This window comes from Acaryochloris sp. IP29b_bin.137 (assembly GCF_028285745.1).
Lineage (GTDB): Bacteria > Cyanobacteriota > Cyanobacteriia > Thermosynechococcales > Thermosynechococcaceae > Acaryochloris.
Window position 1 is genome coordinate 1 of the sequence record NZ_JANQOP010000103.1, and the last position, 90,863, is coordinate 90,863.

Sequence of the window (90,863 nt, forward strand, 5' to 3'; positions counted from 1 at the left end):
CGACTGCTATGGTCATGGAAATAAACCCTCTTGATCTAACTTAAAAATTGCAAGGCCGCAAAATTTTCTTTCGAACCTTGTGAGGTTTCTCAGAAACCGGACTAAGGAATCGAGAGTTTGGGTTCTGGGAATTAATAGTGTAAATCGCCCTAGAACCTCAACCTACACCTCTTCATAACCAAATGTTATAGAGATCATTCACTAAATGTAACAGAGTTTCGTCAGAAAATGTAGCGGCTACAAAGGCACATACACAGAGGTTTAGCCAACTTGCAGGGGGTATGCTGCACAAAACTTTATCTACCTCAACCATCGGTTTTTTGGGGCTTGGCTACCCAAATGGCTATTCTTTATCCTGGCTTTAAGAGAAGTAAAGTTATATAGGACTATCTAAATAAAACTTCACATATGAGTTGAGAACTATATTAATCCCATCAAATTTGTGTCTAGCGTTGGTTAGTATCTGAAATATGGCTGCTGATAGATTTGCATGCGGAGACGATAAGGAAGTACTGCTTGGCAGTCCATCGTAGACTCATCCATTGTTTAGCTGAGCAGCTTATACTCATATATCAGTGCTCATCATTAGCTAAGGAATCACAAGAGCTCACCTGACACCATGACCACACAGAAACTATTAGATAAGCAGACATTGCGTTACGAGGTTCTTGGGACTCGTCGATTAAGTAACTATATGATCGCGACGATGGTCTCCATCGGAGGGGTCGGTTTCTTCTTAGCTGGTCTTTCCAGTTATTTCAAAATCGATCTTCTGCCAACAGGTAATGCAGTCGATCTGATTTTCATCCCTCAGGGCATCGCACTCACATTCTATGGGACTTGTGGTTTACTTTTAGCAACTTATCTATGGTTAACCATAAGTTGGAATGTCGGTTCCGGATTTAATGAATTTAGCCAAGATTCTGGGAAATTTCGACTATTCCGTTGGGGACGCCCGGGCAAGAACCGCAAAATTGAACAAATGTATCCTTTGGAGAATATCCAGTCTGTTCAGGTCAAAATTCGTGAGGGACTCAATCCTCAACGGACCATATATCTGAGGATCAAGGGCCGCAACGATATCCCCTTAACCCGAGCAGGTCAGCCCATGGCGCTAGATAAGATCGAGAATCAAGCAGCTGAAATTGCTCGTTTCTTGGGCGTTCCCATGGAAGGGTTGTAAAACCATAACTCTAATTTATTGTCTCTATATGATCCATTCAACAAAATCCATCGGCTTATTCAGATCATTCTGGGTGATGGTACTCGTGTTTTTACTGGTGGCATGTAGTGCGCCTTCTAATTCTTCTGGTACATCAGATACTGGAGCATCACCCACTAGTTCTTCAGTGTCTAGTCCCAGTCAAGAGGGCAGCTCAGAACCTGATTCAGTGCCTGGTTCAGAGTCTACTTCCCCCTTTGCTCAACTTCCTCAGTTGCAGGGGAATGCCACTGTGGTGCTTAAAGTTAATGGAAAAACCATTACCTTGGCAATTGACGGTAATAATGCTCCTATCACAGCCGGTAACTTTATCGATTTAGTTGATAAAGAAGTGTATAACGGCACGGCTTTTCATCGGGTTGTGCGGTCACCCTCTCCCTTTGTTGTTCAAGGGGGAGACCCTCAAAGTAAGGATCCCAATTTCCCTGTTCAACGACTGGGGACAGGAAGCTACATTGATCCTGAAACGAAGGAACCCAGATATGTGCCGTTAGAGATTCTGCCGGAAGGGGCTGAGCAGGCGACATACAGCAAAACCCTTCAGTCTGCTGGTGTGAATCAACTACCGAAGTTAAAACACACAAAAGGGGCGGTGGCGATGGCCCGCTCTCAATTACCTGACTCTGCTTCTGCGCAGTTCTATTTCACCCTTGAGAATATTGATTTCCTAGATGGAAACTATGCTGTCTTTGGCTACGTGACTGAAGGGATGGATGTGGTTGATCAGATTCAACAAGGCGATCGCATTGAGTCGGCAAAAGTCACCGCAGGCATTGAGAATCTGAAGCGATAGTTGGATAGTGGCTGGTCACAAGGGATATCCATATTCGATGGGCAAACACTTGTGATATGCCCCTGTTGTTGAGTTTGCTGATGGGATTTCATAATCACTTGCTGATCTGTATATTTCAGAATGGATTTAGCTGCCAACCATCATGATGGCAAGGTGGACAGCAGCTTTGGTTTGAGAGGTCTTTATAATCTCGTATGGTGCCAAGGGTTGTTGTTACAGGAATAGGGGTAGTTTCAGCCCTAGCCCCTAGTCTGGACAAGACCTGGCATCGGCTTCTAAGGGGTGAATCGGGAATCAAGAAGTACCATCCTTTTCCAGAGATTCCTGCCCAACCTTTAGCATTAGTCGATTCTCGGCCTAGTCATCTTGAGGACTTATTAAAACCTGCTCTGACAGAGGCTTTATCCGATGCGGGTCTCTCGTCACCGCTTCCAGATTGCGGGATAGCCATTGGTTCTAGTCGTGGCTCTCAATTTCAATGGGAAGAAGGAGCATCTGTTTATCATGCTTCCGCCAATGTCGTGAGATCGCTACTATCGACGCCAGCGTATCTTGCCCAAATTTATAGCGTGTCTCCTGCCTCAATAGTGGCTCAATTCGTAGAAGCTCAAGGTCCTGTTTTGGCTCCTCGTGCTGCCTGTGCCACGGGAATTTGGGCCATTGCTCAGGGCGCAGACCTCATCCGAGCGGGATACTGTTCACGAGTCATCGTTGGTGCCGTTGAAGCCCCGATAACGCCATTGACCCTAGCAGGCTTCAATAAAATGGGTGCTATGGCCCATTCAGGAGCCTACCCCTTTGATCAGAACCGGGAAGGGTTTGTTTTAGGAGAAGGAGCCGCAATTTTAGTTTTAGAAGACGAGACTTTAGCGAAAAAAAGACATGCCAACGTATATGGTCAAATCTTAGGGACAGGGTTAACCGTCGATGCCTACCATATGACTGCCCCCGAGACTAGCAGAAAGGCGGCAATCACTGCGATTAGGAGCTGTCTTCAACGTAGCGATCTGGAGACATCTGATATTGGCTATATCCATGCCCATGGCACGGCCACTCAACTCAATGATCGAGCAGAGGCGTTCGTCATTAAAGAATTATTTCCATCTTCGGTGGCCGTTAGCTCTACCAAGGGAGCCACCGGACATACCCTCGGTGCATCGGCTGCATTGGGATGTGTATTTTGTTTGATGGCCCTTTCCCAGAGAGTGCTCCCTCCTTGTGTCGGACTGCAAGAGCCCGCATTCGATCTGAATTTTGTCCGCAAACCCCTTAGCCACAACCTGCAATCCGTTTTATGTTTAAGCTCTGGCTTTGGAGGACAAAACACCGTCTTAGCTTTATCTTCAAGTGCGTCAGTTTGAGAAACTAAGTTGAGTGAGCCATCGGCTGATTGACTTGCTCAACTTGATTTCTACCGATTGTTGGGAGGGATGGAAGACGATAGATCCCTTTGGCAAAGAATTGGGCACACTGGATGCAAGCTATCTTATGAAGCTGCAAGAAGTTTTTAGTTTCCAATTGCTTTCTACCCAAACTAAAACTTGCTAAGCTTCTTGTACTGAAACTGTAGTAAATATTGATTGTTTCTAAAAAGACATGGTTGAAGAAGTCAGTTCAAACCCTATTCTAAGTGTCGATGAACCCCAACAATCATCCACTTCGCCTGCGTCTCAAGCCAGTATGGGGGCTGACGAACTCATGGATGAGTTATTCCATGACTTTGAAGCTGATCTGGAGAGTTCAAGCTTGGCCTTGGCAACATCGAGAGATGGGGGTGTAGGACAGGCTTTGCTAGAAACCATCAAAGGACAAGGTTTATTTCGTCATTCGTCCACAGACCATCCTAGTGATGATTTATTGGTCCCCTACACACCGTTAGAGTCAACCTTGGCCCTTAGAGAGGATCTAGAGACTTCGCTCAGCCTCGATGTTGTCTCTTTACAAGAGCCTGCCAAAAAACCGCTAACTGGAAAACGTTTACTGATGACTTCGGCTTGTGTCTCCTTAGTCGGTATCAGTATGTTTTGGGTGGGACGGCAACTGCGACTCCAGCATGCGCCTGTAGCCGCTGCCCCTCAATCTGAGATCGCATCCCCTCAAGTGCCTGCCGAGACCGTGGCGTTTGCTGATTATGTCAGCCAATCCCTGGAACGAATTAATCAAGAAACTAAAGCGGCAAAACTGGCTGCTGCTCAGGCTAAAACACAGCCTAAGACAGCCACCATTTCTCCTGGTGCTGGGCTTCCCAGTTTACCCAATGTACCCAAGGTGAGTGTTGCAGGTCCAAACTCAGCTTCGGCTCCCCATAATAATGTTGAGCGAGTGTACGTTCCCGTAACCGAAGTTCCCACTCCACCAGCTCAACCGGAAGCCTTGCCTCAGCCTGCCAATACGCCAGTGATTGCTGCAGCTAAGGCCACTCCCCAAGCGGATGAGTTGCCCGTTGTTAAACCTTTGCCCTTAACCCCACCGAATGATGGCGAGCGCAAGTTCTTGGGGGGCACTAACTTGGGTGATCAGCCTGTGTTTATGGTCTCTATTAATGGCTCTACGCGCCACGTTAAGTTAGGAGAATCCATCGATGAGACCGGGGCCACCTTTGTAGAATTTGATGGGGAACAAAGTGTGCTGAAGCAGGGCAATCAATTGAGATCCGTCACGGCAGGGCAATCGTTCTAGCCCCCCATTTGGCTCAATTTATAGATTGGAAGCTGGGTTAGACTGGTGTGTGGCCCACTTGTAAGCGCTAGGATGCATGGGGATGTCCTAACATAGGAAACAGCTTAAAGCAGTCGCCTTTCATGGTAAAGGTTGTGCTTTATCTAATCCTCGATATTCTCAATCGACATTGATGGCTGAATTTTTAACGGTTGCCTTCTATAAATTTGTTGAACTGCAAGACTATAAGGAGTTAAAAGCTCCCCTCCTGTCTTGTTGCGAAGACAATAATGTTCAAGGCACTATTCTGTTGGCGACGGAAGGAATCAATGGTGCGATCGCAGGTCTACCCCACAATATCCAGGCAGTCTTAGATTTTCTGCGTAAGGATTCACGCTTCGCCGATTTAGCACCAAAAGAATCCTGGTCAGAGAAACGCCCCTTTTATCGGATGAAGGTCCGGCTGAAAAAAGAAATTATCAAAATGGGGGTTCCAGACATTGACCCCACTCAAACCGTTGGAGAATACGTAAAGCCGGAAGACTGGAACCAGTTACTCGCCGATCCAAACGTGGTAATCATTGATGTACGCAACGATTATGAGGTGGCTATAGGCACCTTCAAAGGTGCGGTTAATCCCAACACTCAAAGTTTTTCAGAGTTGCCCCAATGGCTTCAAGCACAAGCTGAATTGCAGAAAAAGCCCAAAGTGGCCATGTTTTGTACAGGCGGTATTCGCTGTGAAAAATCAACCGCCTTATTGCGACATCAAGGTTTTGAAGAGGTCTATCACCTGCAAGGAGGCATCCTCAGCTATTTAGAGAAAGTGCCAGAAAGCGAAAGTCTATGGCAGGGCGATTGTTTTGTCTTTGATGAGCGAGTGGCTGTCGGCCATGGCCTTAAACCGGGTCGATATCAGCTATGCCGAGCCTGTCGAACTCCCATTAGCCCTGAAGATATGGCCTCGGAGCACTACGTCCCGGGGCAAAGCTGTCCCCATTGCCATGGCACCCAAACGGAGACCCAAAAACAGCGATTTGCAGAGCGTCAGCGACAAATGGAACTCGCAAAGCAACGCAACCAAGTCCATATCGGGGCAAAATATGCTCGCCATCAACTCGATCCAAACCCCTAAATTGCATGGCAACCTATCCCATTTTGTATTCGTTTCGTCGTTGTCCTTATGCCATGCGAGCCCGGTTAGCTTTGACAGTTAGCCGACAGGTCTGTGAACTGCGAGAAGTGGTATTGCGAGACAAGCCCCAAGAGATGCTGAACGTTTCCCCAAAAGGAACGGTCCCAGTCCTGATTAAGGTTGACGGTTCCGTCTTGGCAGAAAGCCTAGACATCATGATGTGGGCTCTCAAACAGCAGGATCCTGAACGTTGGCTCCGTTTTGATCCCGATCAAATGATGAATCTGCAAGCCCTCGTTGCAGAATGTGATGGTCCCTTTAAGCACCATCTAGACCGTTACAAGTATGCACAGCGTTACGAAAATACCAATGCAGTAGAACATCGGACTGAAGGATCCCAATTCCTTGAAAAGCTCAATCATCAACTAGGAGAAACGGCTTATCTATCTGATCAGCATAGATCTTGGGCTGATATGGCTATTGCCCCCTTTGTTCGTCAATTTGCCAACACAGACCGACAATGGTTTGATGCTCAGCCTTGGTGCCATTTGCAGGCCTGGTTAGCTGAATTTCTAGCCTCTGATATATTTCAGCAGATTATGGAAAAGTACCCACAGTGGAAATCAGGGGAATTGGGTCCTTTGTTTCCGAGCCTATCCTCACCCCATCTAGAATGACTTTCTAGCCTAGACAAAGTGTCCAGCAAAGCCTAAACATCCCAAAACGACAACTTTTTGATGTCAAAATATAACTTGTCATAGCTCTATGCATTTGCTGATTGAGTCTATGGTCTGGGCCAATGCCATAGGGGGGGTTGATTAAGATAACTATCTGAAATCCAGTGATTCTAATTTAAGGGCAAGGTTTAGATATAGAATTCGATCAACTCAACAGGTATCGAAATTGACAAACTCACAAGTTACCTTCGCCAGGAACATCGGGTTTAGGAAAGAATTAAACCGACGGGTCAACGAATATTTCACCACAAACAATATCAGACCCCGAGATAATCTAGCGATGTATTTCAAGTCGCTAGTGATTGCCACTTGGACCTTGACTGCATGGGCCATCATTCTTTTTGGTCCACCCAACCTTGCCATCAAGATACTGGGTTGTGTTGCGCTAGGGATGGGGGTGGCTGGCTTCGGCATGAGCATTGGTCATGATGCTAATCATGGAGGTTACTCATCTAGTCCCCTTGTCAATCGGATTATTGGCAGCTGTTATGACGTGATTGGCGTCTCTAGTTTCCTATGGAAATTTCGCCACAATCAGCTCCATCATGTCTATACGAATATTGAAGGCTATGACAACGAGATTGAGGGAGACGGTGTGGTCCGCATGTCCCCACATACGGCCCATCAACCCCACCATCGATGGCAGCATTATTGGATTTGGTTCATCTATCCCTTTATTCCCATTTATTGGTATTTCAGGGATATTCAACGATTTATCCGCAACACCCCCTATCAAGACAATCCCCTTCCTCCCAAACAGCCCATCGATCATTTAACATTCTGGGTTGGCAGAGCCATTGGTATTTCGTTCTTTATTGGTATTCCATATTTTGTGGGCTACTCGCTATTCGAGATAGGGACTGGTTTTGTGATTGCCTATTTGACCTATGGAGCCATCGTTTGTGAGATTTTCATGTTGGCCCATGTTCTTGAGGATGTTGAATTTCCTCAGCCTGATCCAGAATCAAACCAAGTTGAGGATGAGTGGGCTATTTTTCAACTGAAAACCACTGCCGACTTTGCGCCCCAAAATCCTTTTTTGAATTGGTATGTCGGTGGACTAAACTACCAGGCGGTTCATCATCTGTTTCCCCAGATCTGTCATATTCACTATCCCCAAATTGCCCCTATTATGGCGGAGGTCTGTCAGGAATTTGGAGTCAAGTATGTGGTTTATCCCACTTTCAGAGAAGCTATAGCTTCCAATTACAGATGGCTCAGACTGATGGCTGTGGGAGGATAACCCCAAGGTTAGTTTAAGTTAGCAAGAAAATCACATTAATCCAGTTAGGAAACCCATTCATAGCGGGTTTGAGAAATTTGTAGTCGTTGAGCCTAGGGAAAAAACACTGGTGAGGTGTGAATATTCATGATTGTGATGGATCAATCCAGTTAGCCAGGGCTGCCATCGGTAGCATGGGCAACATCGGCAACAAGCAAATAAGCCACTGCATCCAGGTTAAGGGCGCGGTCTCAAAAAGCTGATTCATTACAGTCCACTGGCTGAAAAGGAGTTGGAGAGCAATCGCTCCAACTATTCCCATGACCAAGATGGGCGCATGGATAATCGACACGGTTCGATGGCGAAGAGAGTGGAACAGACTGAGCCCTAGCTGGCTAATACTCAGAAGATAGACAATGCGAGCGGCCACGAGCGCTTGGATCGCCATTGTTCGAGCTACTGTAATATCCCCCGTGGTGGATTTAGCCCACTCAAACAGACCGAAAATCAGAATCCAGTTAAAGAGGGAAACCACCAAAATTCGACGCAATAACTTCCCTGTAATTAAGGGTTCGTTGGGATTTCGAGGGGGATGTTGCATCAACCCATTGGCCTTCGGCTCAAAGGCTAAAGGTACTGTCATGGTCAGGGAGTTGATCAGGTTTAGCCATAGAATCTGGAGCGAGAGAATGGGCAAATCTCGGGCGAGCAGGGCACTAATCAAAATGGTCATCGATTCACCGCCATTGACGGGTAACAGAAATGCGATCGCTTTTCGCAAATTCTGATAGACGGTACGCCCCTCTTCTACCGCCGCCTCAACGGAGGCAAAATTATCGTCTGTCAGCAGCATATCTGCCGCTTCTCGCGCCACTTCTGTGCCCCCTTTACCCATCGCAGTTCCAATATCAGCTTGCTTAAGGGCTGGCGCATCATTGACGCCATCCCCGGTCATGGCGACGATTTCACCGTTTGCCTGAAGTGCTTCAACCAATCGCAGCTTTTGGGTCGGCGCAATTCTGGCAAACACGTCTCCCTCTTCAACCGCCTGAGCCAGTTGCTGATCATCCATGCTGGCTAATTGCCGCCCTTCAAAAGCCACCACTGGTCCGGCTTTCTGGATCCCCATCCGCTGGGCAATGGTCCGAGCCGTGGCAATATGGTCTCCAGTAATCATTTTCACTTGAATACCAGCAGCCTGGCAGGCATGAACTGCAGCAATCGCCTCTGGGCGAGGGGGGTCAATCATGCCCTGTAAGCCTAGAAAAATAAGGTCTGTTTCGATGTCTTCATGATCAATGGAATGTTGATGGGCACGGGCTTCCTTTTTAGCAAAGGCAAGAACCCGCAACCCTTTTTCTGTCATCTTTCTGACTGTTTTCTCAATTTCTGCGGAGTCGAGGGGGGGCTTTTGATTATCGCGTCCCATCATTTGGGAGCATCGACTCAAAAGCGCCTCGACCGATCCTTTGACATAAATGATGGGGGAAACTGGATCATGCAAAGTTGCCATATATTGATATTGCGATTCAAAGGGAATCGCATCCAACCGGGGGATTGAAGCCGTCAAACTAGACTGGCTGAGGCTAGCTTTGGCGGCTGCCGTGATCAATGCACCCTCCGTAGGGTCGCCAACAACGGACCAATCCTCTCCCGTTTGTTTGAGCTGGGAGTCATTGCAGAGCAATCCAGCGATCAGACACTCCTTCAAGGTCGGAGGTAGCTCATCTTCAAGTGGACTCACGGGATTACGGACTGTTAAGCAAATATCTCCTTTGGGACTATAGCCACTCCCACTCACCCGGTAGATTTCTCCGCCGGCATAAATCGCCTGGACCGTCATTTGATTTTCCGTGAGCGTTCCCGTTTTATCGGAGCAAATCACGGTTGCCCCCCCTAACGCCTCAACGGCTGGAAGTTTGCGAATAATAGCGTGACGGCGTGCCATCCGATTGACGCCAATGGCCAAGGTAATCGTGACGACCGCAGGTAACCCTTCTGGAATCGCACTGACTGCTAGAGCAACGGCAGCCTCAAACATATCAATCCAAGACTCCCCTTGCCCCAACCCAATGGCAAAGGTGAGGGTTGCCAGGGTCAAAATACCGTAGAGCAAAATGCGACTAAACTTGGCAAATTTGCGGGTTAGGGGCGTACTGAGGTTGACCCGCTGCACCATGGATTGAGAAATTTGCCCGACTTCTGTTGCAGCTCCTGTGGCGACCACCACTCCGGTTCCCTGCCCAAAGGTGACAAAGCTGCCCGCATAGGCCATATTGGTCCGTTCTGCCAGGGAAATATCTGCTGGTAGGGGTTGGATCGATTTGTCCACAGGGACAGATTCTCCCGTCAGGGCTGACTCATCGGCCTGTAAATTTTTGATGTTGATGAGTCGCATATCGGCTGGAACTTTATCACCGGATGCCAGCATCACAATATCTCCGGGGACTAACTCTCGTGAGGGAATGCGCAACGTTTGTCCATCGCGGAGAACAGTCGTTTCCGTGATGACGGCCTTGGCTAAGGAGGCGATTGCGCCCTCTGCCTTTGCTTCTTGCATATAGCCAATTCCGGCATTAATGACCGTCACGCTCCAAATCACGGCTGCGTTCGTCCATGATCCTAAAAATGCCTTAACGCCCCCTGCAATGAGCAGAATATAGAGAAGCGGCTGATGAAATTGCAGCAGAAATCTAAGCCAAGCCGGTTTCCCGGGCTTGGTGGGAAGCTGATTCCAGCCATAGATTTCATAGCGATGGGTCACTGCTTCTGCCGTTAACCCCCTTTTGGCATCGCTATCGAAGCAATCAATAGATTCCTGAGCCGAAAGCTCATGTTCAGAGCGAGATGACTCCTCAACTGGCTCCATAATGTTTAGCATCGTAGATGGTTCCCCGATGAAGGCACTGCTTCTAAGTGGCGTTGCCTTGAACGACTAGTACTGAGCAGGGGGCATGGTGCAACACATAATTGCTGACACTGCCCAGAAATAACTCTGCCAGGCCGGAGTGGCCTTGGCGTCCCATGGCAATGACATCAACTTGCCACTCATTCGCTAGGGCACAAATTTGATACCCTGGTTCTCCAAAAACAGCCTCACAGGTCACTGGTACGCCTTGTTGAGTAGCATGCTGGTAATACTCCAGTAGCCACTCATTCGCCTGTTCAATCTGAGCCTCCCATTTTTGCTGAGCAAATTGCAGATCAGCATCATCATAGGGAGTAAAATAACCGGCACTTTTTGATGTTCCCTTTGGAGAAGCCGTCAATAAACTCGAGCGCTTGATTGACGTTTCCACACAGTGAAGGAGATATAGTTTTGCTGTGTGAAGTTGAGCTATTTCTAAGGCCTGCTCAAAAACAATTCCCCCCAAGGAAGAGGTGTCAATGGCTACCAGAATGCGGTCATAACTCATAAAAACCCTCCAGCTTTTAATATAAAATGCTTGACGACTCCAGAATTATTAGTCCCAGAACGATAGGGGGCAGGGTTCTGTAGTAGAAGATATGGGTGATAAGAGAGCGATGATCTTCTGACTAAGCTCCATAAACAAGGCAATAGCGGTCACACACAAAATAAACGCCAACGTCAGCATTGCAATCTCCCAACTGGATATAAGGCCAGCTTGTAGACTATCAACAGGTTGTGGCGGGGGTGTGTCAGAACGACCGAACTATTGTGTCGTCGCAGATCCGGTAAAGAGAAGTGAAAACTGCCAGTGACGTTCGATGCCCAACTGACAATCGACTCTGATGGTTTCCCTTGGCGTTCTCCTTAGGGTTGGGCGATGGCGAACCCGTATCCCATTCCACCAGAATTGATGGGGGGCAAGGCGGTTGCGATCGCAACCATCGATCCAACCCTGAAGGAAAATCGCCACGGTTCAGATATCATGGAATGTCTTCAAAATAGAAGCATTCATCTTGTACGCCAGCCGTTTACCTCTCTCTAGTTCCAGAACTAAAGAACAACGCTCGTTAACGTCTCACTACCGCAAGCCGTAAAACATGCCATGTCCATTGACCATCCCCGAAACACCAATCCACCCGATCCACCCGTGTTCAGCCCACAAAATCCTTGGGTACAAGGTCGCTTGCTGGAATTAGACATTCTCGATCTCAGTCCCACCGGAGATGGAGTCGGGCGATGGGGGGCACAGAATCAGGTCGTTTTCGTCCCAAACACCGTTCCGGGTGATCGCATTCAGGCTCGACTGGTTCGTGTCAAACCCCGTTATGCCCATGGTCAACTCCACGCGATTATTCAGCCTTCGCCGCATCGAGTTAGACCCCACTGTATGGTTGCCGATAAATGTGGCGGGTGTCAGTGGCAACCGGTCGCTTATGCTTATCAACTCGTAGCCAAGCAAAATCAGGTCGTTCAGGCACTGGAAAGAATCGGACAGTTCCCCTCTCCCAACGTTGATGCCGTACTTGCAGCAGAGTCTCCCCTAGGCTATCGAAACAAAGTGACCTATCCTGTCATTTTTAGTCCCAATTCCCAACGGGTCCAGGCAGGCTACTACCGAAAAGGCAGCCACAAATTAATCAACCTTAACCAATGTCCCGTTCAAGATCCACAATTTGATCCGTTCTTGGCAGAAATCAAAACAGATGTTCAACAACAAGGTTGGTCCATTTATAACGAACAAAATCATCAGGGTTTAATTCGCCATCTTTCGCTGCGCATTGGTCGTCGAACCGGAGAAATTTTGATGACACTTATCATCAATGCCAAGCCCAGTCAGGCGTCTCAACTTTTAGCTAATTTTGAAGCGCAAGCCCAGAAATGGTTAGAGCATTATCCCCAGCTCGTGGGAGTTTGCCTCAATTTCAATTCGCACCGCACTAATCGCATCTTTGGCAAAGACACGGTTAACATTGTGGGTCGCAACTATTTATATGAGACCTTTGCCGGGCTGACGTTTCAACTGCGACCCGATACCTTCTTCCAGGTCCATACTGAGCAAGCGGAAGTCCTGCTCAAAACGCTCTGTGCCCACCTCCAACTCACAGGTACCGAACAGGTCGTAGATGTTTATTGCGGTATCGGCACCTTAACACTTCCTTTAGCCCGACAGGTTAAAGAGATTATTGGCATTGAAGCGCAAGCAGCAGCGATTGACCAAGCCGAAACTAATACGGCTCTTAATGACATTACGAATGCCACGTTTCGCGTTGGTGCTGCTAAAGATTGCCTAAAAGAGCTTCCTTTTACCCCCGACCTCGTCATCTTAGACCCGCCCCGCAAAGGCTGTCATCAGAGTGTCCTTGAGCAATTACTCGCCATTTCGCCTCAGCGCATTGTTTATGTTAGTTGCCACCCAGCAACCCTGGCTCGAGATTTGAACCGATTGTGTCAATCAGGACCGTATGACCTGAACCGGGTGCAACCCGTCGATTTTTTCCCCCAAACCTCTCATGTGGAATGTGTGGCGTTCCTCCATAGGTCCGCTTCATGATGGATTCTGTGATCAGCATCGATTGCTTGACCTTCCTGCTTATCAGTATCTTTGTCCTTGGATTTGGCATCCTCGTGACCCGGACGATCCCTTTACTCAAGGCGTTCAATATTCCCGCTGCAGTAACGGGGGGCCTGCTAGGGTGTGGTCTGGTGAGCTATATCAACCTCTGTACGTCCTGGCATCTGCGGTTTGATCTGAGTCTGCGCAACCAACTGCTGTTGATCTTCTTCAGCACCATTGGACTCGCGGCTCGATTTAAGCAACTCCAAGAAGGGGGTAAAACATTGATGGCGGTGATTGGGGCAGTCATCCTATTCTTATTTCTGCAAAATGCAGTCGGGATTTCAGTGGCCTGTCTTGTGGGTTGCCCCATCATCTATGGATTACTAGGAGGGACAATTGCCTTTGTCGGGGGGCATGGCACAGCCATTACCTGGGGAACGCTGATTGAGCAACAAGGGTGGACAGGAGCCTTGGAATTCAGCTTGGCTGCAGCCACCTTAGGACTGATCGTCGGCGGATTGTTAGCAGGTCCCATTAGTCAGCATTTAATTCACCGATATGAGCTGGAATCCATCGCTCCCTCAATTGACGCCACAACAGACACTCCGATAACCATACCTGCCAGTTTGGACGGCATGTTTGGGAGTGTTTTACTTATTGCAACCTCCCTTGCCCTCGGGTTGGGATTACACCTGCTCACCCTCCATTGGGGCATGGTCTTGCCTCAATTTCTGCCTGTGATGTTGGTGGGCATTCTCTTGATTAATCTACTGGACTGGGGAAAGATCAACTTCAACACGGCAGCCTTGTCATTCTGGAACGATGTCAGTCTGCAACTTTTTTTGGTGATGAGTCTGATGAACTTACAGATTCTGTCTTGGGCCCATACAGCTGGCCCCTTACTGATCTTGTTAGGTGCCCAAACCCTTTGTGCTGGATTATTTGCTTACTTTGTTGTGTTTTGGGCAGCGGGTCGTGATTACGACGCTAGCGTGATTTGTGCAGGATTCACGGGGATGGTCTTAGGCGCGATGCCCGTGGGAATGGCCAATATGACCACCTTGACCCATCGCTACGGCCCTTCACCTAAAGCATTATTGGTTATCCCCATACTGGGAGCCTGTTGTATGGACATCGCTAATGCGGTCGTGATTCAACTATTTTTACTGCTTTCACCATAAAATCCGACCAAAGTCAGCGGAATGTATCAAAAAATTACACAATATATATTTTGCCCAGGGGTCTCGTAACATTACATAATATTGGGGGATCATCCACCCACGGTAGCTCACTCCTCAAATTCAATTGACAATGCTTACCAAAGACCTAGAGCAGCAGCAGACTCTTGAGCCCCTGCAGCGTCCTGCTGACCCTCAAGTCCTAGAGTATCTTTACCAAAAATCTACATCACCCGCTTCCACGGTTGTTCCCTTTGCTGCACTGCTAGCCGCTGTTTGTATTTTGTCGTTTTCGGCAATTTTCACACGGTTGAGTGAAGTAGAACTGACAGCCAGCGCCACCATCTTCAATCGATTCTGGATTGCTTCCTTAGCCTTAGGAGGTTGGAGTGGTTTTCAACAATTTCGGCAACCTCGCACCGTAACTGTACCTTCCTCTAAATCACTACAAATGCGTGATTTGGCGTGGTTTCTATGTCTGGGGATTCTAATCTACGGTCGAGCCGGATCTTGGGCCTGGTCACTCACACAAACGAGTGTGGCAAATTCAAATTTGCTCCATAATATGACGCCTTTGTTTGCGACCCTGGGTGGATGGTTATTCTTAGGTCATCGCTTCAATCGTCAATTTCTATTGGGGATGGGATTGGCCATCACTGGCGTGTTGATCATCGGTATTGGCGATTGTCAGGTGGGCTCCAGTGGGCTGATCGGCGACGGTGCCGCATTACTATCAGCTGTTTTCTATGCTGCCAACTTCCTGGTAATTGAGAAATTGCGGGTCAAGTTTTCCACCCAAACCATTATGTTGTCGTCTTGTGTGGTCACTGGGCTATTGACGGTTCCCATTGTCTTACTGGGAGGAAATCAGCTGTTTCCGACGTCAATCACAGTTTGGCTAGCCGTTATTGCCTTGGGTGTGATTAGCCAAGGCGTGGGGCAAAGTCTATTAGCTTACTGTTTGAAGCAATTTACCTCAGGGTTTGTTTCCGTCTTTATGCTGATGGAACCCCTAATTACCGCTATCCTGGCTTGGCGAATCTTTGCTGAACAGCTCAATTGGCTGAACTGGATTGCCTTTTTTATCGTTTTAAGTGGGTTATATCTAGCAACAATCAGCAAAGGATCTACAAAATCCAGCTCTATGCATTAATTTCCTCCATGAACCGATCATATTCAGGTTATGCTTCGGTTAAAGACCCTTCAGGCCAATGGTTCCCAAGAGATTCAATGTTAGAATCGGCCTGTCGCCATTCCAGCACTCTGTATGCTATCTACTGACCCTAGTGCTCGCCCTTTTGAGCAGCTTCCCACCACAATGGGGCAGATTCTGTTAGTAGAAGATGAGGAAAATATTCGCGAGACCATCGCCCCTGCTCTACAAAATGAAGGCTATCGGGTCATCACTGCCGCTGATGGTCAAACGGCTCTGGATGTGATTCAACTCTTTAAGTCGCGATCGCAACAGGCATCCTCCCTCGATCTGATTATTTTGGATATCATGCTTCCCGGCATCAATGGCATTGATCTATGCCGGTTTATCCGCCGTGAGGGTTCGACTGTCCCCGTCCTGATGTTGAGCGCCAAAGATACGGAAGCTGATCGGGTGGTTGGCCTCGAAGTCGGTGCAGACGATTACCTCACCAAACCCTTTGGCATGCGAGAGTTAGTGGCTCGCTGTCGGGCATTGCTGCGCCGCCAGCGATTAAATAATACGGATTCCCAAGGGACCATTCTCACCTGCCGAGAAATTAGTTTGCACCCTGAAGAATGTCGGGTCACGGTTCGAGGGGAAGAGGTGAGCTTATCACCCAAGGAATTTAGGATTCTAGAATTGTTTATGAGCTACCCCCGTCGAGTGTGGCCCAGAGAGCAAATCCTGGAAAAAATTTGGGGTCCTGACTATATTGGCGATAGTAAAACGGTAGATGTGCATATCCGCTGGCTACGAGAAAAGATAGAACTTGATCCCAGTAATCCAGATTATTTAGTAACCATTAGAGGATTTGGTTATCGGTTCGGTTAAATCCATCCATTGGGGGTAGACTCAGGCTGACACACCGGAGAGATTTGTGGAATTGGTATGGTTTCTAGTAGGGTTAGGCTGCGGTCTCGGACTACTGGCAATATTTGCCCACCGCTATAATGACCGTCTAGAACAAATCATTCATGCTTTACCGAGTGAACACTATCAGTCGGCGCTTTCCCCACTAAGCCGACTGTCTCGGGTCACTCATGCCTTGCAAGATGAACTCCAACGCAACGAGCAGGAGATCCTGGGCTGGCAAGATGTCCTCTATCGGTCGCCGATTGGCTATTTACAAGTGAACGGGGTGGATAACCTGTATTGGATCAATGAACGGGCATGTGATCTCCTCTCCATCCACCATCGCTCATGGGAAACTCTACCGAATTGTCTACTCTTGGAAGTCGTGAGATCCCTGGAACTCGATCAGCTAATTCGTCAGGTGCGGACCCATCAGCAGGAACATCAGATCGATTGGAACCTGCATCACTCAGAGCGTTCCCAGGAAAAACCGCTGCGCGCTGTTGGCATTCCCTTACCGAAAGGACATGTGGGGGTCTTTATCGAAGATCGAACAGAAGCGAAAAACCTAGCAGATGATCGCGATCGCTGGACGTCAGATGTTGCCCATGAACTCAAAACCCCCTTAACGTCGATCCGACTGATGGTCGAAACCCTAGAGCAGCAGGTGAGCTGGCAACATCGAACTCATATTGATCGACTGCTGCAGGAAGTCATTCGCTTAAGCGATCTGGTCAAGGACTTATTAGAACTGAGTCGAATCACCTTTAATCAGGCCCAAACACTACAACGCCAATCCATCAACGTTCCCAGCTTGATTCACAAAGCTTGGCTGAATCTAGAACCCCTGGCCCAACAACGTAATTTATCGCTGTTTTACCAAGGCTTAGAGGATTTCATCTTGGAAGTTGACAAGAATCGGTTGTATCGCGTGTTTCTGAATCTTTTAGATAATGCCATCAAACATAGTCCCATCGATCAACCGATTCTTGTTCAGGTGGAGACGGAAACTGCTTCTCCCCAACCTGGAGAACCGAATCAATGGCTATGTATTGACATTATTGACACCGGCTCAGGCTTCTCGGCAGAAGTGCTTCCCCATGTTTTTAAGCGGTTCTATCGTTCTGATCCCTCTCGAGTACGGAGCACCTTTTCCCTTAACCAGTCTGAGCTCCTTGAACGTCAATCCAGCTCTAGCTTGGAACCTACTGCCACCTCTATCCTCGTCTCTGGTTCTGAGCCTGAACTACCGGCGACTGCCACATCCCAAGGGGGAAGTGGATTGGGACTTGCGATCGCACAGCAAATCATTCTTGCTCACGGCGGCACCATTCGAGCCCGCAATCATCCCCAAACGGGCGGTGCTTGGCTACAAATCCTCCTGCCTTGCAATACCTAAAGCCTGCAACCTCTTAGTTAAGGTGGGTTGTATCAATCTCAACGACGACTGGGGCATGGTCACTCGGTTTTGGCAATCTCCGGGGGGCAACATCGATCGTGCAGGCTTGAGCGCTTTTATAGAGCGCTGGAGTCAGATAGTGATGATCAATACGCCACCCTAAGTTTTTTGGGAAAGCTCCTGCTCGATAATTCCACCAGCTAAATTGACCAGACTCAGCATTGAACTTGCGAAAAGCATCCTGCAATCCGAGGTCCAAGATCGTTTGTAAAGCCTGCCGTTCTGCATCAGTTGCCATGATATGGTTTGCCCGATTAGAGGAATCATGGATATCCCGGTCCTCCAAAGCAATATTAAAATCACCACACACCAGCAAATGAGTTGGCCCTTGAGAACGTAATTGCTCAATATAGTCATGCAGTAATGCCAGCCATTCCAGCTTATAGATATATTTATCACTCCCCACTTCAGAACCATTGGGGACGTAGAGATTCAAAATTCTTACCCCCGGAGCAATGATCCCCGTAATGAGGCGCTTCTGCTGATCGAACTTTTGAGCCTGATCATTCTCTAATAGAGGCGAAAAACCGCTACTTACCTCAGATAGTGCTGAGCGACTCACCAGAGCTACGCCGTTATAGGCTTTTTGGCCTGAAACGTAAACCTGATATCCCTCGTCCAAGAACGGAACGCGGGGAAAGTCCTCATCCACGACCTTGGTTTCCTGCAAACACAAGACATCAACTGATTGGGGATACAGCCAGTCCAAGACCTGGTCCAAGCGTGTTCGAATCGAATTGACATTCCAACTGACAATTTTCATTTGGGGTTCCTGCTAATCCGTACTCTAAGGCATTAAATATTTATTTACATTGTTCTGCCCTCGAACTTGACTTAATTAGTATCCAAATTGACCATAAGTTTTGCGAATTTATACAAAGATAGAGTTAAAGCAATTATCTTTGTTTTGCATTAGCCTTTATCCCATATTTAGGTTTAGCGATTTTTTGCCGATAAGTCCTTTTTCTAAATTATTTTTCTCAGCGAAAGCTAAGCCCCGCCGTTCATTTACATCCTTCATGGTTTAGTATTGACGTTTTTTTTCGGTCTCCCCTTGGAAAACATAAAGAAAATGTAAATGCAGTCTTTAGGGATGGGGATCAGTTAACAGCTTGCCCTTAAAGGTTTTTTAGGCCCTTCAGAGCATCTATTCCACAAATTGGGAAACATAATATAAAAAGGGAAATAACCTAGGCAGAAATTCTTTCTTAGCTGAAGGAGCAGGCTTCTAAATTTATTAAAAAAAATTACGAAGCTTTTCTGTTTGTTAAATTACTAATTTTCAACACACTCTATGAATACTTTGAGTTCTCCCTCCTTTGCTTGCCGCTATTGTCAACATTATTCCCCTGAAGGAAGACGAGGTGGCCATTGCCAGAGGCTCGGGGCTCCAGTTCGTGGAGAGTGGAAAGCTTGTTCTCTGATGATCCCGAGTTTTTCCTCTGCTATGGAAGTCATATCCATGAGTCATCACCCCGAATCTATAGCAACTTACGGTCTTGAGGCCACATCCACTCCCCGAGTTTTAGCCCCAACTGCTTAAATCCCTGTCTTAGTTCTTATCACTCTATAAATTGCTCATTTAATCTAGTGTTGATCTCTCGATCAACTTAAATAACATCAACCCTACACTAGGCAACCGGGAGAAGATATTTCTCCCGGTTGTTGTTTTTATCCGTTTCCGAGGGAAGAGCCTGATAACGGCAGAATGGCGAAAATCCCTTTTGAGGGAACTAGGGACGCCAAGGAAACTGGCGAAAATCGGGATCACGCTTTTCTAAAAAGGCATTCTTCCCTTCAGCACTTTCTTCGTTCATATAGAACAACAACGTGGCATTCCCCGCAAGCTCTTGCAAGCCGGCCTGACCATCGCAGTCTGCATTGAAGGCAGCTTTAAGGCATCTAATGGCCAGCGGGCTTTTCTGCAGAATTTCTTGTGCCCATCGCACGCCCTCAGCTTCCAACTCACTCACGGGCACCACGGTGTTCACTAACCCCATATCTAGAGCAGCCTGAGCATCATATTGCCGACATAAAAACCAAATTTCTCGGGCTCTCTTTTGTCCAACCACCCTAGCCAGATAGCTGGCGCCAAAGCCTGCATCAAAACTGCCGACCTTCGGTCCAGTCTGTCCAAACACAGCGTTCTCAGCGGCAATAGACAAATCACAGATCAAATGGAGCACATGGCCGCCGCCAATGGCATAGCCCGCCACCAGAGCAATCACAACTTTGGGAATCGAGCGGATCAAGCGCTGTAGATCAAGGACGTTCAGGCGAGGTACACCATCTTCGCCCACATATCCTGCAGATTGTCTAACGCTTTGATCCCCACCCGAACAAAAGGCATATTTACCATCCGTATGGGGGCCTGCTCCTGTTAATAGAATGACGCCAAGGGAAGGATCTTCACGAGCATCAATAAACGCATCGTAAAGTTCAAAAACGGTTTGGGGCCGGAACGCATTGCGCTTATGGGGCCTATTGATAGTGATTTTGGCAATACCGTCAGCTTTGTGATAGAGGATATCCTGATACGATTTGACGGATTGCCAGGGTAGGGTCATTACTTACGCCTAATTTGAAACTTCAGCAAATTCGATGACAGAACCTTCATAGGTCTTCACTAAAAAGTTTAGAGGTTTTTCCCGTCGAATCTTATATTTCACATAGCGAGTTTGAACCTTGATCAAAATTTGCTCTAGGCAATCATGATCAAAGCAAACATGGCGCTGGCGATTTTTGTCACCAATGCTCGCCCCTCCGATCACGTGAAGCTGCACATTTTTTTTGAGTTGATACCAAAATCCATCTGTTCCACCAAACTGCTGCATCGCTGGCCTTCCTAATTCAGTGGACATATACATCGGGTCAATACCCGATAATCCTAAGGTTTGTTCATAGTTGTAATAGTAGTGCAGCGGCACCTCAGCGGTTCGAAGTTGCAGCTCTCCCTCAAAGAATTGTCGAGCTACCTCCAAGTCCGACACCATTAGCGTGTGAACCTTGGGTGCACTGGATAGAAACATCCACATGGCGCCCGCGTAAGCAACCAAAAGCATCACCATGACCCCTTGGGTTGAGAACAAACCGTCAATGGGTAAAAAGAAACCAGCAACCAGAGGATTCTGCACAGAAACAAGGTTTGAAAAAAGAAGAAGAGTCATTCTGGTTTCTAACGATTGGATAAAAGATCAATAGAACATAAAGGGGTAAACCGACAAACAGGCCAATCAACGCTGAACCCACCCATAGCGTCCTACTATTATAAAGATCCTAGCCAATTTCTTGATGTCTCCCATGAGAGAATTCTCTTCTAGGCCCGTTTTAATCGCGTGCCTTCGACCGGATGATTACTGAGGAAATGCCCCACAAACTGTGACGAAGCGTATATTGGGGATCGATCCAGGATTAGCATCTCTTGGATTTGGCTCCATCAGAGCGGATCACAACACCCTTGAACTGCTGGATTATGGCATCATCCAAACTCCGGCTAAAACCGATGTTGGGAAACGCTTGCAGACCATTTATGAAGACTTGCACCAAGTCCTCACGGATCAAAAGCCAGATTTGGTTGCCTTAGAAAAGCTCTTTTTCTATCGGATGGGAAATACCATCCTGGTCGCCCAGGCCCGTGGGGTAGTTATGCTGGTTTTAGCCCAGCATCAGTTGCCAGTGATCGAATATACGCCTGCCCAAATTAAACTGGCCTTGACCGGATACGGTGCCGCCAATAAGGAGGATGTACAGGTGGCTGTTGCCCGGGAACTCAAACTCAGTACTTTGCCTCGACCAGACGATGCATCGGATGCATTAGCAGTTGCGCTGACTGCATGGTTCCAACGTTAGACGTAAACGACCAATTGAGGTCGCTATAGTTACACGCATCGCTCCCCGACCACGGATATTCAATGCATGTCAGGCAAAGATATCAAAAAAAGTTGATATGCTGATTTGTTTTTTTCTGCTCCAACGCTCCGCAAGCATCTGAAAATGGGCATCCTGAGTAAGTTGATAAGCCATAGCTGCCCCTAGGAATTTTTTGCTAGGGGCTTTCCTCAATTGTAAGGAGATTTTAAACGGACTGACCGCTCACCCCGTTCATTGAACATTCCTGGGCGGATGAGGAGAGTCGTTGCTTAACGACTGCAAAAAAAGGATCGCCTCCCCCCAGCCCCATCCATGACAATAGCGAAGATTGAGGAGGATCGTTGGCAATGAGCTGAGGAGGACCCATGCCTTTCACAGCGCTAAAATAAGACTGCACAAGCTGAAGACGTTGGTGGTCCGTTCGCTCTCGCCAAGCCTGAATGGCTTTTTGATAGAACATTCGGTTGGAGAAGCTAACAATGACGACGCCGTTAGGTTTAAGAACCCGATGAATTTCACTGAAAATAGCTTCCGGGTACTGCAGGTACTGCACGGACACGGCGATCACGACGGCATCAAAAGTGCGATCGTCATGGGGGAGCTGGAGGTTTTGATTAAGATTCTGGACATAGAAGTCATCTAATCGAGGGTTTTTAGCCAGTTCTTCAGCATTCAAACCGTGGCCCACCACCTTGGCAAACTCAATCTCTTCCGGTAAGTGAGAGACCCAACTACTCATTAAATCGAGGATCGTAAAACCGGGCTGAAGATGCTGCCGATAGAGATCGGTCAACTGTCGGATAAAACCTGCATCAACATGAGTGACAAACCGAGGATAACCATAAAACTGAATATCGTCAGTATCGTCTAACTTGGTTCTTTGATCGGGTTGCAACAGCATAGATGATCACACTTTTTTCTGGATAAAACTGGCCCAAACGAATGACGGCCCAAAGATCATTAAGATTTCTCTGGCTCCACAAGCTTTTCAGCCCATTTCAAAGTGTAAAAGAAACCGACTGTGAGGTGTGGCCATAGCATAGTTAGGCAAACCCAGACCCACAGCGTAGAAACCGCATCGGGGGGACAGCACACCTATAACCTATTGACTCTGATGTCACGAAGCCTTAAAGGCTCTTGCATAGGAGTAAGCGGTTCGATTGTCCAAACAGGAGGCCAGACCAGTGGACAGGACTGTCTACTCGGTAGTATCCAGCTTTGGCATAGAGGCGGCGAGCAGGGGTATTGTCATCCAGAACATGAAGGTAGATGCGATTGTACTCCCACTGGCGCACCAACTCTTCGCAGGCGAACAAGAGTTGTTTCCCCACACCTTGGCGGCGGCTCTGAGGCAAGACCGCCAAATTTGAAATATAGGGAACCCCTGGGGAAAAGGGCATCCACGGCGACAGCGACTTTAAGGCTACCTCAACCGTACCGATTAATTTTGGGGTGGAGCGATGGACAATTTGAGCCCCGATTAGACTGGTATAGGGCATCGTTCGCACACTATAGCGGGACTGGAGATCGTGGGAGATGCCCATTTGCATCAGCGGGTTAAACCAGGACTTCCAGCCTTCCTGGGGATAGAAGCAATAACTCAATAGGGCTGCGACGTCAGTCAAATCCTTTTGTTTCAGGGTTCGCAGGCGGAAAGGCGTATTCAATCGACTGACGTACTGAGCGTCTTCGACGGTGAGATCGGTTGGATGGAAAATACCTAAATCTGCCACAACGCTACGTTTAAAAAGGTGCAAGAAATCATGTTAAACAGCCGAAAGAAATTAAGGGTTGGTCGGCTCCTCGGTAGAGGAACTAGCTGAAGAACCGTCATCCGATTCAACATCCAACTCACTTAATGTGGCCTGCATTTCTGGCGTTGCAAATACGACTTTGGTATCGGCAATGAGCTTTTCTCCCCATAGATTCTCTTCTAAGAACGAGACCTTGCCATAGCGGCCATCTAGCTGCAGGGCTGACTTCGCGAGGGATAAGCCTTCTTCTTTCTTGCCCTCAACATAGGTAGCCACAGCAAGGGCAAGCTTCGGTTCTCCTGACTTTGCATCAATGGCTATCGCAGCTTCCCACTGCTTGATGGCACGGCCAATATTCCCATTTTCATAGTGCACTAAGCCAATGTTATTGATGGCAGGCCAAAACTTTTGGTTCTGATCCAGGGACTTCTCGTACTGTTTAATGGCCTCTTTCAATTTACCCATTTTGTAATAGGTATTTCCTAGATCAAACAGTGCCTCGGGCACATCGGGCTTAATCTTCAGCCCCATCGTTAACAGTTGGGCAGCCTGTTCATATTTTTCCTCACCAAAGTAGGCTGCGCCTAAGCTGAAGTGAACGCCAGCATTTTTAGCATTAAGGGTTCGGGATTTTTCTAAGGCTGAAATGCCTTTATCAACTTGCTTTTGATTGAGATATAGCCCCCCCAGTAATGCCCATGCATCTGCAGACTTGGGTGCTAACTGAGTGGCTAACTTTACCCGGGCAAGGGCAGGTTCAACTTGCTGAAATTGACTGAGATAGACAGCCTCTTTGAACAGAACTAAACCCGTTTTTTCGAGCTGTTTAGAATCCAATTTGAGGATGCGAGGTGCTACTGCTTGTCCCAGAGCGGGCGGTGAAATTGCACCTAGACTAGCCGCCAGGCATAGAGAGAACAGAGTTGAACGTCGAAGCACAGCGAATGCCCAAAGATAACGTATTCATAAGTAAGCTTAGCTTAGATTCTCTGCAGTTGCCTGAAACGATGACAGTCCAACGATCTAGAGCATTAAACAATTTGAATCGGTATGACTGAGAAGAGCGGTTTTTGGACCTAGGGGGTGAACGGGGTAATCCGATTGTTAGAATTATTAAGTCTTGTGTATGCTTGCTGTGAGGATAACGTGGTGGATAGTCAAACGATGCGCGATCGCATTGCCCTTTTAGAAACCAAGCGGGGCTTGTTGGTACAATTGCTCGATCAACCCGACCTGGGCACCTTGAGAATCGATGTCAACCAAGCGTTAGAAGAAATGGATGACTTGATTGATGAATTCAAAAAAACGTTTCCTGCTGATGCCTAGCTTTCTCTAACTCTGAATGCCTCTGACCCCAAACATTACAACGGATCTATGTTCACAGGCCTATAGCGAAATTATCGATGTGCGATCGCCCGCTGAATTCGCGGAGGATCATCTACCGGGTGCCGTCAATCTTCCTGTCCTCGATAATCAGGAACGGGCTCACGTTGGCACGTTGTATAAGCAGGTCTCTGCATTTGCGGCTCGGAAACAGGGGGCTGCTTTGGTTGCCCACAATTTATCCCGCCATTTAAGCCACCATTTTGCTGATAAACCCAAAGCGTATCATCCTCTCATCTATTGCTGGCGGGGCGGGCAGCGATCGCAGAGTATGGCCTTGGTTTTAACCCAGGTCGGCTGGCAAACGACTTTACTGGATGGTGGGTATAAAACCTATCGAGCTTATGTGCGGGAACAGTTAAATCAACTGCCGTATCGTTTTTCGTATCGCATGGTGTGCGGACTGACGGGAACGGCCAAAACAGAGATTTTGGAGCGATTGTCGCGCCAAGATGCCCAGATCTTACAGTTGGAGGCGTTGGCTAATCATCGGGGGTCGTTGCTTGGAGCTGAACGAAACCGTCAACCGTCTCAGAAACAGTTTGAGTCTGACGTATTGTCGGTGTTGCAAACCTTTGATCCTTATCGACCGGTTTGGGTTGAAGCGGAAAGCAGCAAAATTGGAGAGCGGTTTGTGCCTCAAGCCTTGTGGCTCCAGATGAAGCAGGCACCCTGTATTGAGATCCAAGTCCCTATGGCGGCCCGTGTCAAATGGCTGCTGACTCACTATGCCCACTTCACCCTAAAGCCAGACCTATTAAAAGAGAAGCTCCATCTCCTGAGGCGCAGTTATAGTAAGGCTCAATTTCAAGCGTGGCATCAGCTGATTGATGAGGGCGCTTGGTCTGAATTAGTGCGATCGCTGCTAGAGAAACACTACGATCCAGCGTATCGCCGTTCGATGAATCGCCAATATTCCAATATTCAGCAGACGATTCAACTGCAAGATCTCTCTTCAACTAGCTTGGAAACAGTCGTTCAATCCTTGGCCACCACCAGGGATGTTGCGATAACAGGGAAATAGGCATCGGCTTAATTGAGTAAGATCAAACTCAACCGAACGGCAACTGTTTTCGGGCTAGGGGGATCCGAAATGGCAGCAAAACCTGGATTTGATCCAAACAGAGATATGGAAAAGATTAAGTAACCCGGGCAACTCGGCAGTCTTTATCCCGGATAATAACCGCAATGTCTAGTTGAGGGACACAATACAATGACGGCGACTCAAACAGCTGCAGAAAAGACTAGTCAACCTCCCATCTCCCATCAAATCGTTATCGTTGGCGGGGGGGCTGCAGGGATTACGGTTGCCGCTCAGTTGCTGAAGCAAATGCGGTCCCTCGATATCCTCATTATTGAACCCTCTGATCAGCACTATTACCAACCGGGTTGGACCCTCGTCGGCGGTGGCTGCATCCCTTTTGAGGCTACCGTCCAGCCTCAGCAAACCCTCATTCCGCCGGAAGTAACCTGGCTTCAGGATACCGTCGTCCAATTTGAGCCCGATCAGAATCGGCTCCACACTCAACATGGCACTCCGGTTATCTATGACTATCTGGTGATTTGCCCTGGGATTCAGATCAACTGGGATCAGATCAAAGGGCTCCCAGAAGCGCTTGGCAATGGAGGCGTCTGTAGCAACTATGCCGTTGGGGGTGCAGCCTATACCTGGGAAACCATCCAAAAATTCCCAGGGGGCAATGCCATTTTTACCTATCCCGCCACCCCCATTAAGTGTGCAGGAGCGCCCCAAAAAATCATGTATCTAGCGGAAGAAGCCTTTAGTCGTAGGGGCATCCGACAGAACAGCCAGATCAGCTATTGCACTGCAACCGGAAAAATTTTTGGGGTCGATGTCTATGTCCCAGCGCTGATGGACGTTGTCAAACGGAAAGGCATTAATCTGAAAACCCAGCACAATTTGACCGAAATTCATCCCGATGAAAAAGTTGCCATCTTTGCCGTGAGTAATGGGACTGAGACAGAAACGATCTCTTTGCCCTATGACATGATCCATGTGGCACCGCCCATGAGTGCTCCAGATGTGATCAGACACAGCCCTCTGGCGGTGGAGGGGCCAGGCGGTTGGGTTGATGTGGATCAGTACACCACTCAACATCATCGATATCCCAATATTTTTAGCTTAGGAGATGCATCTTCGCTGCCCACATCTAAAACCGCAGCCGCCATTCGCCGGGAAGCCCCGGTACTGGTGCAGAATTTGCTGTCCCACATGAACCAAGCTCCACTGACAGGTCAATACAATGGCTATAGCTGCTGTCCGTTAATCACTGGGTATGACAAAACAATCCTGGCTGAGTTCGATTACGAGGCTCAACCTTATCCCAGCTTCCCTCTGGACTCCACCCAAGAACGGTCGAGCATGTGGTTTTTAAAACGACATGTTTTGCCCTGGGTCTACTGGAATCGGATGCTCAAGGGAGAAGAACATGAAGGCGATATCATCCGCCGCGTCCTCCCCGACCGGATGTTTGATCGCAGCTAGAACTGGAACATGTCAACCGCTCTTTAGGAGCCACCCCTGCCCCCATGCTCAGTTGATTGCTTGGTCCACTTGAACATATAGATAAGGACAATCAGCGTCGTTGTAGAGGACAACCGTCCCTCGGCTTGCCTTCTCCATCATCGGCATTTGGCTGGCAACCCTAGCCTCCGCCTGAGACTGGGAAATAGAATCCCGCTGCATCAGTCGCTGACATTGCTGCTCTTCTGAACAGACGACCACCCAAATTTCTGTGACCAAATCCGTTAGCTTCGCTTCAAACAGCAATGGCACCACGGTCACAATAACCGGATTAGCCAGTTGTCGCTGGGTGGATAGGATTCGCTCCCGCACATAGGGATGAATTTGCCCTTCTAACCAAGCACGTTCCGATTTATCGTTGAAGACAATATTGCCCAACTGCTTCCGATCCAAATGTCCATTGGCAAGCAAAATCTCCGCGCCATATCGATGCACAATATTAGTCAAAGCGACTGACCCCGGTTTCACCGCGTCCCGGGCATAGAGATCTGCATCTAAAATAGGAAGCTCATATCGAGATTCTAAATAAGCCGCAACGCTGGACTTCCCCGTCGCAATCCCCCCTGTCAACCCAATAATTCGCTGAGCCATTTTCTTTGCTAATCGACCGCTTGCTAGATCTTAGACTCTATATTTCAGGCGTTCCTCTGGTTCTTGTCATGGGACTAGCACCGATTCCCTAATGACGCCCCTGCGATCGCACGCGCCAATGTGGGTATTGCCATGGAGGGAATCGGCTCAGATACAGCCATTGAAACTGCAGATGCGGAGATATATGGCCCATACACCAACTTAAGCGGTAGAAACGATCCAAATGACTTACACAACCCGCCGCATTGTCTGGCAAAACATTGGGGTTGTATTGGGAGTCAAAAGTCTATTTCTACTCCTGGGGACAATTAAGTATCGTGACTCCATAGGAAGCTGTGTTTGCTGATGTCGGTGTTTCTCTATTAGCTATTCTCAATGCGGGGAGAGTATTGAAATAGCAATTGATGTGCTTAGAGGCTTCATTTACTTTAATCTTACAGGTCTTGGAAACTTAGAGGGGAAAACCCCATTAAAAGTCAGATTTTTTTGCCTTTCACCCAAGCAATAGATTAGCATTCTGAGCAAGTTTCAGATCTGCATATATGTAAGCCCAGTCAGCTTTTTGGGAAAACTATTTAAGAAGCTCTGAATATAAATTCTTGTTGTCCAGAGCAGTCGATATCATCCATTGATTGGAATATTTTCGCTCTCAGTATGACAAAACGAACATGGAAGTTTGAATTGGAAGATAGGGGCCATATTGTAGAACTCGATCATCCATTTCTGAGAAAGCCCAAAATTACTGTCGATGGACAATCACTTGATTTATCATCTAGCTCATGGAAAGAGGACTTTGATGGGGACTATTCTTTCCAGATTGGTAAACATAAGGGTGTTGTTCACATTTACTCAAATTGTTTAAGCTGTCTGTACTATCTCACGATTGATGGACGTTCACCCACGACTGGTCGTCCACCCGATATAGCCACAATATCCAAACACTATAAAAAAGGGCATGTCTTTATGGATTTCTGGTGCATCGGTAGTGGTTTGGTTTGCCTCATTTTTGGTGAGAACTGGTTATTGAATGGAATTCCCTTGCAGTATGTCGGTATACTTTTGATTATTTTTGGAATCTTTCAACTCTTGATGGTCAGTTTAGGTGGTAAAGAGTTTACTAGGGGGCCATTCGACCACCGACCGAATAGATCATAATTATGTGGTTCGCCACATACTTTTCTCTGCTTACTTACTCATTTCGCCGCGTTGCTGGAAATAAACAACTACCAACCAGATAATGCCAACGAGGCTCTGTAAATACTGCTCAACCCTTCAACATGGCAGCGTGTTCGCAGACTTCGATCTCGCTTCACTGCTGATTATGACGGGCCTTCTCTTTCGATGTTGCAAAAGATTGCTCAAGCCCTGAACCAACGAGTGGAAATTGATCTGGTTCCCCTTGATAGTGAGTTGGCTCCCTTGGCACAGCCTTAGTCTTGTGAACTTGAAAAATATGACCACTTTGACGCCTAAAACCCACCTAGCCTTGCTTCTTATGAGCTTTGTTACATGGGGATTTTTCGTTCTATTAGGTTTACCTGACTACTACCAAAGCTGGCCCTTCACGGCGAAGGTTGCCATCTGTATTGCAGTCACCATTCTCTATATTCCATTGGCCCCTATCATCTTGGAGCGAATGGGCAACAAGGATTACGTCAAGAACGCCTTCTGGCTAGCGCTCTACTTAACCTTACCCCTGTTTATCTATGACTATGTATTTATTGTCTTGATTGGGGGCGATAATCTGTCCTTTGTCTTTCGATATTGGTATCTTTCGTTCTTTTACTTTTCCTTCTGGGTTCAGTTTCCATTGACGGCTCGGTTTATCATGAGCGAGCCAACAGACAGCCCTTGAAGGAAATGGGGAAATATCAGATTAGCCTTCTCCAGAAATGGTACAAGTCTGTCCTGCTTCTGCCATGGAACAAGGCTAATCCACCCCAAATGTTCCTAACATCTCAATGAAGCGTCTACTCGTCTCCTTGCTTAGTGCCGTATCGTTATCGGTATTGTCCGTATCACCCCTGCTGGCCCAGGACCCAAACGTTTTACGAGACTATTACCAACAGCGATTGCAAACCTATGAAGCTGAACTGATCGAAGCCCAGAAAGCAGGTCCTGAAAACCGCTGGCAGCAGGTTGATATTCTAAATGGAGCCGGGATTGCCCATCGCTACGTAGGTCAGTATCAGCAAGCGGTTCAGCTTCATCAACAGGCATTAGATTTAGCACGAGATATTCGCGATCGCGGCAGGGAACGCAACGCCCTCAAAGAACTCGCCAGCAGCCACAGCAAACTCGGGGATTTAGAAGGAATTCAGTTTCTTGAGAATCAACTTCAGACATTTCCCACAGCTCCCAAAGCCCGCTCACTGATTTTGTTTCAGCTGGGTATTGCTCAGATGTCAACGGGCAACCAGCAGCGAGGGCTTGAAATCTTTGAAGAATATCTCCCCCTCGCTCAATCTTTGCATGAGCCCCAACAGGCCGGAATTGCTCGCACCTTTTTGGCAGGGATTTATTTGTCTCAGAAAAAGTATGAGGTCGCCATCAAGCTCTTTCAGGAGAACCTAAACGACGCCCGCCGGCAAAAAGACACGACGGCCATCCATAACGCTCTCCTTGCCCTCGCGAGTGCCTATCAGGCTCAAGGGAATTTCTCCACTGCTGCCAAAACCTATGAGGAATTGACCCGTCTGGTCCGTCAGCAGTCCCAGCCTCGGATGCAGATGGTGGCCCAAAAACAATGGGGTGCCCTTTTGCAAAAAACGGGGGACACAGCAGCGGCCATTAAGCTTTTCCGCAACAATATTGACCTGGCTAAACAGGCTAACGATCCGTTCTGGCAAGCTTGGTCCCTGGAAGATTTAAGTCTGGCCTACACCCAGCGCCAAGACTACAAACAGGCCATTCAAGCCCAAAAACAGGGCCTTGCTCTTCTGAAGCAAGTGAATGCTTCCACACCCAAGAATGGAGATATTTCAGAAGCCCGTGCCCTGGAAAACTTAGGGTATATCTATTGGCAAGCCGGCCAGCTCCAGCCCGCAGAGCAGGCGCTTAAGCAAGCCATCCAGTCCTACACTGCTCTTCGCCAGCAGACGTTGGAAAATGCCAATCTTTTTTCCATGAGTCGAGACAGTCTCAACTTAAATCTGCGGGAAGGATTGAAAGATGCGTACCAGCTACTGCAGCAGATTTTGATTGATCAGGGCCGAACCGATGAAGGATTGCTAATCGCCGAACAGAGTCGCGCCCAAGCCACAGCGGATCTGATCCAGCAAAGTCAACCCCCCATCACCCTAGAGCAGATGCGCCAGGTTGCCCGCCAACAGCAGACCACCATTGTCCAATATTCCTACCTATTAAAGGAGACGCGGACCCTAGCAGCCCGAACGGTCAATGGTCCTCAGGAATCGCGACTGTTTATCTGGGTGATTCAGCCTACGGGTATTATTCATTTTCGCCAAGTCAGGTTAGGAGAAGCAATTTCTTCCCCGCAGTCCCTGCAACGGCTGGTCGAAAAGAGTCGCCAGTCCATTGGTGTGGTCAGTCGCGGCGTTGATTGGGCTACTCAAATTGCCTTTCGACCTACTCAAACGGCTCAGAATCAACCTTTAGAAACCCTGTATCAACGCTTAATCGACCCGATTGTGGATTTATTACCCTCAGAACCGACTGCGCCAGTCACCTTCGTCCCAGATGGCAGTCTCTATCTCGCTCCCTTTGCAGCGTTGAAAGATACCGCTGGTCGATATCTGCTAGAACAACATACCTTACTGTCAGCCCCCTCTATTCAGGTGCTCAGTCTGTTAGATAAAACCGATGCTACCCTCGACTTACAGCAAAGCCAAGCACTGATTGTCGGCAATCCCACTATGCCCACCGTGCGATTGGGGGTCGGTGAACCCCTCGAAAAACTGATTCCTCTCCCCGGGGCAGAACAAGAAGCCAAAGCCGTGGCGAAACTCCTCAACACGCAGCCACTCATTGGTTCTACGGCCACCGAGACGGCGATTACGGATCAAATTCGTCAAGCAGATTTGATTCATCTTGCGACTCATGGCTTACTCGACAGCACTTTGGGCCTCCGCAGTGCTGTCGCTCTCACCCCTACTACAACTGCCGATGGCCTGCTGCATTCTTTTGAGATTCTCAATCTACCCCTTCAAGCCAAGCTTGTCGTTCTCAGTGCTTGCAACACTGGGCGGGGCCGCATTAGTGGGGATGGTGTGGTGGGATTATCACGGGCCTTTCTAGGAGCAGGCGTCCCCAGCTTAGTTGTCTCTCTCTGGGCGATTCCCGATGACGCCACGGCAGAACTGATGACAGCGTTTTATCAAAATCTCCAGCGGAATCCTGATAAGGCGCAAGCCCTGAGACAGGCGATGCTAACGGTCAAGCAAACGCAGCCTCATCCGAGAGACTGGGCTGCGTTCACCTTTATTGGTACGCCTCAGTAAGAGGGTTCCGTTTGGTGTAAGTGGGTTGCAATCGCATTCTCCACCACGAATGATCTTACCCTTACCCATTCCCCTCTCTAGGATTGGATAGAGAGTGCAGAAACTCGATCACGGCTAAGTTAAAGTGCGCCGCTTCCACTAAAAACGGCCAATGGTTGCCCGGCAGACGTTTGATTTGAAGCTGCTTTAGATAGGTCTGGTAGGTTTTTAAGTTGCTGGCGCGGCGATTAATTCCCTGTTCTGGCTGTACCAAGAGGGTTGGAATATCGATGGGGGCCGTTAAGCCAGACACCGCCACAGATTCCTGAAAGATTTCATTGCGGGCAGGTACCGTAAACTTACTGCCCCAGCTACCATCCGCTTTTTGTTCAATCCCTTCTGCAAAGACCCGCTGCTGCAGAGAACTCCAACCTTGAAACTGATTGAGTTTTTGAGCCTGCTCTGCTGCCGCTTCGTAGCTGGGGAACGGTCCCATCCCTTGCAAAAAGGGCAACACCTTGTAGAGCAATGGAAAGGTAAAGTTGACAAAGCCAGGCATTCTGTTGATATAGAAGGGGTCCACCAGAACCATGCTGTGTAAACGTTGGGGGGCAGTGGTGGCCCAAATCGGCAGCAGCTTGGCCGTCCAAGAATGGGCAATCCCATGAACCTGAGACCAGCCCAAATGATCTAGCAGGGCTTCCAAGTCTCCCATTAACTCGGTAAAGGTATATCCCTGATTGGGTTTGTCACTCTCCCCATGTCCTCGCATATCTAGGGCCACCAGATGATAGCGATTGCCTAATGCGATCGCAAGATCAGACCAGACCCGGGCATGATCCCCTAAACCATGCAGAAGCAGCACAGGCTCAGGGCCTGTAAACCATTCCAAGTAGGAGAGTTGAATATGGGGGAGGGTTAGGGTCTTCCGCATCGGTTCCATAGGCTCAATCATCCCTAAGGTTGGGGGTCTTTGTCTACGGGGCCAGGACAGCGAACCCCCTACGCTACACTAAAAAGCGTAAGCGGAATATTGAGGAGCCAATGGCTGACGCTGCCAAGATCATGCGCCATAGCCAATTGTTAAATCGATTGGTGATTGACCGTGATACGACAGAAGAATTAGGTCGGATCGATGTGGTCTGGATGCATCCCCCTGCCCACCGGGTCATGGGGTTTGTCTGCAAACCTGGCTTGATGACCAAGCAGCGCTATGCCTTTAATCTGAAACAGCTCTATCGGATTGGCCCGGAAAGTATTTTGGTCTCTTCTGGGGCTGCTGAAACCAACGTCAAAGAAGTGGCCCTACTAGAAACCCTGATTGGTCTGGAGTTATGGACCGATGCAGGGGAACGGCTAGGCCGGATTATCGATTGCCTCTTTGATCGGCAAACGGGCAATATTTCTCATTATTTGTTTAAGTCGGGAGGCTGGCGAGGCTTTACCAGTGGAATTTATCAACTCCCCCCCCGAGCCGTCATCAGCTTTGGCCGCAGAAAAGTTCTGGTTACGGCCAAGGTGAGTCAAAACCTGAGAGTCTTCCAAGAGGGACTGGAAGATCGGCTCGTACAGGTGAGCGATCGCATCAAGTCTGGCTATACCCAAGAACTGGATTCCCTTTCGTCTCGTGCCCAAAAGTTAACCCAACAAGCCGAAGAACGCCTGCAAAAACTGGCGCAACAGGCCAATGAACAGGTGGAATCCTTTGGCCAAGAAGCGGAGGAGGAAGAGGACTTTGGCCAACAGCTACAAGAAAAATCCCAGAAGCTGATGCAGCAGGCTAAGCAAAAAGGCCGAGCCCTTTGGGAGCGAGTCGAAGATAGTGCCTTTAACCTGACTGAGGAACTGGCTCACCCGGCTGAATCTCGACCTACATCTCACCCAAATGTCGAAGCGGTTACCCCAGAAGACGTGATTAAAAATATTCCGATCGAGGACTTAGAGGATGACGAACCCTGGATCTGAAGCCAGTGTCTTGCTAACGCGGGTCCCCGAACCGGAGTTAATGGATGATGATGGACAGGCGCAGGCCTATGCAGAGGCCAACTTTGAAGAGCCTCACAATCATTTTGTGCAGCTCCTGCAAGAGACGTTTCCCGAGTTACCCAAGACAGGAAAAGCCTTAGATTTAGGCTGTGGTCCTGGGGATATTACCCTGCGCTTTGCCCGCGCATTCCCAGCCTGGTCAGTGGAAGGATGGGATGCGTCGGAGGCGATGCTGAACTATGGCTATCAGGCCGTAGCCGCAGCAGAACTCCAAGACCGCATTACCCTCAAAAAAATATATGTACCTCAAAGGGATACGGCTAGTGATACCAAACGCGATACGGTATCGTTCCCCCTAATTTTTTCGAATAGTTTGCTCCACCATTTGGCTGATCCGATGGCCCTGTGGACAGAGGTTAAACAACAATCTGGGCCGGGAACTTGGGTCTTTATTATGGATTTAATGCGACCCGCAACGCGAGAGACCGCAAGGGATTTCGTCGATCTCTATGCCCAAGGGGAACCGGAGGTGCTGCGACGTGATTTCTTTAATTCGCTCTTGGCCGCTTATCGAGTGAATGAAGTGGAAGATCAACTGGTGAAAGCTGGATTAGCAGAATTACAGGTGCGAGCAGTGAGCGATCGCCACCTCATTATCTGGGGCCACATATGACTGTTCCGAGGATCACATCCCAGACCTTACCCCATTAGGTAAAATCTTCTATTGGGTGTTCAAGCAGGGGGGAGCGCCATAGGATTTCAACCTCTTTTGGACTCCCCAAGCATCTAAGGCGGTGCGATCTCACCCTGAATCCCAGATTGTCCCCCTCCAAAGAAAAACGAGAGATGGCTTCTTTGCAGAAGCACCTCTCGTCGCTGATTCAGTCGTTTATCTAAAGACAGACCTGAGAATTCGGCTTAGATAACAAAAGCCTCAAAGCTCGAGCTAATGATGGTGTCGGCCTGTACCCCACTCAAAATAGCCAAGAGTTCATCGGTTGCTGCCACAGAAATCAACGTATCTGCTGCTTCAGTTCCCACCCCTTGCTCAATTGCTAATTGAGCAAAAGAGAGGTCACCCACCAGTCCAATCACGTCATCAAGGGTAAAATCTGTGATGGTATCGATTCCTTCACCCACAGCAAGAGCAAACAGGTCTTCACCCGTACCCCCTGTCAGTAAGTCATTTCCCATACCACCAATCAGATTATCGTCACCCTCATTACCATTCAGAGTATCTTGATCGCGATCTCCATACAGATCATCATCGCCTTGGCCACCTTCTAGCAGATCATTGCCACGTCCACCAAGGATGTTGTCGTCGCCTTCTCCACCAACAATAGTGTCGTCACCTCGTCCCCCGCTGAGGTCATCATCAGTTGTCCCCCCTGCAAGGGAATCGTCTCCACGACTCCCTTGGTGATCGGTGGGCGAATCACCGTTGTCGTCACCACCTGAGGAGCCCCCATCATTCTCAAGACCCGCTAGGCCCACTCGGGGATCAAGGTCAAGTGGTTCACTCAGCTTGATTTGAATGATTTCGTTGTTGTCGATGTCAGGTCCGCGACCAACGGAGAAAGGATAGTTATTGTCATTGGCGACCAATAGCGTGTCTTCGTCAATGACCAGGACATCTTCGATGGTGACGAAGGGAAAGTTGAAAGTTGTCTCTCCATCCCCATTCAAATCATTCGGATCATTGATGCTCAGAAGATCAACCAGTTCTTCCTTCATCACAAACCCTTCGTCATCCAATTGAGACAAATCCACCTTGAAGATTTTCTTGAAGGCAGCTTCATCTCCTTGATTGCCATCCCGCTCAATCACAAGATATTCGTTCTCATTAATGACTGTGAAATCACCAATGGCATGGCTGGGGTCATCTAGCTGATAGCGACCGACCAGACCTTGATATTTGCTGGATTCTACGTCGAATTCATAAATTCTGAGGGAACCTTCTGGATCGCCTTCGACGGTGCCCTCCAACATGGGATAGAGGGTCATCCGATCGGGGCTGATGGCCATTCCTTCGAATCCGCGTGAGCGAGGTAGGTTAGAGACCTCATCCCCTGCCAACACATCAGGATTATCGGGTGAGCGTACCACGTCGGCCACGATTTGATCTCGAACTGCGTCTCCGGTCCCTGGAAAATCGGTGAAGAACCCATCTACCCCAATGTCAATCAGCTGCTTAATTTCCTCCTCAGGGGTTTGTGGAGTGCCATCGGCATTGAGGGTTAGAAACCGCTCTTCATTCCGCAGGGTATAGGGATGAACCTGTAATCCAGCGGCGTGGGCATCATCCACAAAAGAGGTCACTTCCCCGGTCAGTTGGGTGGTGATTTCAGCATTGCCGTCGCCATCCCCATCGACAGGAGTATCAAGGGCTTCTCGCAGTAAGAAATTATTTTTCCAAGGGCCAGCACCTTCGGCATATTTCTCGCTAATAATTTGGAGAATTTCAGGATTGTCTAAATCACTGTAGATGGTGTTTTCTGACAGCGCATTTTCTGCGGCATCTAAGAAGTCTTGCCCATAAATGGCCGCTAAGTCGTTGTCTTGTTCAACGTTGTAGCGAATATCGTAGGGCACAGAAAATCCAGAATCAGGATTGGCACTCGCAGTGGTATTGCCATAGAGCTGGACTAGGGGAATATTGCCTAACCCTTCTGCATCTAACATGCCTTGGAGTTCAATTAAGTTCTGAAACTCGAAGGACTGGATAAATAGACGGCTGGGATCCGTAAAGCCCGTTTCTTGGAGGGTCGCAATGAGTGGCTCTTCCAGGGATAGATCCTGTAAATCAAAGAAGGTGGGATGCTTAGTTTCGGGATAAATACCAACTACTTGTCCAGTTTGGGCTTCGACGTCCTGGACCAGCTCAATCACTTCTTTGAGGGTGGGAATCTCGAAAGCGCCGTTGAAATTCTGCGATCTAAAATCACGAGACTGCACGGCTCGCAGCATTTTGATTTCTTCTAAGGTGAAGTCTTCGGCGAAGTAGCCAGTGGTTTCCACCCCATCCAGCATTTTGGTCGACATCCGCTCAGGACCGAAGACATCGGCGACGTTGGTGGTGTCATCCAGCAATGGCTCATGGCGAGCAATCAGAACACCATCTTTGGTAATCACCAAGTCAGGCTCAATAAAGTCAGCTCCTTGGGCGATGGCTGTGGCATAGGCCTCTAAGGTGTGCTCGGGCAAAATACCGCTGGCCCCCCGGTGTCCAATGACGATGGGATCTTGGCCGTTGAGGGTATTCAGTTCTACCGGGTTGGGTGTAGCAGTGGGGGCTTCGATTAACTCACCATCGCTATTGAAGTGCAGGAGGTAAGGGCCAAATTCTTCACCCACCCAAATGTCGCCATTGCCATCAATGACAAAAGACTCAACATCGAAATCAGACCCGGTGAGCTGACGCTCAGTCGTACCTTCATTCTGAATCTCAAAAGGAATGAGGTTATTGGGATCAGAGAGTTGAATAAAGTCTTCGACCTCAACCGATCCATCGCCACCTTCTGAACCTGCAAAGCTGGGGTCAACTTTGTAGAGTCGCAGTAAATAATCAGAGCTATTGGTTTTCGCCCCAAAGCCATTGTCAGACAAGAACCAGAAACTACCATCGCTGTCTGCAAACTGTACACCACTAAAACCTTGGACGGGTTGACCCTCAAAAGGACCCGTGCGACCGTTGGCATCGATGGGGCCGCCATTACCATTGTCGCCACCTGCAGGAGGTCCCTCAGCAAAGGTGTCGGCGGGGAGAGACGCAAATCCTTCTAACTCGCTGTTACCTGCTGCTTCAGGAGCAACACCAAACAGGGTCTGATACATGACGCGATAGATATCAGTATTGTCTGTTGTGGCAGGTAATAGGTCAGCATTTAGACCATAGGTTTTGGAGACGATGCCACCATTGACATCAGAGCGAGTGGCCCAAGCAACACCGAAGTCAAACACGTCACCGTCGGCATCGGGAGCGCCTGTGGTGAAAGCTTCGAAAATATCGGTACTGAAGCCAGGTACGTCATTGCTGCCGTCAATATCATCAACCTGAACAAGCGTTCCGTCAGCGTCATCGCCAAAAGCGGCCAATTCAGCTTGAGTTCGAAGGGTAAACCCTGCGGCTGGATCGGCTGGATCTAAGCCAAAGCCACTAATCGGGACATCGTCGACTTCTAAGCCACCTGCATCAGAATCTGCAGCTGTGATGACTAATGTGTTGGGATCAACATTGTCGACAAAATCAAGGGCAACACCGATAGCTTCATCTGCACGGAGAGCGGCTTCGATAGTGCCAGCAGCATTGTTATCATTACCGAAATTGTCTGTTCCTTCCTCTTCCAAGGCCAAGAAGAAACCATCTGGGTCACGGTTGAGAATCGGCAGTGCCACCTCCAGCATCTCAGCCACAGTCGGTGGATTGGGGTTGAGGGGGGGCTGACCATACAAAATCAGATCACCATTTTCGTCGACAAAACCATCTCGACGCAGCTCATCTTCGAAAAAGTCGTTATAGGTGTCTTCTGCTGCAAAAATACCCAGCAAGCGATCCGTATTGGCGGTGTCGACCGCTAACAGTTCGTCGCGGGTGAAAACAACCTCATACCCTGCTGATTCGGCTTCCTCAATCAGGTTGCGGCCATCAGTTCGGGTTCCTTCTTCCCCGAAAAAGCCCACTGTACCAACGGGTAAATAATCTGTTTCACCCGCCCCAAGCATCACATCTGGACGCTGATCCAGAATTTCAGCAGTGATGGCCTCCGTCTCACCTCGATTGTCTACATCAGCCAGAAAAACGCCTGTGCCGGGCTCGGCAATAAATCCAGAGTTAATGATGCCGACGGCTTTACCAGCAGCCTGGGCCTCTTGGGCAATGGTGGCATTCTGACCGGAAAGGGCAACGATTTCTTGGCCCCCTTCGTCAACAGGCGCATCAAACCCATAGCTACCTGCAAAGGGTTTTACACCGTACGCATGAACAACCGCTCCTGCATTAGAAGTGGAAACGAGACGATCATCAATATGGCCTAAATAGACCCCTGCATTGCTCATCTGGTCCCAATTCAGACGGCCATCGGTCCCCAAGGATGAGAACCGTGCTGCTGCATAGTGCGAGGGGCTGGTCCCGTCCGGGTGAATAAAAATGACGTTGCCAGTATCGGCAGTGGGTTCTGGAGCTTCACGAGGATCCAGATCATCGGGCACACCCTCTGGTGCATCTAGGCGAACATCAAAGAGACTTTCGTAGATCAGTCGATAAATCGTTGTGTTATCGAGGGTTGCAGGTAAACGGTCTGCCCCTTCGCCGTAGGCTTTTGAAACAATGCTCCCCGCAAAGTCCGGTAGACCCGCCCATGCAACGCCGAATTCGTAGCTGTTGCCGTTTCTATCCGGTGCGCTCACAAATGGCGCGGTGTCGCTGCCCGTTGTGCCATCTAAAGGTACGGTAATGCCGCTGTCTTCCCCAGCTTCGTCCAACTGCCGTTGGGTCGTGGTGGTTCCTACTGTGGGGCCGGAAACATCGTCAATCTCTAAAGCTCCGCCTGCACTGTCTGCAGCGGTGACGACAAAGGTATTGGCGTTGACGTTATCAATAAAATCGCGTGCTACCCCAATGGCGGCATCGGCTCTGAGAGTAGCATCAATCGTCCCCCGAGCATTGTTGTTATTGCCAAAGTTATCGGTTCCTTCTTCTTCCAGAACGATAAAGAATCCGTCTTCTTCTTGGCTAAATAAATCGAGCTTGAGCGTTGCTTCCAGCATCTCAGCCACAGTAGGCGGATTTGGATTGAGAGGTGGCTGACCATAGGTAATCAGTTCACCGTTATCATCCACAAAACCGTCTTGAATGAGTTGCCCTTCAGGAACGTCGTTATAGGTATCATCGGCAGCGAAAACACCCAGCACGCGTTCGGTGTCTGCTGGCAAACTTTCCAATTGCTCACGGGTATACACAACGGTATAGCCCATGACTTCGGCTTCCTCGATGAGGTTACGGCCATCTGTTCGGGTTCCTTCTTCACCGAAGAATCCAACAGTGCCAACAGGAAGATAATCAATTTCACCCGCAGCCATGATCACGTTGACACCAGACTCTACTATCTGAGCGGTAATGCCTTCGCGATCGCGCCGACTTTCCGCATCGGCTAGAAATACGCCTGTACCAGGTTCAGCAATAAAGCCTGAGTTAATCACAGCCGTTGGGCGGCCTGCAGCAATCGCTTCTTGTAGAACCGTTGCGTCTGGAGCTGAACCCGCAACATTCTGGCCTTGAAGGGCAGCAAGGGATTGATATGCAACCCCGTTTTCATCAAAGCCATAGCTGGGCGCAACGGACTTGATGCCATAAGCGTGGACGACCGCACCCCCATTGGATGTTGCGACTACGCTATCGTCTAGGTGTCCCAGATAGACACCCGCTGCAGGTGCTTCATCCCAATTCAAGCGACCATCAGGGCCAACGGATTCGAACCGGGCAGCAGCAAAATGTGATGGGTCCGCTCCATCTGGATGAATAAAAATAACGTTACTTGTCATGAAATAGACCTCAGTAATAAATTCATTCGCTGCTGTATCAGCTCTGGACATGAAACTCGTGGCCCAGAAGAGAATGTCAACAGCGGACAACTAAATGGGATTTTTCCTTATTGAGGTTAAGTAACAGACATCAGGAAGTTAATAAGCGGATAAGTTTAAATGAACAACAGTGCTTGTTAATAAATACCTGAAATATCCACATCAAAAACTGCCAAATGATTAAGTTCTAAAGATCCATCACTTGACTAATATAAAAATCTTAAAAACCTGAGGAAGTTTAAGTGTATCTGCCGTTCTATTCAGATTTTGTTAGGTTTTTTGTTGGAGTTATTAACTCAAGCTTGTGATATATGTACTGTTAGATGATCCACCCAAGAGTACTAATACTATGGTGAAAGTTTTTGAGCTGCCGAAGTGACAACTAATCGTCATAAAAGAGAATAGCTTTGCCGATAATGGCTCTAGAGTCCCCGCAATAATTCCCCTTTGGGAATTTCAAAAGATATTCAACTTGAAATCTATCTCCAGTCTTAGAGTTTCATTCCAACTTTAAGAGTAGAGAAACTGAAGTTTAAGAATAAAATAATTCTTGATTAATGAAGAGAGATTTTGCTGTTTGAACAACAAGAAGCTACATCATGAATCGATCACAGAGAGGCATGGTTTCTTGAAAGCCTTAAAAACAGAGAAAATGTGCTCCTTTTTTATCAAAGCAATTGTTGTTGGCGTTAGATCATGGTGATGACGTAAACTAATGCGATCGTTTACGTAGATTTTAAAATTCAATACGTTATTGAGACTAGGTGATTTATAACCTAAAGCCTGAGATGATATGAGTGCGGTACTCAATATTTTCGTTCCTGAGGCTCAAATCGATTGAGATTAACGGGCATATATTGCAGTTCTATCCCGGCTGAAGAGAAATAGGCCAGGGTGTGTTTGAGAAATTGCTGATCATTTCGAGTGGGAAAGTCTTCTCGGGAATGGGCCCCTCGGCTCTCTTGGCGGTGGAGGGCACCCGTCATAATCACTTCACCGACGACCAGTAGATTTCGTAATTCCAGGGCCTCGATAATTTCGGTATTCCAAAGCAGCGCTTTGTCATCCAGGTGAATTTGTTGATACTGCTGCTTCAAGGTTTGGAGTTGCGCTAGGCCCGCTTTAATAATGTCTTCGGTGCGAAACACGCCACAATGCTGGCTAAGACAGTCTTGGACTTGTTGTCGAACATCATAAATGCGTAAGTCACCTGACTGAGCCAGTAGTTCTTTGATCTGCTGTTGGGCCTGCTGGAGATAATGCTGTTCATTCACCCTAGGTAGGAATTGGTTTTGAACATAGGTTGCGATCGCACGCCCCGTCCGCCGACCATACACGACACATTCCAGCAACGAATTGCTGCCTAAACGATTGGCTCCATGGACAGACACGCAGGCACATTCCCCAGCGGCAAAAAAGTTATCCACCAAACCATCCGCACTATTACGAACTTGTCCATCGGTATTAACCGGAATACCGCCCATGGAGTAGTGAGCGGTGGGGCGAACTGGAATCGGTTCGCTGACCGCATCAACCCCTGCCAACCGATGGGCTTCTTCCCAGCAAAAGGGGACGCGACTCATGATTTTGTCTCGTCCCATATGGCGTAAATCCAGGTAAACAAAGGGTCCACCGGCACTGCCATCGGGATGAATACCATGGCCCTGGCGAATTTCCGTGGTGATTGCTCTGGAGGTAATATCCCGCGGGGCCAACTCCATTTTGTTGGGCGCATAGGTCGCCATAAAGCGATCGCCTTCACTATTGATTAGATAAGCGCCTTCGCCGCGAACCGCTTCAGAAATCAAAACCCCTGCCGGGTATAAGCCCGTGGGATGGAACTGGACAAACTCCATATCCTCTAGGGGCAAACCCGCCAGTGCCGTCATCGATAATCCATCGCCCGTGGAGGCAAAGTCATTAGAGGTGGTGTTAAAGACCCGACCATAGCCGCCCGTGGCAAACATCACGGCTTTCGCCCTTAACACCTGCAGCTTACCATCGAGGAGATGGTACATTACCACGCCTTTCGCCCGGTTCTCTTCCAGGATCAGTCGCATCACATACCATTCGTCGTAGATGGTGATGCCGTAGCGGCGGATATTGTTATATAGCTCGTGGAGAATGGCATGGCCGGTTTTATCGGCGGCGTAACAGGTGCGGTTATGGCTATGACCGCCAAAGGCCCGTTGAGCAATCCGACCGTCCTCCAGTCGAGAGAACAAAACGCCTAGATGCTCGAGATCAATCACGACTTCAGGGGCTTCTTGGGTCAACAGGGCCACGGCATCTTGATCGGCGAGGTAATCGGAGCCTTTAACGGTATCGAAGGCATGGGCCTCCCAACTGTCCTGGTCATCCACATTCTTAAGAGTGGCGGCAATCCCACCCTGGGCAGCAACGGAGTGGGACCGAATGGGATGGGTTTTGGCAATCATTGCCATATTCAGCTCAGGTGCCTGGCGAGCAATTTCTAGTGCAGCTCGACACCCGGCCAAACCACCCCCAACGATTACAACATCATGCTCTAACATGGCCGTTTCTTTACCGCTTTGAATACGTTCCAAATCTATCGCACATATTCTTTATGAATCCTTAGCTACAGGGTTTTGTAATAGTGCTATACTCTGCTCACAATCAATGATTTGGAGCGCTATTTGCTGCCAATCAAGTTGCTTTTGGGGCTTGTCAATACAGATTTGCATCTCAGCAACTGGGGAAAGTTCGGTGAAATGCCGTCGCTGTCCCGCAACTGTAAGTTGTTTATGCATCCTAGCGACCCGATGTCGCTTAACAGGCGAGCTATCACCTGCACAAAGGTTGCTAAACAGTAAGCCAGAATACCCTTGATTGCATTCTTTTCGCCAATATATCTGCGAGGTACAGATTGTGAATAAGATATTGCGCTCGTTGCGATCGCTCGATAGAAGCACTCGATTATCGCAGCGTCTACTGCCCTTGTTGTTGCTAGGAATTGTGCTGGTTCCGGTGAGTGCTCAGGCCCATTTTGAGGGCAGTCACTCTTTGGGGTTCTTTCATGGATTGGCCCATCCGATCAGTGGAGTAGATCACCTGGCTGCCATGGTGGCGGTGGGATTATGGGCAACTCAACTCGGTCGTCGGGCATTCTGGGCTGTCCCCCTGACCTTTGTCGCGGTCATGATTCTAGGTGGCTTGATGGGCACCACGGGGTTCACCATTCCGTTTATTGAGCAAGGCATTGCCTATTCGGTCCTCATGCTAGGAGCCTTGATTACAGCAGCAATTTGCCTGCCTCTGAGTCAGAGTGCTGGAATTGTGGCTTTATTTGCTCTGTACCATGGTTATGCCCACGGTGCAGAAATGCCAGCCTCGGCCTCTGGTCTATCCTATGGATTGGGATTTGTGGTGACGACTGCACTACTCCATTTAAGTGGCATTGGGCTGGGCCTTGTTTGCCAGCAGGTGTTTCAACGCCATGCTCGTCTCGCTCAACTATTTATGGGTGGGCTTGTGACTAGCGTGGGTGTTTATCTTTGTGTGGCCTAGGGCTACGGCATTAGCAGGGACTGGCCGCTTACTCCACTGGACCCACAGACACAATCACAACGCGCTCAGGGTGAATAAACGCCTGAATCGCTTGATCGACCTCGGCCATGTTTACTGCCGCAATATGGTGAGGAAGTTGTTGAATGTCTTCGAGGGGTAAACCGAGAACTTCATTCATCAGTAATCGTTGAGCCAAATGATCGGGATCCGCCAGGTCTACTGGGTAGCTGTTGAGGATGGATCGCTGAGCGGTTTCTAGCTCGAATGGAGTAATCCCCTCAGCCTTCACTTGTTTAAGTAGGGCAAGGGTACTGGAAATGGCGGTCTGGGTATCTTCGGGTGCGGTCTGCATTTGCACTGCAAAGGGACCCGCATGAATGCCGGCAGCGAAATAGCTATAGATTCCGTAGGTGAGTCCTTTGCGATCGCGAATTTCAGTTCCTAATCGACTGGATAGCGTATCGCCCCCAATAATCTGGTTAAGCAGCATGGCTGCGTAGTATAGGGGATGGTGGCGCTCAATCCCGGGATAGCCCATATAAGTCACTACTTGTGTCTTACCCGGCAGAGCTTGGTTAACCCGTTGAATCGTCGGGGGAAGCTGAGGTTCAGAAAAATCTAATGGAAGGGCAGATCGGGGATTTTGCCATTGTCCGAGGGTGCGGGAGAGGTGCGATCTCACCTCCGCTACCTTAAAATCCCCCACCAAAGTCAGAATCATATTGTCAGGACGATAGTGCTGCTCATAGAATCGCAGAATCCCTTCTTGACTGATGTTTTTCAGGCTGTTTGCAGTCGGAAAGCCATGAAAGGGATGGTCTTGAGCATAAATTTTTTGCTGAAAGGTTCGTCGGGCCAAGGCACCGGGATCATCTAGCTCGAGCTGCAAATGGGTAAGCATACGCTGGCGAGATAAGTCCAACTGCTGTTGGGGAAAGGTCGCGTTCTGCAAGACATCGGCCAAGGTCTCCAACACAATCGGTAAGTCAGGAGACAAGGCATATCCAGACACATCAACCCCTTCTCGCAGTGATAGAAAATCTAAACTGGCCCCGCGATCTTCTAGGGTTTTGGCAATCGCTAGATCATCTTTGTCAGTGGTACCACTCATCAGGTTATCTGCTGTCAGGCTGGCAACCCCACCCAAGGTCAGGTAATCCCATTCATTGCCCGCGCCAATATAACCACTCAGAGTCACGGTAGGCGTACTGTGATCAGCCAGCAACAGCACCGTTAATCCGTTCTCTAGGACCCACCGCTCTGGCAAAGACTGCATATCAGAGGGGGCTGAAGCGGCTAAGTTCGGCAGATAGTTAGCTACCTCAACCGGATCGACGGGTTCACTCGGGGTGAAATTCTCTGCGGTTTGGGTTGCAGGTAGACCAGCAGCCATGGGTGGTCCCTCGAGTTGAGTCGGCTCAAAAAAACCAACCGTTTTTTGCGTAGGGGTGAGATAGGTCTGAGCCACTCGCTGTACATCGGCAGGGGTTACCGCTTCAATGCCCCTGAGGTAGCGATCGCTAAAGCAGTAATCGTTCGTGACAATTTGGTTATAGGCCAACTGACTGGCCTGATTCTCAATTTCCCGATTACTCAGAATAAAGCCAGCTTTGACTTGCGTTTTGGCCCGTTCCAGCTCTTCAAGGGTAATCGTCTGACGGCGAAGCTGCTCCAGGGTTGACTCCACTACCTGATCTATCTCAGTAAGTTGGCCCGTTGCTGCCGTCACCGAAATGTTATACCATCCCCCATCCATCAGCGAGGCCACATAGGCATGGGCATGGGTGGCTAAACCGGACTCAATTAAGGCTGGATAAAACCGTGAGTTCCGCCCAGCAGACAGAATTGAATCCAAAATTTCTAAGGCAGGAATATCAGGATGTTGGGCATCGGGGATCGGATATACCGCATCCAGCAAGGGGGCACTGCCAGGCTCTTTCAGCACAATTGGCGGGGCCGGGCGGGCTTTAGGATCCATCGGCAACGGTGTAGGGGCCGTATTAACAGGACTACTCGGAATCTGACCAAAGTGGGTCTGAATTTGCTCTAAAACGATGCGATGGTCAAAATCTCCCGTAATGACTAACGTGACATTGCTGGGCTGATAATACGTCTGGTAGTACTCCTGCACTTGATCTAGGGTCAATTGTTCTACATCCGCCTTATTCCCTCCGACAGGTACCCCATAGTGAGAATTCGGAAACGCCTGTTGCATCACGGCCTTGCTGAGGCGATAGTCAGGGCTATTTTCATAGCCCTGCAGCTCCGACACCACAACTCGTTTTTCGCTGTCCAGATTCTGCGGCGTCAGAGCCATATTCTGCATGCGATCGGCTTCTAGAATCAGTAAGGCTTCTAATTTGTCACTGCCAACGGTCCCGTAATAGGCCGTCATATCGTAGCTGGTAAATGCATTAGAGGCACTGCCTAAAGCACTAAAGAGCTTGCCAAATTGAATGGGGCGGGATTGCGTGCCCTTAAACATCAAATGTTCTAGCTGGTGAGTAATGCCGTTCAGTCCGGAGGTTTCGTTGCGGGAACCGACCCGGTACCACACTTGCACACTGACAACGGGGGCGGTATGGACTTCCTTCAGCAAGAGCGTTAAGCCATTATTGAGGGTTGTTTTGCTGACACCTTTGGTCAACACATTTTGTAAATCAGAAGTACTGGAGGTCGTCACGTTGTTCGTCATCAAATGGGCCAACAGAGGATAAACCAGGAAAAACAATAATCTACATTCTTCAGATCTTAAGTATCGCTCACTTCCAGCGCAGTTGTTCGCAGGATGCGATAGCCTCCGACCGAGCTATGTCTGACAGACAGTAAGCAATAGTCATTCCCTTTCCGTGGCCTTTCTTTGGCAGCCTTCCCCCAAAGGGAATTATCATGGCTAGAGCATTAAACCGTTGAACTGAGAGGCATCCATGACCATCAAGTCTGGATCTAAGGATCGGTGATGAACTTAAATCAACTGCTGATGTGGATGGTCTATGTATCCAGCATTAGCCTTCTGATCATCGGCTTTAAACGAGGGAAGACTGCCAGAGGTTGGCGCTTTGTAGCGGTATTTCTCATCGGATTAACCTTCTTACTCCAGCGGGTCTTGCCGAATCATGGGGGGGTAATCAGTGGGGCAATTTGGTTTCTAATCGTGTTAATCCCTCAGCGGGGTGCGGTTCGCATCAATCAACTCACCTGGCAACAGCATTTTCGAGCGGCTCGACGATGGGCTCAAGTCCTGCGGCTGCTGCATCCGATGGATAGTTTTTGGCAATGGCCGCGCTATCTTCAAGCCATGGAGTTGGCCCAGATGGGTCAACTCGCTGAAGCTGAGGCACACCTGATCCCTGTCAACTCATCCGCCTCCCTTATGGGGGTGGTCGCGCGCTGCCAACTCTTTCGTTTTCGGGGAGACTGGCAGGCCATGTTGGACTGGATGACCCAAGAGATTCCCAAGGAAACAGTCATGAGTAGTGGCTCACTCATGACCACCTACCTGATGGCCTTGGGAGAAACCCATCGCCTCAATGAAATGATTGCGGAATTAGAGCGGTTCCAGCCCCAAGTGGCCAATGCGACTATCAAACATTATTGGGATTTCAGCCGTCTCATTGTGTTTGCATTCTGTGGTCAGCCAGAGCTGGTTGCGCGGCTACTCCAAGGTCCCCTGGCTAAAATCGCGGACTCAGCTCAACTGTTTTGGGGATCGACCGCTGTGATGGCCGCGGGAGAACCAGAGGTCGCTCAAAAAGAGTTCGATCAGCTGATTGCGAGTGGCAATGGTTTATACGCTAATACCTTGCGACAGCGTACCCCCCAAGCCGACATTAACGATCCGTTAAACGATGATTCACGCCACCAGCTAAAAATGTGGGGAGATGCCTTATTCTCCGAATTACAGGATCGTGAACGGCAGCAAGGTAAGATAGGGCGCTCACCGATCACTTTGGGCTTAATTGCGATTAATCTTGCCTTTTTTATTGCCGAAATTATTCTCGGAAGTAGTGCCAATGAGCTTAATTTTGGGACTGATACTGTGGCCTTATATACCCTGGGAGCTCTCATTCCTGCAGAAGTCGTTGCAGGAGAGTGGTGGCGACTTTTAGCAGCCGCTTTTCTTCACTTTGGCCCTTTGCATCTGAGCCTTAATATGTTTGGGTTAGCCCTGCTCGGTCCATTTGTGGAAAAAATGCTGGGAACCTGGCGGTTTTTGGTCTCTTATTTGACCACTGCGATGGGGTCCATGCTGGCATTAACGCTATTGACCATCACCCATATTTTTGTCACTCCTGCGGCCGTAGGGGCCTCTGGCGCAATTATGGGGGTGATCGGAACTGAAGCTGCGATCCAAATCCGCATCTTGCGCCAGCATTCATCAAAAATGGCAGCGACCCGATTACGATTGATTGGTCTATTTGTCGTGCTTCAGACGATCTTCGACGTGATGACGCCCCAAGTTAGCTTTATGGGCCATGTATCGGGTTTAGTCATTGGGTTTGGGATGGGATGTCTATTGAAGTTGCAAAATCAGGCATCTATGTCCCGGCCAATTGCGCTACATGCTCCAAAATCTTAGTTGTTTCTCAATGACAGTACCCGCAGTGAAAGAGTGATTTCTATCCATTTCTGGCTGATTATCATGTTTTGCTGCATCGGCTTGCCGAGATTCACTATCAATGTCTAGATTCAAAAGACTAGGGTATGACGAGGTGATTTATGCGGAAGCTGAAATACTACATTGCATCGACAGTGGATGGTTTTATTGCCCATCAAGATGGTTCCTTGGATGGTTTTTTGATGACAGGGGACCATGTCTCTGATTATTTAGCTGCTTTAAAACAATTTGATGCGGTGTTGATGGGGCGAAAGACTTATGAAGTGGGTGTCAAAGAGGGCGTAACCAATCCATACCCCCATATGCAGCAATTTGTGATTTCTCGAACATTGCAAACTAGCCCAGATGAATCAATCACCGTCGTTTCAGATGGACTGGAGACCCTAGTCCGAGATCTGAAAGCCAGAACGGGTCAAGATATCTACCTCTGTGGAGGTGGACAATTGGCAACAACACTTCTGGCTGCCCAACTCATTGATGACATTATTCTCAAAGTCAATCCGGTTCTGTTTGGTACGGGTATTCCTTTGTTTGCAGGGTCTCAGCTGTCCATCCCCACCACTCGTTTGCAGCTATCGGACCACACTATCTATAGCAATGGTTTAGTGTTGTTGCTCTATACAGTCCTCTACGACTAATAGAGATAAAAGGTCCCTCCTTAATGGAGTTCAGCATGAATGCTGCTGCCTGGACTTCTTAGTCTCAGGCTTTTATGTTCTTTGTAAGGTTGGCGCTAAGACCGAAATTTATTTGTGAGGATGTGCCAAAGGGGCCAATTTGTATTAAGTTTTGTCAAAGGGGTCTTATGACTCTCGCTTTGCTTTAGAAATCGTATTTAGACATTTAGAGAAGATATGTTCCGGATTCGCACCGTTATTTTATGTACGTTGTTAGTTTTATTCTTATTACTGCCTTTACCCGTACATGCAGCAAGTTCTGCTGCGACCCGTGCCATTGATGATGCCGATATCGCCACCCAAGATTTTTCCGGCCAAAATTTACGAGAAGCCGAGTTTAGTAGTAATCAATTAGCAGGGGCTAATTTTCGTGAGGCGGATTTGACGGCTGTTGTATTCAATGGGGTCGACCTTACGGGGGCCAATTTCCAAAATGTCGATATGACGGGCGGCATGGCCTATCTCAGCAGCTTTGCGGAAGCCGATCTCAGCGGGGCCATTTTGACGGAGGCGATGCTGTTACAGTCCAGCCTTCGCGATGCCAAGGTAACAGATGCCGACTTTAGTTTTGCGGTCATTGATAAGGATCAAGTCAAAATCTTGTGTGAAACGGCCAGTGGTGTTAATCCAGTCACAGGGGTGGATACGCGCGATTCTTTGGGCTGTCCTTAACTGAGAAAATTTGCGTTCCTTGCTGTCTGGTCTCTCTCGACACAGGCAGTAAGGACTAGAACTACCCGTGAGAAGAACTGTATTTCTGTTAGAACCTTTGATGCAATAGTGCTTGCGGATATTGCTCGAACCTTAAGACGTAGACATGCAGCTTTCAGCCCCGTCGGCCATCTCGTTCGTTTCCATCGGGCGCGAAGACTGCCGATTAAAGCTCGTCACGCAAATCCCAGCCATAATCACCAGAAACGCCAAGAACTGAGCCATGGAAGGCCGTTCACCATTGAGCAAAAAGGCATAGGTCACCCCAAATACGGGGGATAAAGCCGTCCATTTACCCACCGTTTGCGAACTCAACTGTTCCAGGGCGGCGTACCACAGAAACTGCGCCAAGACGATAATAATCAACGCATAGATGACCATCACCATCCAGAGCTGCCCTGCCAGTACATCTGTAAAATGCTCCGGGCCAAACACCAGATTGGCAATGATAAAAAAGATAATGGACGAGATGAAATTACGGCTAAATACAACCATGCGTAAATTCGTCTGTTTAGAGAGCATCAGCTTCCCTAAGGTAGAGCTGGCCGCATACACAACCGCCGATAGCAAAATCAATAGATCTCCCTGATTGATCTGAAAGTTGCTGGTCTTGAGGACAATCCCCAATACCCCGGCAATGATCAGGGAAAACCCAAGCCATTCAAATCGCTGGATTTTACGGCCTAGAATCAGCGTGCCAATCAAGGCATAAATTACTGGGCCTAAACGGCTTAAAAGCACAGCATTGGTGACCGATGTATAGGCTAGACCCACAAAGATTAAAGAAGACAGGAGCGCCGCCAAGCAGCCATTGAGAAACAGTCCGACCTTAATCCGTCGATCCAAACGCTGCCAATCTTGCCAAATTGCTCGCCAGCCAAACCAGGTACCCACTGCGATCGCAGCACATAAATTCCCCACAAATAGAACATTACAGAAGGAGATAGGCGTCTGGGTTCCCCCACTCAGAAGCATGGCATTGGTGACTAGAAACGCAATCAGCGAAGGCCGCAAAGCCGCTAATGCTCTGGAAATAACCAAGGCCAGCTTGGGATTAATCGCGGAGAAGGACAGTTGGGGCATTTACAGCAGCTGATAGGTGGCTGGATCCGCTTTGAGGACAAAGGTATCCGCATATTGAATCACTTCTCCGGTAATTTGAACCGGATCCGCGACCAAGTCCAGAACCTTTGCATTCACCGCTGTCCCGTCTAGATCTGACAGCAAGAAATAGAGCTTGTCCCCCGCCTGATTATGAACCACAAACACAGGCGGTACGCCACCGGCGATGCAGCGAATCGCACAGGAACGATGGGTTTTAGTCCGTCCTGGCTTCATCACGCCGGGATAGCATTTGCCATCTACGATTTCTCCTTTGAGGGAAAACTCGCCTAATGAGCTGCTGGCCGGTTGGGTCGGTCCCGCCGTCGGCGCTGCCATCGGTTCCGCAGATTTGGTGGCAATCACCGTTAAGTGGTTGCGGTGGAAGGGTGTGCCTTTAAGTTTGACCCATTTATCCACATGCTCCAGCACCTTGGGTTTAGGGGAGGTTTTGCCCGGTCCTGATAAAAGGTAGAGGGAAAAGTCGCTGCCAGTGCCCACGTCTCCCGTTCTGGGCACGAGGAGATGGGGGGAGGGTTGGCCCACCAGCAGTCCTTCAAACTCTGGGACTTTCGTCCGTTTGCCTAAATTAGACTGATCAAAATGTAGGGGCGGCAGAATAGAGGCAAAGGCTAGAGCAGCCAGCACGAGGACAGGAATAAACCCCAACAAAAACCGTTTTAAGTGGGGGGGCACTCCTAGATAGCCAATAAAAAATTCATCCTGGGAATCGAGGCGACTCATGATCGTTACACTTGACCGATAACAGCAGGGACAACAGGCGTGCCAGGGAGATTGGGGGTTGCACTGACCAGAATCTGATCACCCTGGAGCTTGACATTAAAGGTGGGAATTTTTTCCGTAAACGGTGGTGGAGAGATGCCGCTGTCGGGCAGATACTGATAACCATGCCAGGGACAGGTAATACAACCATCCACGATTTTGCCTTCTCCCAAGGGACCATTTTGATGTTGACAAACATTAGAAATGGCCGAGATCTGACCGTCATACTTGAAGATGGCCACCCGTTCCCCAGCGATGACTGCGATTTTGGCCCTGTTCTCAGGAATGTCATGGACACTGCCCACATTGACATAGCCATCGGCATCCACTTGGGGCTGCGCAGGCGTTCCAAACAGGGGCGCACCGTCTTTTTTCGCTTCTCGAAGCGCAGTGATCAGGTGCAGCCCCACAATCCACACAAATCCCACGCCAACAGCCAGGGTCAGGAACGGATGGGTGTTGGTTTCCAACGCCCCTAGGACCACATGACCGACCAATAAGCCGTAAGCCAAATAGACGCCCATATGCAGGGCTTTCCAAACCGGAGCCGTTAGATTAGTGAGCCAAAAGTCATGGCTGGTCGCCGCCATCAAGAATAAGATAACGAGGGCCACCCCTCCCAGGGCTTCAAAGGGAAAACGGATAAAGTCTGCATAGTGGGTGTTGCTAACAAACAGACTCACAATGGGTTCGAGGTTGCCAAAGTCGTGATACCAGGCCAAGGCATCCCGGGCATGGAGCAGGGCCAGAATAAACATAGTGACGCCCATATGTCGCCGATTGTAGAGCAGCGGCAAGAACTTTGGGCTCAGACGACTAAGGGGACCAATGGAAAGAATCACGTGCAGCAGGATAAAGGCGGCAGAGCCAAAGGCCCGAATCCAAATCCCTTTAATATCTAAATCACTACTCAATTGGAGGCTCATGCCTTCAAAGAAAAAGAGATAGAAAACGACAGTGGTCAGCAAAATAAGGTCGTAAACGAACTTTTGCCGATTCCACTGCACTGCTTTATATGCAACGCCCACAGATGAATTCCTCTCAGAATGGATTAGGGTTTGGGTTGGGTTAAATCAGGATCTAGGGGAAAGGCAGAGATGATTTCTTGGGTTGCTTGGCTAAACAGCAGCAGGTGTCCCGTTTGTCCCTGCATGGCAGTGGGGATGGCAAATTGACGATTCGACGCCCCCGACAATGCCCCCAATAAGATCGACGTCTCGCTGAGGGCTTCGGGGGGCGTGTCTCCCTGCTGCCAGTAGACGAGCAAATCGGGTTGCTGTAAATCCGTCTGGGGCTGAAGATTGAGAAAGGGATCGCCGCCCGCTTTGGCAAATACCTTTTCTGCCCGGAGCTGAATTTGATCCTGTTTGATCAGGTTGGGTTTACGCCATACCTCCTGGTTCTCCCAAGTGAAGGAGGGGGCAAATCCCGCTCGTTGAAATAAGGCGTCCGCTGAAGCATCCACTGGCGCGAAGGTTGGTCGCCAGACTAATCCGGCGATGAAGCAAAGGGGCAGCACAATCGCCAGAACCACAAACGAGTAGAGGTGAACCTGACGGCGAGAAATGACCATTATTGGGCTCCTGTGCTTTGCTTGGCGGCGATTCGATGGGCATTTTTTTCGGTGGGATGGCCTTTGCCCCGCAATAGCCGAATTGCAAACATCGGCCAAAACGCAACTACCCCCGGAATAATCAGAACTCGAAAGCCAATGGCCCAGCCCTGGGCACCCGAATCCACGCGTTTGACTAAGAAGGTGACGAACAGAAGGGCGAAAATCAAACCTGCGATCGCATAGGCTCGTACCAGATTAATCACCCACTCAACCACGGAAATAGGGATGCTATCCATAGACTGTCAACCTTCTTGAAGTTACAGAGGCCAGTGTTGATAGGTATGAGAATACCAGTCCAGTCGTCCTCTGGTAAATATTCCAGTGCACCCCATTCCAATCCCCTAAAACTTGAGTGATCTTAAGGGTGTTGCTAGAGATAGATGGGGGCAGCCTTACAAATCCCAAGAAGGCACAATGTTCACTGAACTGGCTCGCCTGCAGGCTTTAACAGAGCGATCTCATATCGGTTGCTTCACCCATTGGATACTGGAATATGCCCGGACACCCCATCTATTCAGAACTGGAAAGCGGCTCCAGGAAGGTAACGATACTTGATGCCCAGTAGAGTGTGTCGGCAGATGTGGGTCAATCTAAATAGCAGTGTCAACTCTCAGCGACACAACACTCTACAAAGCAGATCAAAGAATTTATAAGACAAGTTAAAGAATGTCGCCCAAATTTGGGGATCAAGATTAGGATGCGATTAACCTGTCCATTTTGTAGGTGAGCAAATCTAAATCAATTCGCATTCAGTTGAGTGGTGCCCGCCCATTCCTTAGCGAACCGTTTATTGTTAACGTCTTACATCCGTTTCACCTTCCGATCCGTCTCCTGTCGCCGTCTATTGCTGTAGTGATTGTCCTGTCTCCGTGCTCAGCAATTTGAGGACCTTGATCATTGTCGTGAGCCGTTAAACATCAACCATTTTTGAAAATTTTATATTCTACGCCTCTCAGTCCTTAAGGAGGTTAGACGCACCTTAGTTTTTTGTTTCTGTTGAAGACTTACCACCGCAAGGAGCATTCATGACAGTTGCCGATAAGACATTAGCGAACGCTGATAGCCCCAAATCCCAAACAGGTCTCAAGATCGGTATCCCCAAAGAAGTTTTTCCAGGAGAACGCCGGGTTGCTGCTACTCCTGATACCGCCAAAACCCTCCAAAAAATGGGATTTGAGGTACTGGTTGAATCTAAAGCAGGCGCTGAAGCCACCTTTTCTGATCAAGTGTATGAGCAGGCTGGATGCCAAGTGGTATCCGATGCTGCTCAACTCTGGGAGGCTGCCGATATTATTCTTAAGGTGCGGGCACCCCAGATGCACCCCACCCTCAACTGTCATGAGTCTGAACTGCTACACGAAGCCAAAACCCTAATCAGCTTTATCTGGCCTGCCCAAAACGAAGACTTACTCAAGCAGTTGGCTGAGCGAAAGGCCAATGTCCTGGCGATGGATGCGATCCCTCGAATTAGCCGCGCCCAGAAAATGGATGCCCTTAGCTCCATGGCTAATATTGCGGGTTATCGAGCAGTAGTGGAATCGGCCAATAACTTTGGTCGCTTTTTTACCGGACAAATCACTGCTGCGGGTAAAGTACCGCCTGCAAAGGTATTGGTGATTGGGGCTGGCGTTGCGGGTCTTGCCGCCATTGGTGCCGCTCGAGGCTTGGGTGCCGTAGTTCGCGCTTTCGACACTCGCCCTGTTGTCAAAGAACAGGTGCAAAGTATGGGGGCTGAATTCCTAGAATTGGAATTTGAAGAAGATGGCACCGGAGCGGGGGGCTATGCCAAAACCATGAGCCCTGAATTTATTGCTGCTGAAATGGCGCTGTTCGCTGAGCAAGCCCAAGAAGTCGATATCATCATCACCACTGCTTTGATCCCAGGTAAAAAAGCGCCGTTGCTGATTACCAAGGATATGGTAGAGAGCATGAAGGAAGGCTCTGTGGTGGTGGATATGGCTGCGGAGCAGGGGGGTAACTGTGAAGTAACCCGACCGAACGAAGTCTATCAACACCATGGCGTCACGATTGTCGGGTTGACGGACTTACCTAGCCGGATGGCGAACCAATCCAGCCAGCTTTATGGCAATAACCTCTGCCATTTGCTCAAGGATATGGGCGGAGCGGAAGACTACAAAATTGACTTTGAAGATGAAGTGGTGCGCGGCGCTACGGTTCTGCAAGAGGGCAAAATTACCTGGCCTCCCCCCCAAGTTAGCCAACCTTCTCCTCCTAAGCCTACTGCTGAGGCTAAGAAGCCGGTCATGCCGGCTGAGCCAGAGGTGAAAGAGAAATCAGTCATTGGTCAGTGGCTTCCGCTCATTGCAGTGGGCGCAGCCTTGTTTGGGATTGGCTTAACCGCGCCTCCTTCATTTTTGACCCACTTCACCGTGTTTGTGTTGGCTTGTTTCGTGGGTTGGCAGGTGATTTGGAATGTCGCCCCCGCCTTGCATACACCTCTGATGAGTGTCACTAATGCGATTAGCGGCATCATCATTCTGGGTGGCATGCTGCAAATCTCCGGTCCATTGGGTTCGCCGACGACCATACTGGGTGCGATCGCAATTCTGGTTGGCACGATCAATATTGCTGGTGGATTTCTCGTCACCCAACGGATGCTGCAAATGTTCCGTAAATAATGTCTCAGCTCATGCCGTCCTCAACTGGATAGGACGGCTCACTCTTTTCCCGCTTTCTTAGGAGTCGACTATGACCAATAGCCTTGTCACCGTGGCTTACATCGCAGCAAGTGCCTTATTTATCCTCAGTTTGGCCGGTTTATCGAATCAGGAAACCGCTCGTAAGGGCAACATCTATGGCATTCTCGGCATGGTGATTGCGTTGGGGGCTACCGCTCTTAGTGCCGAAGTGACCAGCTACAGCACCCTAGCTGCTGTTGTTATTCCCGGCGGCATTATTGGCGCGATTGTGGCGTCCCGCGTTGCGATGACCTCTATGCCTGAACTGGTTGCTATCTTGCATAGTTTTGTTGGTTTAGCGGCAGTGCTGGTTGGCATTGCCAACTATCTCCAACCGGAATCAGGTTTATCCGGGGGGGAAGAAGTCATTCACCATATCGAAATTTACCTCGGGGTCTTTATTGGCGCGGTCACCTTTACCGGATCGATTATTGCCTTTGCCAAGTTACGAGCCATTATGGGTAGCAAGCCCTTGATGCTGCCTGCGCGTCATTTCCTCAATATTGGCATGCTGGTGGGCTCGGTGATTCTAGGGGCTCAGTTTATGGGCGCTGAAGGCACTACTGGCTTGCAGCCGCTGCTGATCATGACTGCGATCGCAAGTCTGCTGGGCATCCATTTGGTTGCCGCCATTGGCGGGGCCGATATGCCAGTGGTGATTTCCATGCTCAACAGCTATTCTGGCTGGGCAGCGGCCGCTGCGGGCTTTATGCTTGGGAATGACCTGTTGATTATTACAGGTGCTTTAGTGGGCAGTAGCGGTGCCATCCTCAGCTACATCATGTGTAAAGCCATGAACCGGGGATTCTTCAGCGTGATTCTCGGTGGTTTTGGCGCCGCCCCTAAAGGTGGCTCCAAGTCAGCAGATGGCCCCGTGGGCGAAGCCACCTCAACTACCGTTGAAAACACGGTGGAAATGCTCAAAAATGCCAAGAATGTCATTATTGCCCCAGGCTATGGCATGGCTGTGGCCCAGGCCCAACATCCTGTGGCTCAAATTACCAAAATCTTGCGGGAGCGGGGTACCAATGTCCGGTTTGGTATTCATCCGGTCGCAGGGCGATTACCCGGACATATGAATGTTCTACTGGCAGAAGCGAACGTTCCCTACGATATCGTGTTGGAAATGGACGAGATTAATGATGACTTTGGTGAAACTGATTTGGTCCTTGTTATTGGCGCGAATGATACGGTTAATCCTAGTGCCCTGAGCGATCCAGAGAGCCCCATTGCGGGGATGCCAGTGTTAGAAGTCTGGAACGCAGAAAACGTCGTTGTAATGAAGCGTGGCATGTCGAGTGGCTATGCCGGTGTTGATAACCCCTTGTTCTACAACGACAACACCGAAATGTTGTTTGGCGATGCCCGCCAAAATGTCGATGCCATCTTAGGGCAACTGGCAGCTGAGAAGTCCAAAACGGCTGTTGCGGCCTAATTGCTCTAACTCATTATTCTTCGTAAAGTAGAGAATTCCTGTTTTTATTTGGGGTTCTCTACTTTTTTTATGGATAAATTCCTTGTTTTGAACCAAAATCTCAAACCAAAGGCGTTGAACTTTTCGCCTAAAAATACCGTCTACACTGTTAATTAATATCCTCTGAATCTCTCGCCAGTTCTATGCCTCCCAGCCTCTCCAAGGATCATTGGTTTTTAGCGCAACGTGGATCTGCCTCAACACTTCTTCTCTCTGTCGGTTTAGCAACGAGTCTATGGCTAACTGCCTCTGGGCCAGCCACTAGCCAAACCCTGCGTCAGAAAGTCAATTTTGCCAATTCCGATATCAATGCGTTTTGGGATAAAACCTTTAAGCAGATGGGGCGTAAATGGTATCGCCCCAAATCCTACACCTACTACCGTGCCGTTCGAACGGCCTGTGGAGTCTCTGGTCCGTTTAATGCCCTCTACTGTCCTCGCGATCATGGCATTTATCTCAATATTCCGTTTCTAGTCCGCGCCGATCGACGTTGGGGGGATTTTGCCGCGATCACGATCATGGCTCATGAATATGGTCATGCTGTTCAACGCCAACTGGGGCTCAGTCGATTAAACCGCTATCTCTATCAAGAAGAGCTACAGGCTGATTGCTTCGCAGGGGTTTATGCTCAGTATGCGAGCCGTAAGGGCCTACTGGATCCCAATGATGCCAGGGAAGGATACTACCAGTCCTACTCTAGTGGTCACGCCCGATTTAATCCCAACACCCACGGCACTCGGACTCAGCGAGCTCAAGCCTTTCGCACTGGCTATAGAAACGGGTTCAGAAGTTGCTTAAAATATACCGTATTAAGATTTAGACGGTAGTTTCTTCTCCCTCTTTCACTGCAACCCTCACGGTCTGCTCTCGTGACCCAACCCGATACTCTTGCTCAGTTGCTAACGGACGTTTCAACAGGTAAGGTCAGTCCAGAACTGGCCTTGCAAAAATTGAAATATCTGACCTACGAACCCGTCGGTGATTTTGCCAAAATCGATCACCATCGCACCCTACGAACTGGTTTCCCAGAGGTGATTTGGGGGCCAGGCAAAACCCCTGAGCAAATTATCGAAATTTTCAAAACCATGCAGGCTCAGTCGGATTGTGTGATCGCCACGCGGATAGACCCCGAGGTCTTTGCCCAATTGCAGCCAACATTGCCCCATCTGCAGTATTTTGACAAAGCTAGAATTTGTTCCACTACTCCATTACCAACCACCTCTAAACATCCAGGACAGATTGGGATTCTGTCAGCAGGGACAGCGGATCAAGCTGTTGCTGAAGAAGCCGCTGTAGTTTCGTCTCTCTGGGGATTTTCGATTACCCGATTTTGGGATGTGGGGGTGGCTGGAATTCATCGACTCCTGAGTTGCCGAGATGCGATCGCATCTACAGATGTCTTGATCGTAGTGGCAGGCATGGAGGGCGCTTTAGCCAGTGTTGTGGCGGGCTTAGTCGATTGTCCCGTGATTGCCGTCCCCACTAGCATTGGCTATGGCGCCAGCTTTAATGGCCTTGCGCCTTTGCTCACGATGCTCAACTCCTGTGCCCCCGGCATTGGAGTGGTCAATATTGATAACGGCTTTGGCGCAGCAATGTTAGCGGGCCAGATCTTGAGAACAGCAGTTAAACTGCAGGCTTCACATTCTGAGTAGATAGATGCCTATTATCGATCTACCCCCAGATAATCCTCAGATCCATACTGACGTCGCGACTTTGCTAGTCGATAGCTTTCGCGAAAACTGGCCCGATGCGTGGCCTGATCTAGCCGCTGGTATGCAGGAAGTCCAAGAATCATTACAGCCAAATCGGATCAGTCGGATTGCGATCAATACTGACGGTGAGGTTTTGGGTTGGATTGGCGGGTTGCCTTATCCAGGCTATTCAGGCAATGTTTGGGAACTGCATCCGCTCGTGGTTAAGGCTTCCGAGCGGGGACAAGGTTGGGGGAGCCGCTTAGTCGCCGATTTAGAAACTTGCGTGTGGCAACGTGGTGGATTGACTCTTTGGGTTGGGACCGATGATGAGAGCGGCCAAACGAGTTTGAGTGATACCCACCTCTATCCCAATGTGCTGGAGCATCTTGCTCAGCTCCAAAACCTACACCAGCATCCTTATGAGTTCTACCAAAAGTGTGGGTTTTCTGTCGTCGGCGTGATGCCGGATGCCAATGGGCTGGGTAAGCCTGATATTTACATGGCTAAATCTATTACGCCCAGACGCTAATTCCTATTTTCGATGCTGCACTTCAATGACGGTGTGGACGTTCCCTCTAGGCAAGAAGTCACCCTTCACTTTGATTTCTAAGGGATCACAAGCAGCAACCAGATCATCTAAAATTTGGTTTACCGATTCCTCATGGGAAATATAGCGATCGCGGTAGCTATTGATATAGAGCTTTAACGCTTTTAGCTCCACCACTCGCTGATCGGGAACGTAGGTCAGGTAAATAGTCGCGAAATCAGGATATCCAGAAAAAGGGCATTTACAGGTAAATTCTGGCAAAGTGATGTGAATGTCATAGCGGCGACCGACACGAGGATTCGGAAAAGTAATCAACTCCCCAGCTTCAATTTGGCGTTCACCATATTTGGGTTTTGGCTTCTCTGGGTGGGGGGATTGAGTAGATTCAGACGTTGGAGATTGGCTCATAAGGTTCGGTCACAAGTGGGGGTCACCCCACCGCCATTACAGAAGGTTGGAGTAAGAAACGACTAAACTTGTTATAGCGTAGACGGTGGCAGCAAAGCAGAAAGAAACCTATGAATATGCTTTTCTCAAAGTTCATTCAAGCATTATTCTCCCTCGCTCGGCCAACACAGTGGCCTGCCTGGCTGCAACGAGGGTTAGCATCCATTTTGGTGATGGGTTTTACCTTAGGGGCTATCCTGCCCGTACAGGCAGAAGTTGCTCCGGCTAGTCCTGCTGCCAAAATTCTCACCAGTGCAGCGACCGGAGCCCCCCATAACTTTATCTCCGACGTGGTCCAAAAGGTGGGAGATACAGTGGTCCGAATCGATACAGAACGGACTGTTGTTCGCCCTGCTGCAGATCCCTTTTTTGATGATCCCTTCCTACGAGACTTCTTTGGCCCGGAAGGGTTCTCCCGAGGCCCCCGAGAAGATCGGCTCCGGGGACAAGGCTCTGGATTTATTATTGAGAGTTCGGGCATTATCCTGACCAATGCCCATGTGGTTAGCAAAGCCGATACTGTTTCTGTCACCCTCAAAGATGGCCGAATGTTTGAAGGTGATGTCCGCGGTGTCGATGAAGTCTCTGATTTAGCGGTGGTCAAACTCAAGGGGGTCGAAGCACCACTGCCGGTTGCGCCATTGGGCAATTCGGATCAAGCCCAAGTCGGGGATTGGGCGATTGCGGTTGGGAATCCCGTTGGCCTAGATAACACCGTCACCCTGGGCATTATCAGTACCCTGCATCGCACCAGTGCGGAGGTCGGCATCCCCGGTAAGCGATTAGATTTTATTCAAACCGATGCGGCGATTAATCCTGGTAATTCTGGGGGGCCTTTACTGAGTGATGCTGGGGAAGTGATTGGCATTAATACCGCGATTCGTGCCGATGCCATGGGCATTGGATTTGCGATTCCGATTAATAAAGCCAAAAGTCTGAAAGATCAACTGGTTCGGGGTGAAAAAATTGCCTATCCCTATGTGGGGGTGCAAATGACCACCCTGACTCCCCAACAGGCCCAGGAGAACAATAAAGATCCCAACTCTCCCTTTATCCTGCCTGAAATTGATGGTGCGCTTGTGATGAAGGTGTTCCCCAATACGCCTGCTGCCAAGGCAGGTATTCGCTGGGGGGATGTGATTGTGTCGGTGGATGGTCAGCCCATTAAGAGTGCCAACGAGATGCAGTCTTTTGTTGAGAAGACGAAGGTGGGACAAAATCTGCAGCTTACCCTCAAGCGCGGCGAACGAACCCAGCAGATTGCAGTACGGACGGCAGCTTTGGAAAACGCGGCTTAGATGAGCGCTTCACCCTCTCGTCCTCCGCTGTGGTTTTGGATCGGCATAGGCTGCGTTTGGGTCTTTGCCCTTGCCTTCAGATTCTGGGGATTAGAACGGTTTAATACCCTCGTTTTTGATGAGGTCTATTTTGCCAAGTTCGGCCATCATTATCTGACCCAAACGGAGTTCTTCGATGCCCATCCGCCCTTGGGGAAATATTTAATTGCTCTGGGAATTGCCCTCAAGGGGTTTAATCCTTGGGGGTTTCGATGGATCAATGCCCTGGTTGGGGCCACGATTCCTTTGATACTGGCGGGAATGGCCTACCAGCTCAGTAAGCGACCTAGCTACGCTCTAATCGCGGCAGTACTCACTAGTCTGGATGGTCTGCTGTTGGTGGAATCCCGATATGCGCTCCTCAATGTTCATATTCTGTTCTTTGGCTTGTTGGCCCACTGGTTGGTACTTATCGCTTTGAATCACAAAGGCCATCAGCGCAATGGCTGGTTGGCGGCTGCAGGGGCGAGTTTTGGGGCAACCATAGCTGTCAAATGGAATGGATTAGGGTTTCTACTCGGTCTCTACTTACTGTGGGGAGGTGCCAAATTCTGTCGCTCTAGGTTTGACGATTTGAAGCGCCAAACGCGACTTTTGCCGATTCAGAGGCTGTCGGAATTAACCTGGCTACAACTGTTTGGGTATCTCCCTGCGATCGCACTCTTTACCTACAGCCTCTTGTGGATTCCTCATCTGGCCCAAAACCCTGACTTTAACTTTTGGCAGGTTCACAAAGAGATCTTTAGCTATCATCGCTATCGGGTAGGCGGGGCCGACGTTCATCCCTATTGCTCGGCTTGGTATACTTGGCCGCTGTTGCTTAAACCCATTAGTTACTTTTATCAGCTGACCCGGAGTCCAGTTGAACCGTTACCTGTCACTGGCCCACCCCTCCCGCAGGCTGCTGCTAACTGGATTTACAGCGTTTATGCCACGGGCAATCCTATTCTCTGGTGGGCTTGCACCATTGCCATTCTCTTCCTATTGGCCCAGGGGGGGCAGCAAATTTGGCACCGTCTTGCCCCCCCGATCAAAGACCATCAGGCTCTTTCCAGTCTTTCTGAAGAACAGGTCTGGATTTCTTGCTATGTAGGGGTGAACTATTTGGCCAACTATCTACCCTGGATAGGGGTCAGTCGCTGCACTTTTTTGTATCACTATATGCCTGCCTCCATGTTTAGCAGTTTAGCTTTAGCATGGTTGATGAACGATTGGCTTTACAGCCCAGATAGGCGGTTGCGGGCCTTCACAATCATCCTGCTTTTGGCTAGCGTTTTCAGCTTTATCATTTGCTTACCCCTCTATTTAGGGCTCCCTCTTTCACCTTGGCAGTGGCAGTTATTAAGGGGACAATGGTTAGGCTAATCGAGATCCTAGGTAGACTGGCTTGCCAGCGTCTCAGGCTTTAGCTTCAATTCTTTAATAGCACCCGGTTCTCCCATTAACTGCGCGGGTTGTTTATTGACGGCTAACATCACACCTCCCGCATTGCCTGCCGTAATCACAAGCTGTTCTTTCGCTACAACGGTTTTATTGGTTCCGGGAGACAGAATGCCTTCGTAGCTGACTTCGCCATCAACAATAATTTCCATCCATGAGGCTTCTTTAATGCTGAGATCCACTCGCACCAGATCGGGCTTTGTGGCTGTGGGCGCGGCAACGGGCTTCGAAGAAGTGCCCTGTTGAGCATTCGCTTTGTTCTCAGGGGCGGTTGGTTCAGATGGTGCATCAATTGCGCCAGAACTGGCGGGGGGATCGCCGGTAGAGGTGATTGCTGAAGGATTTGTCAGATAGGATAGGCCTACACCCGCAGACATGATTAGAGCAATGTAAAGCACATACAAATGAACCGGTCGTAAGCCGCCCCTTAGCCCCCTCAATCGCTTCTTTCGTTGCTTGGTTTTGGTCTCAGTTTCGAGGTGATCTTGACTCAAATTACCTGAATAGACATCGGCCAGATTGGGCCCATTTAAACCCACACTATCGCCAAACCGTCGAATAAACCCGCGAGTATAAATGGCTTCTGGTAAACTATCCACTCGCCCCTCTTCAATGGCGGATAGCAATCGCGTTGGGATCATGGTTTTCCCAGAAATCTCTTCTAGAGACGTGTCTTGGGCTTGGCGAGCTTCCCGGAGGCGAGCCCCAATTTCGGTTAGCTTTTGCGTCAAATCTGGCTCAATTTCGAGCGGATTCATAAGGGAAACTCCTTCTTGGGCTTAGACTGCTCCTAACTGTGATCATATGCCGCAAACTCTCAATTTCAGAGGATGTGAGCGACCGATAGCGTCCCTGAGGTAATAGTTTACCTGATGGAGAACGCAAGGATATTGAACCGATCTGGGTCCGATGCAGACTGCGAACGGGATAGCCCAGTTGTTTGGCAATACGACGAATTTGGCGGTTTCTCCCTTCCAGTAGAATAACCTCTAGACAAATAGAATTGGTGTTATTTTGGTAAGGCTTTAGGATTCGGACTTCCGCAGGCAAGGTTTTTTTCCCTTCCAGCCACACCCCTTGACGCCATTGCGACAAAGTCGCAGGGGGAGGACATCCTTCCAGCCAAACATGATAGGTCTTAGCAACATGATGACGAGGATGGGTCAGGGAAAAGGTGAGCTGCCCATCATTGGTGATCAGCAGTGCGCCCGTAGAAGCGGCATCTAAGCGACCAACGGGATGCAGGCCCTGTCCTTGCCGATACTCAGAAGGGAGGAGATCTAAGACGGTTGGTCGCTGCTGGGGATCCTTACAGGTGGAGACTATTCCCTTGGGTTTATTTACCAGTAGATATAGGGGCTGAGGGCGATTAGTCGGTCTCAGAATTTGTCCTTTTAGGGTAATTTGATCATGAATGGGATCGGCTTTTTGACCCAATTCTGCAATTTGCCCATTGAGCTTAACTTGCCCCGCTAAAATAAGCTGCTCTGCCTGACGACGAGACGCAATCCCCCACTGAGATAATAATTTTTGCAGCCTAACTTCCATACAAGCGCAGGACAGATGCACTGTCCAATTCTAGCGATTGAATAGGGAGGTAGCCATTTTCAGAAAGAAAAAGTAAATCGAGAGCCATGCGCTGTCCCGTCGGAGAACATTGTCGAATGGCAGAACAGGTGGATCGATACCGCTATCCTAGGGCGTTATGCTGGCGATCAGACGTCTGTTTGGCTTGAGCCAGTTGAGCAATGGTCTGCACAATGATCTGATGCTCTTGCGTTTGAATTCGTTGGTGCAAGAGGGAGGGCGTGTCATTGGAAAAAACGGGCACTGCGGCCTGCATCAGGATCGGTCCACTATCGACTTCAAGACGCACAATATGAACGGTACAGCCCGAAATTTTAACCTGATGTGCCAAAGCTTGTTCGACAGCTCGAATGCCTGGGAAACTGGGTAATAAACTGGGATGAATATTGATGATGTGATCAGGAAATGCCTCAATTAACACTGAGGTCACTCGTCGCATCCACCCCACCATGACCACCCATTCAACGTCGGCTGCCCGCAATCGATCAGCAATTTGTTGGTCAAAGGTTTCACGCGCTGCAAAGTCGCGATGATTGATTAAATACGCTGGAATATGTCGTTCTTGGGCTCGTTGGGCAACGGGGGCCTCAGGATTGTTATAGATTAATAGCTGGATTTGCGCTGCTAAGCGATGTTGGGCAATGGCATCTGCGATCGCAACAAAGTTACTCCCGGTCCCCGATGCCATTAATCCCAGTTTTAAGGGCTGACCCAAAGGATCGATCTCTTCTAAACAACCCGCATCTGGAGAAACCAGCGCAGGAGATAAGTCCGGAGTGGAGCAGCTGATACGGTATTCCATCTATCCTGGCAGACCTCTATCGTTTTCCATACGCCGCATCCCCCATCAACCCGTCTTAAGTCTTTGTTCCTAAGTCTTGGTATTGCGCCAGCGGTGCAGTAGAGCAGGTAAATCGAGTTTAATATTTTTGCGAGCGGTCGTTGTCGGGTCTCCATCTTCAGATGAATACGCTTGAGACAGCGCAGTAATTGCATCATCTAATTTCTCGGACAACGGCAACTCAGGGCCTTTGCGATCGGCCAGCAAATGCTCCAGGACTTGCTTCATCTGGGCCACCGTTTGCTCTGCCGAGAAAGAGCGATCTTTCCAATGCTGTACAGCCGTCTCGTACTCACTGGCCTGTTGGGCTTGATGCAGGATTTGTTCTTGCATCTCCGCCACTTGCTGCTCTAACTCTTCAGAACGGTCTTGAAACAACTGAGCTTGTTCCGCAAATTCTTGGGTTGAATGTTGAAATTGAGCTTGCACAATCGATTGGTTTGATAACTGAGTTTCCAGCTCAGCAATTTTGTTTTGTGCCTTTAAGAGACTGGCACTGAGGCTTTGGATGGCTTGGTTTTTATGAGAATCTGACTTACCAGAGCTTTGCAGAGACTCAATAATGTCCTGCTGATTGGTATGGCTTTCCCTCGCCTGCTGCAACTGCACTTCTAAGGCCTGAATATCAGCTTCACATTCTCGCAATTGTGTTCGCAGCCGTTCCGCCGTCGTTTGGGCAATAATGCGCTGTTGAGTCTCATGAACAGCCGTTTTTTGGGAGGACTGTATTTGGAGAGAGAGGCGTTCGGCTTGATCTTGGAGGCGTTCCAAGGCAGTCCGTTCTTCCACCACTTGGTCTCGGAGCTTGAGGATTTCTGACTCTTGAAAGCGCAGGGTTGACGCCTGATCCTCGACCTGTTGAGTGAGATTCGACTTTGATTTGCGAAGGTTTTCTAATTCTCCCTGCAACTGCTCGCGGTTGGCGAGCTGGTTCTGGAGCGTCAAAACCGCTTGCTTTTGAATATGCGAAAACTCTTCTGTGGTCGCCAGCTGCTCTTCCAAAAAGGCTTGATTGACCAACTGAGATTTAAGTTCATCGATATAGCGTTGACATTGCTCAAGGGCTTGCTCTAACAGCTTGATCCGCTGCTGAGGCGTATTTCCCTCCGGCTCAGGCAGGGAATCGTCATCCCCTGGCAGGGCAGCAATGGCTTCAGATGCATCGTCAGGCTCAAGCCAATCAGTTGAGGGGAAGGGCGTATCGCCTGCCAGATTTTGAGCGATCGAGTCTGCCTCCGCTTCCAAGGGCGATTGGGATGGTGTGGTTGGCTCTGCCAAACCCTGATTAACCCAATTAATCTCCAGTTGCTCTGCCAAAGTAAGGCTCCCACGCGATCACCATTGCCTGGTGCAATCCAATGTGATTCAGTTTATCAGGCGACTTGTAAAGCTCTCGATAAGCATAGCCTTTTTTAAAAACCTGGACCGATTCAGATCATCGAACATCGACTTTTGGGATGGGTTGGTCATTTAATGACCAACGATGTTCCACCTGACGATCGGAACAACGACAGTGAGCTTCTAACGCTTTTTGGTGGGATAGCGCTTTCCGCAGCGAGACCACAACTTGCTGAGCCTGGCTATATTCGCTAGACGTGGGATTCAGAGATGGCAAGGTTTGTCGCTCCAAAATTTGGAGCAGAAGTTCGTAATGGATATGTGATGGAAGCGGAAGTGTCCCCATAATCGACCTATAGACTCTTTAGGGTATAACGGTTAGCTATCACCAAGCGGTTGGGCAGCAACCGCTGATAGCAGCATTAGCATTCAATCAATAGTCTAGCCTCAAGCAAAAAGAGCAGATATTTTAGTTTGCATCCGTTCTGTTTCGCTGGAGGCAGCAGCAGTATCCTTAACTAGAGATTCTCCAATTAAGACCGCTCCTGCACCGGCTTGCTTGACGGTGGTTAAATCGGCTGATGTTTGTAATCCAGACTCACTCACAACCAAGATATTGTTCTGCTGAAAAAAGTCTCTATACTGAGTCAGTAGGTGACAGGTCACCTGTAGATCCACTGTGAAGGTCTCTAGATCTCGATTATTAATGCCAATCAGCTCAATGTCGGGGAGATGCATCACCCGCTCTAACTCTTCAAGGGTATGAACTTCGACTAAAGCAACCATCCCCAGGGATTTAATGATTTTGAGAAAATACGTCAGATCCTGATCACTCAAAATTGCCGCAATCAGTAACACGGCATCAGCGCCGCGAGAGCGGGCCAAATAAATTTGGTAGGGATAGATCACAAACTCCTTGCAGAGTAAGGGAATATCAACCGCAGCGCGAATTTGCTGCAAATAGTCAAAGCTACCTTGGAAAAATTCAGCATCGGTGAGGACGGAGAGGCAGGAGGCCCCTGCTGCTTCGTAAGCCTGGGCAATGGCCACCGGATCGAAATCTTCCCGTAAGACCCCTTTACTAGGTGATGCCTTTTTGACTTCAGCAATCAAGGCGGGTTGGGTCTTGCCGTTTCTTAAGGCGTCAATAAAAGAGAGGGGTGGCTTGCAATTCTCAACCTGCTTACGCAAATCTAGAAGAGAGACAGAGTCTCGCATCTGCGCTACCTCCGTTTCTTTGAACCAAACAATCTTTTCTAAAATATTGCGCGGTTCATTTTCAGGGGTTTTAACCTGGTATTGCAGCTCTTGAACATTGACGGCCACACTGGGGGGGCGACGGCGAATTTGCATGGAGACCAAAAACAGCTAGGGTCCAACAATTATAACGATTTAAGCGCCCCCCTTACGGTTTCAACTGTTCAATCGGAACAGATGGCTATCAATGGGCAAAGCCGACAGCCGCCCGCTTAAACGCTTCGTCCAGAACTTCGGAAATAGTGGGATGGGTGTGGACCAGATGGGTGAGGCTTTGGACTGGTTGTCCTTGGGCGACGGCATTCGAAACTTCATGGATGAGATCAGCGGCATGGAGGCCGATGATATGTCCGCCCAAAATCTCGCCCGTATCTTCGCGGTAGATGAGTTTCGCTAAGCCATCGGCTTCGCTTTCTGCCAGGGCTTTGGAATTGGCCTTGAAATAAGAGCGCACCGTTTTAATTTTGAACCCTTCAGCCTTTGCCAACTCTTTAGCTTGGGGTTCCGTTAAACCAACAAAGCTAATTTCAGGGTGGGTGAATGCCGCTGCGGGAATGCTGCGGTAATTGACATCCCGAGGGCGATCGCAAATGTTCTCCACGACCACAATCCCTTGAGCAGAGGCGGCATGGGCCAACATCATTTTGCCCGTTGCATCGCCAATCGCATAAACATGAGGCACCACTTCCCCTTGACTCAATACCTGCATGCGATCGTTGACGGGGATAAAGCCACGTCGATCCGTTTCGACACTAATGGCTTCTAAGCCCAGATTATCGGTGGCGGGAATCCGCCCAGTAGCGACGAGACATGCATCTACCTCCAAGACCTCCAAGACTTCTTTGGTCTTCACATCTGCTAGCTCAATCACCACCGGGGAACCAGGGGTAACTTTCTTGGCTAAGCGGCCGGCATGGGTTTCAATATCCCGGGGATCAATGAGAACGCGCTTGGCAATTTTGGCGATATCCGGGTCAAAGGTGGGCATTAAAGTGTCGAGAGCTTCGATAATCGTTACTTCGCTGCCCAAGGCTGTGTAAACGTCAGAGAACTCTAGGCCAATATAGCCACTGCCTATAATCGCCACCCAATCGGGCAACCAGGATAAGCGAATGGCATCATCGCTGGTAAACACGGTTCGACCATCAATTTCAATGCCTGGGGGCACCCAAGGCACAGAGCCACTGGCAATGATAATGTCGCGAGCAGTAACGGTCTGTTCGCCTGCATCGGATTTGACCACCACTTTTTGGTTGCCCACCACTTTGCCCCAACCTTGGATAATTTCTACCTTGAGGCGCGTCAGACTATTGGTGAGGTTGCCCCGAATGGTATCCACGAGGTTATCGGCATGGGCGGCAATTTGGCCGCGGTCGAAGTTGACCTGACCCAGCTGAATACCCAAAGACTGCAAATGATGCTGGTCGCGTAGCTCCCGTACCCGCCCCGAAGCAGCTAACAAGGCTTTGGAGGGAATGCAGCCCCGATTAACGCAGGTCCCTCCCATATCAGCGGCTTCGATAATGGCTGTTTTTAGACCACAGTCCACTGCATGTAAAGCCGCTCCATGACCGCCAACACCAGCGCCAATAATTACCAGGTCATAGTCAAATTGTTGGGTCACGTTGCTCTCCAGATCAGGATTCAAGTCGATGGGCTAGACGCAGGGTCATCGAACAGCCCTATCCTATTGTTCACTGGAGCCGAGGCTTAAGCAAGCGGGTGAGTCAGCAATTAAGGGGTCAAAATTTTCAGACGTCGGTCAATTTTACAGGTGTGAGTTTGATCGGCACGGGCGGCAAACAGGGGATGCGCTTTGCGATAATCTGCGATCGCAGCCGGACGATTCCCATTTAAGACCTGAGCGCTGGCCCGATTAAAATAGGCCCGAGCATGCTCAGGATCGCGCTTGAGGATTTCGGAGTACTCCATAATCGCGCCCGGAAAATCGCCCAGGGCAAAGTAAGCATTCCCTTTGCCTAAATAAATCTCTGGGACATCGGTTTCCAGACGGAGGGCAGCTTGGAAATCGCTGAGGGCGGCTTGCTTCTTCCCCAACTGTAGATACGCATTGCCTCGATTATGGAGGGCAGCGGCATTCTGGGGGTCCTCCTCCAAGAGGGTATTGAAGGACGCGATCGCTGCTTGCAATCGCATCTCTACCGTGGCATCCAACCCTTCTTGGAATTGATGATTGGAGGGAGTGGCCAATAAAAATTCTGCGTCCAGATAACTAAAATCAATTGGGCGAATCGTGGGTTTTGGGGCAGTGGAGCGAACCGAACCCTTAGGAGAACGGTCAGTAGAAACCTGAACATTGACCGTTGCAGTTGCTAAATTTCTGGGGGAGTGTCGCTCTGTCGCCAGGGGCAGCAATGCCCCATCAAAGAGCAGATGTCTGAGGCAGGTCATTAACCCTAAGTACAGCATCCACACCCCTAAAAACGGTTGTTTCCCATACCAGATTACCCCTAAAGCAATCGCGCTACCCCCTGCAATGTAGGCACCATAAATATCATGGTCTGCAAGCGGATGTTGCTTCCGCGTCCACTCCCACTGGAGCCCCCTAAAGATATAGCCCCCATTCAGCGGAACGAGGGGAACAAGGGAAAAAATTGCCAGGACGAAGTTAAATTCCTTAATGTGATGGAGGGAAATAATTGCTATGCCCCCCCAATTGAGGGATAACGTGCTCAGCAAATTCAGCGAGGCGTACAAGATGAAGCTCACCAGTGATCCAGCAAAGTAAACCTCCAACATTTGGAGGGGATGGGCAAAGGTTTGATCAGTTTTCGCCACTGAACCCAATCCCCGAAGATAAACCCCCTGTATGGGTATTTGATAATGCTTGGCGGTCAAGGCTCGACTCATCTCATGAATGAAGATGCAGAAGGGGAGCGCTAAGCCGTCGATGAGACCGATGAGTAGCCCCATAGTGGGGTGAAACGTTTGACTCATCCAGGCCAAACAGAATGACCCCAGTGCAGTCGAAACCAAGCAGGTGAAATCAGCATAGAGGGGAATGCCTGCAACGGCTCCAATTCGCCAGGGGTGAATGAAAATTTGCAGGACTTTTGGGATGTTCACGCTGAGATAGGCTAGTAACTAAAGCAGCGATGCGCTGTATGCGATCGCTGGCGGGCAGGCATCAAAGACTTTAGGCCAACGGACGAGATTGTCTGGCTGATGCTGGATAGACTTAATTGGCAGTCACAGCAAACTTTTGCTCAAATTCATGGCGATCGGCACAAATTTTAAAAATTTGGTCCATTTTGGTTAATTCGAAAATGATACGCACCTGATCGTTCAGGGAGCATAGGAACATCTCGCCACCGCCAGCACGGACAGCTTTGAGCGTCGCCACTAATGCGCCAATGGCTGAACTGTTCATAAATGTCACGTCTTGTAAGTCTACAAGGATCGTTTTGACGCCTTCAGCCATCACATCAGTGATTTCACGGCGTAGTTGATTTGCACTGATCCCATCTAGTAGTTCGGTCGGTTGGACAACTTTATGGCTCATCGGTTGAACTCCTCGTTCAGTTCGGTATGGGTTTGGTTAGAACATGGGCAAGGCAATCTATTCGCCCATAACCCGCAAGCAGGCGTAGTATACTCAGAATTCCCTATTCTGAGGGTGAGGGAACATTTAGACCCAAATTTCAGACATAGCGGTAACCTACCCCCCCAAGAAAGCCCCCAGCACAAAGACTTAGGGGAAACTGAAGCTGTTTGAATCTCCAAAAATGGAGCACCCAATATCCCTCGCTAGATTCTGAACAGTTGCTGACTAAATGACTTGTAAACTAGGCTTGAAGAGGCAGGATCAATTTACCTCAACTTAGGGTAAATATCGTCTCCCCAGAAATGTCAAAAGTTACACGAGTATGAACCACAATTTTGGTCACCGTCGATGGGTTGGGAAACTCTCTGCTCTGGCAGTTGGGCTTTTACTGTCCCAGTCTTTACCGGTTTTGGCCCAGTCCGATGAGGAGAAAGTCCCCTACAGCAAGTTTATTGAGTATGTAGAAACAGGCCAGCTTAAGACTGTAAAAATCTATGAAAAGCAAAAAATTGCTGAATTTAAGCTTAAGAAGCAACCAGATGAAGAGGCGTTTTCCAAAGTGGTTCTGTTCGACAAGAACCCAGAACTGTATGGACTTTTAAGAGATAAAAAGGTTGATTTTGAGCAGGTCCCAGATCCTGGAGAGAACCCCTTGCTGGGGATTTTGACTCAGTTTTTCTTTATTATCGTTATCATCTTCCTGTTCCTTGTCTTTTTACGGCGCACCGCTGGCTCCAACAGTGGGCCTGGCCAAATCCTAAACTTTGGTAAATCGAAGGCCCGGTTCCAGATGGAGTCAGAGACGGGGGTGACCTTTGTGGATGTGGCTGGCATCGAAGAAGCCAAAGAAGAGCTGCAAGAAGTGGTCACTTTTCTAAAACAACCGGAGCGTTTCACTGCCGTTGGGGCCAGAATTCCCAGGGGGGTGTTACTGATTGGTCCGCCCGGAACGGGGAAAACCTTACTTGCGAAAGCGATTTCAGGCGAGGCAGGGGTTCCCTTCTTCAGTATTTCAGGTTCAGAATTTGTCGAGATGTTTGTCGGCGTCGGTGCGTCCCGCGTTCGCGATCTGTTCAAGAAGGCTAAAGAAAATGCCCCTTGTCTGGTTTTTATTGATGAGATCGACGCTGTCGGACGTCAGCGGGGCGCTGGTATTGGTGGTGGCAACGACGAGCGGGAACAGACCCTCAATCAACTGCTGACTGAAATGGATGGGTTTGAAGGGAATACTGGCATTATTATCATTGCCGCCACAAACCGCCCGGATATCCTGGATTCTGCCTTACTGCGGCCCGGACGGTTTGATCGCCAAGTCACGGTTGATTTGCCTGCCTTCGAAGGTCGCCTGGGCATTCTTGAAGTCCATAGCCGAGAGAAGAAGATCGCCTCTCAAGTCTCCTTGGAAGCGATTGCTCGCCGTACACCTGGTTTCTCGGGTGCAGCATTGGCGAATCTCCTCAATGAAGCCGCTATCCTAACGGCTCGACGCCGCAAAGATGCCATTACAGATTTAGAAGTAGATGATGCCATCGATCGCATCACCATCGGTTTAGCCATGGCCCCCCATGTAGACAGCAAGAAGAAATGGTTGATTGCTTATCATGAGGTCGGTCATGCGTTACTAGCAACGCTATTAAAAGACGCTGACCCGCTCAATAAAGTGACTATCTTGCCTCGGTCTGGGGGGGTAGGTGGTTTTTCGCAACCTACCTACAATGAAGAACGTGTGGATAGTGGTCTTTATACCCGGGCGTGGCTCCTGGATCAAATCACCATCTTTCTGGGGGGTCGTGCAGCCGAAGTAGAAGTCTTTGGCGATGCTGAAGTTACCGCTGGTGCCAGTGGTGACATCGAGCAAGTGGCCAATCTGACCCGGCAAATGGTCACTCAGCTAGGGATGTCTGATCTGGGGTATGTAGCCCTTGAAAAAGGCAATGGTGGAGATGTCTTTTTAGGAGGAGAATGGGGCAATCGGGCTGAGTACTCTCAAGAGATGGCTGTCCAAATTGACCGACAGGTTCGGGAAATTGTGATGTATTGCTATGAGACAGCTCGGCGAATGCTACGCGAAAATCGCAGTTTAGTCGACAGGCTAGTGGAGGTCCTTCTTGAACGTGAAACCATTGATGGAGAAGAATTCCGGCAAATTGTCATAGAGTATGGTCAGACGGTCGATAAGAAACCTGTTTTGCCTGAACCACTGCCGTCCTTGCCTTTACTGTCCTAAGGCCTCAAACCAGTTGTTGCGTTGGTCCTTTAAGGGGTGAGTTCTTCCACTGCTTACGTGTTGGTGGCCCATGGGAGTCGTGATCCGCGATCGCAATCGTCGTTGCATCAGTTAGGCCAATGGGTTCAAGCGGCCTTAGAGTCTCAGAGCGGGGATTCACAGTGGGTGAAAACCGCAACCCTGGAGTTTGGGTCGGTTCCCCTCACCCAGCGAATTTGTGGCTGGGGCCAAGCTTTGCACCAACAGCAAATTCACCAATTGGTCATTGTGCCGTTATTTTTGCTGCCTGGAACTCATGTCAGCGTGGATATCCCCAAGGTCGTGGCTACGGCACAACCCTTTTTACCAAAGTCGATGACGATTGAGGTGAGATCGCATCTCGGTCACCATCCTGAAATGGCTCAAATCTTACGGACCTCCATGTCCACAGAAGATCTGGATCGTTGGATTCTCCTTTCCCATGGCAGTCGCTACCCGGGGGGGAACCAACCGATTGAAGCCCTGGCTAAACAGCTAAACGCTACGCCAGCCTTTTGGTCAGTCCACCCGAGTTTGCGGCAAACCCTGGCCCGGGTAGCCAATCAACCGGGGTTAAAAGTAGGTATCAAACCCTATTTTCTGTTTACAGGCAGTATCATAGACACCATTTCCCAGGAAGTGGATCAGCTAAAATGTGATTTTAAGCACATAAATTTAACTTTTTCTTCACCTTTAGAACCAAGTGCGCAACTCGTTCGTTTAATTTTTGATTTAATAACTGCCTGATAGTGTTTCCTTGTGATTCAGGTTATCTATGACCGTTGATTCTGCCCCAGCGTCAGCCGACTGCCTCGGAAAAGTTTACCTTGTGGGCGCGGGTCCGGGCGATCCGGGTTTGCTAACCCTCAAAGGGAAGACCCTCTTAGAATGTGCGGATGTGGTGGTTTACGATGCCCTCGTAAGTTCCGAGATCCTAGCCATGATTGGTGAACAAGCCGAGCAAATCCATGCGGGTAAACGTCGAGGTCATCATTCTTTACTGCAAGCAGAAACGACTCAATTACTGATTGATAAAGCCCAAACCCAAGCCGTTGTGGTTCGACTCAAGGGGGGGGATCCTTTCGTGTTTGGCCGGGGTGGAGAAGAGATGGAAGATCTCATCCGAGCTGGGGTTTCCGTTGAGATTATTCCTGGGATTACGGCGGGAATTGCCGCACCTGCCTATGCCGGAATTCCAGTCACCCATCGCCACTACAGTTCTTCCGTAACCTTTGTGACCGGGCATGAGCCGGTCGATAAATATCGGCCTCGGGTCAATTGGCGGGCTATGGCGGAGGCGTCAGAAACGCTGGTGATTTATATGGGGGTGTACAATTTGCCTCATATTTTGTCTGAACTCCAAGCAGCGGGGAAAGATCCTGAGACCCCCATTGCCTTAGTCCGCTGGGGCACACGGCCTGATCAAGCAGAACTGGTGGGTACGCTAGCCGACATTTTGGCCCAAATGGAAGCCACCCAATTTGAGGCGCCAGCCGTGGCAGTGATTGGCAATGTCGTTAATCTACACCATTTGCTAGCCGAGAGTCGCCCAAAACTAATGCCTAGGCAGTAGAGTATTAAACGACCGCTATTGCAGGCTGCTGTCGTGACTTTTGCTCAACGGATTATTGTGCCTCTGGATGTATCGTCAGAGGTAGATGCGATCGCACTGATCGATCAAATTCCTCAGGTTCAGTTTTGGAAAGTGGGCTTAGAACTATTTGTAAGCTGTGGTCCCAGCATTCTAGAACAGCTTAAGCGACGGCAAAAGCGCATTTTTTTAGACCTAAAGTTTCACGATATTCCCAATACCGTAGCGGGCGCTTGTCGGGCCGCTGCCGCCTATGGGGTCGATTTGGTAACGATTCATGCCACAGCAGGCCGCCCTGCCCTCACTGCTGCGCATCAGGCGTTGCAAGAGGGAGCTCAGACCACTCAAACCCTGCCCCCGAAGCTGATCGCGATTACGGTGCTCACCAGCCTCTCCCTGCGAGAACTGGCTTTAGATCTAAAGATCCCTTTAGAGCTGCCTGAATATGCCTTGCAAATGGGATTGCTAGCCCAGGCAGTGGGGCTAGAAGGCGTTGTCTGTTCTCCCCAGGAAGCAGCTCAAGTGCGTCAAGTCTGTGGAGATGACTTCTTGATTGTCTGTCCAGGGGTCCGACCTCAAGGGACTCAAATGGGGGATCAAAAGCGGGCAATGACCCCGGCTGCGGCCCTCCAAGCAGGCGCAAATTATCTGGTTATTGGTCGTCCGATTACGGCTGCAGCGGATCCTCAACAAGCCTTTGGCAATATCTGTGCTGAGCTGGAGCAAGGCTGAGTTGGGGCCAGAAGAGCAGGACACAATGAATTAAACAGGCTGACTTTGGGGAAGCTGACAGCCCTTCTTGGCAGCATTGCGAGAGGGTGTAGCCCTTATCTCTTGGAGGCGTGGTAGGCCGTTTGGGGCAACATCACAGTTAATCGACGGGGGCACATTCAACCCTTGCAACTTGTTTTCAAAAAAATAACTGGATAAGTACAGCAGTACAATCGATCCATTCACAGACGGTTAGACGATTGGACGGAAAGTAACCTTATGAAACCCTATCGACCTAGCAACACAGTGCCTGGAACAGGATGGGTATGGCTACTGGCGCTCTCAACTCTGGGAGGGGTAGTCGTAGGGGGTGCGATCGCATTTATCGCCCGTTGGCTTTATTTGTTGCTGATCTTTCCAGCCCTGATGGGGTTTACAAGTGGCGGAAGCACTGCCATTGCCATTAAGAGAGGCAAAGTTCGAAATCCATGGGTCGGTTTACTATTTGGGTTGCTGACAGGCTTGATCACCTATGGGTCCTATCAGGGGGGGGAATACTTCTTCACCCAGCAGTCCTTTGCCAAACAGATTGAGGCAGAGTTTGGGCAAGACATAGATCCAGCGGAGGCAAACGCTCTGATAGATGCTTTTTGGCAGGAACAAACCGGATCATCCGGCTTTTTGGGATATCTCAAATATGCTGCCAAACAGGGAATTAGCATCGGTCGCGTCGGTAGCAGTGGTGATGGTCTCCCCCTAAATGAAACGTTTACCTGGCTATATTGGCTGATTGAGTTAGCCATTATCGAAGCCATCAGTTTAGCCATAGCGAAGCCTGCAGCTGAGGAACCGTTTTGCGAGACCTGCGAACAGTGGTACGCCCAGGGCCAAAGGATAGGTACGGTCGCAGACGATCGATCTGAGATTTTCCTCAATACGGTACAGGCCGATCAGATGGTCCAAGCCGCAACCTATATACAGGCGAAGACGGTCGCGCACCCCCGTTTAGAAGTTGACCTCCGTCAGTGTTCAGGATGCGACCGGGGAGAAGTTGCCCTTGAGGTTCAACGCTATTCTGAGAATAAAGAAGGGGAAGGTAAACGCTCTCAAGTCTTAATGGGAATGTTATCCCATCGCCAATCTTTACAGTTGTCTGAGGCCGTTTCCGCTTCATCAGAGTCTGACCATAAACCTGAATCAGATGCGAATGAATCAGATGCCAGTCAGGAAGGCTAGATGTCACGCGATGCGAAGCGGGACCTATGAATTATTCCTTAGGGATTGATTTTGGCACATCGGGTGCCCGAGCGATTGTCATTGATCAGCATGACAGCGTCTTAGCAGAAGAGAGTTGTGCGCTTTCTGAAATGTCTCCAGCAGAGCGCACGGGCCATTGGCAAAATACCCTATGGGAATTAATCGGTGGGATATCTGCAGATGTGCGATCGCACCTAAAAGCCATTGCCATTAACGGTACCTCCTCCACCATTTTGCTCTGTAGCGCTGACGGCACGCCCCTTTATCCACCGCAGATGTATAACGATACCTGTGATCCAGCCAGTTTAGAGTTGCTGGCCACTTTGGCTCCTGCGGGTCATCCCGTACTCAGTGCTAGCTCTAGTTTGGCGAAATTGCTGGGGATGAGTCGATCGGTAGATATGGCCCCTGTACGCTATCTAATGCATCAGGCTGATTGGCTGGCCGGGTTACTTCATGGTCGCTGGGGTCTGAGTGATGAACACAACAGTTTGAAATTGGGATATGATCCGGCGATGACCGTTGCTTGCTGTCCGAAGGATATAGGCCGCTCTTCGAGCATCGCAGCCTATCCCGATTGGTTTCAACAACCACCCCTCAATCAGCTTCTCCCCCTGCTCCCCCAAGTCCTCAAACCGGGTTCAAGAATTGCTACCATTCAAGCGCATCTCGTCGATCGCTTTGGCATCCCTTCAGAGTGCCAAATTTGTGCTGGCACCACGGATAGCATTGCTGCTTTTATCGCCAGTGGTGCCGACCAACCGGGTATGGCTGTCACATCCTTAGGCTCTACCCTTGTCCTCAAACTGTTAAGTCCGACTCGTATCGATCAGGCAGACTACGGCATCTATAGCCATCGCTTTGGAAATTACTGGTTGGTCGGTGGCGCATCCAATACGGGTGGAGCGGTGCTTCAGTCTTTTTTTTCCACAGCAGAACTCGTGGAACTCAGCCAACAGATAGACCCTAGCCAGCCGAGTCCCTTGAATTACTACCCGCTTTTAAAACCCGGAGAACGATTTCCCCTTAACGATCCCCATATGCAGCCGCGACTCACTCCTCGCCCAGAAGATCCAGCGGAATTTTTACAGGGTCTACTCGAAAGCTTGGCCCGGATCGAAGCCCAGGGCTATCATCTATTGCAAGCGCATGGCGCTCCTTCGCTGCAGACCGTGTATACGGCGGGTGGGGGTGCTCAAAATTCTGTCTGGCAAACGATTCGTCAACGCCATCTTCAGGTTCCTGTCTATGCCGCCCAACATCAACAAGCCGCCTACGGTTCTGCCCGACTTGCAGCCCAAGGATCACCGCTATGATTAACGCTTTACCCACCCTGGACTATCGTTCTGTCGATGCTTCCCAAGCGGTTGCTCAGTCACTACAGCAGTCCGGGTTTGCTGTTCTTCGTCATAGTCCGATTGATCCGGCATTAGTGGCACAGACGTATCAAGACTGGCAAGCCTTTTTTGAGGGCGATGATAAAGTTCAATATACCTTTGACCCCAAAATCCAAGCAGGTTATTTCCCATTTCAAACGGAGCAGGCCAAAGGGCATTCCACCCCTGACCTCAAAGAGTTTTTTCATATCTATGAAGGACATCCGCTCCCCAAAGGGATAGGGAATGCCACTTGGGAGTTATTTAACCAACTACAGCACTTGGCAATAGAGTTGCTGGAGTGGGTCGAAGTTCAAGCACCGCCCAGCATTCGCTTACGCTTTACAGAGCCCTTAGGGGCCATGATTGCCAATAGCAAAGAAACGCTGTTTCGATTGCTTCACTATCCGCCATTATCTGATGAGATTCCGCCAGGTTCAGTTCGCGCAGCCGCCCATGAAGATATCAACTTGATTACGCTGCTGCCTGCAGCGACAAGCATGGGTCTAGAGTTGTTAGATGCTGAGGGGCAGTGGCAGTCCGTGAATTGCGATCGCGGCGATATTGTGGTCAACGTTGGGGATATGCTGCAGCTCGCCAGCCAAGGCTTTTACCGCTCCACCACCCATCGCGTGGTTAATCCTGATGGTCCGGCTCGGTATCAATCTCGCTTATCCATGCCCCTGTTTTTGCATCCTCGGCCTGAAGTCATACTCGCAGAGGGTAAAACAGCCCGACAATACCTGCAAGAACGGTTACGGGAAATTGGCTTAGTCTGAGGACTTTATACCTACTCAATGGGGGAGGACTAATTCGGTGGGGCGATACGGGTGGCAAAATTTTGCGATCGCGTCGGTGAAAGCTGGCGGGCTTTGAGAATCGCAGCCGTTAAAAAGACATAGGCCAAGACACCAACAATCATCAGGGCTAGAACAACAGCCAAGTCTCCGAAATTTTGAGCTAGACCACCGGAAGCATTCCAAAAGGCATGAATGCCAGAAGAGGTTAGATAGCCAATCCCTAAAATTTTCCATCTTTGAGCTGGCTTGAGAATGCTCAGACCAATAAAATAGCCAAAAATACCGCTATAGGCCATATGTCCCGCGACAGAACCTAGAATCCTGGGAATCAAGAGCTGAACCGCGGCTAAGGCTCCAGCAAACTCATTTGCAGACGATCTTGCAACGTCTGCCGCAATGCCAGGAACATATTGACCTAAGGTTTCCAGTAAGGTAAATCCCAGCGCCGAAGCCGCCCCAATTAAAATGCCATCTAAGGGCTCCCAAACGCCAACTTTTTGACGACTGGGGGGACGTAACTGTGATCCCAAAAAAAAGAACCCAAAGATAGGAAGCGCTTTCAATAGCTCTTCCATTAAACCCGCCCCAAAGAAGTGGCTAATTAGTTGAGAAATAAAATCTGGAGAGGCATCTTGAACATTCCCTGGCAAAATTCCTCGAAAAATCAGAATAAACAAACTCAAGACGGGCGTTACCAGAATCACCATCGTAAATAAGGTGCTAAGGAATAACACCCACCAGGGCTTCTTTTTACCGCATAATCGGTAAATGAAATAGAACCCGCCACCCCCTAAATACAACGCCAAGAGCAAATTAAAGATCGGTGGGTTGGTCGCAAAGATAAACAGCAATACCACCATCATCACCGTCAGAATTCCGGGTATTAGATATCCTTTGCCCAAGAGATCTTTGCGAGCTGAAACGATGGGAAACAATTGGCTAGCAGTGACCTGATTAGACACAGCGCCTGGCTGAGGTGGGTAAACCGGTGGTTGAGGTGGGTAAACCGGTTGTGCAGGTTGAGGCGGGGGATATGAGGGCTGTGTTGGAATGGGGGCAGAAGAGCCCGTTGCCGCAGCCTGGTCCACGAGCTGGGTTGCTCGATGCTCAAACAGGAACTCAGGGCCATTGTGGCTCAGCATAATCCGATCCCCCACATTCAAGGTTTGACACCCTTGAATTCGCTGACCGTTCACATAGGTGCCGTTGGCACTATTGAGATCACAAATCTGCCAGATGGGGGCACCTTGGGGAGTTCGAGACCCCGTTGGTCTGACCACCGCATGGCGGCGCGAGACCCCGCCATAGAGCGTTGAATCGATAATGACTTGGCAATCTGCTGTCCGACCTATCGCTGTTTCATCCGTTTCAGATAGGGAATAACAAGACTGTGATGCATCAGCACTAGACTGCGCTGAAATGAGTCGGAGTAAACCACTCTGCTGATCGTTCACCATAGGTTGCCCCGCTGCTGATTACTTCTGAATGGTGGCGCTAAAGATAGCTGCCAAGAAATAGGAGTCTGTTTTATTTCTTAGCAGGATTGGGATATTGCTGCAATCTTAAGAATGCCCCTTATTCAGCCATCTATAGCTTGTAGCAGACTGAGATCGCGGTGATGATTGTCACGGCAGCGCGGGTATGCTGAGGGGAAGGTAAGGCTCAAAAGAGTCCTTAAAACATTTGGTACCTTATCCTGCTGTGGGCAAGATCCTGCCTATTAATAGGGAATACTGCTTCTGCACTTGACTCAGACCTTAACGAGCTGGCGGCATCCATGAGTGAATTAACACTCCAATGGTCAGAATTCGGCCAAACTAAAACCCAAGTTTTACGCAATCAACAACCTAGCAAGCAGCCGGGGAAAATTCGTTTAGGTCGCGACCCAGCCCTATGTGACATTGTGTTTCAAGAGCGCTCTGTCTCAGGATTGCACGTCGAAATTTTCTTTCAACCCCAAGCGCAGCAGTTTTTTATTCGGAGCTTGCGCCTGCAAAACCCCCCCCTAGTAGACGGCATTTTGCTTAAACAGGGAGATTTACCGATACGGGCGGGCAGCCGGATCAAGTTAGGGCGCGTGGAGCTGCAAATTACGGCCATGACCATTACGCCCCCAGCCATTCCCCCCACCTTTCCCAAAAGTGGCCCCTCCTCCACGGCTGCCTATGGACTGCAATGCCCCCAATGCCACCATGTTTCTGCCTATAGTAACGATGCGATTAAGCAAGACTGTCCCATGTGTGGTCATTCAATGGCCACCTCCAACACGGTCTTTATTGGCAAGCCTTAGGGACTGTAAAGTATGAGCACCATTCCTGGGCAAGTACGGCTGAGCTGGCAAGATCCAGTCACCGGAGAACAACGAACCCCACTTTTAACTTGTCCGATTGCCTTTGGTCGCGAATTTGCCCGCATGCCTGCTGAACTAAACAACCAGCGCGTGGCCCGGATCGTCCTGAATAGTAGCCAAGTCTCCCGTTATCACACCCTGATTGAGTGGGTGCAAGGCCATATTCGCATCACCGACCAAAACAGCAGTAACGGCACCTGGGTGAATGGGGTCCTGCAATCGAGCTGTAACGTCAGCAATGGCGATCTGCTCAAGATTGGTCCCTACGAAATCACCTTGATGTTTACCCTGGACGGGACGGGGCTACCCACAGCCGAGGCCAGTGAGCAATCGATTATTCAAGTTCCTGAACCAGACTCTCCCGTTCCGGCTGAGCCTGTCGCAGCCCCTGCTAACGTGTTACCCCCAGCCTTTCAAGCGCATCAGGTTGTGGTCCAAGATTTGTATGCCACTCGACTCTCAGTGGAGGAGATCGATTATTTAGCTGTGGGGGCGGGGTTAGGGAGCTTTATTTGGGTCGATTTTCTCCGCATCTTTGGGGCTGCGCCCCAGCAAATTCGCGCATTGGGCATCGAAGATCGCCCCTATGCTCGTTACCAAAGGCTCTGCCTCAATTCCCAGATTCCCCCACACGAGCGTTTACGGTCTAATTCCGACTCCTGCCCTGACAACATCTGGGGTTGGCCGGGCTATGCCCTACGAGAAGCTTGGCAAGAATTTAATAAAGGCAAACTCAATCCTGCCCTGCAGTATCTATGGCAGGTTTTTGCAGAGCCCACCTTTGCCCAAACCTACACCCCTAGAGCAGGCAATGTGTTTGCCTCGATTGATCGAGAGGCCATTCGGATTGGCTGGCCCCAAATCTATCGGTTCGGTCGAGTCCGAGCGATTCGGCAAACGAATGATGGCCGCTATGCGATCGCGTATTCTCCAGGTCGCAAACAAACAGCCTTTGTCATCGCCCGTCATGTCCATCTAGCCACTGGCTATCCGGTCTTACAATTTCTACCTGACCTCAAAGCCTATCGAGAGCAAACCCGAGACTTTAAATCCGTTGTCAATGCCTACGAAGATCATAACCACGTTTATGAAACCCTAGAACGCCAGGGAGGAACAGTTGTGCTTCGGGGGCGGGGAATCGTAGCCTCAAGGATTATTCAGCGGATCCATGAGGCTCGCCATCGCAATCCCAATATTTCGATTTTGCACTTAATGCGGTCGCCTAAGCCTAAAGGGAATCGATTTCGCAAAGCCCAGAGGCCGGTCGATAATCATTTTGAATTCCAACCCTTTAATTGGCCCAAAGCCTGTTGGGGGGGGACCTTACGGGAAGAACTGGAGCAGGCCACACCCGATCAGCGCACGAACTTACTGGCCGATTGGGGTGGGACCACCACAGCCGATCGTCAGGATTGGAAAGTCATTGTTCAACAAGGACTGGATCAAGGCTGGTATCAAATTACCTTTGGTGAGGTCACTCGCGTGGTCCCTAATACCCAATCTCGTCCCACGACCTATATCCAAGAGAAAGGTCCACGGGGTGAAATTAAGTTGGAAGCTGACTTTATCATTGATGCCACCGGTCTGGATAGCAAGGTAAAAGCGAGTCCTTTACTGAACGACCTGGTCACCCACTATAATTTGCCCCTTAACCCAGCTGGTCGATTGGCTGTCGCCAACGATTTTGAACTCCTGGAAATGCGGAACCAAAATGGTCGTATGTATGGGGCTGGAGCGATCACCTTTGGCGGTCCCTACGCTGCTGTAGACAGCTTTTTGGGCCTTCAATACACTGCCTTACGAGCTGTCGATGGATTAGTCACAGCGCGTGCCCCCAATTTACGCCGCCTCAACGGCATTGGCTCATTCTGGCAATGGCTGAGATGGGCGCAAAACCAAACTCCCTAACACGATTCAATTATGACACCCACTCTTCTTGGTCGCTGGCAAACTCGTATTCTCCTCATGGAAACCGTGGGCCTTGTGATTACACTCTTATTCGGGGGTGGTTTCCTTGGCAATCCCGAAGGTTCTGTTTATTTCTGGTTGCTACAATACATTATTGTCTTTGGCTTGGGTTGGGACTACCTTTACATCCAGATCCAAAATTTCCGTTGGGACCAAGATTGGCCTGCAGCGCTGCAATGGCTTGCGGCTATTTGGGAAGCAATATTTATTGTGTTATTGGTGGAGGTTTTGGGTATCGAGCTGCCTCTCATACCTGCGTCTGACTGGCAGTTAGGGTGGTTTATTGTTCACTACGGCTTTGTTTGGGTTGGAGTATTTATCGCATCCCAAAGCTTGATGCGGCTGATGTTTCCCCGTTGGCGCTTCCGGGGCGGTCAGTGGCTGTAAGCCATTGTGGTTGCTTGATCAAGCAGACTACTTACCCCACACTCCAATGATTTAACAAGTGGCGTGGAAATAGCTGCCCCCTTCGCTTTTACTAGGAGAGATATCGATACAGCCTTTTTTATGCCGGGAATATTTTTACTGTACGCTAGACCGTTATCTCCCCAATTGATGACTTCTTTACTACCACAACTCAATTCAGAGATCTTCGACTCAGGCTATGGTTGTAGCCTTCCTAAGTCCTCTACCTTTATCACATAAGTAAGGGGTTATTTAGTGGACGGTTCCAGTCGGCAACTGCCAGGATTAATAGAATATCCGGCACCCTCTAGATGAATATATTCATGGCGGTACAGGCAAAATGAATAAAATACCTAGATGCCTGCTCCGATCGCCCAATCTTGAGACACACTTATATCTGAATTAGGATTGATATACGTAAAAAACTATGGCATTTACTAGTTATTTCTTAATATAGAATCATGTGGTTTCTCCAACCAACGACAGCATCTCAATTCATTGGAGAAGTGGATTTACAGAGCCAGTGTAACGGAAAATGGCAAGAGACTACCAGAAAACAGTTTTTGCTGTTCTAATTAAGGGATACATTTGATTCCCTCTACAGATCTAGTCCTAATAGCTACTATCTCCTTCTCTCGATAAAGTCGATATTTTTTGCCATTTACGCTCAGTCATTGCAGCGCAGGAGGAGCATGTGTTTGATCTAGAAATAATCCCACGCTAGGCTTTGTCTTTATTGATGACTAGAAGTAGCATATATTATGCTTATCTCAATAGGTGATATTGCAGGATAGGATTTAGAAATCATGGCTAAAAAGCAAAAACAAGGCAAGGCTCCTTTAAGTGGACAAGCCTTGGTTGAGAAAGTCAAACAGCTTGAAGACCTAAGTCGTGAAGAGAAAGCGAAAGAATGTGGTTACTACACCCTGAATGAAGATGGGTCAGAACGCATTAGTATGATGAAATTTCTGAATGCTCTCATTGATGCAGAGGGTGTAGAGCTAGATGGAAAAAGTGCAAATGGTAACGGTCGAGGGGGGCGAAATGCCAGCTACCGAATTAGCGTTCAGTCCAACGGAAACTTGTTGATTGGTTCTACTTACACCAAGCAAATGGAGCTGAATCCTGGTGATGAATTTGAAATTTCCCTGGGACGAAAGCATATCCATCTGAAGCAAATCACGGATGAAGAGTAGATTTTTATCTGCGCCATCTGTGTTATCAAATTTTTTCAATCTATGTCCATGAAAACTGTGATGGATCTGCGCGTAAGTTGATAATCCGAGCACCATTGCTTCGTTTATCGTTATTGAATGTGCGATTAAACTCAGCTTTAAGATCAATTGCCTTGATAGGATACAAAGGTCATAAACGCTGATACGCCAATGGTGCTTAAGCAAGTTCGATACCGGAATTGGTTATCTAAAGGCATCACGTACCTAGTCCTTAGCGTGATCGCCTTAGTAATGCTGCTGCCCCTGCTGTGGTTGGTGAGTACAGCCTTTAAAGGCCAGGAAAATCTTTTTCCAAGCACAGCTTCTCAAGGCTCAGCCTTAGAAAATATCGTCTTTTTCTTCAAGCAATTTTTCCCTTCTGATCCAACTTGGCGCAATTTTCCCAGTGTTTGGCAACAGGAGCCTCTCTTCGGTCAGTATTTTCTCAACAGCCTTCTAGTTTCATCCCTTACGGTTACTCTTAACGTTTTATTCAGTTCTCTGGCTGCTTACCCACTGGCTAGACTCGATTTTAAGGGCAAAGATTTGATTTTTGCAGTGGTTGTTTCCACTATTATGATTCCTTTTCAGATTGTGATGATCCCGCTCTACGTGTTAGCAGTCGAGTTGGGACTCAAAAATACCTATCTGGGCGTAATCTTCCCCTCAATCGCATCTGCATTTGGAATCTTCCTTTTGCGTCAAGCTTTCCAAGGGGTTCCCAAAGAACTTGAAGAAGCAGCCAGAATTGATGGTTGTAATGATCTTGGGATTTGGTGGCATGTTATGCTTCCATCTGTTCGCCCTGCCCTAATAACCCTCGCTATTTTTGTCTTCATTGGTTCTTGGGGAGAGTTTCTATGGCCTCTCATCATTCTTGATCAACCAGAGTACTACACATTGCCATTAGGAGTATCTAAATTATCCAGTGCTTTTTCTAACAATTTCCGCCTTGTCGCAGCAGGGTCTCTAATTTCAATTGCGCCAATTCTATTATTCTTCCTGATTATGCAGCGGTACATTGTTCCTTCGGAAGCTGGGAGTGGTGTCAAAGGCTAAGGAAAATTGACAGTGCTAAAACACAGCGCAGCTTGCAAAAATCTTCACAACATCTAAAGTTCTTGTTCGCCTTGGGCATGCTTTTATAACAAGTGAAGATGTTCCAAGAGGGACCTACGCCAATGAACCTAGCACTCGTTCAGTCCACCCTAGATCTGGTGAGTCAAAGTCATATTGCTCAAAAGATCATCTTCCAGACCCATCAACACAGCATATGGATCGCTCAATTTGAAGATAACTTGGGTTCTTCTTTTCAGTCCGCTTGGGATAACTTTATCCAATCGGGTCAGGTTTGGGCCCTTATTATCGGCTTTATTGTTGGCTATGTCTTTCGTAGCATTACCTCTTACTAAAAAACTCAATAGACGTTATCTTTGCTGTTTTTTTCGACTCAGTACCTTGACTTTCTCTTCATCGTCTCCCCCTCCCCAAAAAGCGGATTCGACTGATTCACCACTCTGGAGCCAGCGGTTTGAATCGGCCTTAAACCCTGTTATAGCGGCTTTCAACGCCAGTATCCAGTTTGATATTGCCCTTATTGAATATGATCTCACGGGGTCTCAAGCCCATGTCCAAATGCTGGCCCAGACCGGGATTATTCCTCAAGCTGACGCTGACGCCATTTATCAAGGTTTAGAGCAAATTCGCCAAGAATATCGTCAAGGCTTATTTCGACCTGGTATCGAGGCAGAAGATGTTCACTTCGCGGTCGAGCATCGATTAATAGAGCTGATTGGAGAGGTGGGCAAAAAGCTCCATACAGGCCGCTCTCGCAATGATCAGGTGGGTACAGACATTCGTCTCTATCTCCATGATCATATTCAACATATTCGAGCACTGCTTCAAGATTGGCAACAGGCATTAGTTGACATCGCCCAGGATCATGTCCAAACACTGATTCCGGGGTATACCCATCTCCAGCGAGCCCAGCCCGTCAGCTTAGCTCATCACTTATTGGCGTATTTCGAAATGGCTGAGCGGGATTGGCAGCGGCTGGGAGAAATTGATCAACGAGTTAATGTCTCGCCGTTGGGTTTAGGGGCCCTAGCAGGAACGCCTTTTCCCATCGATCGACAAGCTACGACTGACCAATTGGGGTTTGTGGATCTCTACCGAAACAGTTTGGATGGCGTTAGCGATCGCGACTTTGCCATCGAGTTTCTATGTGCTGCCAGCTTAATCATGGTGCATCTCAGTCGTTTTTCAGAGGAGGTGATTTTGTGGGCCTCAGAAGAGTTTGGCTTCGTCAAGCTCAGAGACAGTTGTGCAACGGGGTCAAGCATTATGCCTCAGAAAAAAAACCCTGACGTCCCTGAATTGGTCCGGGGCAAATCTGGGCGAGTATTTGGGCATCTCCAAAGCCTACTAGTCGTGATGAAAGGCTTGCCTCTAGCTTATAACAAGGATTTACAAGAAGATAAAGAAGCCCTTTTTGATGGCGTTATCACCGTCAAAGGCTGCCTAGAAGCCATGAAAATTTTAGTTAAGGAAGGGCTTGAGTTCGTAACAGAGCGCCTAGAAACTGCTGTGGGTGAAGATTTCTCCAATGCAACCGACGTGGCAGATTATTTAGCCGCGAAAGGCGTTCCGTTTCGAGAAGCCTACAATATTGTGGGTGCAGTCGTGAAGACATGTCTCTCCCAAGGGAAATTGCTAAAAGATTTAACCCTCAGTGAGTGGCAGCAACTGCATCCTCAGTTTGCAGCAGACATCTATGAAGCGATCACCCCTCGCCAGGTGGTTGCGGCCCGTAATAGCTATGGGGGAACTGGATTTGAGCAAGTTCAAGCTGCCTTAACACAAGCCCAAGAGCGTCTAAATTCTAAGACAGCGCCTTCGGCGTAATCGCCGACGATGACCTCTCTCATTGGAGAGGCCGTATTAGCGAATATCAAAGGGAGTCGATCCTTTCCAAGGAAGTTGTTTTACTGCTTCTAGCGCCTCACTCACAGCTGCCGTAATTTCCTGGCGATGATCTTGCTGAGCGCGCTCATATTGAAGGGTTACACCTTCTTGACTAGAGGCATATAGAGGCGGCAATTGATTTAAGGCACGAGCTGCCACCTCGATTCTATTGACTCGCTGGGCCTCTTCTGAAGACCAAGTACAAGTTTGCTGATCGATTTCTTCATCAACCAGAAGTTCCATGATGTTTTTATAGCTGTTGGCTATGTCATAAGTGGGTACCATGGCAAGTCAAGAAGTAAAGGGCAACTCAATCAATTCACTAGATCTAGAAATATCAATTTTGTGGACGATTCGCTTCCGCAATAATGCGTAAAATCAACGGAGTATAATCTATTTTCCATCACAATGAGGTTCCTAACGCAATGAAACTAGGAAGTTATCCCATCCATGTCTTCTGATATTGTCGAAATATTGTCGGCTCAAGCCTTACGGCGTACCATCACCCGCCTAGCATCCGAAGTGATTGAACGCATCGGAACGCTAGACAATCTCGTGCTGTTGGGTATTCCTACACGGGGCGTTCCCTTAGCAGCCGCCTTAGCCCAACAAATTGAGTCACTAGAACATATCCACGTGCCGGTCGGTAGTCTAGACATTACATTTTATCGAGATGATTTAGATCAAATCACGGTTAGGACTCCAGGTAGAACTGACTTGCCAACGGATCTTTCCCAAAAAAATATTCTTCTAGTTGATGATGTCATCTATAGTGGGCGGACGATTCGTGCAGCCCTAAATGCAGTCCACGATTATGGGCGTCCGACGCTGATTCAGTTACTGGTATTGATTGATCGCGGCCATCGAGAGTTACCGATTCATCCTGACTTTACCGGTAAAGCCTTACCCACTGCTCGAGAAGAACAGGTTAATGTTTACTTTGAGCAAACCGATCAACGGGATGGGGTCGAACTAGTCACTCGAGAACGCTAGCCTTAATCGGTTTGCGAATATCGGCAAATGCCCTGTTTATGGCTGTTCGCCAGACTTCGACCCTTAAGTTCGGGAACCCGTACAGCTAGAAGATTGAATTTGGTGGATCACCTCAGATAGATTAGCACTCGGGAGTTGAGAGTGCTAAATCCCAATCATTACCCTTTAGTTTGGAGGAGCCGGTATGGCAGCTATTTCCTTAAGCGTCTCTACAGTTAAGCCCCTGGGCGATCGCGTATTTGTTAAAGTCAGTGAGGCAGAAGAGCAAACTGCCGGTGGCATTATCCTACCCGATGCGGCGAAAGAGAAGCCTCAGGTGGGAGAAATCACTGCTGTTGGTCCTGGCAAACGAAGTGACGATGGTTCTCGCCAAGCTTTGGATGTGAAAGAAGGTGACAAAGTTTTGTATTCCAAGTATGCCGGCACGGATGTCAAGCTCGGTGGTGAAGAGTATGTCTTGCTCTCTGAAAAAGATATTTTGGCAATTGTCAACTAAATAGACGGCTACCGCCGTTTGATTCGTTCTGCCCATCTCACTGGGCAATTTTATTTTGTCTCTCTACGCTGTTACTCCTTTAAGTTTGAGGTTGAGCTTCCATGGCTAAACGCATTATTTATAACGAGAATGCTCGTCGCGCCCTTGAAAAAGGGATGGATATCC

80 protein-coding genes, 1 pseudogene and 1 riboswitch are annotated in these 90,863 nt (G+C 49.1%); of the genes and pseudogenes, 51 read left to right on the forward strand and 30 right to left on the reverse strand.

Annotated features, from left to right (window positions below):
- Positions 1-619: 619 nt before the first annotated feature.
- The 7 genes from Q0991_RS07715 to Q0991_RS07745 all read left to right on the forward strand — a co-directional run bounded on the left by Q0991_RS07715 (position 620) and on the right by Q0991_RS07745 (position 7,788).
- Positions 620-1,183: a photosystem I assembly protein Ycf4 gene (locus tag Q0991_RS07715; RefSeq protein ID WP_299487038.1), complete on the forward strand. Its 564-nt coding sequence runs from the start codon at positions 620-622 to the stop codon at positions 1,181-1,183.
- A 76-nt stretch (positions 1,184-1,259) separates the two neighbouring features.
- Positions 1,260-2,015, forward strand: coding sequence for a peptidylprolyl isomerase (locus tag Q0991_RS07720; protein ID WP_366524917.1), 756 nt, complete (start codon positions 1,260-1,262; stop codon positions 2,013-2,015).
- 194 nt (positions 2,016-2,209) lie between these two features.
- Positions 2,210-3,376, forward strand: coding sequence for a beta-ketoacyl-ACP synthase (locus Q0991_RS07725; RefSeq protein WP_299487042.1), 1,167 nt, complete (start codon positions 2,210-2,212; stop codon positions 3,374-3,376).
- A 235-nt stretch (positions 3,377-3,611) separates the two neighbouring features.
- Complete coding sequence (locus Q0991_RS07730; protein WP_299487044.1) at positions 3,612-4,694, forward strand: hypothetical protein; 1,083 nt, start codon at positions 3,612-3,614, stop codon at positions 4,692-4,694.
- A gap of 172 nt (positions 4,695-4,866) precedes the next feature.
- Positions 4,867-5,808, forward strand: coding sequence for a rhodanese-related sulfurtransferase (locus Q0991_RS07735; RefSeq protein ID WP_299487046.1), 942 nt, complete (start codon positions 4,867-4,869; stop codon positions 5,806-5,808).
- 5 nt (positions 5,809-5,813) lie between these two features.
- Positions 5,814-6,485, forward strand: a complete 672-nt coding sequence (locus Q0991_RS07740; RefSeq protein ID WP_299487048.1) for a glutathione S-transferase — start codon at positions 5,814-5,816, stop codon at positions 6,483-6,485.
- Positions 6,486-6,825: 340 nt separating this feature from the next.
- Positions 6,826-7,788: an acyl-CoA desaturase gene (locus tag Q0991_RS07745; protein ID WP_299487051.1), complete on the forward strand. Its 963-nt coding sequence runs from the start codon at positions 6,826-6,828 to the stop codon at positions 7,786-7,788.
- A 124-nt stretch (positions 7,789-7,912) separates the two neighbouring features.
- Here the strand turns inward: Q0991_RS07745 and Q0991_RS07750 are convergent, their stop codons facing one another.
- Together Q0991_RS07750 and Q0991_RS07755 are read right to left on the reverse strand one after the other, a co-directional pair.
- Positions 7,913-10,636 (reverse strand): cation-transporting P-type ATPase, encoded by a 2,724-nt coding sequence (locus Q0991_RS07750; protein ID WP_366524919.1) that lies wholly within the window; start codon positions 10,634-10,636, stop codon positions 7,913-7,915.
- 43 nt (positions 10,637-10,679) lie between these two features.
- Positions 10,680-11,183 carry a universal stress protein gene (locus Q0991_RS07755; protein ID WP_299487054.1) on the reverse strand — a complete coding sequence of 168 codons (504 nt, stop codon included), beginning with the start codon at positions 11,181-11,183 and terminating at the stop codon, positions 10,680-10,682.
- Between the two features lie 372 nt (positions 11,184-11,555).
- On the opposite strand from Q0991_RS07755, the gene Q0991_RS07760 reads away from it, so the two are divergent.
- The 6 genes from Q0991_RS07760 to Q0991_RS07785 all read left to right on the forward strand — a co-directional run bounded on the left by Q0991_RS07760 (position 11,556) and on the right by Q0991_RS07785 (position 17,859).
- Positions 11,556-11,720: a hypothetical protein gene (locus Q0991_RS07760; RefSeq protein WP_299487056.1), complete on the forward strand. Its 165-nt coding sequence runs from the start codon at positions 11,556-11,558 to the stop codon at positions 11,718-11,720.
- 60 nt (positions 11,721-11,780) lie between these two features.
- Entirely contained in the window at positions 11,781-13,229 is a 1,449-nt protein-coding gene (rlmD, locus tag Q0991_RS07765; RefSeq protein ID WP_299487058.1) for a 23S rRNA (uracil(1939)-C(5))-methyltransferase RlmD, read from the forward strand.
- Positions 13,226-14,416, forward strand: coding sequence for a sodium/glutamate symporter (gene gltS, locus Q0991_RS07770; protein ID WP_299487059.1), 1,191 nt, complete (start codon positions 13,226-13,228; stop codon positions 14,414-14,416). The genes rlmD and gltS overlap by 4 nt, the downstream gene beginning before the upstream one ends.
- A gap of 130 nt (positions 14,417-14,546) precedes the next feature.
- Positions 14,547-15,566, forward strand: a complete 1,020-nt coding sequence (locus Q0991_RS07775; protein ID WP_299487061.1) for a DMT family transporter — start codon at positions 14,547-14,549, stop codon at positions 15,564-15,566.
- A gap of 114 nt (positions 15,567-15,680) precedes the next feature.
- Positions 15,681-16,439: a response regulator transcription factor gene (locus tag Q0991_RS07780; RefSeq protein WP_299487063.1), complete on the forward strand. Its 759-nt coding sequence runs from the start codon at positions 15,681-15,683 to the stop codon at positions 16,437-16,439.
- A gap of 46 nt (positions 16,440-16,485) precedes the next feature.
- The gene (locus Q0991_RS07785) at positions 16,486-17,859 is read left to right on the forward strand and encodes a HAMP domain-containing sensor histidine kinase (RefSeq protein WP_299487064.1); all 1,374 of its coding nucleotides are present in this window, start codon (positions 16,486-16,488) and stop codon (positions 17,857-17,859) included.
- 13 nt (positions 17,860-17,872) lie between these two features.
- Here the strand turns inward: Q0991_RS07785 and xth are convergent, their stop codons facing one another.
- The 3 genes from xth to Q0991_RS07800 form a co-directional block, all read right to left on the reverse strand.
- On the reverse strand, positions 17,873-18,682 hold the full coding sequence (gene xth / locus Q0991_RS07790; protein ID WP_299487067.1) for an exodeoxyribonuclease III: 810 nt from the start codon (positions 18,680-18,682) through the stop codon (positions 17,873-17,875).
- Positions 18,683-19,652: 970 nt separating this feature from the next.
- A complete protein-coding gene (gene menB, locus Q0991_RS07795; protein ID WP_299487069.1) occupies positions 19,653-20,486 on the reverse strand; it encodes a 1,4-dihydroxy-2-naphthoyl-CoA synthase in 834 nt (277 codons plus the stop codon).
- Between the two features lie 9 nt (positions 20,487-20,495).
- Entirely contained in the window at positions 20,496-21,086 is a 591-nt protein-coding gene (locus Q0991_RS07800) for a glyoxalase-like domain protein (RefSeq protein ID WP_299487071.1), read from the reverse strand.
- Between the two features lie 211 nt (positions 21,087-21,297).
- Here Q0991_RS07800 and ruvC point away from each other — a divergent pair, with 211 nt between their 5' ends.
- On the forward strand, positions 21,298-21,768 hold the full coding sequence (ruvC, locus tag Q0991_RS07805) for a crossover junction endodeoxyribonuclease RuvC (protein ID WP_299487073.1): 471 nt from the start codon (positions 21,298-21,300) through the stop codon (positions 21,766-21,768).
- Between the two features lie 226 nt (positions 21,769-21,994).
- Here ruvC and Q0991_RS07810 read toward each other — a convergent pair whose 3' ends face one another.
- From Q0991_RS07810 to Q0991_RS07820, 3 genes are all read right to left on the reverse strand, one after another.
- Entirely contained in the window at positions 21,995-22,690 is a 696-nt protein-coding gene (locus tag Q0991_RS07810; protein ID WP_299487075.1) for a methyltransferase domain-containing protein, read from the reverse strand.
- Between the two features lie 226 nt (positions 22,691-22,916).
- Positions 22,917-23,546, reverse strand: coding sequence for a GNAT family N-acetyltransferase (locus Q0991_RS07815; RefSeq protein ID WP_299487077.1), 630 nt, complete (start codon positions 23,544-23,546; stop codon positions 22,917-22,919).
- A 27-nt stretch (positions 23,547-23,573) separates the two neighbouring features.
- Entirely contained in the window at positions 23,574-24,482 is a 909-nt protein-coding gene (locus Q0991_RS07820) for a tetratricopeptide repeat protein (RefSeq protein ID WP_299487078.1), read from the reverse strand.
- A 210-nt stretch (positions 24,483-24,692) separates the two neighbouring features.
- On the opposite strand from Q0991_RS07820, the gene Q0991_RS07825 reads away from it, so the two are divergent.
- The 3 genes from Q0991_RS07825 to Q0991_RS07835 all read left to right on the forward strand — a co-directional run bounded on the left by Q0991_RS07825 (position 24,693) and on the right by Q0991_RS07835 (position 27,432).
- Entirely contained in the window at positions 24,693-24,869 is a 177-nt protein-coding gene (locus Q0991_RS07825; protein ID WP_299487080.1) for a hypothetical protein, read from the forward strand.
- Between the two features lie 16 nt (positions 24,870-24,885).
- On the forward strand, positions 24,886-25,950 hold the full coding sequence (gene mnmH, locus Q0991_RS07830) for a tRNA 2-selenouridine(34) synthase MnmH (protein ID WP_299487082.1): 1,065 nt from the start codon (positions 24,886-24,888) through the stop codon (positions 25,948-25,950).
- 189 nt (positions 25,951-26,139) lie between these two features.
- Positions 26,140-27,432 carry an FAD/NAD(P)-binding oxidoreductase gene (locus tag Q0991_RS07835; RefSeq protein ID WP_299487084.1) on the forward strand — a complete coding sequence of 431 codons (1,293 nt, stop codon included), beginning with the start codon at positions 26,140-26,142 and terminating at the stop codon, positions 27,430-27,432.
- 48 nt (positions 27,433-27,480) lie between these two features.
- Here Q0991_RS07835 and coaE read toward each other — a convergent pair whose 3' ends face one another.
- Positions 27,481-28,062: a dephospho-CoA kinase gene (gene coaE, locus Q0991_RS07840; protein WP_299487087.1), complete on the reverse strand. Its 582-nt coding sequence runs from the start codon at positions 28,060-28,062 to the stop codon at positions 27,481-27,483.
- Positions 28,063-28,152: 90 nt separating this feature from the next.
- On the opposite strand from coaE, the pseudogene Q0991_RS25115 reads away from it, so the two are divergent.
- The 4 genes and pseudogenes from Q0991_RS25115 to Q0991_RS07860 form a co-directional block, all read left to right on the forward strand.
- Positions 28,153-28,460 (forward strand): annotated as a pseudogene (locus tag Q0991_RS25115) (heavy metal translocating P-type ATPase); the annotation flags it as partial.
- 256 nt (positions 28,461-28,716) lie between these two features.
- Positions 28,717-29,217, forward strand: coding sequence for a hypothetical protein (locus Q0991_RS07850; RefSeq protein WP_299487089.1), 501 nt, complete (start codon positions 28,717-28,719; stop codon positions 29,215-29,217).
- 340 nt (positions 29,218-29,557) lie between these two features.
- Positions 29,558-29,917 carry a hypothetical protein gene (locus Q0991_RS07855; protein WP_299487092.1) on the forward strand — a complete coding sequence of 120 codons (360 nt, stop codon included), beginning with the start codon at positions 29,558-29,560 and terminating at the stop codon, positions 29,915-29,917.
- 106 nt (positions 29,918-30,023) lie between these two features.
- Positions 30,024-32,522 (forward strand): CHAT domain-containing tetratricopeptide repeat protein, encoded by a 2,499-nt coding sequence (locus Q0991_RS07860; RefSeq protein WP_299487094.1) that lies wholly within the window; start codon positions 30,024-30,026, stop codon positions 32,520-32,522.
- Between the two features lie 61 nt (positions 32,523-32,583).
- Here Q0991_RS07860 and Q0991_RS07865 read toward each other — a convergent pair whose 3' ends face one another.
- The gene (locus Q0991_RS07865) at positions 32,584-33,444 is read right to left on the reverse strand and encodes an alpha/beta hydrolase (protein ID WP_366524920.1); all 861 of its coding nucleotides are present in this window, start codon (positions 33,442-33,444) and stop codon (positions 32,584-32,586) included.
- Between the two features lie 101 nt (positions 33,445-33,545).
- Between Q0991_RS07865 and Q0991_RS07870 the strand changes: the two genes are divergently transcribed.
- Positions 33,546-34,466, forward strand: coding sequence for a PRC-barrel domain-containing protein (locus tag Q0991_RS07870; RefSeq protein WP_299487098.1), 921 nt, complete (start codon positions 33,546-33,548; stop codon positions 34,464-34,466).
- A complete protein-coding gene (locus tag Q0991_RS07875) occupies positions 34,447-35,160 on the forward strand; it encodes a class I SAM-dependent methyltransferase (RefSeq protein ID WP_299487099.1) in 714 nt (237 codons plus the stop codon). The genes Q0991_RS07870 and Q0991_RS07875 overlap by 20 nt, the downstream gene beginning before the upstream one ends.
- A 245-nt stretch (positions 35,161-35,405) precedes the next feature.
- On the opposite strand, the gene Q0991_RS07880 is transcribed toward Q0991_RS07875, so the two are convergent.
- Together Q0991_RS07880 and Q0991_RS07885 are read right to left on the reverse strand one after the other, a co-directional pair.
- Entirely contained in the window at positions 35,406-41,027 is a 5,622-nt protein-coding gene (locus Q0991_RS07880; RefSeq protein WP_299487101.1) for an alkaline phosphatase, read from the reverse strand.
- 845 nt (positions 41,028-41,872) lie between these two features.
- Positions 41,873-43,600 (reverse strand): succinate dehydrogenase/fumarate reductase flavoprotein subunit, encoded by a 1,728-nt coding sequence (locus Q0991_RS07885; RefSeq protein WP_299487193.1) that lies wholly within the window; start codon positions 43,598-43,600, stop codon positions 41,873-41,875.
- A gap of 138 nt (positions 43,601-43,738) precedes the next feature.
- Positions 43,739-43,932: riboswitch (cobalamin riboswitch) on the forward strand.
- A 23-nt stretch (positions 43,933-43,955) separates the two neighbouring features.
- Between Q0991_RS07885 and Q0991_RS07890 the strand changes: the two genes are divergently transcribed.
- Complete coding sequence (locus Q0991_RS07890; protein WP_299487104.1) at positions 43,956-44,594, forward strand: HupE/UreJ family protein; 639 nt, start codon at positions 43,956-43,958, stop codon at positions 44,592-44,594.
- A 28-nt stretch (positions 44,595-44,622) separates the two neighbouring features.
- Here the strand turns inward: Q0991_RS07890 and Q0991_RS07895 are convergent, their stop codons facing one another.
- The gene (locus Q0991_RS07895; RefSeq protein WP_299487106.1) at positions 44,623-47,277 is read right to left on the reverse strand and encodes a pitrilysin family protein; all 2,655 of its coding nucleotides are present in this window, start codon (positions 47,275-47,277) and stop codon (positions 44,623-44,625) included.
- A gap of 276 nt (positions 47,278-47,553) precedes the next feature.
- Between Q0991_RS07895 and Q0991_RS07900 the strand changes: the two genes are divergently transcribed.
- The 3 genes from Q0991_RS07900 to Q0991_RS07910 all read left to right on the forward strand — a co-directional run bounded on the left by Q0991_RS07900 (position 47,554) and on the right by Q0991_RS07910 (position 50,561).
- On the forward strand, positions 47,554-49,173 hold the full coding sequence (locus Q0991_RS07900) for a rhomboid family intramembrane serine protease (protein ID WP_299487108.1): 1,620 nt from the start codon (positions 47,554-47,556) through the stop codon (positions 49,171-49,173).
- Positions 49,174-49,313: 140 nt separating this feature from the next.
- The gene (locus Q0991_RS07905) at positions 49,314-49,850 is read left to right on the forward strand and encodes a dihydrofolate reductase family protein (RefSeq protein WP_299487110.1); all 537 of its coding nucleotides are present in this window, start codon (positions 49,314-49,316) and stop codon (positions 49,848-49,850) included.
- A gap of 216 nt (positions 49,851-50,066) precedes the next feature.
- Positions 50,067-50,561 (forward strand): pentapeptide repeat-containing protein, encoded by a 495-nt coding sequence (locus Q0991_RS07910; protein WP_299487112.1) that lies wholly within the window; start codon positions 50,067-50,069, stop codon positions 50,559-50,561.
- A 132-nt stretch (positions 50,562-50,693) separates the two neighbouring features.
- On the opposite strand, the gene Q0991_RS07915 is transcribed toward Q0991_RS07910, so the two are convergent.
- From Q0991_RS07915 to Q0991_RS07935, 5 genes are read right to left on the reverse strand one after another with little or no spacing between them, the layout of a single operon-like run.
- Entirely contained in the window at positions 50,694-51,683 is a 990-nt protein-coding gene (locus Q0991_RS07915; RefSeq protein ID WP_299487114.1) for a DMT family transporter, read from the reverse strand.
- Entirely contained in the window at positions 51,684-52,445 is a 762-nt protein-coding gene (locus Q0991_RS07920; protein WP_299487115.1) for a hypothetical protein, read from the reverse strand.
- Positions 52,446-52,450: 5 nt separating this feature from the next.
- The gene (locus Q0991_RS07925) at positions 52,451-53,512 is read right to left on the reverse strand and encodes a Rieske 2Fe-2S domain-containing protein (protein WP_299487118.1); all 1,062 of its coding nucleotides are present in this window, start codon (positions 53,510-53,512) and stop codon (positions 52,451-52,453) included.
- Between the two features lie 23 nt (positions 53,513-53,535).
- Complete coding sequence (locus tag Q0991_RS07930) at positions 53,536-54,057, reverse strand: hypothetical protein (RefSeq protein ID WP_299487120.1); 522 nt, start codon at positions 54,055-54,057, stop codon at positions 53,536-53,538.
- Positions 54,057-54,335 (reverse strand): hypothetical protein, encoded by a 279-nt coding sequence (locus tag Q0991_RS07935; RefSeq protein WP_299487122.1) that lies wholly within the window; start codon positions 54,333-54,335, stop codon positions 54,057-54,059. The genes Q0991_RS07930 and Q0991_RS07935 overlap by 1 nt, the downstream gene beginning before the upstream one ends.
- A 178-nt stretch (positions 54,336-54,513) precedes the next feature.
- On the opposite strand from Q0991_RS07935, the gene Q0991_RS07940 reads away from it, so the two are divergent.
- The 6 genes from Q0991_RS07940 (at position 54,514) to Q0991_RS07965 (ending at position 60,498) form a co-directional block, all read left to right on the forward strand.
- Positions 54,514-54,654 (forward strand): hypothetical protein, encoded by a 141-nt coding sequence (locus Q0991_RS07940; protein ID WP_299487123.1) that lies wholly within the window; start codon positions 54,514-54,516, stop codon positions 54,652-54,654.
- Between the two features lie 470 nt (positions 54,655-55,124).
- Entirely contained in the window at positions 55,125-56,738 is a 1,614-nt protein-coding gene (gene pntA, locus Q0991_RS07945) for a Re/Si-specific NAD(P)(+) transhydrogenase subunit alpha (RefSeq protein ID WP_299487125.1), read from the forward strand.
- A 70-nt stretch (positions 56,739-56,808) separates the two neighbouring features.
- The gene (gene pntB / locus Q0991_RS07950; protein WP_299487126.1) at positions 56,809-58,233 is read left to right on the forward strand and encodes a Re/Si-specific NAD(P)(+) transhydrogenase subunit beta; all 1,425 of its coding nucleotides are present in this window, start codon (positions 56,809-56,811) and stop codon (positions 58,231-58,233) included.
- A gap of 182 nt (positions 58,234-58,415) precedes the next feature.
- The gene (locus tag Q0991_RS07955) at positions 58,416-59,099 is read left to right on the forward strand and encodes a neutral zinc metallopeptidase (protein ID WP_299487128.1); all 684 of its coding nucleotides are present in this window, start codon (positions 58,416-58,418) and stop codon (positions 59,097-59,099) included.
- Between the two features lie 42 nt (positions 59,100-59,141).
- Positions 59,142-59,927 carry a nickel pincer cofactor biosynthesis protein LarB gene (gene larB / locus Q0991_RS07960; protein ID WP_299487130.1) on the forward strand — a complete coding sequence of 262 codons (786 nt, stop codon included), beginning with the start codon at positions 59,142-59,144 and terminating at the stop codon, positions 59,925-59,927.
- A gap of 4 nt (positions 59,928-59,931) precedes the next feature.
- Positions 59,932-60,498 (forward strand): GNAT family N-acetyltransferase, encoded by a 567-nt coding sequence (locus tag Q0991_RS07965; RefSeq protein WP_299487133.1) that lies wholly within the window; start codon positions 59,932-59,934, stop codon positions 60,496-60,498.
- 3 nt (positions 60,499-60,501) lie between these two features.
- On the opposite strand, the gene queF is transcribed toward Q0991_RS07965, so the two are convergent.
- Positions 60,502-60,924 (reverse strand): preQ(1) synthase, encoded by a 423-nt coding sequence (gene queF / locus Q0991_RS07970; RefSeq protein ID WP_299487135.1) that lies wholly within the window; start codon positions 60,922-60,924, stop codon positions 60,502-60,504.
- Positions 60,925-61,040: 116 nt separating this feature from the next.
- On the opposite strand from queF, the gene Q0991_RS07975 reads away from it, so the two are divergent.
- The gene (locus Q0991_RS07975) at positions 61,041-62,261 is read left to right on the forward strand and encodes an HhoA/HhoB/HtrA family serine endopeptidase (RefSeq protein WP_299487195.1); all 1,221 of its coding nucleotides are present in this window, start codon (positions 61,041-61,043) and stop codon (positions 62,259-62,261) included.
- Positions 62,262-63,665, forward strand: coding sequence for a phospholipid carrier-dependent glycosyltransferase (locus Q0991_RS07980; protein ID WP_299487137.1), 1,404 nt, complete (start codon positions 62,262-62,264; stop codon positions 63,663-63,665).
- Positions 63,666-63,673: 8 nt separating this feature from the next.
- On the opposite strand, the gene Q0991_RS07985 is transcribed toward Q0991_RS07980, so the two are convergent.
- The 9 genes from Q0991_RS07985 to Q0991_RS08025 form a co-directional block, all read right to left on the reverse strand.
- Positions 63,674-64,498 (reverse strand): helix-turn-helix domain-containing protein, encoded by an 825-nt coding sequence (locus tag Q0991_RS07985; RefSeq protein WP_299487140.1) that lies wholly within the window; start codon positions 64,496-64,498, stop codon positions 63,674-63,676.
- Positions 64,479-65,288: a pseudouridine synthase gene (locus Q0991_RS07990; RefSeq protein WP_299487142.1), complete on the reverse strand. Its 810-nt coding sequence runs from the start codon at positions 65,286-65,288 to the stop codon at positions 64,479-64,481. The genes Q0991_RS07985 and Q0991_RS07990 overlap by 20 nt, the downstream gene beginning before the upstream one ends.
- Positions 65,289-65,430: 142 nt before the next feature.
- Positions 65,431-66,129, reverse strand: coding sequence for a phosphoribosylglycinamide formyltransferase (gene purN, locus Q0991_RS07995; RefSeq protein ID WP_299487145.1), 699 nt, complete (start codon positions 66,127-66,129; stop codon positions 65,431-65,433).
- 69 nt (positions 66,130-66,198) lie between these two features.
- The gene (locus tag Q0991_RS08000; RefSeq protein ID WP_299487147.1) at positions 66,199-67,485 is read right to left on the reverse strand and encodes a hypothetical protein; all 1,287 of its coding nucleotides are present in this window, start codon (positions 67,483-67,485) and stop codon (positions 66,199-66,201) included.
- Between the two features lie 118 nt (positions 67,486-67,603).
- The gene (locus Q0991_RS08005) at positions 67,604-67,852 is read right to left on the reverse strand and encodes a DUF5340 domain-containing protein (RefSeq protein WP_299487148.1); all 249 of its coding nucleotides are present in this window, start codon (positions 67,850-67,852) and stop codon (positions 67,604-67,606) included.
- A gap of 101 nt (positions 67,853-67,953) precedes the next feature.
- A complete protein-coding gene (trpC, locus tag Q0991_RS08010; protein WP_299487196.1) occupies positions 67,954-68,859 on the reverse strand; it encodes an indole-3-glycerol phosphate synthase TrpC in 906 nt (301 codons plus the stop codon).
- An 88-nt stretch (positions 68,860-68,947) separates the two neighbouring features.
- Positions 68,948-70,387 (reverse strand): dihydrolipoyl dehydrogenase, encoded by a 1,440-nt coding sequence (gene lpdA, locus Q0991_RS08015; protein ID WP_299487150.1) that lies wholly within the window; start codon positions 70,385-70,387, stop codon positions 68,948-68,950.
- 110 nt (positions 70,388-70,497) lie between these two features.
- Positions 70,498-71,850: a tetratricopeptide repeat protein gene (locus Q0991_RS08020; protein WP_299487152.1), complete on the reverse strand. Its 1,353-nt coding sequence runs from the start codon at positions 71,848-71,850 to the stop codon at positions 70,498-70,500.
- A 112-nt stretch (positions 71,851-71,962) separates the two neighbouring features.
- Positions 71,963-72,286, reverse strand: a complete 324-nt coding sequence (locus Q0991_RS08025) for an STAS domain-containing protein (RefSeq protein ID WP_299487153.1) — start codon at positions 72,284-72,286, stop codon at positions 71,963-71,965.
- Between the two features lie 364 nt (positions 72,287-72,650).
- On the opposite strand from Q0991_RS08025, the gene ftsH reads away from it, so the two are divergent.
- The 7 genes from ftsH to Q0991_RS08060 all read left to right on the forward strand — a co-directional run bounded on the left by ftsH (position 72,651) and on the right by Q0991_RS08060 (position 80,287).
- Positions 72,651-74,555, forward strand: coding sequence for an ATP-dependent zinc metalloprotease FtsH (ftsH, locus tag Q0991_RS08030; RefSeq protein WP_299487155.1), 1,905 nt, complete (start codon positions 72,651-72,653; stop codon positions 74,553-74,555).
- Between the two features lie 36 nt (positions 74,556-74,591).
- Positions 74,592-75,320, forward strand: a complete 729-nt coding sequence (locus Q0991_RS08035) for a sirohydrochlorin chelatase (protein WP_299487158.1) — start codon at positions 74,592-74,594, stop codon at positions 75,318-75,320.
- Between the two features lie 28 nt (positions 75,321-75,348).
- Complete coding sequence (gene cobA, locus Q0991_RS08040) at positions 75,349-76,146, forward strand: uroporphyrinogen-III C-methyltransferase (RefSeq protein WP_299487160.1); 798 nt, start codon at positions 75,349-75,351, stop codon at positions 76,144-76,146.
- Positions 76,147-76,179: 33 nt separating this feature from the next.
- Positions 76,180-76,896, forward strand: a complete 717-nt coding sequence (gene pyrF / locus Q0991_RS08045) for an orotidine-5'-phosphate decarboxylase (RefSeq protein WP_299487161.1) — start codon at positions 76,180-76,182, stop codon at positions 76,894-76,896.
- Positions 76,897-77,154: 258 nt separating this feature from the next.
- On the forward strand, positions 77,155-78,111 hold the full coding sequence (locus Q0991_RS08050; protein WP_299487162.1) for a hypothetical protein: 957 nt from the start codon (positions 77,155-77,157) through the stop codon (positions 78,109-78,111).
- 26 nt (positions 78,112-78,137) lie between these two features.
- Positions 78,138-79,448 (forward strand): FGGY-family carbohydrate kinase, encoded by a 1,311-nt coding sequence (locus tag Q0991_RS08055; protein ID WP_299487163.1) that lies wholly within the window; start codon positions 78,138-78,140, stop codon positions 79,446-79,448.
- Positions 79,445-80,287 carry a 2OG-Fe(II) oxygenase family protein gene (locus tag Q0991_RS08060; protein ID WP_299487165.1) on the forward strand — a complete coding sequence of 281 codons (843 nt, stop codon included), beginning with the start codon at positions 79,445-79,447 and terminating at the stop codon, positions 80,285-80,287. Before Q0991_RS08055 ends, Q0991_RS08060 begins: the two co-directional genes overlap by 4 nt.
- Before the next feature lie 29 nt (positions 80,288-80,316).
- Here Q0991_RS08060 and Q0991_RS08065 read toward each other — a convergent pair whose 3' ends face one another.
- Positions 80,317-81,765 (reverse strand): PrsW family glutamic-type intramembrane protease, encoded by a 1,449-nt coding sequence (locus Q0991_RS08065; protein ID WP_299487167.1) that lies wholly within the window; start codon positions 81,763-81,765, stop codon positions 80,317-80,319.
- A 320-nt stretch (positions 81,766-82,085) separates the two neighbouring features.
- On the opposite strand from Q0991_RS08065, the gene Q0991_RS08070 reads away from it, so the two are divergent.
- The 7 genes from Q0991_RS08070 (at position 82,086) to argH (ending at position 89,149) form a co-directional block, all read left to right on the forward strand.
- On the forward strand, positions 82,086-82,598 hold the full coding sequence (locus Q0991_RS08070; RefSeq protein WP_299487169.1) for an FHA domain-containing protein: 513 nt from the start codon (positions 82,086-82,088) through the stop codon (positions 82,596-82,598).
- Between the two features lie 12 nt (positions 82,599-82,610).
- Positions 82,611-84,566, forward strand: a complete 1,956-nt coding sequence (locus Q0991_RS08075) for an FHA domain-containing protein (protein WP_299487172.1) — start codon at positions 82,611-82,613, stop codon at positions 84,564-84,566.
- Positions 84,567-84,578: 12 nt separating this feature from the next.
- Entirely contained in the window at positions 84,579-85,013 is a 435-nt protein-coding gene (locus tag Q0991_RS08080) for a hypothetical protein (protein WP_299487175.1), read from the forward strand.
- 824 nt (positions 85,014-85,837) lie between these two features.
- A complete protein-coding gene (locus Q0991_RS08085) occupies positions 85,838-86,227 on the forward strand; it encodes an AbrB family transcriptional regulator (RefSeq protein ID WP_299487177.1) in 390 nt (129 codons plus the stop codon).
- A gap of 189 nt (positions 86,228-86,416) precedes the next feature.
- A complete protein-coding gene (locus Q0991_RS08090) occupies positions 86,417-87,304 on the forward strand; it encodes a carbohydrate ABC transporter permease (protein ID WP_299487179.1) in 888 nt (295 codons plus the stop codon).
- Between the two features lie 122 nt (positions 87,305-87,426).
- Complete coding sequence (locus Q0991_RS08095; protein WP_299487182.1) at positions 87,427-87,657, forward strand: hypothetical protein; 231 nt, start codon at positions 87,427-87,429, stop codon at positions 87,655-87,657.
- 46 nt (positions 87,658-87,703) lie between these two features.
- Positions 87,704-89,149 carry an argininosuccinate lyase gene (gene argH / locus Q0991_RS08100; protein ID WP_299487184.1) on the forward strand — a complete coding sequence of 482 codons (1,446 nt, stop codon included), beginning with the start codon at positions 87,704-87,706 and terminating at the stop codon, positions 89,147-89,149.
- A 36-nt stretch (positions 89,150-89,185) separates the two neighbouring features.
- Here argH and Q0991_RS08105 read toward each other — a convergent pair whose 3' ends face one another.
- On the reverse strand, positions 89,186-89,452 hold the full coding sequence (locus Q0991_RS08105; RefSeq protein ID WP_299487186.1) for a late competence development ComFB family protein: 267 nt from the start codon (positions 89,450-89,452) through the stop codon (positions 89,186-89,188).
- A gap of 207 nt (positions 89,453-89,659) precedes the next feature.
- On the opposite strand from Q0991_RS08105, the gene pyrR reads away from it, so the two are divergent.
- Together pyrR and groES are read left to right on the forward strand one after the other, a co-directional pair.
- Positions 89,660-90,202, forward strand: coding sequence for a bifunctional pyr operon transcriptional regulator/uracil phosphoribosyltransferase PyrR (gene pyrR, locus Q0991_RS08110; protein ID WP_299487188.1), 543 nt, complete (start codon positions 89,660-89,662; stop codon positions 90,200-90,202).
- Between the two features lie 184 nt (positions 90,203-90,386).
- Positions 90,387-90,698, forward strand: coding sequence for a co-chaperone GroES (gene groES / locus Q0991_RS08115; RefSeq protein WP_299487190.1), 312 nt, complete (start codon positions 90,387-90,389; stop codon positions 90,696-90,698).
- Positions 90,699-90,863 lie beyond the last annotated feature (165 nt).

What these genes read in the sequence shown, in the direction of transcription:
- Q0991_RS07715 (WP_299487038.1), top strand. Translation starts at nt 620, where the DNA reads ATGACCACACAGAAACTATTAGATAAGCAGACATTGCGTTACGAGGTT.
- Q0991_RS07720 (WP_366524917.1), top strand. Translation starts at nt 1,260, where the DNA reads ATGGTACTCGTGTTTTTACTGGTGGCATGTAGTGCGCCTTCTAATTCT.
- Q0991_RS07725 (WP_299487042.1), top strand. Translation starts at nt 2,210, where the DNA reads ATGGTGCCAAGGGTTGTTGTTACAGGAATAGGGGTAGTTTCAGCCCTA.
- Q0991_RS07730 (WP_299487044.1), top strand. Translation starts at nt 3,612, where the DNA reads ATGGTTGAAGAAGTCAGTTCAAACCCTATTCTAAGTGTCGATGAACCC.
- Q0991_RS07735 (WP_299487046.1), top strand. Translation starts at nt 4,867, where the DNA reads ATGGCTGAATTTTTAACGGTTGCCTTCTATAAATTTGTTGAACTGCAA.
- Q0991_RS07740 (WP_299487048.1), top strand. Translation starts at nt 5,814, where the DNA reads ATGGCAACCTATCCCATTTTGTATTCGTTTCGTCGTTGTCCTTATGCC.
- Q0991_RS07745 (WP_299487051.1), top strand. Translation starts at nt 6,826, where the DNA reads ATGTATTTCAAGTCGCTAGTGATTGCCACTTGGACCTTGACTGCATGG.
- Q0991_RS07750 (WP_366524919.1), bottom strand. Translation starts at nt 10,636, where the DNA reads ATGGAGCCAGTTGAGGAGTCATCTCGCTCTGAACATGAGCTTTCGGCT.
- Q0991_RS07755 (WP_299487054.1), bottom strand. Translation starts at nt 11,183, where the DNA reads ATGAGTTATGACCGCATTCTGGTAGCCATTGACACCTCTTCCTTGGGG.
- Q0991_RS07760 (WP_299487056.1), top strand. Translation starts at nt 11,556, where the DNA reads ATGGCGAACCCGTATCCCATTCCACCAGAATTGATGGGGGGCAAGGCG.
- rlmD (WP_299487058.1), top strand. Translation starts at nt 11,781, where the DNA reads ATGTCCATTGACCATCCCCGAAACACCAATCCACCCGATCCACCCGTG.
- gltS (WP_299487059.1), top strand. Translation starts at nt 13,226, where the DNA reads ATGATGGATTCTGTGATCAGCATCGATTGCTTGACCTTCCTGCTTATC.
- Q0991_RS07775 (WP_299487061.1), top strand. Translation starts at nt 14,547, where the DNA reads ATGCTTACCAAAGACCTAGAGCAGCAGCAGACTCTTGAGCCCCTGCAG.
- Q0991_RS07780 (WP_299487063.1), top strand. Translation starts at nt 15,681, where the DNA reads ATGCTATCTACTGACCCTAGTGCTCGCCCTTTTGAGCAGCTTCCCACC.
- xth (WP_299487067.1), bottom strand. Translation starts at nt 18,682, where the DNA reads ATGAAAATTGTCAGTTGGAATGTCAATTCGATTCGAACACGCTTGGAC.
- menB (WP_299487069.1), bottom strand. Translation starts at nt 20,486, where the DNA reads ATGACCCTACCCTGGCAATCCGTCAAATCGTATCAGGATATCCTCTAT.
- Q0991_RS07800 (WP_299487071.1), bottom strand. Translation starts at nt 21,086, where the DNA reads ATGACTCTTCTTCTTTTTTCAAACCTTGTTTCTGTGCAGAATCCTCTG.
- Q0991_RS07810 (WP_299487075.1), bottom strand. Translation starts at nt 22,690, where the DNA reads ATGCTGTTGCAACCCGATCAAAGAACCAAGTTAGACGATACTGACGAT.
- mnmH (WP_299487082.1), top strand. Translation starts at nt 24,886, where the DNA reads ATGCCTCTGACCCCAAACATTACAACGGATCTATGTTCACAGGCCTAT.
- Q0991_RS07835 (WP_299487084.1), top strand. Translation starts at nt 26,140, where the DNA reads ATGACGGCGACTCAAACAGCTGCAGAAAAGACTAGTCAACCTCCCATC.
- coaE (WP_299487087.1), bottom strand. Translation starts at nt 28,062, where the DNA reads ATGGCTCAGCGAATTATTGGGTTGACAGGGGGGATTGCGACGGGGAAG.
- Q0991_RS07850 (WP_299487089.1), top strand. Translation starts at nt 28,717, where the DNA reads ATGACAAAACGAACATGGAAGTTTGAATTGGAAGATAGGGGCCATATT.
- Q0991_RS07855 (WP_299487092.1), top strand. Translation starts at nt 29,558, where the DNA reads ATGAGCTTTGTTACATGGGGATTTTTCGTTCTATTAGGTTTACCTGAC.
- Q0991_RS07860 (WP_299487094.1), top strand. Translation starts at nt 30,024, where the DNA reads ATGAAGCGTCTACTCGTCTCCTTGCTTAGTGCCGTATCGTTATCGGTA.
- Q0991_RS07865 (WP_366524920.1), bottom strand. Translation starts at nt 33,444, where the DNA reads ATGGAACCGATGCGGAAGACCCTAACCCTCCCCCATATTCAACTCTCC.
- Q0991_RS07870 (WP_299487098.1), top strand. Translation starts at nt 33,546, where the DNA reads ATGGCTGACGCTGCCAAGATCATGCGCCATAGCCAATTGTTAAATCGA.
- Q0991_RS07875 (WP_299487099.1), top strand. Translation starts at nt 34,447, where the DNA reads ATGACGAACCCTGGATCTGAAGCCAGTGTCTTGCTAACGCGGGTCCCC.
- Q0991_RS07880 (WP_299487101.1), bottom strand. Translation starts at nt 41,027, where the DNA reads ATGACAAGTAACGTTATTTTTATTCATCCAGATGGAGCGGACCCATCA.
- Q0991_RS07885 (WP_299487193.1), bottom strand. Translation starts at nt 43,600, where the DNA reads ATGTTAGAGCATGATGTTGTAATCGTTGGGGGTGGTTTGGCCGGGTGT.
- Q0991_RS07900 (WP_299487108.1), top strand. Translation starts at nt 47,554, where the DNA reads ATGAACTTAAATCAACTGCTGATGTGGATGGTCTATGTATCCAGCATT.
- Q0991_RS07905 (WP_299487110.1), top strand. Translation starts at nt 49,314, where the DNA reads ATGCGGAAGCTGAAATACTACATTGCATCGACAGTGGATGGTTTTATT.
- Q0991_RS07910 (WP_299487112.1), top strand. Translation starts at nt 50,067, where the DNA reads ATGTTCCGGATTCGCACCGTTATTTTATGTACGTTGTTAGTTTTATTC.
- Q0991_RS07915 (WP_299487114.1), bottom strand. Translation starts at nt 51,683, where the DNA reads ATGCCCCAACTGTCCTTCTCCGCGATTAATCCCAAGCTGGCCTTGGTT.
- Q0991_RS07920 (WP_299487115.1), bottom strand. Translation starts at nt 52,445, where the DNA reads ATGAGTCGCCTCGATTCCCAGGATGAATTTTTTATTGGCTATCTAGGA.
- Q0991_RS07930 (WP_299487120.1), bottom strand. Translation starts at nt 54,057, where the DNA reads ATGGTCATTTCTCGCCGTCAGGTTCACCTCTACTCGTTTGTGGTTCTG.
- Q0991_RS07935 (WP_299487122.1), bottom strand. Translation starts at nt 54,335, where the DNA reads ATGGATAGCATCCCTATTTCCGTGGTTGAGTGGGTGATTAATCTGGTA.
- Q0991_RS07940 (WP_299487123.1), top strand. Translation starts at nt 54,514, where the DNA reads ATGTTCACTGAACTGGCTCGCCTGCAGGCTTTAACAGAGCGATCTCAT.
- pntA (WP_299487125.1), top strand. Translation starts at nt 55,125, where the DNA reads ATGACAGTTGCCGATAAGACATTAGCGAACGCTGATAGCCCCAAATCC.
- pntB (WP_299487126.1), top strand. Translation starts at nt 56,809, where the DNA reads ATGACCAATAGCCTTGTCACCGTGGCTTACATCGCAGCAAGTGCCTTA.
- Q0991_RS07955 (WP_299487128.1), top strand. Translation starts at nt 58,416, where the DNA reads ATGCCTCCCAGCCTCTCCAAGGATCATTGGTTTTTAGCGCAACGTGGA.
- Q0991_RS07965 (WP_299487133.1), top strand. Translation starts at nt 59,932, where the DNA reads ATGCCTATTATCGATCTACCCCCAGATAATCCTCAGATCCATACTGAC.
- queF (WP_299487135.1), bottom strand. Translation starts at nt 60,924, where the DNA reads ATGAGCCAATCTCCAACGTCTGAATCTACTCAATCCCCCCACCCAGAG.
- Q0991_RS07975 (WP_299487195.1), top strand. Translation starts at nt 61,041, where the DNA reads ATGCTTTTCTCAAAGTTCATTCAAGCATTATTCTCCCTCGCTCGGCCA.
- Q0991_RS07980 (WP_299487137.1), top strand. Translation starts at nt 62,262, where the DNA reads ATGAGCGCTTCACCCTCTCGTCCTCCGCTGTGGTTTTGGATCGGCATA.
- Q0991_RS07985 (WP_299487140.1), bottom strand. Translation starts at nt 64,498, where the DNA reads ATGAATCCGCTCGAAATTGAGCCAGATTTGACGCAAAAGCTAACCGAA.
- Q0991_RS07990 (WP_299487142.1), bottom strand. Translation starts at nt 65,288, where the DNA reads ATGGAAGTTAGGCTGCAAAAATTATTATCTCAGTGGGGGATTGCGTCT.
- purN (WP_299487145.1), bottom strand. Translation starts at nt 66,129, where the DNA reads ATGGAATACCGTATCAGCTGCTCCACTCCGGACTTATCTCCTGCGCTG.
- Q0991_RS08005 (WP_299487148.1), bottom strand. Translation starts at nt 67,852, where the DNA reads ATGGGGACACTTCCGCTTCCATCACATATCCATTACGAACTTCTGCTC.
- trpC (WP_299487196.1), bottom strand. Translation starts at nt 68,859, where the DNA reads ATGCAAATTCGCCGTCGCCCCCCCAGTGTGGCCGTCAATGTTCAAGAG.
- Q0991_RS08025 (WP_299487153.1), bottom strand. Translation starts at nt 72,286, where the DNA reads ATGAGCCATAAAGTTGTCCAACCGACCGAACTACTAGATGGGATCAGT.
- ftsH (WP_299487155.1), top strand. Translation starts at nt 72,651, where the DNA reads ATGAACCACAATTTTGGTCACCGTCGATGGGTTGGGAAACTCTCTGCT.
- cobA (WP_299487160.1), top strand. Translation starts at nt 75,349, where the DNA reads ATGACCGTTGATTCTGCCCCAGCGTCAGCCGACTGCCTCGGAAAAGTT.
- Q0991_RS08050 (WP_299487162.1), top strand. Translation starts at nt 77,155, where the DNA reads ATGAAACCCTATCGACCTAGCAACACAGTGCCTGGAACAGGATGGGTA.
- Q0991_RS08055 (WP_299487163.1), top strand. Translation starts at nt 78,138, where the DNA reads ATGAATTATTCCTTAGGGATTGATTTTGGCACATCGGGTGCCCGAGCG.
- Q0991_RS08060 (WP_299487165.1), top strand. Translation starts at nt 79,445, where the DNA reads ATGATTAACGCTTTACCCACCCTGGACTATCGTTCTGTCGATGCTTCC.
- Q0991_RS08065 (WP_299487167.1), bottom strand. Translation starts at nt 81,765, where the DNA reads ATGGTGAACGATCAGCAGAGTGGTTTACTCCGACTCATTTCAGCGCAG.
- Q0991_RS08070 (WP_299487169.1), top strand. Translation starts at nt 82,086, where the DNA reads ATGAGTGAATTAACACTCCAATGGTCAGAATTCGGCCAAACTAAAACC.
- Q0991_RS08075 (WP_299487172.1), top strand. Translation starts at nt 82,611, where the DNA reads ATGAGCACCATTCCTGGGCAAGTACGGCTGAGCTGGCAAGATCCAGTC.
- Q0991_RS08080 (WP_299487175.1), top strand. Translation starts at nt 84,579, where the DNA reads ATGACACCCACTCTTCTTGGTCGCTGGCAAACTCGTATTCTCCTCATG.
- Q0991_RS08085 (WP_299487177.1), top strand. Translation starts at nt 85,838, where the DNA reads ATGGCTAAAAAGCAAAAACAAGGCAAGGCTCCTTTAAGTGGACAAGCC.
- Q0991_RS08090 (WP_299487179.1), top strand. Translation starts at nt 86,417, where the DNA reads ATGGTGCTTAAGCAAGTTCGATACCGGAATTGGTTATCTAAAGGCATC.
- Q0991_RS08095 (WP_299487182.1), top strand. Translation starts at nt 87,427, where the DNA reads ATGAACCTAGCACTCGTTCAGTCCACCCTAGATCTGGTGAGTCAAAGT.
- Q0991_RS08105 (WP_299487186.1), bottom strand. Translation starts at nt 89,452, where the DNA reads ATGGAACTTCTGGTTGATGAAGAAATCGATCAGCAAACTTGTACTTGG.
- pyrR (WP_299487188.1), top strand. Translation starts at nt 89,660, where the DNA reads ATGTCTTCTGATATTGTCGAAATATTGTCGGCTCAAGCCTTACGGCGT.
- groES (WP_299487190.1), top strand. Translation starts at nt 90,387, where the DNA reads ATGGCAGCTATTTCCTTAAGCGTCTCTACAGTTAAGCCCCTGGGCGAT.